General features: G+C 71.8%; 98 protein-coding genes, 3 tRNA genes and 8 pseudogenes (2 of these 109 cut by a window edge). 41 read left to right on the forward strand and 68 right to left on the reverse strand.

The window, feature by feature from the left end:
- Nucleotides 1-823 carry the 3' portion of a glutamate-cysteine ligase family protein gene (locus AB0M16_RS19745; protein ID WP_365344520.1) on the forward strand. 656 nt of this gene lie to the left of the window's left edge, so 823 of the gene's 1,479 nt are visible here — the last part of the coding sequence; the start codon falls outside the window, past its left edge; the stop codon is at nt 821-823.
- Here the strand turns inward: AB0M16_RS19745 and AB0M16_RS19750 are convergent.
- The gene (locus AB0M16_RS19750; RefSeq protein WP_365344522.1) at nt 789-1,673 is read right to left on the reverse strand and encodes an MFS transporter; all 885 of its coding nucleotides are present in this window, start codon (nt 1,671-1,673) and stop codon (nt 789-791) included. The genes AB0M16_RS19745 and AB0M16_RS19750 overlap by 35 nt on opposite strands.
- 54 nt (nt 1,674-1,727) lie before the next feature.
- On the opposite strand from AB0M16_RS19750, the gene AB0M16_RS19755 reads away from it, so the two are divergent.
- A complete protein-coding gene (locus AB0M16_RS19755; RefSeq protein ID WP_365344524.1) occupies nt 1,728-2,465 on the forward strand; it encodes a helix-turn-helix transcriptional regulator in 738 nt (245 codons plus the stop codon).
- Between the two features lie 18 nt (nt 2,466-2,483).
- On the opposite strand, the gene AB0M16_RS19760 is transcribed toward AB0M16_RS19755, so the two are convergent.
- The gene (locus tag AB0M16_RS19760; protein ID WP_365344526.1) at nt 2,484-3,884 is read right to left on the reverse strand and encodes a protein kinase; all 1,401 of its coding nucleotides are present in this window, start codon (nt 3,882-3,884) and stop codon (nt 2,484-2,486) included.
- Between the two features lie 282 nt (nt 3,885-4,166).
- On the opposite strand from AB0M16_RS19760, the gene AB0M16_RS19765 reads away from it, so the two are divergent.
- Nucleotides 4,167-4,760, forward strand: a complete 594-nt coding sequence (locus AB0M16_RS19765; protein ID WP_365344528.1) for a hypothetical protein — start codon at nt 4,167-4,169, stop codon at nt 4,758-4,760.
- 148 nt (nt 4,761-4,908) lie between these two features.
- Here AB0M16_RS19765 and AB0M16_RS19770 read toward each other — a convergent pair whose 3' ends face one another.
- The 5 genes from AB0M16_RS19770 to AB0M16_RS19790 form a co-directional block, all read right to left on the reverse strand.
- Entirely contained in the window at nt 4,909-5,262 is a 354-nt protein-coding gene (locus AB0M16_RS19770) for a UBP-type zinc finger domain-containing protein (protein WP_365344530.1), read from the reverse strand.
- Nucleotides 5,259-6,764 carry an ATP-binding protein gene (locus tag AB0M16_RS19775; RefSeq protein WP_365344532.1) on the reverse strand — a complete coding sequence of 502 codons (1,506 nt, stop codon included), beginning with the start codon at nt 6,762-6,764 and terminating at the stop codon, nt 5,259-5,261. Before AB0M16_RS19775 ends, AB0M16_RS19770 begins: the two co-directional genes overlap by 4 nt.
- Nucleotides 6,761-8,437, reverse strand: a complete 1,677-nt coding sequence (locus AB0M16_RS19780) for an FAD-dependent oxidoreductase (RefSeq protein ID WP_365344534.1) — start codon at nt 8,435-8,437, stop codon at nt 6,761-6,763. Before AB0M16_RS19780 ends, AB0M16_RS19775 begins: the two co-directional genes overlap by 4 nt.
- Before the next feature lie 153 nt (nt 8,438-8,590).
- Nucleotides 8,591-9,784 (reverse strand): SGNH/GDSL hydrolase family protein, encoded by a 1,194-nt coding sequence (locus AB0M16_RS19785; RefSeq protein ID WP_365344536.1) that lies wholly within the window; start codon nt 9,782-9,784, stop codon nt 8,591-8,593.
- 32 nt (nt 9,785-9,816) lie between these two features.
- Nucleotides 9,817-10,410, reverse strand: coding sequence for a WHG domain-containing protein (locus AB0M16_RS19790; RefSeq protein ID WP_365344538.1), 594 nt, complete (start codon nt 10,408-10,410; stop codon nt 9,817-9,819).
- Between the two features lie 124 nt (nt 10,411-10,534).
- Here AB0M16_RS19790 and AB0M16_RS19795 point away from each other — a divergent pair, with 124 nt between their 5' ends.
- Complete coding sequence (locus AB0M16_RS19795; protein ID WP_365344540.1) at nt 10,535-10,822, forward strand: DUF1905 domain-containing protein; 288 nt, start codon at nt 10,535-10,537, stop codon at nt 10,820-10,822.
- Between the two features lie 682 nt (nt 10,823-11,504).
- On the opposite strand, the gene AB0M16_RS19800 is transcribed toward AB0M16_RS19795, so the two are convergent.
- Nucleotides 11,505-12,032, reverse strand: coding sequence for an NUDIX hydrolase family protein (locus AB0M16_RS19800; protein ID WP_365344789.1), 528 nt, complete (start codon nt 12,030-12,032; stop codon nt 11,505-11,507).
- A 420-nt stretch (nt 12,033-12,452) separates the two neighbouring features.
- Here AB0M16_RS19800 and AB0M16_RS19805 point away from each other — a divergent pair, with 420 nt between their 5' ends.
- Complete coding sequence (locus AB0M16_RS19805) at nt 12,453-12,860, forward strand: YciI family protein (RefSeq protein WP_365344542.1); 408 nt, start codon at nt 12,453-12,455, stop codon at nt 12,858-12,860.
- Nucleotides 12,861-12,868: 8 nt separating this feature from the next.
- Nucleotides 12,869-14,014 (forward strand): DUF6596 domain-containing protein, encoded by a 1,146-nt coding sequence (locus tag AB0M16_RS19810; RefSeq protein ID WP_365344791.1) that lies wholly within the window; start codon nt 12,869-12,871, stop codon nt 14,012-14,014.
- A 263-nt stretch (nt 14,015-14,277) separates the two neighbouring features.
- On the opposite strand, the gene AB0M16_RS19815 is transcribed toward AB0M16_RS19810, so the two are convergent.
- Nucleotides 14,278-14,853: a TetR/AcrR family transcriptional regulator gene (locus AB0M16_RS19815; RefSeq protein ID WP_365344544.1), complete on the reverse strand. Its 576-nt coding sequence runs from the start codon at nt 14,851-14,853 to the stop codon at nt 14,278-14,280.
- A gap of 128 nt (nt 14,854-14,981) precedes the next feature.
- Between AB0M16_RS19815 and AB0M16_RS19820 the strand changes: the two genes are divergently transcribed.
- On the forward strand, nt 14,982-15,827 hold the full coding sequence (locus AB0M16_RS19820) for an SDR family oxidoreductase (protein WP_365344546.1): 846 nt from the start codon (nt 14,982-14,984) through the stop codon (nt 15,825-15,827).
- 27 nt (nt 15,828-15,854) lie between these two features.
- On the opposite strand, the gene ligA is transcribed toward AB0M16_RS19820, so the two are convergent.
- On the reverse strand, nt 15,855-17,906 hold the full coding sequence (ligA, locus tag AB0M16_RS19825) for an NAD-dependent DNA ligase LigA (protein ID WP_365344548.1): 2,052 nt from the start codon (nt 17,904-17,906) through the stop codon (nt 15,855-15,857).
- A gap of 113 nt (nt 17,907-18,019) precedes the next feature.
- Between ligA and AB0M16_RS19830 the strand changes: the two are divergent.
- A pseudogene (locus AB0M16_RS19830) lies at nt 18,020-18,800 on the forward strand (HEAT repeat domain-containing protein); the annotation flags it as partial.
- 371 nt (nt 18,801-19,171) lie between these two features.
- On the opposite strand, the gene AB0M16_RS19835 reads toward AB0M16_RS19830, so the two are convergent.
- On the reverse strand, nt 19,172-19,969 hold the full coding sequence (locus AB0M16_RS19835) for a TetR/AcrR family transcriptional regulator (RefSeq protein WP_365344550.1): 798 nt from the start codon (nt 19,967-19,969) through the stop codon (nt 19,172-19,174).
- Nucleotides 19,970-20,102: 133 nt separating this feature from the next.
- On the opposite strand from AB0M16_RS19835, the gene AB0M16_RS19840 reads away from it, so the two are divergent.
- Nucleotides 20,103-21,326 carry a saccharopine dehydrogenase C-terminal domain-containing protein gene (locus AB0M16_RS19840; RefSeq protein ID WP_365344552.1) on the forward strand — a complete coding sequence of 408 codons (1,224 nt, stop codon included), beginning with the start codon at nt 20,103-20,105 and terminating at the stop codon, nt 21,324-21,326.
- A 135-nt stretch (nt 21,327-21,461) separates the two neighbouring features.
- On the opposite strand, the gene AB0M16_RS19845 is transcribed toward AB0M16_RS19840, so the two are convergent.
- The 7 genes from AB0M16_RS19845 to AB0M16_RS19875 all read right to left on the reverse strand — a co-directional run bounded on the left by AB0M16_RS19845 (nt 21,462) and on the right by AB0M16_RS19875 (nt 30,003).
- Nucleotides 21,462-22,862 carry an aminobutyraldehyde dehydrogenase gene (locus AB0M16_RS19845; protein WP_365344554.1) on the reverse strand — a complete coding sequence of 467 codons (1,401 nt, stop codon included), beginning with the start codon at nt 22,860-22,862 and terminating at the stop codon, nt 21,462-21,464.
- Entirely contained in the window at nt 22,855-24,168 is a 1,314-nt protein-coding gene (locus AB0M16_RS19850) for an NAD(P)/FAD-dependent oxidoreductase (protein WP_365344556.1), read from the reverse strand. The genes AB0M16_RS19845 and AB0M16_RS19850 overlap by 8 nt, the downstream gene beginning before the upstream one ends.
- A gap of 25 nt (nt 24,169-24,193) precedes the next feature.
- Complete coding sequence (locus AB0M16_RS19855) at nt 24,194-25,453, reverse strand: ABC transporter ATP-binding protein (protein WP_365344558.1); 1,260 nt, start codon at nt 25,451-25,453, stop codon at nt 24,194-24,196.
- Between the two features lie 5 nt (nt 25,454-25,458).
- Nucleotides 25,459-26,295: an ABC transporter permease gene (locus AB0M16_RS19860; protein ID WP_365344560.1), complete on the reverse strand. Its 837-nt coding sequence runs from the start codon at nt 26,293-26,295 to the stop codon at nt 25,459-25,461.
- Nucleotides 26,292-27,182 carry an ABC transporter permease gene (locus AB0M16_RS19865; protein WP_365344562.1) on the reverse strand — a complete coding sequence of 297 codons (891 nt, stop codon included), beginning with the start codon at nt 27,180-27,182 and terminating at the stop codon, nt 26,292-26,294. The genes AB0M16_RS19860 and AB0M16_RS19865 overlap by 4 nt, the downstream gene beginning before the upstream one ends.
- Before the next feature lies 1 nt (nt 27,183).
- Nucleotides 27,184-28,314 (reverse strand): spermidine/putrescine ABC transporter substrate-binding protein, encoded by a 1,131-nt coding sequence (locus tag AB0M16_RS19870; RefSeq protein ID WP_365344564.1) that lies wholly within the window; start codon nt 28,312-28,314, stop codon nt 27,184-27,186.
- A gap of 435 nt (nt 28,315-28,749) precedes the next feature.
- Nucleotides 28,750-30,003: an aromatic ring-hydroxylating dioxygenase subunit alpha gene (locus AB0M16_RS19875; RefSeq protein ID WP_365344566.1), complete on the reverse strand. Its 1,254-nt coding sequence runs from the start codon at nt 30,001-30,003 to the stop codon at nt 28,750-28,752.
- Nucleotides 30,004-30,491: 488 nt separating this feature from the next.
- On the opposite strand from AB0M16_RS19875, the gene AB0M16_RS19880 reads away from it, so the two are divergent.
- The 8 genes and pseudogenes from AB0M16_RS19880 (at nt 30,492) to AB0M16_RS19915 (ending at nt 39,108) form a co-directional block, all read left to right on the forward strand.
- Complete coding sequence (locus AB0M16_RS19880) at nt 30,492-31,073, forward strand: hypothetical protein (RefSeq protein ID WP_365344568.1); 582 nt, start codon at nt 30,492-30,494, stop codon at nt 31,071-31,073.
- Complete coding sequence (locus AB0M16_RS19885; RefSeq protein WP_365344570.1) at nt 31,070-32,509, forward strand: NADH-ubiquinone oxidoreductase-F iron-sulfur binding region domain-containing protein; 1,440 nt, start codon at nt 31,070-31,072, stop codon at nt 32,507-32,509. The genes AB0M16_RS19880 and AB0M16_RS19885 overlap by 4 nt, the downstream gene beginning before the upstream one ends.
- A gap of 127 nt (nt 32,510-32,636) precedes the next feature.
- The gene (locus tag AB0M16_RS19890) at nt 32,637-32,828 is read left to right on the forward strand and encodes a ferredoxin (RefSeq protein WP_365344572.1); all 192 of its coding nucleotides are present in this window, start codon (nt 32,637-32,639) and stop codon (nt 32,826-32,828) included.
- Nucleotide 32,829: 1 nt separating this feature from the next.
- Nucleotides 32,830-34,899 carry an acetate--CoA ligase family protein gene (locus AB0M16_RS19895; RefSeq protein WP_365344574.1) on the forward strand — a complete coding sequence of 690 codons (2,070 nt, stop codon included), beginning with the start codon at nt 32,830-32,832 and terminating at the stop codon, nt 34,897-34,899.
- A gap of 260 nt (nt 34,900-35,159) precedes the next feature.
- The gene (locus AB0M16_RS19900) at nt 35,160-36,329 is read left to right on the forward strand and encodes an acyl-CoA dehydrogenase family protein (RefSeq protein WP_365344576.1); all 1,170 of its coding nucleotides are present in this window, start codon (nt 35,160-35,162) and stop codon (nt 36,327-36,329) included.
- 135 nt (nt 36,330-36,464) lie between these two features.
- On the forward strand, nt 36,465-37,637 hold the full coding sequence (locus AB0M16_RS19905; RefSeq protein WP_365344578.1) for an acyl-CoA dehydrogenase family protein: 1,173 nt from the start codon (nt 36,465-36,467) through the stop codon (nt 37,635-37,637).
- A gap of 8 nt (nt 37,638-37,645) precedes the next feature.
- A pseudogene (locus AB0M16_RS19910) lies at nt 37,646-38,245 on the forward strand (3-hydroxyacyl-CoA dehydrogenase NAD-binding domain-containing protein); the annotation flags it as partial.
- A 248-nt stretch (nt 38,246-38,493) separates the two neighbouring features.
- On the forward strand, nt 38,494-39,108 hold the full coding sequence (locus AB0M16_RS19915) for a TetR/AcrR family transcriptional regulator (protein WP_365344580.1): 615 nt from the start codon (nt 38,494-38,496) through the stop codon (nt 39,106-39,108).
- 177 nt (nt 39,109-39,285) lie between these two features.
- On the opposite strand, the gene AB0M16_RS19920 is transcribed toward AB0M16_RS19915, so the two are convergent.
- Entirely contained in the window at nt 39,286-39,780 is a 495-nt protein-coding gene (locus AB0M16_RS19920; protein WP_365344582.1) for an SLATT domain-containing protein, read from the reverse strand.
- A gap of 128 nt (nt 39,781-39,908) precedes the next feature.
- Nucleotides 39,909-40,634 (reverse strand): dienelactone hydrolase family protein, encoded by a 726-nt coding sequence (locus AB0M16_RS19925; RefSeq protein ID WP_365344584.1) that lies wholly within the window; start codon nt 40,632-40,634, stop codon nt 39,909-39,911.
- Between the two features lie 161 nt (nt 40,635-40,795).
- Between AB0M16_RS19925 and AB0M16_RS19930 the strand changes: the two genes are divergently transcribed.
- Nucleotides 40,796-40,869: transfer RNA gene (locus AB0M16_RS19930), tRNA-Met, on the forward strand.
- Between the two features lie 95 nt (nt 40,870-40,964).
- Here the strand turns inward: AB0M16_RS19930 and AB0M16_RS19935 are convergent.
- The 7 genes from AB0M16_RS19935 to AB0M16_RS19965 all read right to left on the reverse strand — a co-directional run bounded on the left by AB0M16_RS19935 (nt 40,965) and on the right by AB0M16_RS19965 (nt 47,577).
- A complete protein-coding gene (locus tag AB0M16_RS19935; RefSeq protein ID WP_365344586.1) occupies nt 40,965-41,465 on the reverse strand; it encodes a protein-tyrosine phosphatase family protein in 501 nt (166 codons plus the stop codon).
- A 46-nt stretch (nt 41,466-41,511) separates the two neighbouring features.
- Complete coding sequence (locus AB0M16_RS19940; RefSeq protein WP_365344588.1) at nt 41,512-41,883, reverse strand: hypothetical protein; 372 nt, start codon at nt 41,881-41,883, stop codon at nt 41,512-41,514.
- Nucleotides 41,884-41,994: 111 nt separating this feature from the next.
- Nucleotides 41,995-42,071, reverse strand: a tRNA-Trp gene (locus AB0M16_RS19945).
- Nucleotides 42,072-42,316: 245 nt separating this feature from the next.
- Entirely contained in the window at nt 42,317-43,024 is a 708-nt protein-coding gene (locus AB0M16_RS19950) for a hypothetical protein (RefSeq protein WP_365344590.1), read from the reverse strand.
- 82 nt (nt 43,025-43,106) lie between these two features.
- On the reverse strand, nt 43,107-44,252 hold the full coding sequence (locus tag AB0M16_RS19955) for a hypothetical protein (RefSeq protein WP_365344592.1): 1,146 nt from the start codon (nt 44,250-44,252) through the stop codon (nt 43,107-43,109).
- Nucleotides 44,253-44,530: 278 nt separating this feature from the next.
- Nucleotides 44,531-45,955, reverse strand: coding sequence for a DEAD/DEAH box helicase (locus tag AB0M16_RS19960; protein ID WP_365344793.1), 1,425 nt, complete (start codon nt 45,953-45,955; stop codon nt 44,531-44,533).
- Nucleotides 45,956-46,329: 374 nt separating this feature from the next.
- Nucleotides 46,330-47,577 (reverse strand): serine hydrolase domain-containing protein, encoded by a 1,248-nt coding sequence (locus AB0M16_RS19965; RefSeq protein WP_365344594.1) that lies wholly within the window; start codon nt 47,575-47,577, stop codon nt 46,330-46,332.
- 279 nt (nt 47,578-47,856) lie between these two features.
- Between AB0M16_RS19965 and AB0M16_RS19970 the strand changes: the two genes are divergently transcribed.
- From AB0M16_RS19970 to AB0M16_RS19980, 3 genes are all read left to right on the forward strand, one after another.
- Nucleotides 47,857-49,005: a histidine kinase gene (locus AB0M16_RS19970; RefSeq protein ID WP_365344596.1), complete on the forward strand. Its 1,149-nt coding sequence runs from the start codon at nt 47,857-47,859 to the stop codon at nt 49,003-49,005.
- Entirely contained in the window at nt 48,996-49,667 is a 672-nt protein-coding gene (locus AB0M16_RS19975; protein WP_365344598.1) for a response regulator transcription factor, read from the forward strand. The genes AB0M16_RS19970 and AB0M16_RS19975 overlap by 10 nt, the downstream gene beginning before the upstream one ends.
- Before the next feature lie 412 nt (nt 49,668-50,079).
- Entirely contained in the window at nt 50,080-51,357 is a 1,278-nt protein-coding gene (locus tag AB0M16_RS19980) for an extracellular solute-binding protein (RefSeq protein WP_365344600.1), read from the forward strand.
- Between the two features lie 266 nt (nt 51,358-51,623).
- Here AB0M16_RS19980 and AB0M16_RS19985 read toward each other — a convergent pair whose 3' ends face one another.
- From AB0M16_RS19985 to AB0M16_RS19995, 3 genes are all read right to left on the reverse strand, one after another.
- The gene (locus AB0M16_RS19985) at nt 51,624-52,388 is read right to left on the reverse strand and encodes an alpha/beta fold hydrolase (RefSeq protein ID WP_365344602.1); all 765 of its coding nucleotides are present in this window, start codon (nt 52,386-52,388) and stop codon (nt 51,624-51,626) included.
- 271 nt (nt 52,389-52,659) lie between these two features.
- Nucleotides 52,660-54,399: a protein kinase gene (locus AB0M16_RS19990; RefSeq protein WP_365344604.1), complete on the reverse strand. Its 1,740-nt coding sequence runs from the start codon at nt 54,397-54,399 to the stop codon at nt 52,660-52,662.
- 279 nt (nt 54,400-54,678) lie between these two features.
- Nucleotides 54,679-56,937, reverse strand: a complete 2,259-nt coding sequence (locus tag AB0M16_RS19995; protein ID WP_365344606.1) for an FUSC family protein — start codon at nt 56,935-56,937, stop codon at nt 54,679-54,681.
- 232 nt (nt 56,938-57,169) lie between these two features.
- On the opposite strand from AB0M16_RS19995, the gene AB0M16_RS20000 reads away from it, so the two are divergent.
- On the forward strand, nt 57,170-57,715 hold the full coding sequence (locus tag AB0M16_RS20000) for an endonuclease domain-containing protein (protein WP_365344608.1): 546 nt from the start codon (nt 57,170-57,172) through the stop codon (nt 57,713-57,715).
- A gap of 195 nt (nt 57,716-57,910) precedes the next feature.
- Here AB0M16_RS20000 and AB0M16_RS20005 read toward each other — a convergent pair whose 3' ends face one another.
- The 3 genes from AB0M16_RS20005 to AB0M16_RS20015 form a co-directional block, all read right to left on the reverse strand.
- Nucleotides 57,911-58,747, reverse strand: a complete 837-nt coding sequence (locus AB0M16_RS20005) for a hypothetical protein (RefSeq protein WP_365344610.1) — start codon at nt 58,745-58,747, stop codon at nt 57,911-57,913.
- A gap of 171 nt (nt 58,748-58,918) precedes the next feature.
- Nucleotides 58,919-59,614 carry a hypothetical protein gene (locus AB0M16_RS20010; RefSeq protein ID WP_365344612.1) on the reverse strand — a complete coding sequence of 232 codons (696 nt, stop codon included), beginning with the start codon at nt 59,612-59,614 and terminating at the stop codon, nt 58,919-58,921.
- Between the two features lie 134 nt (nt 59,615-59,748).
- On the reverse strand, nt 59,749-60,546 hold the full coding sequence (locus AB0M16_RS20015; RefSeq protein WP_365344614.1) for a VOC family protein: 798 nt from the start codon (nt 60,544-60,546) through the stop codon (nt 59,749-59,751).
- A 407-nt stretch (nt 60,547-60,953) separates the two neighbouring features.
- Between AB0M16_RS20015 and AB0M16_RS20020 the strand changes: the two genes are divergently transcribed.
- On the forward strand, nt 60,954-62,738 hold the full coding sequence (locus tag AB0M16_RS20020) for an FAD-dependent oxidoreductase (protein WP_365344616.1): 1,785 nt from the start codon (nt 60,954-60,956) through the stop codon (nt 62,736-62,738).
- A 247-nt stretch (nt 62,739-62,985) separates the two neighbouring features.
- Here the strand turns inward: AB0M16_RS20020 and AB0M16_RS20025 are convergent, their stop codons facing one another.
- Both AB0M16_RS20025 and AB0M16_RS20030 read right to left on the reverse strand, forming a co-directional pair.
- On the reverse strand, nt 62,986-63,390 hold the full coding sequence (locus AB0M16_RS20025) for a hypothetical protein (RefSeq protein ID WP_365344619.1): 405 nt from the start codon (nt 63,388-63,390) through the stop codon (nt 62,986-62,988).
- A gap of 270 nt (nt 63,391-63,660) precedes the next feature.
- Nucleotides 63,661-63,891 (reverse strand): hypothetical protein, encoded by a 231-nt coding sequence (locus tag AB0M16_RS20030; RefSeq protein ID WP_365344622.1) that lies wholly within the window; start codon nt 63,889-63,891, stop codon nt 63,661-63,663.
- Nucleotides 63,892-64,082: 191 nt separating this feature from the next.
- Here AB0M16_RS20030 and AB0M16_RS20035 point away from each other — a divergent pair, with 191 nt between their 5' ends.
- Nucleotides 64,083-64,835, forward strand: a complete 753-nt coding sequence (locus tag AB0M16_RS20035) for a hypothetical protein (RefSeq protein ID WP_365344625.1) — start codon at nt 64,083-64,085, stop codon at nt 64,833-64,835.
- Nucleotides 64,836-65,140: 305 nt separating this feature from the next.
- Here AB0M16_RS20035 and AB0M16_RS20040 read toward each other — a convergent pair whose 3' ends face one another.
- A complete protein-coding gene (locus tag AB0M16_RS20040; RefSeq protein WP_365344627.1) occupies nt 65,141-65,722 on the reverse strand; it encodes a hypothetical protein in 582 nt (193 codons plus the stop codon).
- Between the two features lie 226 nt (nt 65,723-65,948).
- On the opposite strand from AB0M16_RS20040, the gene AB0M16_RS20045 reads away from it, so the two are divergent.
- Nucleotides 65,949-67,373 carry an FAD-dependent oxidoreductase gene (locus AB0M16_RS20045; protein ID WP_365344629.1) on the forward strand — a complete coding sequence of 475 codons (1,425 nt, stop codon included), beginning with the start codon at nt 65,949-65,951 and terminating at the stop codon, nt 67,371-67,373.
- Between the two features lie 227 nt (nt 67,374-67,600).
- On the forward strand, nt 67,601-68,206 hold the full coding sequence (locus AB0M16_RS20050; RefSeq protein WP_365344631.1) for a DUF4240 domain-containing protein: 606 nt from the start codon (nt 67,601-67,603) through the stop codon (nt 68,204-68,206).
- 159 nt (nt 68,207-68,365) lie between these two features.
- Here the strand turns inward: AB0M16_RS20050 and AB0M16_RS20055 are convergent, their stop codons facing one another.
- A complete protein-coding gene (locus AB0M16_RS20055) occupies nt 68,366-68,863 on the reverse strand; it encodes a hypothetical protein (RefSeq protein ID WP_365344633.1) in 498 nt (165 codons plus the stop codon).
- A gap of 240 nt (nt 68,864-69,103) precedes the next feature.
- Here AB0M16_RS20055 and AB0M16_RS20060 point away from each other — a divergent pair, with 240 nt between their 5' ends.
- Nucleotides 69,104-69,562: a hypothetical protein gene (locus AB0M16_RS20060; protein WP_365344635.1), complete on the forward strand. Its 459-nt coding sequence runs from the start codon at nt 69,104-69,106 to the stop codon at nt 69,560-69,562.
- Nucleotides 69,563-69,739: 177 nt separating this feature from the next.
- On the opposite strand, the gene AB0M16_RS20065 is transcribed toward AB0M16_RS20060, so the two are convergent.
- The 5 genes from AB0M16_RS20065 to AB0M16_RS20085 form a co-directional block, all read right to left on the reverse strand.
- Nucleotides 69,740-70,306 (reverse strand): GNAT family N-acetyltransferase, encoded by a 567-nt coding sequence (locus AB0M16_RS20065; RefSeq protein WP_365344637.1) that lies wholly within the window; start codon nt 70,304-70,306, stop codon nt 69,740-69,742.
- 74 nt (nt 70,307-70,380) lie between these two features.
- Entirely contained in the window at nt 70,381-71,319 is a 939-nt protein-coding gene (locus tag AB0M16_RS20070) for a MerR family transcriptional regulator (protein ID WP_365344639.1), read from the reverse strand.
- Between the two features lie 376 nt (nt 71,320-71,695).
- Nucleotides 71,696-72,223: a hypothetical protein gene (locus AB0M16_RS20075; RefSeq protein WP_365344641.1), complete on the reverse strand. Its 528-nt coding sequence runs from the start codon at nt 72,221-72,223 to the stop codon at nt 71,696-71,698.
- Between the two features lie 137 nt (nt 72,224-72,360).
- Nucleotides 72,361-72,738 carry a hypothetical protein gene (locus AB0M16_RS20080; RefSeq protein WP_365344643.1) on the reverse strand — a complete coding sequence of 126 codons (378 nt, stop codon included), beginning with the start codon at nt 72,736-72,738 and terminating at the stop codon, nt 72,361-72,363.
- Nucleotides 72,739-72,869: 131 nt separating this feature from the next.
- Nucleotides 72,870-73,085 carry a hypothetical protein gene (locus AB0M16_RS20085; RefSeq protein ID WP_365344645.1) on the reverse strand — a complete coding sequence of 72 codons (216 nt, stop codon included), beginning with the start codon at nt 73,083-73,085 and terminating at the stop codon, nt 72,870-72,872.
- Nucleotides 73,086-74,432: 1,347 nt separating this feature from the next.
- On the opposite strand from AB0M16_RS20085, the gene AB0M16_RS20090 reads away from it, so the two are divergent.
- Complete coding sequence (locus AB0M16_RS20090) at nt 74,433-74,687, forward strand: hypothetical protein (RefSeq protein ID WP_365344647.1); 255 nt, start codon at nt 74,433-74,435, stop codon at nt 74,685-74,687.
- A gap of 390 nt (nt 74,688-75,077) precedes the next feature.
- The gene (locus AB0M16_RS20095) at nt 75,078-75,371 is read left to right on the forward strand and encodes a hypothetical protein (protein ID WP_365344649.1); all 294 of its coding nucleotides are present in this window, start codon (nt 75,078-75,080) and stop codon (nt 75,369-75,371) included.
- Between the two features lie 152 nt (nt 75,372-75,523).
- On the opposite strand, the gene AB0M16_RS20100 is transcribed toward AB0M16_RS20095, so the two are convergent.
- Entirely contained in the window at nt 75,524-75,919 is a 396-nt protein-coding gene (locus tag AB0M16_RS20100; RefSeq protein ID WP_365344651.1) for a hypothetical protein, read from the reverse strand.
- Nucleotides 75,920-76,744: 825 nt separating this feature from the next.
- Here AB0M16_RS20100 and AB0M16_RS20105 point away from each other — a divergent pair.
- Nucleotides 76,745-77,618: pseudogene (locus AB0M16_RS20105) on the forward strand (IS5 family transposase).
- Nucleotides 77,619-77,627: 9 nt separating this feature from the next.
- Here AB0M16_RS20105 and AB0M16_RS20110 read toward each other — a convergent pair.
- From AB0M16_RS20110 to AB0M16_RS20130, 5 genes and pseudogenes are all read right to left on the reverse strand, one after another.
- The gene (locus AB0M16_RS20110; RefSeq protein WP_365344653.1) at nt 77,628-77,984 is read right to left on the reverse strand and encodes a hypothetical protein; all 357 of its coding nucleotides are present in this window, start codon (nt 77,982-77,984) and stop codon (nt 77,628-77,630) included.
- Between the two features lie 343 nt (nt 77,985-78,327).
- Entirely contained in the window at nt 78,328-78,873 is a 546-nt protein-coding gene (locus AB0M16_RS20115; protein WP_365344655.1) for an RICIN domain-containing protein, read from the reverse strand.
- A gap of 858 nt (nt 78,874-79,731) precedes the next feature.
- Entirely contained in the window at nt 79,732-80,745 is a 1,014-nt protein-coding gene (locus AB0M16_RS20120; RefSeq protein ID WP_365344657.1) for a hypothetical protein, read from the reverse strand.
- A gap of 221 nt (nt 80,746-80,966) precedes the next feature.
- On the reverse strand, nt 80,967-82,118 hold the full coding sequence (locus tag AB0M16_RS20125; protein ID WP_365344659.1) for a hypothetical protein: 1,152 nt from the start codon (nt 82,116-82,118) through the stop codon (nt 80,967-80,969).
- Between the two features lie 235 nt (nt 82,119-82,353).
- Nucleotides 82,354-82,452: pseudogene (locus AB0M16_RS20130) on the reverse strand (darcynin family protein); the annotation flags it as partial.
- Between the two features lie 7 nt (nt 82,453-82,459).
- Between AB0M16_RS20130 and AB0M16_RS20135 the strand changes: the two are divergent.
- A pseudogene (locus AB0M16_RS20135) lies at nt 82,460-82,645 on the forward strand (LysR family transcriptional regulator); the annotation flags it as partial.
- Here AB0M16_RS20135 and AB0M16_RS20140 read toward each other — a convergent pair.
- The gene (locus AB0M16_RS20140) at nt 82,567-82,941 is read right to left on the reverse strand and encodes an FKBP-type peptidyl-prolyl cis-trans isomerase (RefSeq protein WP_365344661.1); all 375 of its coding nucleotides are present in this window, start codon (nt 82,939-82,941) and stop codon (nt 82,567-82,569) included. The pseudogene AB0M16_RS20135 and the gene AB0M16_RS20140 overlap by 79 nt on opposite strands.
- 242 nt (nt 82,942-83,183) lie before the next feature.
- On the reverse strand, nt 83,184-84,338 hold the full coding sequence (locus AB0M16_RS20145) for an aromatic ring-hydroxylating dioxygenase subunit alpha (RefSeq protein ID WP_365344663.1): 1,155 nt from the start codon (nt 84,336-84,338) through the stop codon (nt 83,184-83,186).
- A gap of 617 nt (nt 84,339-84,955) precedes the next feature.
- On the opposite strand from AB0M16_RS20145, the gene AB0M16_RS20150 reads away from it, so the two are divergent.
- From AB0M16_RS20150 to AB0M16_RS20165, 4 genes are all read left to right on the forward strand, one after another.
- Nucleotides 84,956-85,399, forward strand: a complete 444-nt coding sequence (locus AB0M16_RS20150; protein WP_365344665.1) for a hypothetical protein — start codon at nt 84,956-84,958, stop codon at nt 85,397-85,399.
- Nucleotides 85,400-85,476: 77 nt separating this feature from the next.
- Entirely contained in the window at nt 85,477-86,058 is a 582-nt protein-coding gene (locus AB0M16_RS20155; RefSeq protein WP_365344667.1) for a carbonic anhydrase, read from the forward strand.
- A 14-nt stretch (nt 86,059-86,072) separates the two neighbouring features.
- Nucleotides 86,073-87,626, forward strand: a complete 1,554-nt coding sequence (locus tag AB0M16_RS20160; RefSeq protein WP_365344669.1) for a SulP family inorganic anion transporter — start codon at nt 86,073-86,075, stop codon at nt 87,624-87,626.
- A gap of 447 nt (nt 87,627-88,073) precedes the next feature.
- Entirely contained in the window at nt 88,074-90,530 is a 2,457-nt protein-coding gene (locus tag AB0M16_RS20165; RefSeq protein WP_365344671.1) for a SpoIIE family protein phosphatase, read from the forward strand.
- A gap of 192 nt (nt 90,531-90,722) precedes the next feature.
- On the opposite strand, the gene AB0M16_RS20170 is transcribed toward AB0M16_RS20165, so the two are convergent.
- The 3 genes from AB0M16_RS20170 to AB0M16_RS20180 all read right to left on the reverse strand — a co-directional run bounded on the left by AB0M16_RS20170 (nt 90,723) and on the right by AB0M16_RS20180 (nt 92,995).
- Nucleotides 90,723-91,814: a PP2C family protein-serine/threonine phosphatase gene (locus AB0M16_RS20170; protein WP_365344673.1), complete on the reverse strand. Its 1,092-nt coding sequence runs from the start codon at nt 91,812-91,814 to the stop codon at nt 90,723-90,725.
- Nucleotides 91,815-92,157: 343 nt separating this feature from the next.
- Nucleotides 92,158-92,451, reverse strand: coding sequence for a hypothetical protein (locus AB0M16_RS20175; RefSeq protein ID WP_365344675.1), 294 nt, complete (start codon nt 92,449-92,451; stop codon nt 92,158-92,160).
- A gap of 88 nt (nt 92,452-92,539) precedes the next feature.
- The gene (locus tag AB0M16_RS20180; RefSeq protein ID WP_365344677.1) at nt 92,540-92,995 is read right to left on the reverse strand and encodes an ATP-binding protein; all 456 of its coding nucleotides are present in this window, start codon (nt 92,993-92,995) and stop codon (nt 92,540-92,542) included.
- Nucleotides 92,996-93,197: 202 nt separating this feature from the next.
- Between AB0M16_RS20180 and AB0M16_RS20185 the strand changes: the two genes are divergently transcribed.
- A complete protein-coding gene (locus tag AB0M16_RS20185; protein WP_365344679.1) occupies nt 93,198-93,680 on the forward strand; it encodes a TIGR03618 family F420-dependent PPOX class oxidoreductase in 483 nt (160 codons plus the stop codon).
- Nucleotides 93,681-93,928: 248 nt separating this feature from the next.
- Here the strand turns inward: AB0M16_RS20185 and AB0M16_RS20190 are convergent, their stop codons facing one another.
- Nucleotides 93,929-94,513 (reverse strand): GNAT family N-acetyltransferase, encoded by a 585-nt coding sequence (locus AB0M16_RS20190; protein WP_365344681.1) that lies wholly within the window; start codon nt 94,511-94,513, stop codon nt 93,929-93,931.
- Nucleotides 94,514-94,864: 351 nt separating this feature from the next.
- On the opposite strand from AB0M16_RS20190, the gene AB0M16_RS20195 reads away from it, so the two are divergent.
- Nucleotides 94,865-94,938: transfer RNA gene (locus AB0M16_RS20195), tRNA-Ala, on the forward strand.
- Between the two features lie 678 nt (nt 94,939-95,616).
- Here the strand turns inward: AB0M16_RS20195 and AB0M16_RS20200 are convergent.
- From AB0M16_RS20200 to AB0M16_RS20235, 8 genes and pseudogenes are all read right to left on the reverse strand, one after another.
- Nucleotides 95,617-97,293 carry a phosphodiester glycosidase family protein gene (locus AB0M16_RS20200; RefSeq protein ID WP_365344683.1) on the reverse strand — a complete coding sequence of 559 codons (1,677 nt, stop codon included), beginning with the start codon at nt 97,291-97,293 and terminating at the stop codon, nt 95,617-95,619.
- 286 nt (nt 97,294-97,579) lie between these two features.
- Nucleotides 97,580-98,408 (reverse strand): annotated as a pseudogene (locus AB0M16_RS20205) (IS5 family transposase).
- A gap of 69 nt (nt 98,409-98,477) precedes the next feature.
- Complete coding sequence (locus AB0M16_RS20210; RefSeq protein WP_365344685.1) at nt 98,478-99,284, reverse strand: hypothetical protein; 807 nt, start codon at nt 99,282-99,284, stop codon at nt 98,478-98,480.
- Between the two features lie 43 nt (nt 99,285-99,327).
- Nucleotides 99,328-99,477 (reverse strand): annotated as a pseudogene (locus AB0M16_RS20215) (alpha/beta hydrolase); the annotation flags it as partial.
- A gap of 86 nt (nt 99,478-99,563) precedes the next feature.
- Nucleotides 99,564-99,869 (reverse strand): LuxR C-terminal-related transcriptional regulator, encoded by a 306-nt coding sequence (locus AB0M16_RS20220; protein WP_365344795.1) that lies wholly within the window; start codon nt 99,867-99,869, stop codon nt 99,564-99,566.
- A gap of 204 nt (nt 99,870-100,073) precedes the next feature.
- Nucleotides 100,074-100,499, reverse strand: a pseudogene (locus AB0M16_RS20225) (helix-turn-helix transcriptional regulator); the annotation flags it as partial.
- Nucleotides 100,496-101,065, reverse strand: a complete 570-nt coding sequence (locus AB0M16_RS20230; protein ID WP_365344687.1) for a sigma-70 family RNA polymerase sigma factor — start codon at nt 101,063-101,065, stop codon at nt 100,496-100,498. The pseudogene AB0M16_RS20225 and the gene AB0M16_RS20230, both read right to left, overlap by 4 nt.
- Nucleotides 101,066-101,107: 42 nt before the next feature.
- Nucleotides 101,108-101,401 carry a hypothetical protein gene (locus AB0M16_RS20235; RefSeq protein ID WP_365344689.1) on the reverse strand — a complete coding sequence of 98 codons (294 nt, stop codon included), beginning with the start codon at nt 101,399-101,401 and terminating at the stop codon, nt 101,108-101,110.
- Between the two features lie 291 nt (nt 101,402-101,692).
- Between AB0M16_RS20235 and AB0M16_RS20240 the strand changes: the two genes are divergently transcribed.
- From AB0M16_RS20240 to AB0M16_RS20250, 3 genes are all read left to right on the forward strand, one after another.
- The gene (locus tag AB0M16_RS20240; RefSeq protein WP_365344691.1) at nt 101,693-105,310 is read left to right on the forward strand and encodes a LamG-like jellyroll fold domain-containing protein; all 3,618 of its coding nucleotides are present in this window, start codon (nt 101,693-101,695) and stop codon (nt 105,308-105,310) included.
- Between the two features lie 213 nt (nt 105,311-105,523).
- Nucleotides 105,524-105,997: a hypothetical protein gene (locus tag AB0M16_RS20245; RefSeq protein WP_365344692.1), complete on the forward strand. Its 474-nt coding sequence runs from the start codon at nt 105,524-105,526 to the stop codon at nt 105,995-105,997.
- A gap of 184 nt (nt 105,998-106,181) precedes the next feature.
- Nucleotides 106,182-106,874 (forward strand): VOC family protein, encoded by a 693-nt coding sequence (locus tag AB0M16_RS20250; RefSeq protein WP_365344694.1) that lies wholly within the window; start codon nt 106,182-106,184, stop codon nt 106,872-106,874.
- A 154-nt stretch (nt 106,875-107,028) separates the two neighbouring features.
- On the opposite strand, the gene AB0M16_RS20255 is transcribed toward AB0M16_RS20250, so the two are convergent.
- The 5 genes from AB0M16_RS20255 to AB0M16_RS20275 all read right to left on the reverse strand — a co-directional run bounded on the left by AB0M16_RS20255 (nt 107,029) and on the right by AB0M16_RS20275 (nt 112,227).
- Entirely contained in the window at nt 107,029-108,036 is a 1,008-nt protein-coding gene (locus AB0M16_RS20255; protein WP_365344696.1) for a restriction endonuclease, read from the reverse strand.
- A gap of 283 nt (nt 108,037-108,319) precedes the next feature.
- Nucleotides 108,320-109,378, reverse strand: coding sequence for a hypothetical protein (locus tag AB0M16_RS20260; protein ID WP_365344698.1), 1,059 nt, complete (start codon nt 109,376-109,378; stop codon nt 108,320-108,322).
- 243 nt (nt 109,379-109,621) lie between these two features.
- Nucleotides 109,622-109,888 carry a hypothetical protein gene (locus AB0M16_RS20265; RefSeq protein WP_365344700.1) on the reverse strand — a complete coding sequence of 89 codons (267 nt, stop codon included), beginning with the start codon at nt 109,886-109,888 and terminating at the stop codon, nt 109,622-109,624.
- A 119-nt stretch (nt 109,889-110,007) separates the two neighbouring features.
- Nucleotides 110,008-111,123, reverse strand: coding sequence for a pentapeptide repeat-containing protein (locus tag AB0M16_RS20270; protein WP_365344702.1), 1,116 nt, complete (start codon nt 111,121-111,123; stop codon nt 110,008-110,010).
- 258 nt (nt 111,124-111,381) lie between these two features.
- Nucleotides 111,382-112,227, reverse strand: a complete 846-nt coding sequence (locus AB0M16_RS20275) for a methyltransferase domain-containing protein (protein WP_365344704.1) — start codon at nt 112,225-112,227, stop codon at nt 111,382-111,384.
- 106 nt (nt 112,228-112,333) lie between these two features.
- On the opposite strand from AB0M16_RS20275, the gene AB0M16_RS20280 reads away from it, so the two are divergent.
- A complete protein-coding gene (locus AB0M16_RS20280) occupies nt 112,334-112,921 on the forward strand; it encodes a TetR family transcriptional regulator (RefSeq protein ID WP_365344706.1) in 588 nt (195 codons plus the stop codon).
- Between the two features lie 13 nt (nt 112,922-112,934).
- Here the strand turns inward: AB0M16_RS20280 and AB0M16_RS20285 are convergent, their stop codons facing one another.
- Nucleotides 112,935-113,754 carry the 3' end of an ATP-binding protein gene (locus AB0M16_RS20285; RefSeq protein WP_365344707.1) on the reverse strand. Its footprint extends 1,742 nt past the window's final position, so 820 of the gene's 2,562 nt are visible here — the last part of the coding sequence; the start codon falls outside the window, past its right edge; its stop codon occupies nt 112,935-112,937.

The following is a 113,754-nucleotide window of genomic DNA, read 5'->3' on the forward strand; positions in this document are numbered from 1 at the left end:
CGCCAACTCGCCCTTCCTCTTCGGCAAGGAACTGTGGAGCGAGACCCGCATCCCCCTGTTCGAGCAGGCCACAGACACCCGCCCGGACGAGATCAAGGTGCAGGGCGTCCGGCCCCGGGTCTGGTTCGGCGAACGCTGGATCACCAGCGTCTTCGACCTCTTCGAGGAGAACGCCCGCTACTTCTCGGCACTGCTGCCGCTCATCGACGACGAGGACCCCGCGGAGACCCTCGACCAGGGCCGGATCCCCCAACTCGCCGAACTCTCGCTCCACAACGGAACGGTCTACCGCTGGAACCGCCCCGTGTACGCCGTCGTCGACGGCGTCCCGCACCTCCGCGTCGAGAACAGGGTCCTGCCCGCCGGCCCCACGGTCGCCGACGTGCTGTCCAACGGCGCCTTCTACTACGGGCTCGTCCGCGCCCTCGTCGACGAGGACCGCCCCGTCTGGACGCGCATGTCCTTCTCCGCCGCCGAGGACAACCTCCACATGGCCGCCCGGCGCGGCATCGACGCCGAGCTCTACTGGCCCGGCATGGGCCAGGTGCCGGTCACCGAACTCGTCCTGCGCCGCCTGCTGCCGCTCGCCCACCGCGGCCTCGAACGCCTGGGCCTCGACTCCGACTGGCGCGAACCCCTGCTGGGGATCATCGAGCAACGCTGCGTCTCCGCTCGCAACGGAGCCGTCTGGCAGTCGGAGATGTTCCACCACCTCCACGACATCGCCCACCTCGACCGCCACGAGGCCCTGCGCCGCATGACCCGCCAGTACACCGAGTACATGCACATCAACGCCCCTTCCCATACGTGGCCGGTGGACTGACCCCTGCGCCGCGTCCTGGAGGGCGCGAGGGACCGGGATCGGGGACGTCCGGCTCCTCAAGGGTGCGGAACAGCAGCCAGCTCAGTGCGGGCATGGCGATCAGCGGTGCCAGGGCAGCCTGCAAAGAGGCGGCGTCGGCCAGCCTGCCCAGCAGCGGGCTCACCAGTCCGCCCACGCTGACGAACGTGCTCAACCCGACGAAGACCACGGAGCGGCACACCACGGCCAGCGACAACCTCACGAACGAGGCCACGTCGTCGGCGGGGCGCAGGGCCTTCGACGCCGTGGCCGCGCCGGTCCGACGGCCGCCCGCCATGCGCCGCACCGGCACGCACAGCGCGGCACCGACAAGGGCCGGCAGGGCCAGCACCGGTGTCCGGCTCAGCGAGCCGTCACCGATCGCGGCGGAGACCATGACCGGCGCCAGCGCGAAGCCGATGTTGCCGCCCAGCGAGAACCAGCTCATGGCGCGGTGGCTGCCCTGGGCGGCCAGCCTGGCCACCCGCGCCGACTCGGGGTGGTACGCCGCCACGCCGATCCCGGAGATCGCCACGAACGCCAGGGTGAGCCCGTAGGAGCCGCTCACGCCGCTCAGCGCGATGCCCACCCCACCCAGCAGCGTGCTGACCGGCAGCAGCCACGGCATCGCCCACCGGTCGGTGAGCGCGCCGAACACGGGCTGGGCCACCGACGACAGCAGCGAGGCGGCCAGCACGATGCCCGAGGCGACGGCATAGGCGTAGCCGCGTTCGGCCACGAAGAACGGGATCAGCGACGCCACGGCGCCCTGGTAGACGTCCACACAGGCGTGGCCCGCAGCCAGCAGAGAGAGGGATGTATTCCTTCGCACGCCCCCATGCTGCGGAGTCCACCGCCCGGCGCACTTTCGATAAAATGACAGACAATGCAGAAGATCCGCCACACACCCGTCGCGCCCACCCGCACCCAGCGCCTGGAGTCAGGCGGCGAGATCGACGCCCACCGCCACGACGACCACCAGATCGTCTACGCCAGCCACGGCATCGTCGCGGTCACCACCGACGCCGGTTCCTGGGTCGCCCCCGCCACCCGCGCGATCTGGATCCCGGCCGGCACCGTCCACCGGCACCAGGCCCACGGCGAACTCGACCTGCACCTCGTCGGTCTGCCCGCCACGGACAATCCGCTCGGCCTCGCACAGCCGGCCGTCCTCGCCGTCAGCCCCCTGCTGCGCGAGCTGATCGTCGCCTACACCCGCACCCCCGAGGAGGAGAGCCCGCGACGCCGACGCCTGCGCGCCGTCATGCTCGACCAGCTGACGACCTCCCCGGAGCAGCCGTTGCACCTGCCCACCCCCACGGACCCGCTGCTCCGGGAACTCCACGACATCCTCCGCGCAGACCCGGCCGACAACCGCTCCCTGCCCGAACTCGGCCGTCAGATCGGGGCCGGCGCGCGCACCCTCTCCCGGCGCCTCGGGGCCGACCTCGGTCTGACCTATCCGCAGTGGCGCACCCAGATCAGACTCCACCACGCGCTGGTCCTCCTGGCCGACGACACCCCCGTCACGGTGGTCGCCCACCGGTGCGGATGGTCGTCCGCCAGCACCTTCATCGACGTCTTCCGCCGCACGTTCGGCCACACACCGGGCTCCCGCTCCTGAGGTGGACGGGGTTCTCGCTCAGAGGAAGCACGCGAGGATCAGCGGCAGGTCCTCCAGCCACTGCTGCAGACGGGCTCGTCTGCGGGCGGCGATCAGGCACTGGTGGGCCATGCCGTTGTGCAGGTGCAGCGTGACCAGGAGGTGCTTCGGGCCCCAGGGACGGTAGTCGACGGTTCTGATCTCGGGCCAGGTCAGGTGGAGGTCACCGGCGTCGGAGCCGAGCGAGACGCCCGCGGAGTCGATGACGAGGGAAGCCTTCGAATCGACCGCCATGAAGGACGGGTCGGCGTCGGTCGGCACGACGGGTGAAGGGGTGCCCGTCGGTCCGCCGGACGTCGGAGCCTGGTGCGGGGGGACGGCGTACGGCGAGACCGCGTACGGCGGGACGGGCTGAGGAGGGACGGAGTACGGCGATCCGGTGTGCGGCGGAGCGGTGTGAGGAGGGACGGCGTACGGCGATCCGGTGTGCGGCGGAGCGGTGTGAGGAGGGACGGCGTACGGCGATCCGGTGTGCGGCGGGACGGGTGGGGGCTGGACGGCCTGCGGCTGCACGGGCGCGTCGGACGGCGCGTAGGCGGGCGGCGGAGGCACCACCACCGTCGGCGTGTAGGGGGCGGCCTGCGGCGCGAACCGGTCGAGCAGCGCCTCGGGCGTCGGCCGGGCGCCGGGCTCCTTCGCGAGGCACGACTCCACGATCGGCCGCAGCCCGCCCGGCACCGCGGTCACGTCCGGCGGCTCGTGCACCGACCGGTACATCAGGCCCATCGGCGTACCCGTGCCGAACGCGGTGCCGCCGGCCGCGGCGACGAGCACCGCACCCAGTGCGAACACGTCCGCGGCGCCGCTGACCTCTTGCCCCATCGCCTGCTCCGGCGCAAGGAACCCCGGCGTCCCGAACGCCGTGCCGGTCGCGGTCAGACGACTCGACTCCAACGCCCGCGCGATCCCGAAGTCGAGGACCCGCGGTCCGTCCGCGGCCATGATGATGTTGCCCGGCTTCAGATCGCGGTGCACCAGACCGCAGCCGTGGATCGCCCCCAGCGCCTCGGCGAGCGCCGCGCCCAACTGCCGCAGCCGTGCCTCGTCCATCGGCCCCTCGGCCTCGAGCAGTGCGGCGAGGGTCGGACCGGCGACGTACGCCGTGGCCAGCCAGGGGAGTGCCGCCTCCGGGTCGGCGTCCACCACGGGCGCCGTGTGGAAGCCGCCCACGCTGCGCGCGGCCGCGACCTCGGCACGGAACCGCTCCCGGAAGTGCGCGTCGGACGCGAGTTCCGGACGCGCCACCTTCACGGCCACGGCCCGTCCGCCGCGCGACCGAGCGAGATAGACGGTGCCCATCCCGCCGGCGCCCAGCACCCGCTCGACGGCGTACGCGCCGATCCGTTCGGGAAGGGCTGCTCCGCCCGCCCAGTGCTCCATGTGCTGCCCGTCTCCCCTGTGTTGAGCCGCCAGTATGACGCAGGTGGCGGCGGGAAACCGACTCCGTACGCCGAGGTGCGTCCGTGATCGGGAACCTGTCGGACGGGCGCGACTGCGCTCCGGCGGCGGAGCGGCCCCGTGGAGGGGGCGCGCGCCCGCGCGGCGCGCAACCAAATGCCAACGGCATATGCCTCATTCGCCTGCGGAGTGCCGTCCGCCCTCTGCATCGTGGAGCCCGGCTGTGAGGAACAGCCTGCCGACGACGAGACGGAGGAACCCGTGATGTCGCCCTGGGTACGAAGGGGACACGAGTCGCACGAAGGCACGGCGGGCGTGCTGCCGCCGGGCGGGAGCGAGTCGCCGAGCCCGCCCGTCTCCGCCAGCGTCGGGAGCGGCGGGCACGTCACCGAGCCGTACGACCGGTCCGGCTGTGACGGCACGGCCTGCGGGCCGGCAGCCACGTCGACGCACGGGAGGTGTGCGTGCGGCCGGCGCGGTGAGCCCACCTGCGCCATCGACCGGGAGCACGTCCGCAGCGGCGACCGTGATGCCCACGACACGTCAGGCCCGCAGCGGGACCGGGACGACCACATGGACCAGGTCGCCGCCCGGGCGGTCGCGCTCCCCGACGACGTCGCCGCCCTGCTGACCCAGGTCCGCGACCGCATGGACGCGCTTCTCGACGACGCCCCGCTGATCGCCCTGAAGGCCGCCGACGCGCTGGAGTCCATCGTGGCGTCCACCGGTCCCGTCGCCGCCCTGTTCCTCACCCGCGCCGCCGACGTGCTCCCGATGGCGCGTCTCGCCGAACTCCTCGGCATGAGCGAGCAGGCAGCCGGCGCGCGTCTCGCCCACTACCGGCAACTGAACCGCTGACCTCTGGGGATGGCCGGCAGCGGCGGGCGCGCCGCGGCCGGCGGTCCCCGAACCCGTGAACCGCCGTCAGACGGCCCGCGGGGCCCGGGGCACCGTCGCGGGGCAGGGCCGACGTGTGCCGACGGACACCGGTGACGGGTGGTCGTCCTCAGCGGTGCAGCAGGTCAGGCCAGTTCCGCGGGACACGGTCGGCCGGTCCCGGGGCCTTCTGGTCGGCCGGGTGGCCCGTCGGCGGGGCCAGTGCGGGGCCCGACTCGTAGAGGACGTCGGTGGCGTAGTTCCAGAACCACTCCTCGCCCGGTTCGAAGCTCTGCACCAGGGGATGCCCGGAGGCCTTCCAGTGCGCGGTGGCGTGCTGGGCGGGCGAGGAGTCGCAGCAGCCGACGTGACCGCATTGGGCGCAGCGCCGCAGGTGGAACCACCAGCCGCCCGCGGCTTCGCACTCCGTGCAGACGGTGCCGCTGGGCGGGACGGTCGGGTCGATGCCGTCGATCTCGGTCATGCGGGCTCCTCGGCACTCGTGAGTTGCGTATCCGATTTCGATTCCGCGTCAGCGTCCACGTCCACGTCCACGTCCGCATCCGTCAGCGGCAGCAGCACCTGGAAGCGGGTGTCGCCCGGCACGGAGTCGACGTGCAGGCTGCCGTGGTGCTTGTTGACGACGATCCGCCAGGAGATGTCGAGGCCGAGGCCCGTGCCCTCGCCGACCGGCTTGGTGGTGAAGAAGGGGTCGAAGATGCGGTCGCGGATGTCCGCGGGGACGCCGGGTCCGGTGTCGCGGAACTCCACGAGCAGCCGGTCGCCCTCCCGCGCCGTGCGGACGGTCAGGGTGCCCTCGCCGCCGGTGGCGGTGATCGCGGCCACCGCGTTGTCGATGAGGTTGGTCCACACCTGGTTGAGCTCCGCAGGATAGGCGGGTACCTGGGGGAGCGAACCGTCGTAGTCCTTGACCACCCGCACGCGAGGGCCGATCTTGCCGGACAGCATCAGCAGGGTGCTGTCGAGGAGCTCGTGGACGTCGACGTCGCGGTGCGGGGCGCGGTCGAGCTGGGCGTACTGCTTGGCCGCGTCCACCAGATGGGAGATGCGCGTGGTGGAGTCGTCGATCTCGTCCATCAGCAGCTCGGTCTCGACCGTGTAGTTGAGCCAGCCGATCGCGCCCGGCAGGATGTCCTCGGCCACGGTCGCCGCGACCTGCTCCAGCCACTCCGTGTCGAGGCCGGCCTGGACGAAGGTGGGTGCGATCCGCCAGCCCTCGGGGAAGCCGTGCTCCTCCAGCCAGTCGATGAGTTCGTCCTCGCGGTCGGAGGCCTCCAGCGGGGTCAGGACCGGGGCCTTGGCGACGCGTTCTGCGGTGCGCTCCTGGATCTCGATGAGCTCGGCGAGCGCCTCCCGGGAGTACGGGCCCTGCGCGATGATCGCCAGTTTGTGCCGCATCTTGCCGACCCGCTCGCGCAGCGCCGCCGTGGCCCGGACCGCGGCCGCGGCCGGGTTGTTGAGCTCGTGCGTGAGTCCGGCCGACAGCGATCCGAGTGCCAGCAGGCGTTCGCGCTGGCCGATGGCGCGTTGGGTGTTCTTGGAGCCGAAGAAGAGCCCTTCGAGCAGGTGCGCCGCCATCGGGAACCACTCCCGCATGATGTCCGCGAACGACTGCGCGGGCAGCACGAAGAACCTGGTGGGCTCGGTCACCCGCATCGTGTTGACGTAGGTCTGCGGGACCCGGTCGCCCAGGTACGCCTGCATGGCCCCGGCGTAGACGCCGCGCTGCGAGGTGCGGCTGACCTCCACGTCGTCGCCGCCGACCCGGCGGTACAGGACGACGGTGCCCTCGACCATCACGTAGAAGCAGGTGGCCGGCTCACCCTCGGTGTACACCGGGCCCGGCTCGAACCGTTCCATCCTCCCCTCGGCGCAGAGCCGCCCGAGCTGCTCGGGGGAGAGCTTCTCGAAGAGGAACAACGAGCCGATCTCGTGCGGGTCGCAGGGCATGCCCGATGTGCTCATGACTGCTCCAGGTAGCGGTGGACGAGCATCACGGCCATGGCTCCCTCTCCCACGGCGGACGCCACGCGCTTCGCCGACTCGGCGCGCGCGTCGCCCGCCACGAACACTCCGGGAACGCTGGTCTCCAAGTGGTAGGGCGGCCGGTCCAGCTCCCACTCGGGCGGCGGCCCTCCGTCCGGCGTGAGGTCCGGACCGGCCAGGATGAAGCCGTCCTCGTTCCGCAGCACCGTTCCTTCGAGCCAGTCGGTCAGCGGGGCCGCGCCGATGAAGACGAACAGCCACTGCGCGTCGACGACTTCGGTGGCACCGGTCACGGCGTCCCGCAGCGTCAGCCGTTCCAGGTGCTCCGCACCGTGCGCCTCCTCGACGACGGTCCGGGGCCGCACGGTGATGTTCGAGGACTCCTCGATCTGCTGGACGAGGTAGTACGACATCGACGCCGTCAGCGACTCGCCGCGCACCAGCAGGGTCACCGACTTCGCGCCCCGCGCCAGGAACACGGCCGCCTGCCCGGCGGAGTTCGCGCCGCCGACGATGTACACGTCCTGGCCCTCGCACGAGGACGCCTCGGTGAGGGAGGAGCCGTAGTACACCCCGCGACCGGTGAGGTCGTCGCAGCCCGGCGCCCCCAGCTGCCGGTACGACACTCCCGTCGCCAGGATCACGCTGTGCGCGGCGACCGCCGAGCCGTCGGAGAAGCGCACGACGCGCGCCGCACCGTTCACCTCGAGGCCCGTGACCTCGCGGGCGGTGAGGATCTCGGCGCCGAAACGGCTCGCCTGACGGCGGGCGCGTTCGGTGAGCTGCGCACCGGACACGCCGTCCGGGAAGCCGAGGTAGTTCTCGATGCGGGAGCTCTGGCCGGCCTGCCCACCGGTCGCCGACCGCTCGACCAGCACCGTACGCAGTCCCTCCGAAGCCCCGTACACCGCCGAGCCGAGTCCTGCCGGGCCGCCGCCGATGACGACGAGGTCGTAGAACTCGGCGGCCGGCGTGGTCGCCAGCCCGACCCGGGCGGCCAGTTCGGGCGCCTCGGGCTCGATCAGCGGCGTGCCGTCCGGAGTGACCACCAGGGGCAGCCGGTGACCGTCGGCCCCCGCCGCCGCCAGCAGCCGCTGCCCCTCCGGTTCGTCCGACGAGTACCAGCGGTACGGCACCTGATTGCGGGCCAGGAACTCGCGCACCCGCGAGGACGGGGCCGACCAGCGGTGCCCCACGACCTTGGTGGCGGGAACCGGCCGGTAGTCGCTGGCCCGCCAGGCCGAGAGGAGATCGTCCACGACCGGGTAGAGCTTCTCCTCCGGCGGATCCCACGGCTTGAGCAGGTAGTGGTCGAGGTCGACGACGTTGATCGCGTCGATCGCGGCGTTGGTGTCGGCGTACGCCGTGAGCAGGACCCGTCGCGCCCCCGGGTGGATGCCCAGCGCCTGTTCGAGGAACTCGATGCCGTTCATCTGCGGCATGCGGTAGTCGGCGAGGATCACCGCCACCAGATCGCCGCGCAGCTTCAGCTCGCGCAGCGCCTCCAGCGCGGACTCACCGGATTCGGCGCGTACCACGCGGTAGCCGCCGCCGTAGCGACGCCGCAGGTCGCGGGCGATCGCGCGGGAGACTCCGGGGTCGTCGTCCACCGTCAGGATGACGATCCGCGCCGCGTCGGTGCCCTGTGCCATGCCTGTTCCGCCCTGCCTGCTCCGGCCGGCGGCCGTCCGCCTTGCTGCGCCGGCTCCCGCCCATCGTATGTTCGATCGAGCGGAGCCGCTTGAGCTGCTTCGCCGGGCGGGGCGGGGGAGCCGGCGGTCCGCCCGCGTCCGCCGTCCGCGGCTCTACGGTGCGAAGGGGCCGCCCGGTACGAAGGCGTGGCGCGCGAAGCGTTCGCCCATGCGCCGGTGTGTGGTGGCGTCGGGGTGGAGGGCGTCGGGGAGGGGGAGTTCGGCGGCGTCCGCCGGACCGTAGAGCTCCCTGCCGTCGAGGTGGAAGAGGTGCGGGTCGTCGGTCGAACGCTGCGCGACGATGCGGGCCAGCTCCGCCCGTATCACGTTCAGGGTGAGCTTTCCGGCGGCGGTGTCCGCGGGGTCGCCGGCCGCTCGGAAGGCGAGGCGGCCGCTGCTGAGCGCGGACATGTCCGGAAGGCTGGGACCCGGAGTGTCCTCGTGGATCGGGCACTGGATGGGGGACACGACGAGCAGCGGCGTCGTCGGATGCCCCTCGCGGAGGGTGTCGAGGAAGCCGTGCACCGCCGGGCCGAAGGCGCGCAGCCGCAGCAGATCGGTGTTGACGAGGTTGATGCCGATCTTGAGGCTGATCAGGTCGGCGGGCGTGTCGCGCAGGGCCCGGGCGGTGAAGGGATCGAGCAGCGCGCCGCCGCCGAAGCCGAGGTTCACGAGCTCCACGTCGCCGATGCGGGAGGCGAGGGCGGGCCAGGTGGTGCTGGGCCCGGCCGCGTCGGAGCCGTGGCTGATGGAGCTTCCGTGGTGCAGCCACACGCGGCGGTGCCCCGCGTCGACCGGCGCGACGGGCGCGTCCGTCCGCAGGGCGACGAGCTCGGTGGTCTCGTTGTGCGGCAGCCAGATCTCCACGTCCTTGTCGGTGCCGGGAAGATCCGCGAAGCGCAGCGTCGCGGTCGGCCCGGCCTCGGTCCGTGCGCCGCCGGTGGCCAGGTCGACGGTCATCACGTCGCCCCCGTGCGCGACCGCGCTCGCGACCGGGCGCCCGTCGACGAACAGCTCGTACACGCCGTCCGGGCGCGGCGGGGCCCCCGGGTAGACCCGCTTCGTGGGCAGCGTGTCCAACTCCACGACGGTCGCCCGCGTGCGGAACCGCAGACGCACGCCCGACGGTTGGGCCTCGGCCATCGCCAGCTGCGGGTCCGTGTTCTGGGCGCGGGCCCGAGCGGGCAGCCGGTGCGGGAGCAGGCCGTTCGCCGTGCGCTCCAGTTCGAGTGCGCCGCGGACGAGATCGCGCTCGATGGGGGTGGAGGTGAGGGCCGGGGTCGAGGCCGGGGTGCGTCCGGTGCTCATGGTCTCGCTGGTCTCGTTCCTCGTCGTCGGTGTCAGGGCTGCGGGGGCGGTTCGTGGCCGGCCGGCCAGGTGCGCAGGGCGATGTCCAGGACGTCGATGATCCTCGCCCAGCTCTGCCGGCTGTCCGGGGCGCTGTGGCTGAAGGCTCCGCTGAGTTCCAGGTCCGCGTAGCCGTGGAAGACGCTGCCCAGGAGGCGTACGGCATGCGTTCCCTCCGGCTCGGCCAGGTCGTAGCCGTGCAGGATCGCCCGCATCATCCGCGCGTGCCGCGGTCCCGCACTCGCGGCCGCGGCCTCCGGGCTCAGCGGCAGCCGGGCGGCGGCGTAGCGGCCGGGGTGCGACCTGGCGTAGTCGCGGTACACCTCCGCGAACGCCGCCAGGGCGTCCCGGCCGGCCCGCCCGGCGAGCGCGGCGGCCCCCTGGTCGGCCATCTCCTCCAGCGCCAGGAGGGCGACCCGGGTCCTGAGGTCGTCGGAGTTCTTCACGTGCGAGTACAGGCTGGCGGGCTTCACCCCGAAGTGCCGGGCCAGTACGGACACGGTGACCTGGTCGAACCCGAGCTCGTCGGCGAGGTCCGCGGCCGCCCGTACGAGACGTTCCGCGGTGAGTCCCACCCGTGCCGCCATGATCGCTCCCGTCTCTGTGCCTAAAGCCATTAGGCACTATCCTGATGACTTTAGGCAAACGGGTCGAGGGCCGTTACGCGTACGCTGAGCGCGCCCCGCCCGCCACCACGAACGGACCGGCCCCGTGGATCTCGCCTTCACCAGTCATGTGATCGAGTGGCGGGGACCGTCCCCGTTCTTCTTCGTCCCGGTCCCGGAGGAGCAGTCCGCGGACATCCGCGAGGTGGCGGCGTCGGCCACGTACGGCTGGGGCGTGATCCCCGTCGAGGCCCGCATCGACGGGTTGGCCTTCACGACCTCCCTCTTCCCGAAGGACGGCGGCTACCTGCTGCCCCTCAAGAGCGCCGTGCGCACGCCGTCCCGGCTGTCCCCCGGCGACCAGGTGACGGTCGCCATGACCGTCCGCCTGTAGCCCCGCCGGAGGAGCCCGGCGCCCGGGCGGTCCCGTCGCTGCCTCCGAGCAGGTCTCGGGACGACGCGACCGCGCCTACCCGACCCTGTACGGCGGCCGCTCACCCCACGAGCACCGGTCGCGCCGTTCGGCCGCTTCCCTCCGGAGCGGTCACTCCGGGTCCTGCTGCTTGCGGTTCCGCATGAAGAGGTGCCACAGCAGCGCGAACACCGGCTGGGCCACGAGCCATGTGACGAGCAGCCACCCCCACCAGCTCACCGTGCGGGCCTGTCTTCGGCTCCCGGGGCGGCCGGACGACGCGGCGCCGTCCTGCTGGGCTGACGGTCACGACAGGGCGCGCCGTGACGGACCATGCGGGCCTCCTGTTGAGCGGGCGAACCCGCCGTCCGATCAGGCCGGGGTCCCTCCGGGCCCGGCACGGGCGACGATCTCTCACGACGCCCCGCCCGACACTAGGGCAAGATCGAGTTCAGGCATCCGCCGTCCGACCCGCAAGGCGCCGCTCGGCGTGACGGACGTCCGTTCGGCAACGGTGCACAGCAGCAGGTGAGCGGCCTTCCGGGGCCCGATCGGGCCGAGCCGAAAGGACCGCGGCCCGGGCAGGCGTACGGGGGCACGCTGTTGACCGCGCGGCCCCGACCGCCTCGTTCGGGCGGTCGGGCCGCGTCGCGTACACCGACGGTCAGTAGATGTGTCCGACGTGCGCGAGTGCCTGCCTCAGCAGGACGCCGTGACCGCCGGGCATCTCGCCCTGCACGGCCGGCGAGGCCGCTTCCTGAGGGCTGAGCCACACCAGGTCCAGGGCGTCCTGCCGAGGTCGGCAGTCGCCGGTCACCGGCACGACGTAGGCCAGCGACACCGCGTGCTGGCGCGGGTCGTGGTACGGCGTGATGCCGGCCGTGGGGAAGTACTCGGCGACCGTGAAGGGTTGCAGGGAGGCGGGGATCCGCGGCAGGGCGACCGGGCCGAGGTCCTTCTCCAGATGCCGCAGCAGCGCGTCACGGATCCGCTCGTGGTGCAGCACGCGGCCGGACACCAGGGTGCGGCTGATCGTTCCGTCGGCGCCGATCCGCAGGAGCAGTCCGATACTGGTGACTTCGCCGCTGTCGTCCACCCGTACGGGTACGGCCTCGACGTACAGGATCGGCACCTGGGTTCTGGCGGTGTGCAACTCGTCGGTGCTCAGCCAGCCGGGCGTGGTCTCGGTCATGTCGGACATCTCTTGATCGTACTTTCCTGGGCGGGACTTCGGCACGGATTGCGTGTCAGCCGACCGGGTGTCCGGGCGGTCCGACGGCGCACGGGCGTCGCGCGGTGCGGGGTGTGTCAGCGCCGCACGGACTCCCAGGGCCAGTGTGCGTCCCGGCCGGTGTCCAGGAGCAGGATCATCCGGAACGCCGCGTCGGTGGGGTCGCCGAGGGCTGCCGGTTGCCCTCGCGGCGCAGCCGGTCGAGCAGTTCGGACGTTTGCGGGACCCGGCCCGCCGGGCGAACCCGGGCACGGACCGAGCGGCACGGCGATCGGAATCCGCGAGAAGAAATTGCGCGGGCGATGTCGAGAACGGGTCGCCTGCTCCGTCCCCGGGGTGAACGCGACCACAATGGGTCGCACAGCACCGAGGAGAAGAACCATGGCCAAGTACCTGCTGCTCAAGCACTACCGAGGCGCCCCGGCCGCGGTCAACGACGTGCCGATGACCCGGTGGACGCCGGAGGAGATCTCGGCGCACATGCAGTACATGCACGACTTCGCGGCCCGGCTGGAGAAGACCGGCGAGTTCGTCGACGGCCAGGCCCTCGCACCCGAGGGAACGTTCGTCCGGTACGACGGCGAGGGCCGCCCGCCGGTCACCGACGGCCCGTTCGCCGAGACGAAGGACCTCATCGCCGGCTGGATGGTGATCGACGTCGACAGCTATGACCGCGCCGTCGAACTGGCCGGGGAGCTGTCGGCCGCGCCGGGGGCGGGCGGAAAGCCGATTCACGAGTGGCTGGAGCTGCGCCCGTTCCTGTCCGCACCGCCGACCGTCTCGGAGTGACCGCCCCGATGGACGAGGCGCTGCTGAGGGGCCTCACGCCGGGCGTGATCACCGTCCTCGTCCGCCGCGGAGCCGACTTCGCGGCGGCCGAGGACGCCGTCCAGGACGCGCTCGTGGAGGCGGTGCGCGTCTGGCCGGCCGATCCACCGCGCGACGCGAAGGGCTGGCTGGTCACCGTCGCCTGGCACAAGTTCCTCGACGCGAGCCGCGCGGACACCGCACGCCGCCGCCGCGAGGACCTCGTGGGCGAGGAACCGGCGCCCGGTCCCGCGCCCGGCACCGACGACACGCTCCAGCTGTACCTCCTGTGCGCCCATCCGTCGCTGACCCCGTCGTCCGCCGTCGCGCTCACCCTGCGCGCGGTGGGCGGCCTCACCACCCGCCAGATCGCCCAGGCGTACCTGGTGCCCGAGGCGACCATGGCGCAGCGCATCAGCCGTGCCAAGCGCACCGTGGCCGGGGTGCGCTTCGACCGGCCGGGGGACGTCGCCACCGTCCTGCGCGTCCTCTACCTGGTCTTCAACGAGGGCTATTCGGGCGACGTCGACCTCGCCGCCGAGGCCATCCGGCTCACGCGGCAGCTCGCCGCCCGGATCGACCACCCCGAGGTCGCGGGGCTGCTCGCCCTCATGCTGCTCCACCACGCCCGGCGTGCCTCCCGGACCGCGCCCGACGGCAGCCTGGTCCCGCTCGCCGAGCAGGACCGTGGCCGGTGGGACACCGACGCGATCGCCGAAGGGGTACGGATCCTGCAGGCGGCCCTCGCCCGGGACCGCCTGGGCGAGTTCCAGGCCCAGGCGGCCGTCGCGGCCCTCCACGCGGACGCGCCCACGGCCGAGGACACGGACTGGGTGCAGATCGTCGAGTGGTACGACGAACTCGCCCGCCTCACCGACAGCCCGGTCGTCCGGCTCAACCGGGCGGTGGCCGTGGGCGAGGCCGACGGGCCGCGGGCCGGACTCGCCGCGCTCGCGGAGCTCGACGCCGCGCTGCCCCGCCACACCGCGGCGACGGCGTACCTCCTGGAACGCGCCGGCGACCTGCCGACGGCGGCCCGCCTCTACGCCGAGGCCGCCCTCAAGGCGCCGAACCTGGCGGAACGCGACTACCTGACGCGCCAGGCGGCCCGACTCAACACGCGCCTGGGACGCTGACGGCATCCGAGCTTCCCGCTCTCTCTCGGTAGCCCGCTCTCCCGGTGGCCCGGGGGTCCGGTGGCCCGGGGGCCCTTGGCCCGGTGGCCCCTGGCCGGGTGGCCCCTGGCCGGGTGGCCCCTGGCCCGGTAGCCCCGTTGCCCGGCAGTCCGGCGTCCTGGCAGTCCGGCGTCCCGGCATCAGGCGGACGCGAACCCCTTCCCGTGCGCCCGTGCAGGCCGACGTCGCTGTGGGCCTGCCGGTGGCGCCCGGGCCGGTCGGAGCTATCCGTCGGTCCCGTAGCGGAGCCCGTCCAGGATCAGGTCGAGGAGGCGGCCGGACCGTTCCTGCTGGGCGGGTGAGCTGGTGATCAGCGCGACGCCGGCGAGGCTGAGCCCGACGTCGAAGGGGTCGACGTCCGCGCGCAGGAGGCCGGCCCCGGCCCCGGCGCGCAGTAGGGAGTCGATCGCCGCGCTCAGCTTGTCGAGGGTCTCGGCGAAAGGGTCCGCCCCGGACGCGACCGCGGCCCGCAGGGCGTCCGCCATGCCCTCCTTGGCGGCCAGGTAGTCGATGAACCGGTCCATCCACTGGCGCAGGGCCCGGTCCGGCGGGTGCTCGGCAAGCAGCTCGGCGGCGCTGTCGCAGACGCGGGCCAGCTCGTTGCGGTAGGCCGCCTCGACCAGTGCCTCGCGTGTGGGGAAGTGGCGGTACAGCGTGGCCGAGCCGACACCGGCGGCTTTGGCGATCGTGTCGATCGGAACATCCGCGCCCTTCTCGGCGAAGGCGCGCACGGCCGCTTCGAGGATGCGCTCCCGGTTGCGGCGGGCATCCGCGCGCAACACGCTCGGCTGGGTGGTCAAGGCTGCTCCCTTCGTCGGGCACCAGTCTAACTGGACAACCGGGGAGTTCCCCGGTTAGCCTCGCGATTAAGTGGGGAGTTCCCCGGTTACCGGCCGGTGCTCCGTCCGACAGGCAAGGAGAACCCTTGATGAACAGCGACAAGACCGTCCTGATCACCGGCACGTCCTCCGGCATCGGCCTGGCTGCCGCCGTGGCCGCCGCCCAGGCGGGCTGGACGTCCGTCGCCACCATGCGCGACACCGGCAAGGCCGAGGCCCTGCTCAAGGCGGCAGCAGAGCACGCGGTCGCCAACCGCATCCAGGTCAGGCGCCTGGACGTCGCCGACCCCGACAGCATCGCCGCGTGCCTCGACGAGGTGATCACCGAGCACGGCCGCCTCGACGCGCTGGTCAACAACGCCGGCGCCGCCCAGGTCGGCACCATCGAGCAGATGAGCCTCGACGACGTCCGCGCCACCATGGAGGTCAACTTCTTCGGTGCGGTCGCCACCACCCGCGCCGCGCTGCCCCACCTGCGCGCCTCCCGGGGCCGGGTGATCACCGTGACCAGCGTGGGCGGCGTCGTAGGCCAGCCCTTCAACGAGGCCTACTGCGCCGCCAAGTTCGCCGTCGAGGGCTTCATGCAGTCACTCGCCCCCGTCGCCGCCACCGTCGGCGTCGACGTCACCGTGGTCGAACCGGGCGCGGTGGCCAGCGAGTTCGTCGCCAACCTCGGCCTCGACATCCCCGCCCTGCTCGCCGCCACCGGTCCGTACGCCCCCGCCCTCGAGGCCTACATCGCCCGCACGCAGCAGTCCTTCGCGAACGCCCAGACGCCGTTCGAGGCCGCCGCCCCGATCATCGAGGCCCTGACCGCAGAGCACCCCCCGTTCCGCGTCCAGACCTCCGAGTGGGCCCGCGAGTTCGTCGGCACCTCGCTCGCCGACCTCGACGGCTCGGCCGTCCAGACCCTCACCGGCGCCTGGATCCGCTGACGGAGGCGCCCCGCCGGACCAGGGCGTTCAGGCGAGGTGGTCGGCGACGAGTGCGGCGAACTCGTCCTCGGTCAGCACCCTCGTGCCGAGCTGCTCGGCCTTGGCGAGCTTGGACCCGGCGCCCTCACCCGCGACGAGGATGGTCGTCTTCCTGGACACGCTGCTGGAGGCGGTACCGCCGGCGCGCTCGATGAGTTCGTTCATCTCGTTGCGATTGCGCCCGGCCAGCGCTCCGTGCATCCCGCCCGTGACGACGACCGCCTCGCCCGCCAGGGGCTTGCTCCCCGTGTCCGTACCCGCGTCGGCGGCGCCCGGCTCGACCATGTTCACCCCGGCCTCGGCCAGCTTGTCGATGACCGGGCCCAGGGCGGCGATGTGCGCCGCGATCTTCGGAGCGTTGGCCCCCGGCAGCTTGTTGACCTCCGCCAGCTCGTCCGGCGTGGCAGCCCGGATGGCGTCCATGGTGCCGAAGTGGCGGGCGATCTCGCGCGACAGCGTCCGGCCCGTCCGTACCACTCCCAGCGCGCAGAACACCCGGTTCAGCGGCTGCTCCTTCGCCTCGGCGAGCCGGCGCACGAGCGCGTCGGCGCGCTTGTCACTGCCCGTCGCCTCGGCGAGCTGCTCGCGGGTGAGGAAGAAGAGGTCGGCCACGTCGTCGACCAGGCCGGCGTCGACGAGGGTCTCCAGGTAGGTCGCGCCCAGACCGTCGATGTCGAGCTGGTCACGGCCCACGGCGTACTTGAGGGACGGCAGCTTCCCGCAACCACCGCTCGCCCCGCCCGCGCACTCCCATCGCTCGCCGGACTTGTCGATGTCCCCGCCGCACCCCGGGCACGCCGCGGGCAGGACGATGTCGGTCTCCTCGCCCGTGCGCAGCGCCACCACGGGTGCCTCGACGCGCGGGATGATGTCGCCGGCCTTGTAGAGCAGGACGGTGTCGCCCACCTTCAGCCCGGTGCTGCGGATGAAGGCCGGGTTGTGGAGCGTCGCGTAGGTGACGGTGCTGCCGTCGACCTCCACCGGCTCCAGCACGGCGCGCGGCGCGATGTGCCCGGTGCGGCCCACGTTCCACTCCACGGCGAGGAGCGTGGTCCGCGCCTCCACGGGCGGCAACTTGTACGCGATGGCCCAGTGCGGGTGACGGGTGCCGTATCCCGCGGCCTGCTGCTCGGCGTGGTCGTTGGCCTTGATGACCACTCCGTCGATCCCGAACGGCAACGCGGGCCGCAGCCGCTGTATCTCCTCGACACGGGCCTGCGCCTCGGCCGGCGTGGCGTACACCCGCAGCCCGATGTCGGTGGCGGAGGTCGTCTGGACACCCAGGGCGGCGACCTGGTCCATGACGGCCTGGTGGCTGGTGCCGGTGAGGAAGCCCGCTTCGTCCAGATCCACCGCGCCGTACGCGAAGAAGGTGGTCTCGATGGTGTACGGCCGGTCCTTGGCCCGCAGGGTTCCCGCCGTGCCGTTGCGCGGGTTGGAGAAGACCTTGGCGTTGTGCGCGGCGCGTATCTCGTTGGCCTTCTCGAACTGCTCCCGGGTCAGCAGGACCTCGCCCCGGATCTCCACCGTGGCGCCGCCGGGCACCTGGACGGGAAGGCCGGCGATCGTGCCGATCGCGTGGCTGAGGTCCTCACCGTGCGTGCCGTTCCCCCGCCCGACGAGCTGCACCAGGCGCCCGTCGCGGTAGCGCGCCGCCAGCGCGGCCCCGTCCAGCTTCGGCTCCACCGCGTAGCCGCCCTCGACCGGGTGACCGATCCGGCGGGCCAGCGACGCGTCCCACTTCACCAGGCCCTCGGCGTCGAAGACGTTGTCGAGCGAGAGCATGGCCACGGTGTGCGCCACATCCCCGACCGGAGCCACGCCGCCGCCGACCTTGCCGGTGGGGGAGTCGGCCCGGACGTGATCGGGACGGGCCTGCTCGTAGGCGGCGATGCCGCGGGCGAGGGCGTCGTAGGAGGCGTCGTCGAGCGGGGTGCTCCCGTCGCCGTAGTACGCCGCGCTCGCGGCGAGGGCCTGTTCGACCGCTCGGTCGTAGGCAGCACGGTCGGTCAGCGAAAGGGCAGGTGCGGCTGTCGTCATGGAAAGATCCTCGCGCAGGGGTCTGACATCGATCCCTCCAGCCGGTTCCGGGAGCGTGCCTCGGCGTCCGCCCGACGTCCTGCGGGCTGCCACCCCGGCGCATTCCAGCTGGGGTCGAGGCCTTCGCGCGGATGTCGCGGGAGATCGACGGCATGGGGGCGCGCACCCCGCACGAGCTCATGCGGTGCGCGGACGTCTCCTTCATCAGGGACTGCGCGGAGATGGCGGCCCGGGCCTCCCTCGCCCGGACCGAGTCGCGCTGGGGCCTGTACCACGAGCGGCTGGACCACCCGGGCCGGGACGACGCGGACTGGCTGCACCACCTGGACCTGCGCAAGTCCCCTTCGGAAGCCAGGGAGTTCACCGCGCGGCCGGTCGAGCCCTACGTGGTGCCGGTGCCGGAGTTCACACCGACGCCCGGTCCGGAGCGGTGGCGGGGCGAGGTCGCCCTGGTGCCGGCGGCCACCGCCGGTCCGAGGGAAGCGGCACCCGCCGCCCGCTCCCGCACCACGCCCGCGGCGGCTCCGGCCGAGAGGTACGCGGACGCCGAGGCCGCGCCGGCCCTCGCGGCCGTGGGGCACCAGCCCGCGCCACCGGACCGGACCACCCCGACAGCGCCTCTGGCAGGTGCGGAGGGCAGCGGATCCCGCGCTGGGGATCCGGTGGACGTCGCCGCACCCAGCCCGGCCCTCCTCCGCCTCGTCTCCCTCGCGGAGGAGTCCCCGGAGGTGGAAAAAACTTCGTCCCTACCTCGCCGACGCCGACCCGGCGGTACGTGCGGCCGCCGTCACCACCCTCGGTGAGACGGCCCCCGCCGGCGCCGGGCCCGCCCTCGCCGCACGCCTGCAGGACGGCGCCGCGAGGGTCCGGGCCGCCGCCGCGACCGCCCTCCGGGCCGCCCGGCCCGGCGAGGCCGTCACGGCGCGCTCGCGGGGAGCCTGACGGACACCAACGCGGACGTCCGCAAGGCCGCCGTCCTCTCCTCCTGGTGCACCGTGCCGAACCCGGGGCCCGGGCCGCCCTCGCCGCAGCCGCCGGTGACGCGGACGCCGACGTCCGCGCCTACGCGTACCGCGCGACCTGACCCACCGCCGACGGGAGCAGGCCGAGGGGCACTGCCGCCGCAGGTGCCGGTGCGGTCGGCCGCGGACCGCCCCCCGGTGCCGCCGACGAGGCTCGTCGCGGCGACCCCCGTGCTGGGCGAGCGTCGTCGCCGCCTTCTCGGAGCGGGCGCGGAGGCGCGCACGGCGACGATCCGACCGGCATCAGGCCGTGCCCGCCCCCGGACCCGCCCCCGTGCCCGCCCCCGGACCCGCCCCTCGCGTGTCCCTGGTGCCTGGACCCGAGCCCGCACCCCGGCTTCGTACGGAGGCGAGCCGTGCCTCCGCGCGGTCCAGGAGGGTGTCCAGGACGACCGGATAGGCGCTCTGATTCATCCGGTCCGCCAGCAGGTGCGCGGTCGCGGCGATGTGCGGATGGGTCGCCGCCGGCAGCCGGGCGTAGGTGGAGGTCCACATGTCCTCGTCCGCGGCCCGGGCCTCGTCCTTGACGGCCAGCGCACCCGCGTCCAGGGAGGCGAAGGCCAGGGCCGTGTCGATGAAGGCGTGGTACAGGCCGACGGCGTCCGCGTCGCCGAAGCCGGCGCCGCGGAGGATGCCGAGGATCGTCTCGTCGACCTCGATCTCGCGGGGGCGGCCGGTGACCCTGCTGGCGGTCAGCAGCGCGGCCTGGGGATGGGCCAGATAGGAGGCGTGGATCGCCAGTCCGAGGGCGTGCAGGTCGGCACGCCATCGCCCGGTGGCCGCCCAGCTGTCCAGCGCCCGCCCCATCAGCTCCTCGCCGATGGCACGCGTCAGGTCGTCCAGGCCGGCGAAATAGCGGTAGAGGGTGCTCGGGTCGGCGCCCAGGGCGCTTCCCAGGCGGCGGGCGGTCAGGCCGGCGCTCCCGTGCTCGCGCAGCATCCGCAGCGCGGTCCGCACGATCAGCTCCTCCGACAGCACGGTGCCCTGCCGGGTCGGCCGCCGTCTGCGTCGTTCCGCCTCCGGAACCACCTTCTTGGCCATCGCACGCCCTCCGTGTCCTGGAGCCCTCGGAACCTTATGCCAACGCCGTAGACCTTAACCGTCGAGCTCGTGTTCCATCGAGACGTACCCGGGCGCCCGGCGCCCGGACCGTCCCAAGGAAATGGTGTGTGACATGCGCGTACTTCTCGTGGGTGCGGGCGGCGTGGGAACCGCCGTCACCCGTATCGCGGCCCGCCGTGACTTCCTGACCCACATGGTCGTCGCCGACTACGACCCCGCCCGCGCCGAAGCGGCCGTCGCCGCGCTCGGGGACGGGGCGGGCCGGTTCAGCGCCCGCCGCCTGGACGCCTCGGACGAGGCCGAGGTGCGCCGCGTCCTGCGCGAGGAGCGCTGCGACGCGCTCCTGAACGCGACCGATCCGCGGTTCGTGATGCCGCTCTTCAACGCGGCGCTCGCGGCCGGCACGCATTACGTGGACATGGCAATGTCGCTGTCCGCGCCGCACGCGACCGCCCCGTACGAGCAGTGCGGGGTCAAGCTCGGCGACGAGCAGTTCGCCCGCAGCGCGGCCTGGGAACAGGCGGGCCTCCTCGCCCTGGTCGGGATGGGCGTGGAGCCGGGCCTCTCGGACGTCTTCGCCCGGTACGCGGCCGACGAGCTCTTCGACGAGATCGAGGAGATCGGCGTCCGCGACGGCGCGAACCTCACGGTCGAGGGCTACGACTTCGCGCCCTCCTTCAACATCTGGACCACCATCGAGGAGTGTCTCAACCCGCCCGTGGTGTACGAGAAGGACCGCGGATGGTTCACCACGGCGCCGTTCAGCGAACCGGAGGTGTTCGACTTCCCCGAGGGCATCGGCCCGGTGGAGTGCGTGAACGTCGAGCACGAGGAGGTGCTGCTCATCCCGCGCTGGGTGGGCGCACGCCGGGTGACGTTCAAGTACGGCCTCGGCGACGACTTCATCGCCAAGCTGAAGACCCTGCACGAACTGGGCCTGGACGCCACCGCGAAGGTCACCGTGCCCGGCGCCGACGGGCCGGTCGAGGTATCCCCCCGGGACGTGGTGGCCGCGTGCCTGCCCGACCCGGCCACGCTGGGCGACCGCATGAAGGGCAAGACCTGCGCCGGCACGTGGGTCAAGGGGACGAAGGACGGCGCGGCGCGCGAGGTGTACCTGTACCACGTCGTCGACAACGAGTGGTCGATGCGCGAGTACGGCTCCCAGGCCGTGGTCTGGCAGACGGCGGTCAACCCGGTGATCGCCCTCGAACTGATCGCCGACGGCAGCTGGAAGGGCACCGGCGTCCTGGGCCCCGAGGCCCTGCCGCCCCGCCCCTTCCTCGACCTGCTCACCGCGTACGAGTCCCCATGGGGGCTGCGCGAGGGGCACTGACCCGCTCGGCCGGGGCGGCGGGGGCCGGGATCCCCCAGCTGGTCGTCGGCGCCTTCCTCACCGCGCGACCAAATCGAGTACTGCGACCGGTGGGGTCCATGAGCCCGGGATCCGCCGGGAGGGCCGCGGCGCGGTTCAGAGCATGACGTGTTTGGGCCGGGTGTAGTCCAGGAGGCCGGACAGGGACAGGTCGCTGCCGTAGCCGGAGTGCTTGGCTCCACCGTGCGGCAGCTCGGAGACCGTGGTGCCGTGGGTGTTCACCCACACGATCCCGGTGTGCAGGGCTCTGGTCGCCCGCATCGCCCGGTCGTGGTCCCTGGTCCATACGCTCGCGGCGAGTCCGAAACCGACGTCGTCGGCCAGCCGCAGGGCTTCGGACTCGTCGGTGAAGGGCTGCACGGTCACGACGGGGCCGAAGATCTCCTCCTGGACGATCTCGTCGTCCTGGCGCACCCCGGCGACGACGGTGGGGGAGTGGAAGAACCCGGGGCGCGCGGGCCGCGTGCCGCCCGTGACGATGCGGGCGTGGTCCGGCAGCCGGTCGAGCAGGGCGCGCACCGAGGCCAGCTGGGCGGCACTGTTGAGGGGCCCGAGGTCCGTCTCGGGGCGCAGTGCGCGGGCGGCGGCGGCCAGTGCGTCCAGGAACGCGTCGTGGACGCGGGCCTGGACCAGGAAGCGGGTGGGCGCGGTGCAGTCCTGGCCGGCGTTGGAGAAGGCGACCCGGGCCAGGGCGGCGGCCGTCGCGGGGACGTCGACGTCGTCGTGGACGATCACGGGAGCGTTGCCCCCGAGCTCCAGGTGGACCCGCTTGAGGCCCGCCGCGGCCGCGGCGGCGATCTCCTGGCCGGCGCGGACGCTACCGGTCAGAGCGATCAGCGCGACGGCCGGGTGCGCGGTCAGCGCGCGGCCGGTGTCGCGGTCGCCGCAGACCACGTTGAGGACGCCCGGGGGCAGGTACGGGGACGCGAGCCGGGCGAGCAGGACCGTCGAGGAGGGGGTCGTGTCGGCGGGTTTGAGGACGGTGGTGTTGCCGGCCGCCAGGGCGGGCGCGATCTTCCACGCCGCCATCATCAGCGGATAGTTCCACGGAGTGATCTGGGCGCACACGCCGACCGGTTCCCGGCGCAGCACAGAGGTGCGGCCCTCGGTGTACTCGGCCGCGGCCGCACCCGGGAGGTTGCGGGCGGCTCCGGCGAAGTAGCGGAAGGCATCGGCGATCGCGGGGAGTTCCTCGCTGCGGAACGGGCCGGCCGGCTTCCCGGTGTCGGCGGTCTCCGCGGCGGTCAGCTCGTCCGCGTGCGCCTCGACGGCGTCGGCGACGGCGAGCAGCGTCCGCTGCCGGTCGGCCGGCGTGGTGACCGACCAGGAGCCGTAGGCGGCCGCGGCCGCCGCGCAGGCGGCGTCGGTGTCGGCCCGCCCCGAGCGCGGGGCGCGTCCGTGCCCGCGGCCGGTGACGGGGTCGACCAGCTCGGTCGTCGCGCCCGAGGCGGCGGGGCGGTCCTGGCCGCCGATGTGGTTGAGCAGACCGTCAGCCACGGCGCAGCGCCTCCTTCGCGGCGGCGCGACCGGTGCGGACGGCGCCCTCCATGTAGCCGGCCACCCACTGGTCGGATCCGCAGACGTAGAAGGGCGGTTCGTGGGTGCCGTGGCGGGGTCCGACCCCCATGACGTCGCCGGGGGCCCACTGGGTGACGTACCCCTGGGTCCACGGGTCGGTGCCCCACAGGCGCAGGTACGTGGCGAGCGGCCGGTGGGCCCCGTCGCCGTACAGCCGGGCGATCTCGGCGAGCAGTTCGCCGGCGCGCAGCGCGGCGGGGGTGCCGAGCAGGACGCCGTACCTCTCGGGCGGGACGAGCGCGGACAGCACGCCCTCGCCCTGCGGCCAGGTGCTGCCCAGGACCCCTTCGCACTCGGACAGGCCGCTGAGCCCGCCGTCGCGCCAGAACGGCCGGTCGTAGGCGGCGACGAACTTGGCGGCGAGCGCGTGGCGCTGCCGGAGCAGAGAGGCCAGCCGCTCGTCACCGACGCCGGTGACGGCGAGCGAGCGGAGCGGTCCGGCGGGCAGGGCGCTGACGACGGCGCCCGCGGTCAGGGTCTCGCCCCCCGCGAGGCGCACGGAGCAGCCGCCGTGGCCGACCGCGAGCGCCTCCACGGGTGCGCCGGTACGGACACGGCCGTCGAGGCCGGCGGCCATCCGCAGGGCCACGGTCGCCGAGCCCTCGGCCACCCGCAGACCCTCCCAGGCCTCGTACTCGTAGTGGCCGAGCCCGGGGACGGCGGCGTGCTTGCGCAGGGCGGCGAGCAGCGACGTGCGTTCGCACGAGCCGTCGGCGAGCGCGAGCCGGCCGATCTCCCAGAGGCGTACGACCGCCGGGCCCGCCCCCTCGTCACGCAGCCAGGTGCCCACGGAGAGACGGTCGAGGGCGGCGGCCTGCGGGTGCGACCAGGGGTCGTCGGGGTCGACGGTCGCGGCGAGCGCGGCGAAGGCGGCGGTGACCTTCCGGTGGCAGGCGTCGTCGCCGGGACCGAACCAGTGCGGTGGGTCGCCGGCGCCGACGCCTTCGGGCGTGGCGCGGGCGAGGGCGCCGGGCTCGGCGACGTAGCTGGGGACGAGGGTGAGGCCGAGTTCGGCGACGAGGGCGGTGTAGGCGGTGTGGGCCGAGCCGACCACCTCGCCGCCGAGTTGGACGAGGCGGCCGTCGGGCAGGGCGGTCTGCTCGACGCGGCCGCCGACCCGGTCGCGGGACTCGACGACGAGGACGTCGGCTCCGCCCGCGGCGAGGTCGCGGGCGGCGGCGAGTCCGGCGAGTCCGGCGCCGAGCACGATGACGTCGTGGTTCATGGGTGTTCCTCCGGTGGGGCCGTCGTCAGTCCAGGACCAGGCAGTGCTCGGGCCGCCAGCCGAGTTCGACCTCCTCGCCGCCGCTCCAGCGGTCCTCCATGCGGGAGCGGGCGGTGTTCTGCTCCAGGACATGCACGGTGACGCCGGGGGCGAGTTCGACGAGGTAGGTGGTGGTGGGGCCGGAGTAGACGGTCTCGCGGACGACGCCGGTGATCCGGGCCATGCCGGGCTCGAAGTCGGACAGCCAGATCTTCTCGGGGCGCAGGCTGAGGTGGACCCGGCTGCCCTCGGGAACGCCGGTGCGGGCGCCGACGGGCAGCGCGGGGCCCTGGTCGAGCAGCACACGGCCGTCGCGGTAGGTGCCGGGGACCAGGTTGGAGGTGCCGAGGAAGGAGGCGGTGAAACTGCTGGTGGGGCGCTCGTACACGTCCTCCGGTGTCCCGCACTGTTCGATGCGGCCCTGGTTCATGACGGCGAGGCGGTCCGACATGGTCAGCGCCTCGTCCTGGTCGTGGGTGACGAAGAGGAAGGTGATGCCGACCTCGCGTTGGATCTGCTTGAGCTCGACCTGCATCCGGCGCCGGAGCTTCAGGTCGAGGGCGGCGAGCGGCTCGTCGAGCAGCAGCACCTGCGGACGGTTGACCAGGGCACGGGCGAGGGCGACGCGCTGGCGCTGCCCGCCGGAGAGCGTGGGCGGGCGGCGGCCTGCCAGGTCGGCGAGCTGGACGAGGTCGAGCATGTCGGCGACGCGGCGCCGGATCTCGGGGCGGGCGACGCCCTTGCGCTTGAGCCCGAAGGCCACGTTGTCGGCGAGGGAGAGGTGGTCGAAGAGGGCGTAGCTCTGGAAGACGGTGTTGACGTTACGGCGGTGGGGCGGGAGACCCGTCACGTCCTCGCCGTCGAGCAGGACGCTGCCCTCGGTGGGGTCGGCGAAGCCGCCGATCATGCGCAGCAGGGTGGTCTTGCCGCAGCCGGAGGGGCCGAGGAGGGAGAAGAACTCGCCGGGGGCGATGTCGAGGCTGATGTCATGGACGGCGTAGGCGGCGCCATCGGCGCCATCGGCGGGGTCGCCGGAACCGCCGGAACCGCCGGAACCGCCGGAACCGCCGGAGCCGCCGGAACTGGCGGAGCCGCCGGCGCCGCCGGGGTAGCGCTTGCTCACCCGGTCGAGACGGACGGCCGGGTGGGCGAGCACGGGCCGCGGGTCGGGGGCCGGCTGTGCGTCGGGGGATCGCGGTGTCTGCGGGCGCTGCGGGTGCCGCGGGGGTGTGGGTTGCGAGGTCATGGCGTTCACTTCCCGGAGAGCAGGTCGAGGCCGCCGCGTCGGCCGAACAGGCGCGGGATGGCGAGTGCGAGGGCGATGAGTCCGACGGAGCCGGCCAGCATCAGCGTGCCGACGGCGTTGATGGTGGGCTGGACGCCGAACCGGATCGCCGAGTAGATGCGGACCGACAGGGGCTGCGGATCGACTCCGGTGGTGAAGTACGCGAGGACGAAGTCGTCGAAGACCAGGGCGAAGACGAGGACGGCTGAGGCGAGGATGCTGGGGAGCAGGGCGGGAAGCGTCACCAGCCGTACCGCCTGCCGACGGGTGGCCCCGAGGTCCATGGCCGCCTCCTCGATCTCCGGGTTGAGGGCGGCGACGCGGGAGCGCAGGATCACCGTCACGTAGGAGATGGAGAAGGTGATCTCGGCGAGCGTCACGGTCGTCGTGGACAGGGTGATGCCGACGCCCTTGAACAGGAGCATCGCGGCGACACCGGTGACGATCTCCGGCGTGATGAGCGGGACGAGCATCACCAGTCCGGCGAAGGAGCCGAGCCGGCTGCGGGCGCGGACCAGGCCGAGCGCGAGCGCGACGCCCAGCACCACCGAGCCGGCCATGGCGACGAGGGAGACCCGCAGGCTCATGCCGAGCGAGTCCAGCAGCACGTCGTCGCGGAGGAACGCCCCGTACCAGCGCAGGCTGAAGTCGTCGAAGACGGTCAGGGACTTCTGCGAGTTGAAGGAGAAGAGGACGACGACGCCGATGGGTACGTAAAGGAGCGCGAAGAAGACCGCGGTGACGGCGATGGCGAACCGGGGTCGGCGCTCGGCGCCGCGGCGGCGCCCGCGGGCGGCCGTCAACGGACCGCCTCCGCCTCGTCCTTGCGGGTGCGCCGCAGGTAGCCGAGCATGCCGAGGAAGAGCACGCCCATCAGCAGCATGGTGAGCGCGGAGCCGAGCGGCCAGTTCTGGCCCTGGAAGAACTTGTCCTGGATCAGGTTGCCGATCATGATCTGGTCGGGACCTCCCATGAGCTGGGCGCTGACGAAGTCGCCCATGGCGGGCAACAGGACGAGGACGCAGCCGGCGGCCGCTCCCTGCCGGGTGGCCGGGACGGTGACGAACAGGAAGGTCCGCAGCGGACCGGCGTAGAGGTCGCGGCCGGCCTCGACGAGCGAGGTGTCCATGCGCTCCATGGCCGCGTAGAGCGGGATGATCATGAAGACGACGAAGCCGTACACGAGTCCGGCGACGACGCCCGCGCCGGTCTGCAGGATCCGGGTCCCCCCGTCGGCGAGCCCGGTCGCGCGCAGGGCCCTGAGCAGCGGTCCGTCGTCGGACAGGACGACGGACCAGCCGTACATGCGCACCAGGTAGTTGGCGAAGAACGGGACCACGATCGCCGCGATCAGCAGGTTCTTGTACCGGCCGCCGCTGGTCGCGATGGCGTAGGCGACGGGATAGGCGACGACCAGGCAGATGGCGCAGGTGACCAGGGCGTAGCCGAGGGAGCGCAGCATGACGGTGCGGTAGGCCGGGTCGGCCAGGGCCGTGAGGTTGTCGAGGGCGAAACCGAAGCGCGGGTTGCCGAGGGGGTCGGTGGTGCCGAACGCGAGGGTGGCCACCAGGATGAGGGACGCGACAAGAAAGACGCTCATCCACAGCGTGCCGGGGAGCATCAGCCAGGTCCACAGCCGGTCCTGCGCACGTCTTCTGACGCCGCGTGGGGTGCGGGCCGTGTCGGCCATGTCAGCCCGCCTTCACGTCGGTCCAGGCGGCGTCGCGGGCCTTCTCGCCCGCCGCCGTGCCGTTGCGGAAGTACCGGTCGTCCCTCAGGTCGGCGGCGCTCACGAGGCACTGCGGGAAGGGCTCCACGAGCGCGGCGTACGTGCCCTCCGAGCCGCGCACCGGCATCGGGTAGCCGATGTACTCGATGTTCCGCTTCACGTTCTCGGGCCGCAGCATGTAGTCGATGAAGAGCATGGCCGTGCCGGGGTGCGGCGCGTCCGCGGGGATGGCGTAGCAGTCGGAGTTGACCGGGGCGCCCTCGCGGGCGGTCTCGAATCCGAAGACGGACGGGTCCTTCGCCTGGGAGAGCATCGCGGCCATGTCGCCGCTCCACGCCTGGGTCATGTCGGCGTTGCCGTTGAGCAGGTTGTTGTAACTGTCGCTGGAGAATCCGCGCAGTCGAGGGCGCAGCGCGCGCAGGGTCTCGGTGACGCGGTCGAGGTCGTCGGGCCTCTCGGTGGTGAGGGGAAGGCCGTGCTTGAGCGCGCCGATTCCGAGGACCTCGTCGCGGTCGTCGAGGACGAAGAGCCGGCCCTTGGCACGGTCGTTCCACAGGTCGTCCCAGGAACCCGTGAGATCACCGAGCCGGTCCCGGCGCCAGCCGATGCCGGTCTTGTACATGGTGAACGGGACCGTGTGCGCGGAGCGGGGGTCGTACCAGGGGTCGGCGAAGTAGTCGTAGGCGCCGAACACGGCCTCGGCGTTGCGCAGGCGTCCGTGGTCGATGCGGCGCAGCCGGCCTCCTCGGGAGAGGCGCTCGGCCCACTTGGCGGTGGGGAAGATGATGTCGTAGCGGTTGCCGGCGTTGAGCTTGGCGGCCATCCCTTCCATGGAGTCGTAGTTCGACTGGACGACCTTGACCCCGTACTCCTTGGAGAAGCCCTCGAAGACGGCCGGGTCGACGAAGTCGGCCCAGTTGAAGTACACCAGGTCGCCGTCGACCTTGACGTCGATGGGGGCCTCGGCGGCGGCCTGGCCGGCGGCGTCGGGGGCGGAGGAGAATCCGCAGCCGGCCGCCGTCATGCCGAGGGCGGCGGCGCCGCCGGCGCGGAGCAGTGAGCGGCGGGACAGGGAACGTGCCTCGGGGGACATGGGGTCCTCTCCGTAGGGCCGCTGGGGGACGGCGGGCGAACGAACGGTGCGTGGGTGCGCGAGGCGTTCGGCCGGGCGCGTGCGGGTGCTTCGGTGGTGCGGTGCCGCAGTGGTGCCGTGTTGCCGCAGTGCCGCAGTGCCGCGGTGGTGCCGTGTTGCCGCAGTGCCGCAGTGCCGCAGTGCCGCAGTGCCGCAGTGCCGCAGTGCCGCAGTGCCGCGGTGGTGCGGTGGTGCCGCAGTGCCGTGGGGCGGGTGATGCGCGTGGTGCAGGTGGTGCGGTGCCGGGGTGGTGCCGTGGTGCGGGTGGTGCCGTGGTGGTGCGGTGGCGGGCCGGTGCGTGCGTCGGTGCGGCAGGGAAGGGCAGACGGCCGTGCCGTCCAGGGGTGCGGTCCTGCGGTGGTGCGGCAGGGAGGGGACGGCGGCACGGCGGTGGCCTCAGCGCCCCGGCGGGGCGGAGCCGCGCTCGGAGCCGGGAGCGGCCGCGGGGGACGTGCCAGGGGCGACGGCCTGGCCGGCGGGGTCGGCCAGGTCCGCGCGGATGCGGTCGGCGAACCAGCCCACCGCGGTCTCGCGCCTGGACAGTGGTCCGGGCTCGAAACCCGGCGTGGACAGGCCCCTTTGGACGCGGGCGACCAGTTCGGCGTCCTCGTCGTTGGTGATCCAGCCGATGTGCATGTTCAGGCGCCGCGCGAGGCGGGTGCGCGGTCCGGTGCCGCGCCGGGTGTAGAAGGCGCCGGGGACGGCCACCCGGTCGACGGCGGTCGGCAGGGCCGTCCAGGCGAGCACGTGGTCGGGGTAGAAGTCGATGAGGGTGTTGGGGTAGATGACGGCGTACCGCCAGACCCGGCGGTCGGCCTCGGTGAGGCCGGGCATCGGCGCGGCGACGCGCTGGTAGAGCCGCTCGGCCCAGTTGGAGGACGGCTTTTCGCGTAGCGGGGAGGTGAAGAGGACGTACGCGTCGTGGACCTCGCAGGCGTAGCCCTGGTAGTCGAGCAGGCGCATCAGGCCGGGGTGGGCGACGGGTACGTGGTATCCCTCCAGGTAGTTGTCGACGGCGACCTTCCAGTTGGCCTGCTGGACCTCGGCGCGGGACAGGTCGTGGATCCGGTCACGGCCGACCGGCACCAGGTCCGCTCCGGCATAGTGGCCGACGGCCTCGGCGAGTCCCGCGCAGCTCTCGGCCAGCGGCACGGCGCCGGGGTCGAGGTTGACGAAGACGAAGCCGAGGAAGGACTCGACCCGAGCGGGGAAAAGGCCCAGCCGGGGCTTGTCGAGGCAGGGGATCTGCCGGGCCTCGGGGGCGCCGACCAGGCTGCCGTCGAGACGATAGGTCCAGCCGTGGTACGGGCAGCGGATCGCCTTGCCGGCCGGTTCGGGGGCGGCGACCAGGCGGGTCCCGCGATGGCGGCAGACGTTGAGGTGGGCGGCGAGTCCGCCGTCCTCGGTGCGCACGACCAGGGCCTCGCGGCCGGCGACGGTGGCGGCGAGCCGGGCCCCCGGGCCGGGCAGGTCCGACTCGTGGCACACGAGCTGCCAGGACCTGGCGAAGACCTGGCGGGTCTCGGCGGCCGCGACGTCGGGATCGGTGTAGTGGCGGGCCGGCAGCGCGGGTGCGGGGAGGTTCCGGGCGGCCGTGTCGGATGCCGCCGGCGCGGTGCGTGGGGTGGGTGAGGGGGCTCTGGAGTGCATCGGTGACTCCTCGTGCCGCGAGAGCGGCGATCGGTGTCGGGCGTCGATGGCGGGCGAACCGGTTGCGGGCAGGGCGTCGGGGCGGGAGCCGGGGCCAGGCTGACCGATTGGACAGCCAGGGTGGTGGCTGAATTCCGCTGGGTCAAGACTTGTACGCTGACCGATCGGTCAGCTAGCTTGGTTATTGCCTGACCGATCGGTCAGCAAACGTTCACCTGTCGCTGCGCCGCCGCCACGCCGCCTCTGACCTGCGCATTCGCTCGTCACCCCGAGTGTGGCCCACGGCTCTCGGCCTTCGTGCCGAGCGCAGCCCGGCGTGCCTCGGCACTCGCCCCGGCCCGCAGTTTCCCTGCTCCCCTCCCGCCGCCGTCGACCGCGCACGGGCCTCGGGCCCGTCCCGTCCGCTTGCCGGCCCTCCCGCCTGGCTGGGCCGGACGGGGCTGGTCGGGCGCCCGGTCACGGCACCCCATTCCCCTTCGGAGGTACGCATGCGCGGTCAGCGGCATCTGGACTGGCTCGGGCTCACGCCCGAGCCGGAGCGGGAGCTGCCCGCGGCCGTCGCCGTGCTGCGTGCCTCCCTCGGCGCGGCGCCCCGCCCGCCGGCGGGCCCCGCCGAGCTCGCGACCGCCGAGCGGCGCCGGGTGGAACGCCTGGTCCTGCGGGGCAGTCGGCACAGCTGGCTGCGCTATCTCGCCGAGGCCACCCGCCTGGTGACCGCCGTGACCGCCCAGCTCCACGAGGCGGGGACAGGGAACGGGCGCGCAGATGCAGATGCAGAGGTAGACGCAGACGCAGACGCAGACACCAACGCCCATGCCGGTGCATACACGCACGCCGATGCGGACGCGTATGCCGTCAAGAACGTCGACACCACCGCCTCGACCACAGCCGCGCTGCTCGCCGCCGAGGTGATCCTCGACCACCACCGCATGCTCATCGGCCTCCCCGGAGCGGGATACGGCCGCACCGCCGGGGACCGCGCCGCGCTCGAAAACGCGCTGCGGCTCCTGCGTACCCGGTCCCGCTCCGCCGGATCCGCCCCCACCGCCCTTACAGGAGACGGTAGATGACCACCGCCCGCCACCGGACCACCGCCCGCCACCCGACCACGATCCGGCTCCCGACCGCGATCCGGTTCCCGACCACCGTCCGGCTCCCGACCGTCCCTGCCGCGGGCTCCCTGCTCGGTGCGACGCCGCACGCGACGGAGAGCACCGGGGCGTACGAGGCCACCGGCGGATACGCGCGCGCCGTCGCGCCCGACGAACTGCTGCGCCACCTCGACGCCTGCGGCCTGCGCGGCCGCGGCGGCGCCGGATTCCCGACCGCCGTCAAGCTCCGCACCGTACGGGAACACGGGCGACGCGGCCGGGGGACCGGGGCGTCCGGCGAGCCCGGCGCGGGTGCCGGCGCCCCGGTCGTCGTGGCCAACGGCGAGGAGGGCGAGCCCGGTTCGGTGAAGGACCGCTGGCTGCTGCGGGCCCGTCCGCACCTCGTTCTCGACGGCCTCGCCCACGCCGCCGCGATCACCGGCGCCGCCCACGGCTACGTCTACCTGTCCGACCCGGAGGCGGCCCTCCGCGTGCGCCGGGCCCTCGCCGAACGCCGACCGCCGCTGCCCGTGAAGGTCGTGGAGACCGCCCCCGCCTACGTCGCCGGCGAGGAGACCGCGGTCGTCCGCCGGATCGACGGCGGGCCGGCCCTGCCGACCGCCAAACCGCCCCGCCCCTTCGAGCGGGGAGTCCGGGGCGCGCCGACCCTGGTCGCCAACGTCGAGACCCTCGCCCGGATCGCGCTCGTCGCCGCCCGGCCCGAACTGCGGGACGCGGTCGCGCGCTCCACGCTGGTCACCCTGTCGTGCGGCGACACCTCGCCGGTCCTCACGGAGGTGCCCTACGGCGTCCCCCTGCGCACCCTCGCAGCCGCCCTGGGCACCTCCGCCCCGGCCGGCGCCCTGATGGGCGGGCTGTTCGGCGGGCTCGTCGACGCCCGCGCCCTGGACCTGCCCCTCGAACCCGGCGCACTCGCCGCGGCGGGCACGGCGCTCGGCTGCGGAGCGATCCGATTCCTCGCCGCCGACGCCTGCCCGGTGGGCGCCGCCTTCGACGCGGTCGGCCACCTCGCCGCCGAGAGCGCACGGCAATGCGGCGTGTGCGTATCGGGTACGGCCGCGATCCGTGACGCCCTGGACCGCCTCGCCACCGGATCCGCCGGCCCCGACACCGTCGAGCGGCTGCACGGCTGGGCGCGGGGGCTGCCCGGGCGGGGCGCCTGCGGGCTGCTCGACGCCGCCGCGGCCCTCGCCGGAAGCCTGCTGCGCGCCTTTCCCGGCCGGGTCCGCGCCCACCTCGACGCGCCCTGCCCGGTGTGCCGGGCCGACACCCCCGCGCGGAACGCGCACCGCCCGACCCGCCTCACCGTCCCGGTGCCCGCCGTCACCGCACCGCCCGCGCCGACCGCACCCGCTCCGAGTCCACCCACCGCCACATCACCCACCGCCACCTAGCCCACCGCCACCTCACCGGCCCCGATCGAACCGGCCCCGACCGAGCTCGCCCTGATGGAACCGGCCCCGACCGAGCTCGCCCCACCACGCCCGCCGAGCCCGTGGCCGCCGTACTGGAAGGAACGTCATGAAACTGCTGCTGGACGCCACGCTGTGCAACGGCTACGGCCTCTGCCAGGAGAACACCCCCGAACTCGTCGAGCTCGACGAGTGGGGCTACGCGCGGGTCGTCGTCGTCGACGTGCCGCCCGCCGCCGAGGACCGCGCCCGCGCCTGCGTGGACAGCTGCCCCAACTCCGCCCTCCGTGTGGAGGGATGAGATGGCCCGCGACCTGACCGCGCTCTTCGACCCCGGCTCCGTCGCCGTGGTCGGCGCGAGCGACGACCCTGCGAAGTACGGGCACGCCGTGGCCGCCCAGGCCCTGCGCGCGCCCGGCCGGCGGCCGGTGCACCTGGTGAACCGGCGGGGTGGCACCGTGCTCGGCCGGAAGGCGGCCTCCTCGCTCGGCGAGATCGGCGAGCCGGTCGACCTGGTGGTGATCTCCGTGCCCGGCAGCGGCTTCGAAGCCGCCGTCGACGATGCCCTCGCCTGCGGGGCCAAGGCGATCGTCGCCATCACCGCCGGTTTCGCGGAGGCCGGACCCGCCGGCCTGGCCCGCCAGCGGGCCGTCGCCGAGCGGGTCCGGGCCGCCGGAGCCGTGCTCGTCGGCCCCAACTGCCTGGGCGTCGCCGACAACACCACCGAGCTCTACCTGGCCTCGGACCGGTTCGCTCCCGGTCGCGTCGCCCTGCTCAGCCAGAGCGGCAACCTGGCCCTCGAGCTCCAGCTGCGCGGCGCCCCGCACGACCTCGGCTTCTCCCGATTCGTCTCGCTCGGCAACCAGGCGGACGTCACCCTCGTCGACCTCGTCGAGGACTGTGCGCACCACGAGCACACCTCGGTGATCGCCGTGTACGCCGAGGACTTCGGCGACGGCCGCGCCTTCGCCCGTGCTGCCGCGGCGGCCGGGAAGCCCGTGGTCCTCCTCACCGCCGGGCGCGGCACGGCCTCGGCCCGCAGTGCCCGGTCCCACACGGGGGCACTGACCACCTCCGCCGACGTGGTGGCCGCGGCCTGCCGCGACGCGGGAGTCGAACTCGTCCGCACCCCACGGGAGATGACCGTCGCGCTCGCGGCCCTGGCGGGTGGGCGGCGCGCGGCCGGGAGGCGGACGGCCGTCCTCACCGACGGCGGCGGGCACGGTGCCGTCGCCGCCGACGCGGCCGAGGACGCCGGGCTCGACGTGCCCGAGCTCGGCGCCCCGGCCCAGGACCGGCTGCGAAGCGTGCTCTGGGAGCAGTCCGCCGTCCGCAACCCGGTCGACCTCGCGGGAATGGGCGAGCAACGCCCCCTCTCGTACGCCGACACGGTGCGTGAACTGCTGGCCGCCGACGAGGTCGACGCCGTCCTGATGACGGGCTACTTCGGCGGGTACGCCGCCGCCGAGGGCGGTCTGGGCGGCGGGCCGGCCGGCGGCTCCGTGCTCGCCGAGGGGGAGCGGCGGGCCGCGAAGGAGATCGCCGCGCATCTTGCTGCCACGCCGAAGCCGCTGGTCCTGCAGTCCATGTACCCGAGGTCGCCCAGCTGCCGGGTGCTCGCCGAGGCCGGGGTGCCGGTGTTCGCCGCCACCGAGGACGCGGCCCGCGCGCTCGCCGCGCTGACCACCCGCGCGGCGGCCCCTCCCGCCGGGGTGGCCACGCTGCCGCCGGCCGCGGCACCGCTGGGAGACCCCTCGTACCACGGTGTACGGGCGCTGCTCGCCGGGGCCGGGGTGCCGTTCCCGCCGGCGCGCGAGATCGCCGACGAGGCCGGACTCCTCGCCGCTGCCGCCGCGTTCGAGGGACCGTACGTCCTGAAGGCCCTGCACGTCCTGCACAAGTCCGACGCGGGCGGCGTGGCCCTGCGGCTCGCCGACCGGGACGCGCTGCTGGACGCGTACCGGCAGATGCACGCCCGACTCGGGGCCCCGTCGTACTCGGTCGAGGCCATGGCGGACCTCTCGGACGGCCTCGAACTGATCGTGGGCGTCCAACGCGACCCGCGGTTCGGCCCGGTGGCGATGGTCGGCCTCGGCGGCGTGCTCACCGAGACCCTCCGCGACGTGGCCTTCGCCCTGGCGCCCGTCGCCGCCGGTCACGCCGAGGAGCTGCTGCGCGGGCTGCGGACCGCCCCCCTGCTCGACGGCGTACGCGGCCGTCCTGCCGTGGACGTCCCCGCTGCGGCCGCCGTCATCGCCCGCATCAGCGAGGTGGCCGCGGCCCACCCGGAGATCGCCGAACTGGAGGTCAACCCGCTGCTGGTACGCCCGGCCGGTGCTCTCGCGCTGGACGCGCGGGCCGTCCTCGGCTGACTCCCCGGTGAGTCCCCGGCCGATTCCTGCCCGGTCCCCGACCACCTCCTCGGCCGAATTGCTAGCCCGATCCTCGACCGGTCCCCTGCCCGGGCCTCTGCGGCCTCATCGGCTGTCTCCTCGGCCGATTCCTTGCCCGGGCCTCGATCGATTCTTGCCCGGGCGGCCTGCCCGCCTCCTCGGCCGGCTTTTCCCGGCCGCTTGTCGGCCGAGCCCGCCCCTTCCCGTCACCCCTTCCCGCCCCGGAGGAGACCCGCACCATGGACTTCCGCTACACCCCCGAGCAGACCGAGCTCAAGGCGCGCGCCGCGGCCTACACCCGACTCCTGATGCGGTACGAGGAGCAGTCCGAGGAAGCGGGCGGCCCGCTGCCCACCGACACCGTACGGGAACTCACCCGGGCCGCGATCGATGCCGGTGTCTACGCCATCAACATGCCCGCCGAGTGGGGCGGTGCCGGCCTCTCCCTGCTCGACCAGGTGATCGTCGAGGAGGAGTTCGGCAAGGTCACCAACTGCCTGTGGGACATCCCCTGGCGGCCCGCCAACGTCCTCGCGCACGGCACCGGGGCACAGCGCGAGAAGTACCTGCTGCCGGTGATCCGCGGCGAGCGCTTCGACGCCTTCGCGGTCACTGAGCCCGGAGCGGGATCCGACCCCGGCTCGGGGACGAGCAACGCGACCCGTACGGCGGGCGGCTGGCTCCTGAACGGCGAGAAGTGGTTCGTCACCTGCGGCGACATCGCCGACTTCCTGCTGGTGCAGGCCGACGCCGGGCCGGAGCGGGCGGCGACGCTGTTCTTCGTCGACAAGCAGGCGCCGGGAGTCGAGATGACCCGGGTTCCCCGTTTCATGCACTCCGCGGTGAACGGGCACCCCGAGTTCCGGTTCACCGACGTCTTCGTGCCCGACGAGGACGTGCTCGGTGACGTCGGGGAGGGCTACGAGCTGACGAAGGAGTGGTTCACCGACGAGCGGCTGATGATCGCCGCCCGGACCGTCGGCGCCGCCGAGAGGGCCCTGGAACTGGCCCGTGACTGGGCCGTCGGACGGCGTCAGTTCGGCTCCCGCATCGCCGACTTCCAGCTGGTCCAGGGCATGCTCGCCGACTGCGCCGTCGACATCGCGGTCAACCGTGCCTACACGCACCAGGTCGCCTGGGAGGCCGGCCAGCCGCACACCGACCGCAAGACCCTGCACGCCAAGGCCTCCACGGCGAAGCTCGCGGCGAGCGAGGCCGCGGGGCGCGTCGTCGACCGGTGCCTGCAGATCTTCGGCGGGCGCGGCTACGACCGCTCGTACCCCGTCGAGCGGATGTACCGGGAGCTGCGCGTCGACCGGATCTGGGAGGGCACCTCGGAGATCCAGCGTCTGATCATCGCCAACGAACTGATCAAGCGCGGTACCCGGGCCCTCGCCCTGCCTCGCTGAGCCGGCCGGCCGATCGCCGTCCGCACGGCCCCCAGCCCCTCGCCGCACGAACTCGCCCCGTCCCGCCGTCCCACCCGGCCCATGCCCCGCCCCGCCCCGCACCGTCAGCGACATCCGAGAGAGGACCAGGACTCCATGGACTTCCGACTCACCGCACGCCAGCAGGAGCTCAAGGAATCGGCGCGCGACCTCACCGAGTTCATCATGAAGTACGAGCTCGACTGCGAGGAGAACAACGGACTGCCGCCGCAGGCCCACGTCGAGATCCGCGACGCCGTCCTCGACAGCGGCCTGCAGGCCGTCAACATGCCGGCCGAGTGGGGCGGCGCCGGACTCACCGTCCCCGAGCAGGTCGTCGTCCAGGAGCAGCTGGGCCGGCTCACCGGCGCCCTGTGGGACATGGTGTGGCGGCCGGCCAACGCTCTGTCGCACTGCACGCCGGCGCAGCGCGAGCGCTACCTCGTACCCGTGATCCGGGGACGCCGGCGTGACTGCTACGCGGTGAGCGAGCCCGAGGCGGGCTCCGACCCGCAGAACCTGCGCACCACCGCGACCCGGACCTCCGACGGCTGGGTGCTGAACGGCGAGAAGTGGTTCGTCACGGTCGGCGACCACGCCGACTTCATGATCGTGCTCGCCGCGGCGGGGGAGGAGCGGGCGCCGACCCTGTTCCTGGTGGACAAGGACACCCCCGGCATCGAGATGACCCGGGTTCCCCGCTGGATGCACACCTTCGTCTACGAGCACCCCGAGTTCACCTTCACGGACGTACACCTCCCCGAGGACGCGGTGCTCGGCGGCGTCGGCAACGGCTACGACCTCACGCGGTCCTGGTTCTCCGAGGAGAGGCTGATGATCGCCGCGCGCACGATCGGCGCGGCCGAACGGGCCCTGGAGCTCGCCCGTGACTGGGCTGTCGAGCGCCGTCAGTTCGGCTCCCGCATCGCCGACTTCCAGCTGATCCAGGGCATGCTCGCCGACTCGGCCGTCGACATCGCCGTCAACCGCGCGTACACCCACCAGGCCGCCTGGGAGGTCGGTGAGGGCCGGACCGACCGCAAGACCCTGCACGCCAAGGCCGCGATCGCCAAGCTCGCGGCCAGCGAGGCGTCCGGCCGGGTGGTCGACCGGTGCCTGCAGATCTTCGGCGGGCGGGGCTACGACCGCTCGTACCCCGTCGAGCGCCTCTACCGGGAGCTGCGCGTCGACCGCATCTGGGAGGGAACCTCCGAGATCCAGCGGCTCATCGTCGCGGGCGAACTCGTCAAGCGCGGTACGGGTGTGCTGCAGCTCCCGGTGACCTGGTGAGCGACCTCGCCCGGCTCGACGCCGTCGTGGCACGCCGGGACGCCATCCTCGCGACCAACACGTCCTCCCTGCCCGTCATCAGGCTGGCGGCCGCGATCTCACGGCCGTCCCGGGTGATCGGCCTGCACTTCTTCACCCCGGTGCCCGCTGCCGCTGGTGGAGCTGGTGTCCTCGCCGCTCACCGGCGAGGACACCGCGCGCCGCGCCGGAACCTTCGCCGCCGACCTCCTCGGCAAGGAGGTCGTGCACGCCAGGGACCCTGCGGGGTTCGTCGTCAACGCCCTGCTCGTGCCGTATCCGCCGGCGGCGGTGCGGATGGCCGAGTGCGGTGCGGCTTCCCCCGGGGACATCGACCGGGCCATGACCCTGGGCTGTGCCCATCCCCTCGGCCCGCTCGCCCTGGCCGACCTGAGTCGGTTCAGATCGGGCTGGACACGGTGCAGGCCATCGCCCGGTCGATGTACGCGTACGCGGAGTACCGCGAGCCGCTGTACGCCCCGCCGCCGCTGCTGGCACGGATGGTGGACGCGGGACGGCGCGCCCGCAGGACGGGCTGGCGCTTCCGCCCGTACGCGGAGCGCCCGGAGGGACGGGGGGATCGGTCATGATGGTCCGCAACCGACACTGAAGCCGGAGCCGGAGCCGGAGCCGGAGCCGGAGCCGGAGCCGGAGCCGGAGCCGGTTCCGTGCTGAGACCGACGACCAGCAGGGAAGCGTCGAACCGGCACGAATCGGCAGAACCCAAGCCGGCACCGAAGCCGGCACCGAAGCCGGCACCGAAGTCGGCACGGAAGCCGGCACCGAAGCCGGCACCGAGCCGAAGCCGATACCGAGACCGACACCGGGAGTTGCCAACGTGACCAAGGCCGAGCGCGCACTCGAGACACGGGAGCGGATCCTCAAGGCCGCGTGCGAGGTGATCGCCGACATCGGCTTCGAGAACGTCAGCATGCGCAAGGTGGCCGAGCACGCGGGGGTGTCGAAGGCCCTGCTCCACTACCACTTCGACACCCGCGAGAAGCTCTTCGCCGAGGCGATGACGCACTCCTTCGCCCAGACCGGCACGGACCTCGACGGAGGCGACGCCGGCAGCGTGCCGGCCGCCGTGCTCCTCGCCCGCATCGTGCGCACCATGCTGCCCACGGACGAGGAGCTGCGCCAGGACTGGAAGTTGTGGCAGGAGCTGTGGGTGCGGGCACAGCGGGACGAGGGAGCCCGGCAGCTGGCCGTCGACCTGTACGACCAGCTCCACACCTGGGTCGGTGGCGCGGTCGAGCAGGGCGTCGAGTCGGGCGAGTTCACCCCTTGCGACGTCGCCGCGGTGAGCACCCTGGTCCTGGCCCTGTGCGACGGTCTCGGCATCCGCGTGATGATCGCCGATCCGCACGTCGACCTGCCCACGGCCCAGTCCGCGATCTGGTCGGCGATCGCCCCCTCACTGGGCATCTCTCCGGCCTTCCCGGAGGTCTGAAGCGGCAGGGAAGAGACGGACCGGACCCGTCCGGCATCGCCGCCCAGGCCCTCCGCGCAACCGCGGACCGGCGCCTACAGGGTGCGGCGAGCCGACTCCGCCGACTCCGCCGTCGCCGGTCGGAGCCCGGCTCCGGGACGGCGCCAGGGCGGCGGAGGAAACGGGTCCGCGTCGTCCCTAGGCGCGGCCCGACGGTGCGAGTTCCCGGCGATGCTCCAGCCAGGTACGGCTCAGGTCGTCCCAGATCGTCTGGTACTGATCGAAGATCTCACGGAGCTGATCGAAGGTGAGCTCGTCGGCGCCCGTGGAGGCCATGAGGTATTCGAGGTCGTCGGCGAGCCGCTGGAACCGGTGCTGCGCCTCCTCCATCAAGACCCACCGCGAGCGCCAGTTGAAGAACGGTTCGATGGCGCCCAGCAGCGTCACCAGCGCGACGCACGCCAAGGCCAGACCGGTCCACGCGTTGAGATTCTGCACACCGAGGATGACGGTGGACGCGGCGGACAGGCCGAGCGTGGCCACCTTGGTCATGGACGCGCTTCGGCTGAACCGTTTCTTCCTCGTGCGGGCGTACGCGTTCCCCTGTCGAATCTTGTCGAGCACGAGGGCGGCCACGTCCCTCGGGCTGGCTCCGACGCCTGGTCCACTGTCCGGTTGCACTCCGCTCCCCACGTTCTGTCAGCACTTTTGATCTTGCTCCCCGGCAGACGTCGGCCGGCCTCGCGCGGTTCCCTGGCGTGGCGAGCGGGGCGCGCTCGGACGGGGCGTCGGAACAGCAGGACGGCTGTCCTGCGTCCCGGTCACCCCGTCACAGGCAGGCACTCGGCGAGCAGCCCGACGATGTCGCGCCACGCCCGCCGGGCGTGCAGAGGGTGGTGGCCGACGCCGGGGAGGACGGTCTGGTCGACCGGCGGGTGATGGAAGGCGTGCAGCGCTCCGCCGTAGACCACGAGGCGCCAGTCCACACCCGCGGCCTCCATCTCGGCGGCGAAGGCGTCTCGTTGCGCGGCGGGCATGATCGGGTCCTGCGATCCGACACCGGCCCACACGGGGCACCGGATGCGGGCCGCCTCGCCCGGTCGGCCCGTGGTCAGCGCGTTGACGGTTCCGATGGCCCGCAGATCGACGCCGTCCCGACCGAGTTCCAGCGCGATGGCGCCGCCGGTGCCGTATCCGATGGCGGCGATGCGGTCGGGATCGGTCCGCGGCTCGGCACGCAGGACATCGAGCGCGGCATGGCCGATGCCCCGCATCCGGTCGGGGTCGGCGAGCAGCGGCATGACGCGCGCCAGCATCTCCTGCGGGTCGGTGAACCAGCGCCCGCCGTGGATGTCGAAGGCCAGGGCCACGTATCCCAGTTCGGCGAGGGCGTCCGCCCGACGGCGCTGGAAGTCGTTCAGCCCCGTCCCTTCGGGCCCGATCAGGACTGCCGGCCGGCGGTCGACACCGGAGGGGAGCGCGAGATGCCCGATCATCGTCAGGCCGTCGGCCGGGTATTCGACCGCGTGTGTTGTCACCGTCGTCATGAGATCCGACCCTAGCGACGGTCGAGCACGGTGGGCCGGGTCTTCACTGTCGGCAGAAGGGCGCGGACGTATCGGCCCGCGACACCGGCCGGATGTCCTTGATCGAACGCGCCGCTGAAAACCGTTCGCTCGGCGTGGAGTCGCCGTCCTACAGTGAAGACCGCCGGGTGGAGCAGTTCGGTAGCTCGCTGGGCTCATAACCCAGAGGTCGCGGGTTCGAATCCCGCCTCGGCCACGAAGGAGTCGGGCCCGCCGCGCAGGATGCGGCGGGCCCGACTGCACGCGACGCACCCGACCTCAAGAACGCTCCTCCTTCCACCACGTGCCGGATCAGGCGGACGGCTCCGAAGCGGCGACGTGATCGAGGAACCGGTGCTGAGAACGCGTCTCGACGGACTTGGGGTCGTATGCCGCCCGTACCCAAGCGACCGCCTCGGCGACAGGCGTCCCTTGCAGGACGGCGAGTGCGGCCAAGGCCGTTCCGGTGCGGCCGCGACCGCCGCCGCAGGCGACCTCGACACGTTCGCCGGCCTGGACGCGTGCCAGGACCGCGCGGAGCCGGCCGACCGCTTCCTCCGGGCGGCGAGGAGCCGAGAAGTCGGGCCAGTCGACGCGCTCGTACGGCCAGGGCGGGGTCCATGGGCGCAGGCCCATGAGGAAGCGACCGTAGAGACCGGGACGGTCGAGGGGATGTCCGAGAAGATAGAGGCCGAACTCCGGCGCGGGCTGCGGTGCCGCCGTGCCGCGCAGCCCCCGGGCGAGCACGAGGCCGCCCTGGGGCAGGTGGACGGCCCGCACGCGACGGCTGCTTGCAGCTTCGCCCGTCCTCATCCGTTCCTCCGTACGTCGATGTCGGATCCGGCACAAGTCTGCCGGGTCACGGGCCGGGCATCGGCTGCTGCTCGACGGTCAGGACACGGCGGTCACGCAGGAGAATGCCGAGGCGCTGCCGCAACGCGGTGACCGCCGCGGCCTGCGCATGGTCCTGGCCGCGCTCGCGGTGGCCGACGACGATTCGGGCGATCACCTCTCCGCCGCCGTCACCAACGGCTTCCTCCAGTCCGACGCGGGCGACGAACAGCTCGAAGCGCTCGCCTCCGCGTTGCTGACGGATGCCGACCCCTCGGTCGCCGCGGAAGCCGGCCGCATCCTCGGCGGCGGATGACGAGCGGCTGAGGTACTTCGGCGCCTCGCCTCCGCGACCGCACTCGCCTTCCCTGCCGCACTGCTCCCCGGCCGCCTCGCCCACGCGGATGACCTGGCGGAGGCCATCGGCTGCTGCCGGAGGTGACCCAACGCGCAGCGCCCCCACCTGAGATGGCGGGGGCGCTGCACCGCTCCCTCGAAGGCGCGGTTTGCGTGGCAGGGGTGACAGGAGTCGAACCTGCGGCATCCGGTTTTGGAGACCGGCGCTCTGGCCATCTGAGCTACACCCCTCTGCGGTCGCAAGCATGACACATGCCGTGCCGCACCTGCCATCGACTTTCGCCGTGGCGCGTCCGCACCCAGTCCTCGCCTCGGCCGGGCGCGCCACGTGCGCCACGTCCCGGCTGCGCGCCGAGCGTGTTCGCGGCGTGTACATCCCGACCGTGATCGCACGATCATCCTTGTCGCGTACGTCGAGGTGGACCGGCGAGTCCGGCCCGCCGCAAGGGTCGGCTCGGCGAACGGCGCGCAGGGTCTCAGCCCTGGGCGGCCTTCAGGGAACCTGTCCGTTGCCGCCTCCACCAGGGGGCAACGGGTCTGCTGCGGCGGCGGCCCAGCGACGGATGGGCAGGTCGGGATCTGCTCGGGCCGATGCGAGAGTGCTCGCGAGCAGTTCGTGCAGTCGTGGCGGGTAGGCCGCGGGAGGTGGGCAGGTCCAGCAGGACACGGTGGCGCACCCGCAGATCGGTCGTCTCCGCGAACACGTGCAGGCAGGCCGCCAGCCAGGCCTCTCTGACGTCCCTCGACCTGTCGAGAGCGGGATCCCGTACCCCACCGTGTCCGTACGCCGGGGACCTCTCTGCGCGCAAGGGCACGTGAGCCGAGTACCAGGCCCGCAGGGCACCCGCTCGCTCGGCGTCCGTGCCGTTCCGCAGATGGTCGACCAACGCCGCCATCACACGGCGGCGCCCGAACGCGTAGACGGCCGGCTCGACGAACCAGCGGCAGAAGCTGGGGTCCGGGTCGTACACGGCTGCCGAAATCAGCGGTGCGAACAACTCCTCTGGCAGGAAGCCGCGTTCGAGCAACGGCTTCCTCACCGCGGAGGCGAGGCGGCGGGCCTGCCGCTCGTTCGGTTCCGTGGCGGCGCCGTCTTCGACTCCCAACAGTCGAGCCACCGCCGTCGCACAGGACAGGAACGAACGCGGTTCCGGGTTTCTGGTGGAGTGTTCGGCTTCGCTCACGACAGGCATTCTGGCCCGCGCGCGTCCGGAGGAGAACAGCAGCACGGGGCACCGCGTGCTCGTCGCCGATGCCGTCCCGTCGTCAGAGCGCTGCCGACGTCGGGGGGGAGGGGCGGATGCGGGAGGCCGGCACCGCTCGCCTTCGCCTGGCAGGGGCAACGCCGCTGCGCGAGTCCGCCGCGGCGAGGGTGCCCCTGACGAAGAGCACGGCGTAGAGGCCCACCACCGCCGCCGAGAGGACCAGGGCCGCACCGATGAGCCACTTCGCGGACAGACCGGCCGTCGAGGCGACGGCCATGGCGAGGACCATCGACAACTGGCCGAAGACCCCGAGGACGGTGACGAACGCGGAGGCGACGATGCCCCAGCCGTGCCCCGTCGCCCTGAGTCTCCTCGAGCCCCCGGTGTCGGTCTCCAGCCTGTAGGTGCACGAGGCCGAGTAGATGACGGGGGCGATCAGGATGAGGCCGCCGAAGAGCAGGTTCATGGTCAGGAAGCGCGACAGGGAGATCCCGGGCAGCCACTCCTGGATGACGCCGGTCGCGGCGAGGACGGTCCCCAGAAGTGCGCCGAGTGCGGTGATGTTGGTGACCCAGCTGTCCTTCGCGCCCCAGGGGACGTCGATGGGCAGACGCTTGGACCGCCACTTCGGCGCGACCTCGGCCCACAGCCATCGGCCAGGGAGGATCATCAGGAACAGCGCCAGCAGCGCGAGCAGCGTCGCCCCGCCGAGCGCGTTCTCGTACTCCGGATCTTCCTCCACTCCGCGGACCAACGAGAACCGGATGGTGGCGGGAGCGACGGCTGCGGCCCCCGCCGCCCCGGGGGCTGCTGCCGACACGATCAGCGTCCCCTGCCGGTCGGCGCACTTCCGGTCCACGGCGAAGCGCACGAGCACCACGGCTGGGGACGACACCCGCAGCGAGGGCGGAGCACCGAGCAACGTGGCCTTTGCGGCGTCCTGTTCCACGCACTCGATGTCGGAGTCGTCCTGAGTGATGTCGAGCGGAGCCGTGGCGACCAAGCGGGTCGTCAGCTCGGTGGACGTGGTGACGACGAGATGCGCACTGCCGGTCATGAGACCGGTTCTGTCGTCGCGGTCGAGTTCCACCTCGACCATGTCCGGCCCCGTCACGGACAGTTTGTCCTCCGCGCGCGCGGATCCGCCGAGGAGGGCGCTCAAGGTCAGCGAGGCAGCGATGGCGCAGGTGATGCCGCGGGCGGTCATGGGCCCGAGTCAAGCACCGTGCGCTACGCCTCGACGGCCGGCGGTACCGCCTGTTGCCCGGATCGGACCACAGATCCGCGTACCGCCGGACCGGAAGCCGCGTCTTGGTACGCCGGACTCCGAACGGAGGCCGAACGGAGGGCGCCGGACGCCGAGCGCCCGGACACCGGACTCCAGCGGCCGGACTTCCGGCGTCGGATGCCGGGCGCCGGGCTCCTGGCGTCAGACGCGGGGAGCCGGAGCCAGCGCCGGAGCCAGCCGTCGGATCCAGACGTCGCCTAAGCGCCGCGCCGTACGCGAGCGGCCTTGCGGGCCTCGGCCGTGCGTCGGGCCTCGGCGGACTTGCGGGATTCGTTCTTGGCGCGGCCGGGCTTCCCCGGGACCGTGCCGATGCCCCGGAAGGCGGCGCCGCGCTGGTTGCGGCCTGCGGCGGCGGTGGCGGTGGCACCGCTGTCGGGGGTGCCGGCGGGGGTCTTGGCTCCGGTGATGCGTCGCAGCTCGGGCTCGCCGGGGCGGACCTTGGTGGTCCGGGACCGGACGCCCGCTTCCGTGAGGAGCCGTGCCATGTCGCGGCGCTGGTCGGGCAGGACCAGGGTCACGACGCTTCCGGAGGCCCCGGCCCGTGCCGTACGGCCGCCGCGGTGCAGGTAGTCCTTGGGGTCGGCCGGAGGGTCGACGTTGACGACGAGGTCCAGGTCGTCGACGTGGATGCCGCGGGCCGCGACGTTCGTCGCCACCAGCACGGTGACCGCTCCCGTCCTGAACCGCTCCAGGGTGTCGGTGCGCTGGGGCTGGGACTTGCCGCCGTGCAGCGCGGCGGCCCGCACCCCGCTGGCGACGAGGTGGCGGGCGAAACGGTCGACGGCGTGCTTCGTGTCCAGGAACATGATCACCCGCCCCTCGCGCGCGGCGATCTCCGTGGCGGTGGCGAACTTCTCGGCACCGTGGACGTGGAGCACATGATGCTCGACCTTGGTGTCGGTCCCGTCGGCGAGGTCGGCCGCGTGGACCACCGGGTCCTGGAGGTACCGGCGGACCAGGAGCTCGACGTCCTGGTCCAACGTGGCCGAGAACAGCATCCGCTGCCCGCCGGGCCGCACCTGGTCGAGCAGCTCGGTCACCTGGGGCAGGAACCCCATGTCGGCCATCTGGTCGGCCTCGTCGAGGACCGTGATCTCCACCTGGTCGAGGCGGCAGTCCCTCCGTTCGACGAGGTCCCTGAGGCGGCCCGGGGTGGCGACCAGCACCTCGGCGCCGGCGCGCAGCTCGCCCGCCTGTCGGCCCGCCTGCAGACCACCGACGACGGTGGCGAGGCGCAGCTTCAGGGCCTGGGCGTACGGCGTCAGCGCCTCGGTCACCTGCTGGGCCAGCTCGCGCGTCGGGGCCAGGACCAGGGCGAGCGGCTTCTTGGCGTCGGCGCGCCGGCCGGCCGTGCGGGCGAGCAGCGCCAGCCCGAAGGCGAGCGTCTTGCCCGACCCGGTACGCCCCCGGCCGAGGACGTCCCGGCCCGCCAAGGCGCTGGGCAGGGTGGCGGACTGGATCGGGAACGGCGTGGTGACGCCTTGGCCGGTCAGCGTCGCCAGAACCGCCTCGGGCAGCTCCATGTCGGAGAAGCGCTCCGCGGCCGGGAGGGGCGGGGTGCCGGTGTGGCCGGTGAGATCGGCGAGGCCGGTGAGATCTCCCGTACGGGCCGAGCGGTTCATGGATGCCATGCCTTCTTCGATGGGGTGCACACCAAGGAAAGCACGGCAGGCGGGGGCCGACCGAATCCCAGGGGCGACCTGACGGTCACATGGGGATCCATGGTCGAGATCGGAGGAGCACGGCACGCGTGAACGGGCGGCCGATCGGTCCGTACGGATCCTCCCCGGGCCCCCGCCCCCGTCCGTCGCCCCGGTCCTTACCCCCGTCGCCCCGCCGCCCGCCACCCGGCACTCCCGACCGCGGCAGCCGGCAGCCGGCAGGCGTGAGGCCGAGTCGCTCCATGGACGAGAGCGCCTTGTGCCGCCCCGGGGTCCCGGACGAGCGCCCCGGGGTCCGGCACGAGCGCCCCCGGGGCCGGCACGAGCCCGGTGGGTCACTTTCCGTGTCGGCTGCCGGAGGTGTCGCACAGCGCGCGGTCGACGAGGGCACTGGCGGCGCGGTGCTGCCGGAGCATTCCGTCGAGGTCGTTGAAGCTGGTGGACATGGAGACGGTGACCGTGCGGCCGCCGTCGTCGGTGGCGCCGTTCAGAGTGATGTAGCCGGCTTCGCCGCCTTCGTGGCTCCAGTAGGTGCCGCCGCAGCTCAGGGGGCGGCTGACCAGGCCGAGGCCGTAGCGTCCGCCGGGCCAGAACGCCTCGATCTGCTTGTCGACCGGGACGGCGTCCTTCATCTCGGCCGTGCGCGCCGCGGACAGCAGATCGCCGCCCAGCAGTCCGTGGAAGAAGCGGTTGACGTCCGCCGTGGTGGAGACGTAGCCGCCGAGGTCCGGGACGAGCTGCTCGGTGACGTCGATCCGTTCTCCGGAGGTGAAGACCTGGTAGCCGTCGGCGTGCGGGCGACGAAGGGTGGGCGTGGCCGGGAGGTACGTGTGGTTCATGCCGAGCGGTTTCAGGATCCGGTTCTCGACCTCCTCCTGCCACGGGCGGCCGGTGACCTTGTCCACGATCATGCCGAGGACGACGTAGCCGGTGTTGGAGTAGCCCCAGCCGGTGCCGGGCCGGAAGTCCGGATGGTGCTTCATCGCCCGGGCGACGATCTGTTCGGCGGTGTAGGTGTCGTACCGGTGCTGGTAGTACTGCTGGGGGGTGTCGAAACCGGGCAGGTCGTCGTGGAGGCCGCTGGTGTTCTGCAGGAGGTGGCGCACGGTGATCTGCCGGCCGTCGTTGCCGTTGCCGTCGATCACACCGGGCAGCCGGCGGTGCACCGTGTCGTCCAGCGACAGCTTGCCCTCGTCGACCAACTGCAGGATCACCGTGGCCATGAGTGCCTTGCCGGTGCTGGCGATCCGGAAGTAGCCGTCGCGGGGCACCGGGCGGGTCGTGCCCGCCACGGCCACGCCCGCGGTGGCGACCAGGTCACGGCCGGAAGCGGTGGTGACCCGCGCCTGGACGCCGGTGATCCCCAGCGCCTGGAGGGCGGTGGTGTCCAGACGCAGGTCGTCCTGCCGGTAGCCGGGCGCGGTCGTCGCCACCGCGCCGTCGGACGGCTGGACGGCCATGGCCATGCCTGCCGTGGCGAGGGCGGCAGCCGCGACGGCCGTCCACCGGCCTCGGCGGAACCGGCGGTGACGCTGCTGGGACGGGCGGTGCTGCGGCGCGGAGGCCGAGGTCGTGGATGTCATGACCGCCACGCTAGGTATGGGTACGGTCGCGCGTCGCTACCGCAGGCGACGGAGGGCGACCTACAGCTGGCTGTAGTGCCGGAGGTGCGCCCCCGCCCGTACAGTGACGCGCCTGAGAGCCGCTCCCGGTCCCACGAGGCGGAAGGCCACAAGGCGCAAGGCCGCAAGGCCGCAAGGCCGCAAGGCACAAGGCCATAAGGCCACAAGGCCACAAGGCGCAAGGCCAAAAGGCACAAGGCCGTACGGCGCAGGAAAGGCGGAGGCGAACCAGTGCACGGCATGATCAGCGAGGCCCGGGCACGGTGGGCCCGGACCGGGCGCGGCGGACGCTACCTCCTCGGCACTCTGATGGCCTCGACGGCGACGCTCCTGGCGGCGCCCCTGCTGTGCGTACCGTCGCTGGCGGCTCCCTGGGCGGAGAGCCACCGTCGGCGGGCCGGGGCGCTGCTGGGGCGGCCGGTCGAGCCGCGTCCGCGCGCCTTGCGCCGCGACCTCACGTGGCTCGTGACGCAGGTGGCGATCGGTCTGCCAGCGGGCGCGCTCGCCCTGCTGTGCCTGGGCAACCTGCTCCTCACGCTCGTCGTCACGGTGGGATGGTGGGCCTTTTCCCCCGAAGATCCGCCGCGACTGCTGCTGCTGGACGTCCCGGTCGACAGCTGGGCCCTCGCGCTGACCGGAAACGTGGCGCAGCTCCTGCTCCTCGCGGTCCTGGCGGCCGTCGCCCTGCCACCGCTCGCCCGGGCGCACGCCCGGTGCTGCCTCGCCGTACTGGCGCCCTCACCGGCGGAACGACTGGCCGCGCGCGTCACCGAGCTCGCCCGGACGCGCGCGGACGTCCTGCAGGCGCACGGCGCGGAACTGCGCCGGATCGAACGCAACTTGCACGACGGCCCCCAGGCCCGGCTGGTGGCCATCGCCATACGGCTCGCGGTGGCCGGGCAGAGCCTTCCCCGGGACCCCGAAGCGGCCGCCGCGCTCGTGCGGCAGGCCCAGGCCGAGACGGAGGAGGCGATGACCGAGCTGCGCTCCGTCATCCGCACCATCTACCCTCCGGTCCTGGCCGACCAGGGCCTCGTCGGAGCGCTCCACACCCTGGCGACCAGGGCCGGCGTGCCGACCCGCATCGACGTCGGCGAACTCGGCGAGGTCCCTGCCGCGGTCGAAGCGGTCGCCTACTTCACCGTCACCGAAGCGCTGGCGAACATCGCGCGGCACAGCGGGGCCGCCAAGGCCGCGGTGCTCGTCACCCGTAGCGGGGCGGTCCTTTCCGTGGAGATCACGGACGACGGCACCGGCGGGGCGGACGCCTCTCGGGGCAGCGGCCTGGACGGAATCCGCCGCCGCGCCGCGGCTCTGGACGGCACCATGAAGATCAGCAGCCCGCCGGGCGGGCCGACCGTCCTCACCGTGGAGCTGCCGTGCGCGTAGTCATCGCCGAGGACAACGTCCTGCTGGCCTCCGGGCTGGAACTCCTGCTGGGCTCCCAGGGTTTCGAGGTCGCCGCGATCACGGATGACGGCCCCGGCTTCCTCGCCGCCGTCGAGACCCACCGCCCGGACGTCACCATCGTCGACGTGCGGCTGCCCCCGACGTTCCGCGACGAGGGCATCCACGCCGCCCTGCGGGCCCGTCGCGACCGCCCCGGCCTTCCCGTCCTGGTCCTGTCCCAGTACGTCGAGCAGGAATACGCCGGGCGACTCCTCTCCGACACCCGCGGCGGCATCGGCTATCTGCTCAAAGACCGGGTGAGCCGCATCGAGGACTTCACCGAAGCACTGCGCCGGGTGGCCGCCGGTGGCACCGCGATGGACCCCGAGGTCATCGCCCAGCTCCTCGCCGCCCGCGGTGATCCCGTCGACGCCCTCACGCCCCGAGAACGCGAGGTCCTGGGGCTGATGGCGGAAGGGCACGACAACACCGGCATCGCCCAGCGGCTGTTCGTCACCGACAACGCCGTCCACAAACACATCGGCAGCGTCTTCCTGAAACTCGGCCTGTCCGCCGGCGACAGCGGCCACCGGAGGGTCCGCGCCGTCCTGGCCTACCTCCGCCGCCACGGCGGCACGCCCACCTCCGCCCCCGGCCGGTGATCGGCCGCCCCTCTGCGCCGGATCGTCGCACGGCGGGCCGCGGCCGGAACGACGCCACCCGGCTCACCCAGCTCACCGGGCGCCGGCCGGCTCACCCACCTCACCGGGCGCCACCCGGCCCACCCAGCTCACCGGCGCCGGCCGGGCTCACCCGGCTCACCGGGCCGGTCCGGCCGGGCTCACCCCGCCCACCGGACCGGCGGGTCTTCCGTCAAGGCTCCATGCGGGAGTCACTGTGGACATCGTGGCGGGTTCTACGCGCGTCGGTCGTGGCGCCGGTATATCGGAAAACACCAGCCGCAAAAGGCACAGTTGGATCAATGACCACAACCGTCGTGCAGGGGGAGCAATACGCACGGGTACAAGAGAGGATTCCGGACGCACTGTCCGAAAAAATCAAGAGGAAACATCCGTGCGACCAAGACTCCCCGGCGCGGCCGCCTCCGTGGCCGCACTCGCTCTGCTGGGCTCTCTCGTCACCGCCTGCGGCTCTTCCGGGAGCGACGGGACGACACTGCGCCTGGTGGCCGCCGAGTACGGCGACAGCCCGGCGACCAGTTCCAAGGCGTACTGGGACCGGCTGACCGCCGCCTTCACCGCCACCCACCCCGGCACGAAGGTCGAGGTCACGCTCCTTCCTTGGGCCGACGTCGACCGCGAGGTCACCCGCATGGTCAAGGAGGGCAACGCCCCGGACGTGGCCCTGATGGGCGCGTACTCCGACTTCGCCGCCCAGGGCCGCCTGTACTCCGCCGACGAACTGCTGTCGGTCAGGTCGGAGGCGAACTTCCTGGCACCGCTCGCCGAGGCGGGGTCGGTCGACAACACCCTCTACGGCCTGCCCTTCGTGGCCAGCAGCCGGCTCCTCTTCTACAACCAGGAGCTGTTCGACAAGGCCGGAGCGAAGCCGCCGAAGACCTGGTCGGACCTGAAGGAGGCGGCCAGGGCGCTGAAGAAGGAGGGGGTGCTCTACCCGTACGCCCTGCCGCTCGGTCCGGAGGAGGCGCACGCCGAGGCTCTGATCTGGGAACTGAGCAACGGCGGCGGATACACCGACAGCATGGGCGTCTACAGCATCGCCTCCGAGCGCAACGCGCAGACCTTCGACTGGATCAGGGAGAACCTGGTCGCCCCGGCCCTGACGGGCCCGGTCCCGCCGGCCGAGCTGAACCGGAAGGACGCCTTCGCCGCCTTCCTGCGCGGCCAGGTCGGCATGGTCAACGGCTATCCCTCGCTCCTCCACGAGGCCAAGGCGAAGGGCATGAAGGTCGGCACCCTGAGCATGCCGGTCTCGGACAGGTTGAGCGAGGAGGAGGCCCCGCCGTCGGCGGGCGTCGCCGACTGGATGATGGCCTTCAAGCACGACGGCAACCGGGAACGGGTGGGATCGTTCCTGGACTTCGTCTACCAGGACGACAACCTCAACGAGTTCGCCAAGCGCTACCACCTGCTGCCCTCGACGGTGTCGGCCACCGCGGCCTCCCAGTACGCGGCGGACGACTCCAGCGCCGAGCAGTTCCTGACCGCGCTGCGCAGCGCCCAGCTCTACCCGGTCAACGACCCGTCCTGGCTGCAGGTGAGCAACACCATCAAGCTGAACATCGGCAAGGCGGTCGCCCCGTCCGCCGATTCGAAGGCCGTGCTGGAGGACATCGCGCAGCAGACCCGGGACATCGCGAACCAGCGGTAGCGCTTTCCGGAGCGGCTGCGGTGAGCCCGGGAGCCCCCGCGCCGGACGCGGCGGGGCGCCGATCGGCGAGGCCGGCCGGCGGGCAGCTCCGCGGCTGACCCGGAACCCGACACGACGGACCCTGAGCCTCCGGGCCGGCGGGCCGAGCCGCCTCCACCGCGGCGGCACCGGCCCCGATCCCGACCTACGATGCGCTCCGAGCGCCCCGCACCCCAGGGGCCGACGAGCGGATCGGCACCACCCGCGCGTGCCCTGGTGTCCGCGTCTCAGGACAGGTGCGACAGCAGGAGTTCGGTGAGACGTTCGGGTGCACGGAGCGGCAGGTAGTGGTCGGCGTCTCGGATCGTCTCGCCGCGGGCGGCGGGAATGTCGGCGACGAGTCGTCGGGCGATCACCGCGATCTCCGGGTGGTCGTGGTCGCCGTGGAGGACCAGCGTCGGCACGGTGATCTCCCCGAGGTGCGGTTCGGCATCACGGGCCGTGGGGACGACCATGTGCTGTTCGCTCACCACTCGTTGCTCGGCGTTCGAGGCGACCATCGCTTCGATGAGCTCTCCTCCTGGGGCCGTGCGACCCATGGCCGCCCAGATCGCCAGTTCGAGCTCGGCCAGGGTCGCCGCGTCCCGCTCGCGTCGGGCGGTGTCATAGGCCGCCAACTCCGGCCTTTCAGGCCACACGTGGCCGCTGACCGAGGCGCCGACCAGGGCGAGTGCGGTGACGCGCCCGGGGTGGGCGAGGGCGAAGTCCAGGGCGGTCTCCCCGCCCATGCTCAACCCGACCAGCGCGGCTTGGCGAACTCCGAAGTGGTCAAGAACGGTGCGCAGATCCTCGACGTCACTGAACGGCTCGCCCGGCGTCGCGGAGCGCCCCAGTCCGCGGGCGTCGTAGCGAATCACGTCGTGGTGGCGGGCCAGCTCGGGGACGACGGCGTCCCACAGGCGCGAGTCCATGCCGGCGCCGTGCAGCAGCACCACCGGACTGCCGGCACCACGACGCTCGGCCCAGAGCCGACCGCCGTCGGAAGCGGGCACCCATGCGTCGTTCGCTCGCGGGTCGGATCGTTCGTGGAAGCCGGTTGTCACGTGGCGATCATTTCAGGGCGTTCGGTCGGGAGTCGACCGTGGGAGAGGGGGTGTCAGTGAGCTCGCGCAGTGGCGCGGCTCGTCGGCCCGCCCCGCCCGCCGCGACCGGACCGCCACTTCATGACTCCCGTCACGACGCCTGTCACGACGCCTGTCACGACGCCTGTCACGACGCCTGTCACGACGCCCGTCACGACTTCGGGTGAGCTGCGGATCCGCCCTAACAACGGGCGAGGGTGCCGCTGTCGAGCGTGGACTTGTCGCCGAACACCCAGCCTTCGGTCTCCGTGCCCGCGATGCGGGCGTAGATCCATTTGTTGGCATGGGCATTGGTGATGTAGCACTCGTAGGAGACCTTCGTGCCGGAATTGACCGCGGTCACGTAGGAGCACTCCGCGTACGGCCCGGTGTAGAGGTGGGTGTTCCGGGACACGTGGCCGGAGCCGCTGCTGCGGTTCGAGTGGGCCCAGCCGGTGCACGCCGTCGACACCGGGGTGGGCTCCTTCACCGTGGAGCTGGGCGTCGACTTGGGGGAGGCCGACGGATCGTCGGCCGGCTTGTCGGCTCCGGGCGACGACGAGGGACCCGGCTCACGGTCCTCGTCCTTCCCGGAAGGGGTGCTGGACGGTGTCTCGCCGGGGCCGATGGACGTCATGTCCCCCGGGGAGGTCGGTCCGTCGGTCGCGCCACCCGCGTCGGACCTCTCCCCGTCGGAGGTCGTGCTCGCGGTGGGAAGCGCCGCGTTCGCCCCGTCGCCACCCTCACCGCCTCGCACGTCGAGGAGCGCGTAGGCGACTCCGCCGCAGGTGAGGACGGTGGCTGCGGCCACCGCGACGATCGTTCGGGTGCGGCGGCGCCGCGCGCCGACCGTCGTGGCACGGGTCTCGGAACGGCCGTGGTGACCGGCGGTGCCACCGGGCACCAGGCCCTGCTGCGGGGCTCCTGCCGACGGAGGGGTCGCGTACGCGCCGGCCGGCAGGTAGGAAGCTGCCGACGGCGGGGCCGGCTGCGGGAGCGGAGGGGCGACGGCGGGACCGAAGCCCGGGGGAGCGACGGGCTGGGGTGCCGGTGCCGGTGCCGGTGTCGGTGTCGCCGTGAGGTCCCCCCGCCCGCCTTCGGCGACGGCCTCCAGCATCTCGCGTGCCTGCCCGGCATCGGGCCGCTGCAGGGGGTCCTTGGCCATCAGCGCCTGCAGCACCGGGGCGAGCGGGCCGGCGCGCCGCGGCTCCGGCAGCGGTTCGCCGACGATCGCCTGCAGCGTGGACCACACGGACGTACGACGGAAGGGCGAAGCGCCCTCCACGGCCGCGTACAACGTCATGCCGAGCGCCCAGATGTCCGACGCGGCACCCGGCACCTGGCCCTGCGCGCGCTCCGGTGGCAGGTAGTCGAGGGAGCCGACGATCTGACCGCTCTGGGTCAGCTTGGCCAGGGCCTCGTCACCGGAGGTCTCCATGCTGGCGATGCCGAAGTCGGTGAGCACGACCCGGCCGCTCCGCTCCAGCAGTACGTTGCCGGGCTTGACGTCCCGGTGCAGGACCCCCGCGCGGTGAGCCGCGTCGAGCGCGTCCATCAACTTGGCCCCGATCGCGGCCGCTTCGCGCGGATCCAGCGAGCCGCGCTCGGCCAGCACGTCGTCGAGGGAGGGCCCGTCGACCAGCTCCATGACGATGACCGGCAGCCCGCGCTCCTCGACGACGTCGTGCACGGTGACCACACCGCTGTGCCGGACCCGGGCGGCGGCCTGCGCCTCCCGCTGCATCCGGACGCGCAGATCGGCCAGTTCGGCCGGGGAGGCGTCGGTGTAGGCCCGCAGGACCTTGACGGCGACCTCGCGGTTCAGCAACTGGTCGACCGCCCGGGCGACCACACCCATGCCACCACGCCCGATCGTCGCGGTCACGCGGTATCGCCCGCCCAGAACCTCGCCGACCAGATCCGCGCCGTTCGCCCCCGTCACCTGTCACATCCCGTTCGTCGCACTGTTCGAAATTCGCCACGTGGCGGGCACCAGGGTAGGGGTTCGCGTGTGTGCGAGTGCGCACGGACCAGCCCTCGGCGTGAGGCCGCACTTTCGAACTGCCGTGCGGCACGAGACATCTCGCCCGAGATCGGGGCACTCGTGGCCTTCGCTGAAGCCCTGCGGGGTAGCCATGACCCGGCGCGGCCCCTGCGCTGCCATGGCGGTGGAACCGCCTGGGCGCCAAGCAGGCCGCGAGTCCGTCGCTTTGCAGCCGCATCAGTGGCGACGGACAGGCGCGGCGGCGCCGGCGGTGACACCCGCAGCGGCGTCGGCGGCGCCGTCGGTGTCGCCGGCCAGGCGTGCCAGGTCCGCCGTCAGCGAGGCCAGCCAGGACACGGCCGTGTAGTACAGGCGCGGTGCGCCGGGCGGGTCGTCGGCGAGGGTCGCGGACGGCGCCGGGGCGTGGAGCGGTGCCGTCGTGTCCGCGGTGTCCCCGGTCGGGTCCAGGCGGGCGGAGATCAGCAGCATGCTCGCTGCGACCCGGTCACCCGCGCGGACGACCGACTCCGCGGCCTCTCGCCCCAGCGGAGGCACCACGACCGGCTCCGGTGGTACGAGCAGCCGGTCGGCGCCCCACAACGTGTGGTGCCCGGTGATCAGTGCGGCCTGCCAGTCCTGACCGACCGGCGGCGGGGCGGGTCCCTTCGGTTCGCTCTGGTACTGCGCGTACGCCGACTCCGCCATGACCAGGGCGTGTTGCAGCGAACGGTGGCCCGGCGCGGTGACCACCGGTACGCGTCGCCCACCCGCCTCGAGCTGCGCAGTCGTGGACACGACGATCTCCGCGGCGATCCGCAGCAGCACCGCCACCGACCGCCGCAACTCGTCATGGGCGCCCCGCGGCCAGGCCAGCAGTCCGAAGACGGCGCCGATCGCGCTGCCGGTCAGCACGTCGAGCAACCGGAACTCGGCGAGCTGCCACGTGGCCGGTGCCAGCTGTGCGAAGACCAGGGCGACCACGACCGTGAACAGTGCCTGCGCCCAGCCGACGCCCTTGACCGGCCCGACCGTGAAGGTCACCAGCATCAGCGGCGGCAGCGCCACCGCGTACACCTCGATGTCGGTGCCCACCAGCGCCAGCAGCGCCGCCGCGACGAGCGCCCCGACCAGGGTGCCGGTCAGCGCCACCCGCTCCGTCGTCCGGGTCTCCCGTACCGTCGTGCGCGTCAGCGTCAGCGTGGCAAGGAGCACCCAGAAGCCGTGCGGGAGCGTGTCGATGCCCGCGATCAACCGGGCCGCCGCCAGCGCCAGACTGATCCGTACGGCGTTCTGGAAGAACACCGACCGCCCGCCCGCATGGCCCGACAGGCGCCGCCACCACAGCAGGGGCGCCCGCTGCCGCGCGTACCAGAACCGACCCGGCGCCGGTGCGTCGGCGGCCCGGCCCCGTACGGCGATGTCGGCGGCGGAGGACATCGCGAGTGCGGCGTCCGCCGCCTCCAGGAGCGCCGCGTTGTGGCGCAGCACGGCGGGGGAGCCGTCCTCGACCGCCGCCAGCACCTGACGGGCTCGCCACAGCCGTGCGTGCGCCTGGCCGGCCGGCGCGCGGCCACGCAGCCGGGCGGCGGTCTCACGCGCCACATCCGAGACGGCCCGCAGCGGGTCCGGTCCCCCCGCGTCCAGCGCCCCAGCCGTCCCGGCCGTACCTGCTCCGGCCGAGGATCCCGCTGCCCCGCCTCCCCCGGATCCGACCGGCCGGGGCGGCCCCGCCCCCGGGGGAGGCGGCGGCAACGCGGCCAGTCGGCCGAGGAGGGTGCGCGTCGCCAGGCCCGTGTGGGCCAGCGCTCTCTGCCGCAGACCCGCCCCGGCCGGTCGTTCCGCCTCGGGCACGTGGGAGGAGCGAAGGCCCGTGCTCAAGGCCCGGGCGGTGCGCAGCACGGCCTCCGGAAGCGTGTACGGAGCGGCGCGCAGCCCGTCCGCGCAGCTCGCCGCGCCGTCGGCGGCCCGGGCGGCCCGTTCACGGTAGGGCAGGGCCGCCGGCTCGGGGAGCAGCGTCACCTCCGCGACGATCAGCACGACGAGCCCGAAGGTCGCCCCCACCAGCCGTTCGCCCAGCGAACCGGGATCGTAGGGCGGGAACGACGGCAGGATGTACATCAGCTGCAGCCCCGTGGCCGCGCCCGCGAAGCGCGGTCCGCCGACGGCCATGAACGCCAGCCCGAAGCCGACGATCAGCATGCCGAGGACCGCACTCCACGTCCGTACGGACAGGTAGGTGCCGAGCGTGATCAGCACCCAGCACACCGGTACCACGCCCGCCAGGAGCACGGCACGCTGGCGCCCGGAGCCGGGGAGGTGCGACAGCCCGGCCATCGCGATCGCGCCGAACAGCGCGTACGTCGCGGCGACGGCCGAGTCGAAGCCGTAGAGCAGCACGTAGAACCCGGCACCGGCGGCGATCGTGACGCGCAGCCCCCTCCGCGCCGCCGCCCGGTAGGCGGCGGGCGGCGGCCGCCGCCAGAACGCGCCACCCATGCCCCCAGCATCACCCGCCCGGCCGCACCCGGCACGACGAGCGGCGGGCCAGGGCCGTGGCGCGGCGGTTGCGGATCGTGAGGGCGGGCGCGGCCGGCCACTCGATCACGCAGACGTCCTCGCGAGCCGGGCAGCGCCGGGTGGGCTGCGCGCCCGAAGGTGATCAGGTGGTTCGAACCGCAGGCCGGGGAAAGCAGGCCGCCTGTCAGTGGCCAGGGCTACCGTCTGCTCCGTGAGCAGCGGACTGGGCCAGGTCGACGATGATCCCGAGACGTGCCGGATATGCGAGGAGTGGGTGCAGACGGACGAGCGAAAGCCCGGGCGGCGCGGCCTGTGTCCCGCTTGCGGCCCGGCGGTACGGCAGGCGCATCGGTTCGGACTGTCCCTCGAGCGGGTCAACGCCATCCTGAGGGTCCAGAACGACTACTGTCCGCTCTGCGACGACAGCCCTGGAGACAGCGCGGCCGACGGCCCCATCTGGTGGCAGATCGACCACGACCACAGCTGCTGTTCAGGTTGCCCGCGTTGCGTGCGCGGGCTCCTCTGCAAGCCGTGCAACACGGACCTCGGTCGTTACGAGAGGCGGCTGGGACAGGGGCGCCTGCGATGGCCCGTACCGCATGTGGACGCCTACCTGGCAGCCCCGCCGGCCCGCAGCCCGCACGCGCGGACACTCCACCCGGACGACACCGGCTGGGCGCGGGTCAGGTACACCAGCCTGACGTGGCGCACGCTGACCTGGGACCGCGCCGGGTCCGTCCCCGGCTCCGGGGGATAGGCCGCCGACTTCGGTACGGAGGAGCGGGAACAGCTGTACGCGTCCAAGACTCGCTCCGAGCGAGGATGCAGCGGTTGTGGCCCCTGCGGCGTGAGGGAGAGAGCGTCGGGCGTGACCGGGCAGCGCTTCACCGCTGGACGCCGGAGGGCGGGCGAGGCGGACGGCGGCCCTGCCCGACAGGATCAGGGGGCCGGATCAGGGACGTTCGGAGAACTGGAGCACTCCGCCGGCGGAGAAGCACACGGCGCCCAGCATGGTGCACCAGTTCGTGACGGCGACGCTCACCATGTCCCCGGTCGACGGCCGGACGAAGGCGGTCACCGCCGAGGCCATGAAGAGGACCGAACCGAGCTGGTTGACCACCACGATCCACCAGCCCAGATCCCTGACGAGCAGTCGCGGCCGGCCGTGGCTGACCTCGACCAGCGCGAGGTGGCCCGCGATCAGGAACAGCACGCAGCCGACCATGTCCGGGGCCCAGATCAGCCGGTTCACCTGCTGCACCGAGAGCCCGTGCAACAGGGACCCCACCAGGTTGACGCCGAAGACGAGCGTTCCGGCGAACAGCGTGAAGGTGCTGAGCCAGTCGATCCGGGCGGGCTCGTAGCTCCACCAGCGCCAGCGCCGCGTGGTCAGTCGCCCCGTCCGGCGGTCCCGGTGGGGTGTGTTGACGGCCTGCAGCAGCGACGCGTAGCCGCCGGTGTTGAAGAACAGCCCGCCGGCGAAGTAGATCCACGCGCTGGTGATGTCGCCCGGGCCGAACTGGGCCAGCGCGGCCCCGAGGGCGAAGAGCGCACCGCCGACCGTGAACGCGCTCGCGGCGACGGTGTTCAACCGGCGGAGGCGGACGACCGAGACGCTGTCCGCCCTTTGCGGTCGGGGCTCCGGCTCGCCCTCGCGGTGGACCGTGAGCCGGGCGCGTTTTCGCGCGAGCCGCGACTCCCAGACGGCGGTGCTCCCGTCCTCGGGACGCCAGGTCACCCGGGTCGTGAACGGGCCTGCTCCCTCGGAGTGTTCCTTCGTTCCGGTCATCGGTCGCCCGTGTCCCTCTGTGTCGACGGTCTCCGTCCGTGGCCCCTCCGTCCGTGGCCACTCCGCCCGCGGCCCCTCCGTCCGTGCCTTCTCCGTCCGTGGCCACTCCGCCCGCGGCCCTCCGGCGGTCGGACGTCCTTCCGGCGTACGTCCCATGCTGTTCCATGCGGCTCACGTGAGCACGTTGACAGCCCGCGCGACGACCAGGCCCAGGATGAGCAGGGAGATGAGGGACTGGACCGCCATGCTGATCTTCGCCCAGGGCACCAGGGGCATCACGTCCGTGGGGCTGAAGGCGGTGGCGTTGGTCAGTCCGAGATAGAGGTAGTCGACGTACCGCGGGCGCCAGAGGGGCGGGGCCAGCTCGGGGCTCAGCTGCTGGGGGAAGGCGAGGGCCGGATGGGCGGGCATGCGGTGGGCCCGCGCCGCCGGACCGCCGCCGTCGAGCTCGAAGTAGAGCAGGGAGAAGGCGAGGACGGTCCCGGCCCAGACCGTGCCTCCGGTCTGCAGCAGGCTGGCTGCGGACGCCGTCTCCTTCCCGGCGTGCACGATGTCGTCGATCAGCTGGACGGTCGACCACACGGCGCCGAGCGCGAGGACGCAGACCAGGGCGATCGACACCGCGCGAAGCGCGACGGAGCGGCGGTCGATCCGGCCGGGGTCGCCCGCGATCATGGTGAGCAGGAGCAGCCCCTCCACCGAGGGCAGCACCCAGGCGGGCGCCAGCCGCAGGCTGTCGGGGAGCAGCAGCGTCAGCACCATGGCGACCACCACGGCCACGGCCATCGGCCACCGCGGCTCCCCGAGGGGCGGCACGTCGCCCGACGCGGTCTCGGGGGGCGGTGGGGGAGCGTGGTGTCGGCTCACGGGGTCTGCTCCCTGTCGTTGTCGTACGCCGCACGGCGACCGTGACCGGACCGCTCCGGGCGCGCGCCTCACTCCACGGCACCACGGTTCGGCGAGCGCGCCCGGACCCCGTCGGGCGGGCCGCCCTGTCGGGCTCAGCCGCCGGTCGGGGTGAGGACCACGAAGTCGGCGTCCGACGGGTCCAGGCACACGGCCAGCCGGCCGACGCCTTCCGCGTCCTCCGGCCCCATCTGCACGCTGCCGCCGTTCTCGGTCACCCGGGCGACCGCGGCGTCGCAGTCGTCGACGTTGAACACCGGGTGCCAGGAGGGCCGCCCCTTCGTCAGGGTGAGGTCCTCGGCCGCCATCTCCATGAGCCCGCCGTGCATGCGTTCCTCAGGGAGCCCGGCCGGTGTGATGAGGGAGTACGTGCCCCCGCCGCCCGGCAGCTCCATGTCGCTGAACCACCAGCCGAAGACGTCGCCGTAGAACTGCTTCGCCCCCGCGGCGTCAGGCGTGTAGAGCTCCGTCCACGACAGCGAACCGGTCTCGTCGACCAGATCGGCGCCCTTGATGGAGCCGGGCTGCCAGACGGCGAACTGTCCCCCCAGCGGATCGCTGTACTGGGCCATCCGTCCCGATTCGTCGAAGTCTCTCGGCGCCACCCGCACCGTGCCGCCGGCGCGCTCGACGGCTCGCGTCGTGGCCTCCGCGTCGGGGACGGTGTAGTAGATCATCCAGGCGGAGCGCGCACCCTTCTCGGTGAGCTTGCCGAGCCCGGCGACGACCTTGCCGTCCTTCCGGAACATCCCGCCCTCCGCCTCCTCCCCGTCGCCCATGGGTTCGTACTCCCAGCCGAAGACGCTGCCGTAGAAGGCCGCGGCGGCCCGGACGTCGGGGGCGCCGAGGTCGAGCCAGCAGGGGGAGCCATGGACGAAGTCTGTGGTGATCATGTTCATTGCCTTTCGCGGGACCGTGCGAATTTCAGCCTTGCATCGGACGCCGCGCCTCGCCCGTCGACCGTTCTGGGACAAGCCTGCGCTCCCGGCTCCCGGCTCCCGGCCCCCGGCTCCCGGCTCCGCCCCGCTCTCGCCTTCCCCTCCGTCGCCGCCTCGCGCCTCTGCGTCCGCCTCCCGGCCCCGCGTCCGCTCTCCCCGTCCGCATCGCGCCCCCTGGGTGTTCGGCGGTGCCATCGGTGCCATCGGTGCCGTCGCAGTCCGTCTTCTGCGGTACTACCGGGCAACAGGGTCGGGATCGCGCCATGTGTGAACCGTGTCCCGCACGTGCCTTCCGGGGCTCGGGGGACGGCCTTATGCTCCTGCGTCGGACATCGGGTTACCGCCGGTAAAGGGGTTGGGGTATGGACCGTACGGGCACCTCACGACGCACCTTCGTGGCGGGCGCCGCCGCCGCGACCGGAGCGGTCGCTGTCGGGGAGGTCGCCCTGGGCGCCGTACCGGCCGTCGCCACGGAGCCGTCCGCGCCACAGTCCGTGGCCGTACTCGGCGGCGGGGTCGCGGGCCTGACCGCCGCCCACGAACTGGCCGAACGAGGCTTCCGCGTCACCGTCTACGAGCGCCGGGCACTGGGCGGCAAGGCCCGCTCCATGGACGTACCGGACAGCGCACGCGGCAGCCGTCGCGCACTCCCCGCCGAGCACGGCTTCCGCTTCATCCCCGGCATCTACCACAACCTCCCCGACACGATGCGGCGCATCCCCTTCCCCGGGAACGCCAACGGCGTCTGGGACAACCTCGTCGCCCCGGCGGAGATGTCCTTCGCCCGCACCGGCCGCGAGGACCTGCGCATCCCGCTCCCCTGGCCGGGCCACCGACCGGCCGAGCTCACCCTCGACGAGATCCGCCGCGCCCTCACCGCCCTCCTGGAGACCGCCCGCTCCATCCCGCTCCACGAGGCCGCGTACTTCGTCAACCGCTTCCTCGTCTTCCTGACCAGCTGTGACGAGCGGCGCGACGAGGCGTGGGAGCGGACGCCCTGGTGGGACTTCCTGCGGGCCGAGCAGATGAGCTACGACTACCAGCGCATCCTGGCCGTCGGGCTGACCCGCAACATCGTCGCGACGAAGGCGGAGGAGGCCAGCACCCGCACCGTCGCCACGCTCCTGGAGGCGTTCGCCTTCAACGCTCTGGGGCGCGGTGCCGACGGGCCCCTCGACCGGATCCTGAACCTGCCGACCAACGAAGCCTGGATCGACCCCTGGGCGGCCCATCTGACAAGCCTCGGTGTGGAGTTCCGGATCGGCTGGACCGTGCGGGAGCTGACCTACGACTCCGGTTCCGGGCGGATCGGGGCAGTCGTCGTCGAGGATCCGCAGGGCGTCCGCCGCTCCGTGACCGCCGACCATTACGTCTCCGCGATGCCCGTGGAGCACGCCAGGCGCACCTGGAATGCGGCGCTGCGGGCGGCGGACCCGCAGCTGGCACGGTGCGACAAGCTGGAGACGGACTGGATGACGGGCATTCAGTTCTACCTGACCGAACGCGCACCGCTGCTCGCCGGACATGCCAACTGCATCGATTCCCCCTGGTCCTTGACCGCGATCCAGCAGGCGCGTCACTGGCCGTCCCGAGACTTCCCCGCCGACTACGGCGACGGAGCCGCCGTCGACTGCCTCTCGGTCGACATCTCCGAGTGGGACCGCCCCGGCATCCTCTACGGCAAGACGGCCAAACAGTGCACCCGCACGGAAGTCGCCCGCGAAGTGTGGGCGCAGCTGAAGGCCGCGTTCAACGACACCGGACGGACGGTGCTGAAGGACAGCGCGCTGCACTCCTGGTTCCTCGACCCGGGCGTCGACGGCCTCGGCACCCCGAACCCGACCAACGAGGACCAGCTCCTCATCCACCCGGTCGGCACGTTCCACAATCGCCCGCAGGCCGCCACCAAGATCCCCAACTTCTTCCTGGCCGGCGACTACGTGGCCGTCGACATCGACCTGGCGACCATGGAAGGCGCCAACGCCTCCGCCCGCCAGGCCGTCAACGCCCTGCTCGACCGCACCGGCTCGGCCGCCGCGCGCTGCACCGTCCAACCGCTCTTCCGCGCCCCGGAGCTGGAGGGCCTCAAGCGCCACGACCGCCTGCGCTTCCGACTTGGCCTGCGCAACGCGCTGGACATGGGCTGAGGGCGGGGTCGGCGCCGAGGCGACCGCGCGCGGTGCCGGGGGACGGAGTGGTGGCCGACGTCGGAGGGCGGACCAGGGGCCGGTGTCTGGAGGGCGGACCAGGGGCCGGTGTCTGGAGGCCGGACCAGGGGCCGGCGTCCGGGGAGGAGCGGGGTGGGAGCCGGGGCCGGGGGACTCGGCTATGCCCCGCCCGCGCTCGGCGTGAAGCCATTGACCGTGCGCGACGAGGCACCACACGCGTCTCCTGTCACAGCCGCCCCGGGCCCTCGCCCTCCCGCAGGAGCCATTCCCTGACCGAGGGAGCACGGTCGAGCAGTCGGCTCACCCGCATGCCCTCCTCGCGCGAGGTCACCCGCGGCAGCGGAGTGAAGTCGCCGGGAAGCACGTCGAGCAGGCTCATCACGCGGTCTCCCGTGCGCAGAGTGATCAGCAGCTCGCACCGCAGCTGACGTGGCACGTCGGGGCGGTGGGACAGGCTGTTCCACAAGGCCGGCCACAGGTAGTGGAGGCCGTCGGGCGCCGTGTTCGACCGCACCCACGCCGGGTCCAAACGCTGGTTCAGGCCGAGATCACACGCGCGCTCCTCCAGTCCGAGCAGCGCGGCCGAACCGATGACCTTCACCTCGCGAGGCAGGGGCTGATCCGTGTGCATCGCCCCATGCTGCCCGATGGCACGGACGACGTGGGGAGATGTCCGGGGCGGTGGCCGGGCGCGATGGTCGCGCGCCCGTACACCCGCGGTACGTCGAGGGGACGCTGTCGAGGTCACCCAGCCGAGCGGCGCGCCGTCTCACGCGGAACGGCACGTGCCCGGCGTTGCCGGGTGAGGGGGCCGCGTGAGATCGGGAGCCGACGAGGGTGCGGCCGAGGCGACCGGACACCGTCGCCTCATGGCCAGCTCGGCGCTGTCGAGAGCCGGCGGCTAACCGAGCAGAGTGCCCAGCGGCGACAACGAGTTGCCCGACAGGGGCACCTGGTCGAGGGCCGGCACGCTCTGCGACGTCGTCGCCGGCGCGGCCGAGAGGTCGTCCGCCGCGGCGGGCCGCGGCGCCGGTGCCCGACCGTCACCGGGGCCGTCGGCCGCGGCCACCCCGGCAGAGACGAGGGCGACAGCACCGGCCAACAGCACGCTGCCGACAATCCTGGACTTCATGAGTTCACCTTCCGCGTATCCGACGTGTGTACGGCGTGCCTAACGAAACGCGGACCCGTGAGATGCGCCCCAGGCCAGGCCGGCCCCGGGGCGGGGGCGCGTCGCCAGGCCAACTCGCGCAGGTCGCGTGGTGGTTCAGCGGGCCTTGTACGGGTTTAGGGGCTGTCGTAGGCGGGTGAGAGCCTGTACCCGTGCTGATAGAGGGATACGAAGACGCTCCTGTTGCCGCCGGCGAGGGGCTGCTGGAACTGCCGGGATTCTGGGCGGCCTATTTGATGTGGCTGAGCCAGACGGAGGACTATGACCCTGTTCCGGAATGGTTCGGTGTCGACGGGGCGGATGCCGACGCCGCGTGCGAGGCCCTGTGCGACGAGGCCCGGTGGCCTGTCTTCCGCATCCCGTTCGCGGGTGGACACACCGCGGTCGTCCTCGGACGCAACTTTCCCGACGATCCGGAGACGGAATACCTCATCACCCACTCCGAGTGGGGGCGGCACGGCCACCTGGCCACCGTCAGCGGGCACCAGGCCGGCCCGGGACTGCCTTGGCGCGAACTGCACCACATAGCCCGCACGCCGGACTTCAACGTCCCAGGGGTCCATACCGAGTACGCACGCCTGCTGCTCCTGCTGCCGGCTCTCGGCGACCAGGACCTTCCGGGGGACGCCGCGGCCGTGTTCAGCGGAGCACTCGTTCGGGCAGACGTCCCCGCGGCTCTGGCGCCTTCTCTCGCGGAAGCACTCCTCACGGACCACCCACTCTGGGATCCCGCTGAATGGGCGCTGCCCACTGCCTCCCCGCTCTCGGGCGGGCAGGAGCCCTTTCGCGGGATCCTGCGCTGCGACGGCTACCTGAGTCCGCGGTGCGGGACGCGTCTTGCCCAGGGCATCACGCGGGAGCAGAGCGACCGGCTCGCCCACGCACTCGGCACCTGGCCCGCCTGAAACGGCCGGGCGCCACGCGGGCGGAGGGCGGGTTCTCGTACGCGCCGGTCTTCCGCGAACCCGTCAGCTCCACGCGCCAGGACGTCATCGCCCTCTGGGTCCGCTGGTGACGGAATCGGCCGGCCCTGGGGACCCCGCGGCCGGCCTCGGGACTCCGCGGCCGGCCGCTCCGCGTCCCCGGGACCCCGCGGCGGGCCGCTCCGCGGCGACGTATCCCGACGGCAGGGGCCCAGGCCCCGGATCGGAGGGACTGTCAGGGATGGCCGCGGTACCGGTGTCGGCGCGCCCGGCGGCGTCGGCCGGGTTCAGCTCCAGCCTCCGTGGCGAGGTTCCACGTACTCGCCGAACGGCGGGTCGTACTCCTGTCCGTCATCGTCGGTCACGACGTAGTCCGGTTCGGTCTTCGAGGCGGCCGCGTGCAAACGGACGACGAGGTCGGCGACGGGCACGGTGCGCAGCGACAGGGCTGCGGCCACCTGGGCAGCTTCGTTGTCGATGTCCGGGTTGTGCTTGTCACGGTACCGCTCGAGGCGTTGCGCGGAGATCTGCATGACCTCCACATCGCCACCGCCCGAGAACGTCAGGCAGTCCCGCCACTCCAGCCCGGTGATGATCTCCAGCGCCTCCGCGAGGTCATCGGCGAGCAGGCCGCCTTCCCCTTCGGAGCTCGCGAACACCACCGGTCGGCGTCCGTTCTGTTCAGCGCACAGGAAGTACGCACCACCGGCGGATTCCCCGGCGATCACCTCCCACGGCGCACCGGAGGCAAGCCGAAGACCCTCGCCGTAGTACTTCCGGTGGATGTCGAAGCCGAACGACGACCGCAGCAGCAGATCGATCTCCGGCGTGGTCGCGATCAGGTCCAGCAAACGTGCACTTGAGGTCATGGCGCGGACGATATCGACTGTCGCCGACACGCCGGCACCACGGTTGGCGGCGTGCCGTGGCCCTCCCCGGTGCTAATCTCCCGGGGCTACTGCTCGATCCAACCGGGACAACCGAAGGCTCTCCGCCCGAAACCCACCCACGGGAACGCGGAGCCACCATGACCAGTAACGACGTCCCCCCGCCCCTGGCCCGTCCACTGGCCGACTTCCGCCTCCGGACGCCGCGGTGAGCGCGCCCGTCCGGCGATCGGATGACATCGTCGAGCAGCTGCGGTCCGCGCTCGGAGCGGGCGTGCACCCGCCGGGCACCATGGCGTACGGGAACGCGCTGGCGAAGGTCTTCTTTCCCGAGGCCGCTCGCCGACGACCGAAGTGCGTGGTCGTGCCCCGGACGGTCGACGACGTCGCCGGCGTCATGAGGGCCGCGACAGCGGCGGGAGCGCGAGTCACGGTGCGCGGCGGCGGTCTGAGCTCGAACTGCGTCGCCGACGACGCCGTCATGCTGGACCTCTCGGAGTTCCTGCACGCCGCCCGCCCGGACGGGGACCGAGTGGTCGCCGGCGGTGGGGCGACCATGGCCACCATGCTCGAGGTTCTCGCCCCGGCGGGTGGTGCCGTACCCATAGGCGTCGTCGGCCACGCCGGCCTGGGGATGGCCACCCGAGGAGGCATCGGCCATCTGACGAGGTCCCTGGGGCTCACCGTCGACCATCTCGCCGGCGTCGAACTCGTGCTCCCGTCGGGCGACGTCGTCCACCTCTCGGAACGGAGCTCGGGCGAGGAGGGTGACCTGTGGTGGGCGGTGCGGGGGGCGGCGCCGTCCGTCGGGGTCGTCACCTCGGCGGTGTTCCGGACCCACGAGATCGGCTCGGTACGGGTCGACCGGGCGGTGGTGGGCCTCGATGCGCTCGCCACCTACTTCCGGGTCGCTCCCGAGCTGCCCCGGGGCATCACGATGAGTGCGGTCCTCGGCTACACCGCCCTCTCGCCGGACGAGCCGGTCCTGTTCCTCTACACCGCCTGCTCGAGCCGGCACGAAAGCGCGATCCGGCTGGCCAGGTCAGCGACCTCCCGCGTCGCCGCCGGCTCGGCCTCGCCGCCGCTCCACCGCTCGGAGACGTCAGGCCCGTATCCGGCCGGGCTGCCCGAGTTCGCGATCCCCGGTGCCGACGGCGTCGAGCCCGACCCGGTCGAGCTGCCCCGGCCGGGCGAAGGCCCGCGTGGTTCGTTCTTCGGCAAGGCGGCCTTCACCGGTCCCACTCTCGACGCCGTCGTGGCCGAAACCCTCGCGGAACGGATCCGCACCGCCCCCACGAAGGCCTGCCGCATCGATTTCCAGCACACCGGCGGGGCTCTGGCCGACGTCGACGACACCGCCACCGCGTTCTGGGGCAGGACCAGCGAATGGAGCATCCCGGTGAACGCGATCTGGGACGACGCCGCCGCCGACGAGACCTGCAGGACGTGGGCCCGCGAGACCGCGCAGGCGGTGGCCGCCCATACCGTCGGCGTCTACAACGTCGAACTGCGACCCGGCCTCCCCGAGACCGCGACCGAGACGCAGGCGGCCTACGGCAGCAACCTGGCCCGCCTCCGGACACTGCAGCACCGGTACGACGCCATGGCAGTGCTCGCACCACTGCACGGGTGACGCCGGGGACCGGGACCCGGATCAAGGCGCTGTGCTTCGGCTGCGCGGCACCCCGGTCGGCCCCTGACTGGGCCGCCGGCGAGCGCTACGCGACCAAGTGGCACCACCCCGTGGTCCACGGCCGGTCCCGGCACCTGCCCTTGGAGAATCGGGGGAAGGCGGACCCGCCATGACGTCTTCCGCAGGGACCCTCGGGAATGTCAGTGGTGGCTGGGATCCTGCACCACATGGATCAGGAGACCTTCTGGACACTCATGGACGGGTTGAGCCGTCACCCAGGTGACCACTCCGCGCAGTTGGAGTGGTTGCGCGGGGAGTTGCAGCGCCGGCCGATCGCGGAGGTCGTGGAGTTCCAGGCACACCTGGAGGTCGCATGCGCCGCCGTGGCCACGGATGTCCTGTGGCGGGCGGTGAACCGGATCGAAAGCGGCATGTGCTCCGACGACGGCTTCGACTACTTCGCCCTCTGGCTGGTGGCGCAGGGAAGAGGGACGTACGAGGCCGTGCTCGCCGATCCGGACGCGCTCGCCGACATATCCGAGGTGCGGGCCGTCGCCGGCCGGCACCCACGGGAATGGTGTGACCACGAGTGGCCGGAAAGAGAGGAGCTCGACTACGTCGCGCAGGAGGCCTTCGATGAGCTGACCGGCCAGGAGGACGACTGCGGGGACGCGTTCTACGACGCCCTCCACGCCGTCCAGGAGGCGTGGGCAGCGCGTGGAACGGGAGACGGGGGCGGGAAGGCCTCGGCGAGAAGTGGGATATCTCGGCTCCCCGACGGGACGTGCACCCCACGGCTCGATGCCCTCTTTCCGGCGAAGGGACACGGCTGAGGAGTCGTCTCGTGGGGATCGTGGCCGACTTTCTCGGTCGTGCCCCTCACTCGCGTAGGCGTCCGCCCGTGGCGCCTCGGGTTTCGGCCCGGATCATCAAGGGCCAGCAGTCTTCTGCCGCTGTCCGAGAGCCACTGTCGGAGCCGCAGGAGGGGACCTTCACGAGCTCTGCTGGAGTCGCTCGGCAGCCTGAGCAGGTGTGTCGTAGTAGCCAGGCCGTGCCAGCAGGACCGAGGTGAAGTAGTGCCCCTGCTCTTCCTCCGGCTCGTCGTCGGCCGCGAACGGACGCCAGAAGCTCAGCAGCAGGTCCGGGGCGATGAATGACGCACCGTCGTCAGGATCTTCCTGGACCGCGGTGAACTCACCGATGCGCCGGACCACCTCGCGCGCCGGAAGAGCGAACACGTCCACACCTCGGAACAACACTCGGTCCGCCCGGGAGGACGGTCGTCCCAGCTCGATGGCGAGCAGCGAGTCGCGCATGCAGTGGATGCTGATCATCAGCCCGCTGGGACGGAAGACGTGCTGCCCCGGCCGATCAGACTCCGAGATCGCAGAGGGATCGCGGAGCGAGTCCAGCATCGTGTCGGCCGCGTGCCGGGTCATACCGATCCGCAACGGGCCGACGCCGGCCGGCGGGGCGAGGTCGAAGTCCATGCGGGCATGATCCCAAACGGATCTGCACGCGAGTCACGAAGGGCCGTCCTGGCCCGGCACGTCACAGAGCGTGGGAGCTCCACAGAAGTCGGACCGGAACGGGGTCGCGGTTTCTGACACAGCTTCCGTGCGGGAGTGACCGAGCGTTGCGAGTCACCGAGGCATACCCTTCGGCGACCAGGGCTCGATTCGATCCGACCACGCCAGGTGGTGCTGATCCACAAAACGAGGGGAGTCGGCATGCCCGACAGGTCGCAGCCGAAGGACGCTCTCCACCGTCTGCGTGCCGAGCTGGCTGCCGAGCAGTCGACGACGGCCGAAGGGACGACCCGGAGTGCATGGCTCGCTTTCGTGCGTTTCGGGCGCATGCGCTTCCACGCAGCGCCCCAAGCCGACTCCGACGGCCTGCTCTTTCAGTACGGCACGCACCTTATCAGCGGGCGGCCGATGTTCACCGTGGACCTCACGAGGCAGCTCAACGTCAGTGACGACGGCGAGCACGACCGCTACGTGCAAGTTCGCTGCGAACTCCGCTACAAGCCGGCACTGGACCTGGACGCTTGGGGAAGTTTCCACTCCTGGTTCTTCTACGACACCGACGCGGACCTCGACGGGTGGTTCGCTGTCATGGAGGAGCGTCTCGGGCCGCTTCTTGATCGCAAGCCCGCCGGGATCGACTTGTTCGAGGAGCCGGTATAGCCGTTCCAACGGTGGAAGGCAGCACGGCTCCGTCGCGCCAGCAGGACCCGCTGTCGCAGGACCACCTCGTCGCTCTGGTCCGTGCCGGGGCCCGCTTCGAACGCGGCCAACTCGGCGCACGCCCGAGACCCTCACGGCGTGAGCGGCCTCAGCCGATCCGCGGAAGCCGGGAGGATCTCAGGCCCTCGTGCGCCGTACGTGCAGGTGGCCATCGCGGGGGAAGGAGGGCGGCGCCGCGGGCAGGACGCTGTCGAAGTCGTACCGGCTCTTCTGCGCAACCCGGCACGACGCCAGGTTGTCCACCTGGTGCAGGAGTTCGAGACGCTCCAGCCCGTCGGCCTCGAAGGTGTCGAAGGCCCAGCGGGTGAGTGCTTCCAGAGCGCGGGGGGCCACTCCCCGCCCGCGAGCGTGCGCCGCGGTCCAGTAGCCCACCTCGGCCGCCGGTTTGCCGGAGATGACTTCCTTGAGGACCACGTTGCCCACCAACTGTTTGCGAACCGAACCGGGTTGTGCCTCAAGGACGGCGAAGCCGAAACGGCCCCACGCTGCCCAGCCCCGCTGCTGGGCCTGCACCCACCGCGCCCCGTCAGCATCGTTGTCCACGACAGTGCTCGCCCACTGGCGCAATGCGGGATCCCGGCTCACCTCGACCAACGCGGGAACGTCCTCCATGCGCCAGGGGCGAAGAACGAGAGCGGGAGAGGCCGGCGTCGCGGCCACCTCAAGTACGACGGGGGTATTCACCAACTGAGCATATGCGGCGGCGTTTCCATCCGACGCCAGCCGCGTCCGGCCCATGCCGCCTTGCGACCACCCCGTCATTGCCGTGTCCGGACGCGCAGAGCCTGGACGGACCAGTCGAACACCGGCGCCAGACTCTCCGGGGCCGGCCAGCCGTTGACCACTGCGAGCAGCTGGAGGTATCGCTCCCTGCGGGGGTCGTTCACGCTCTCCAGCCGAGTCGCCAGCCGGCGGCGAAGCTCGACGTCGTCGGGGCGGCCGAGGAGGTGCGCGTAGTGCGCCGTGAACGCCGCGACGATCGGATCGGCCTGGGGCGAGGCCGGGTCGATGCCGGCGGTCAGGGCCGGGCCGGCCTGGTCACGGACGACTGCGGCGATGTCGCGGCGCGGGACCATCGTGTCGCTGCCGGCCTGCTCGGCTGCCTGGTCCTCGGCCATCCGCCGCACGACGGCGCGGAAATCCGGGTCCAGGGTCATTTCGGCCAACTCCACCCATGCCTGGACCTGTTCCGCCTCCGGGTTGGCGGGCAACTCGGGGGTCATCGAGCGCATGGCCCCCGCGAATGCGGGGGCGGCGTCGAGACCGCCGAAAACGACGTCGAGGAAATCGCCGATCAGACGTCGGCGTTCGTCCTCGGAGAGCTGGGCCAACCGGTGCATGAGTTCCGTCTCCTCAGGTGTGGACCCGCGCTCGGCCACCGCCGTCAGCACCGCACGCCGCAAACGCAGGACGCGGATCTGCACTGCCAGTGCTTCGGCGTGCGCCGCGGCGACCTCGGGAAGCGAGAGCTCGCGGTCCACGACCTTGCGGATCGTGGGAAGGTCCAGTCCCAGCTCGCGCAGGGTCCGCACGAGGTCCAGGCGTGCGACGGCGTCGATGTTGTAGAGGCGGTAGCCGGCCGGGCTGCGGTCCGTCGGCGCCACGATTCCGCGATCGGAGTAGAACCGAATGGTCTTGACCGTGAGACCGGTCCGCCGAGCGAGCTCGCCGATCGAGTAGAGCGTGTCGCCGTCCATGCCCCCACCTTTGCGTCTCCCCCTACTGGAGACTCAAGCCCCAATGCCTGCCAGCAGCCAACCACTCCTCCCCACAAGTCTTGGCCATTCCTCGTCGTCCTCCTGCCGGACGGCATCCAGACACTGCGGGAGCTGCTCGCCCTGGCCGGCGGTGAGCATGGTTGCGAAGGACCGGACATGCCGGGTCAGAGCGTCGAGTCCGGGGCGCTGGATGTCGACCGTGCCCGCGCCGGCTCCAAGCACCGTCCGACTGTCGACCGGCATGGAACCCCGCTCGCCGTCAGAACTTTTTCCGAGACGATCAGTTAGGCCCGAGGAGGTGGCCCACGTGTCGTCCGACTCTGGCCCGTGCTGTGGCGTGGCGATGCCAGGTGAATCAGTTGTCAGCCGGCTTGAGGTCGATCACGACGATCTTCTCCGTCTGGTAGCGGTCGAGATCTGTGTCGTGCCACGACTCGCCTCTGCGGATCTGGTGGAACCTGAACGTCGCGCTGCTTTCGTTGGCGCCGATGATGCAGCGCACCGGTTCCGGGGCGTCCAGCCCGTTGACGAGCTGACGGAACTCCATGGCGAAGGCGATCCCGTGAAGGAGCAGGATTCGCTGATCGTGCTCTGAAATCTGCGGGACGTCGTCGACGGTTCGAGCGTCGACGGGGACGTAGTCCTCCAGGTGGAAAGAGCTGTCAGCGCACTCCCAATCGGTGAGGTCTCGGGCGACCGAGGGAGCGCTGTTGGCGTAGCCCGTGGACCTCGTCCAGCTGAGTACCTCTCCTCGGCGAGTGATCCCCTCCGACAGCCTGACGCGCAGCCGAGGGGCAAGGCCGTCCGGAGGAGCGAGGGTGGGCCTGCCGGCGGGGAATCCGAGTGTCTCGGCTGCGGCGTCGTTCATCATCAGCGACAGCATGGGGCCCATGATCTCAGCCAACGGCTGAACGCAGGCAATAAGGGTCCCGCGGTCTCGTCCACCCGTGCGCTACTGAACTTGAACTCGTGATGTCGGTCGACTCGTGGTGGCGGCGTCAGGGTCCGAGACGTCGGCTGTTACCGGCTCGGGTTCAGGACGACGGCTGTAGCCAGCGTCGCGCCGCCGGAGAGGTTCACCTCGACGTCATCGCTCCAAGAACAGACCTCCGGCCATGAGAGGTAGCCGCCTTGCGCGAAGACCAAGACCTCACCAGGGCACTCGCCGGTTTCGGTGAACAGCTGCACGTCGGCAGCCACGACGGTGCCGGGGCCCGTTGGCGCGGGCTCCAACGCGTCGGCGTCAAGGTCGAAGTAGGCAGTGCCGCACCCACACTTGCAGCGGGATTGCACCCTGAGTTGGGGCACCTGCCGTCGGAGGGCGACGTGAATCGGCTCGTCCGGGTTCAGGACGAGGCCAAGCACGTCGGCTACATCCTCGGGCAGACTTTCAGGCATGCCGCCACCGTAGCTGACCAGCAGCTTCGGGCTTCGACCGATTTCGGGTCCGTCGACCCGACGCTCACAGGGCCAGGTCGGTGCCGCCGGCCAGCTGTCAGGCGAACGGCACCGACATCACTCAATCGAGTTCAGGAGCGGGCGAGGGTCCAGTTCGTGAGGCGGTCCACGATGTCGAGAACCGACCTGCGTGCCCCGGCGGAGATGAACGCGAAGACGACGAACGAGGGGATGAGCGCCACGATCACGACCAACGCGGGCAGCAGACGGACCACGATGGTGCAGAAGTCCAGCAGGGCGCGGAGGGTCCGGGTCTGAGACAGGAGGTCGATCAAACGGTCCAGCAAGGTGTACTCCTCGGATACGCGAGCGGGGTCACCTGGTGTCCGACTGAGGGCATACGTCTCCCTCGGACGGTGCCCTGTCAGGGCAACCAAGCTAATGAAGAACCCCGCTGGCCCGCGTTTCACGAGTCAGCGGCAGGTTCGAAACCTGCTGCGCATCCCTGTCTCCCTGCATATCGACCTACGGCGCCGGACAACAGTCCGGCGGGCAGCTGAATTTACTGACCGCCACCCTGTCATTCAAGGGCGAATTTTAGTCACTGTCTAGAAACACTCGAAGCTATTGCCTGAGCTTGAATGCGTGATGCCGGCCAGTCGTCCGTGATCAGGCCGGTGCTGGTCAGGCAGCCGTCGACCAGGTCCGGACGCTACTGGATCTGCTTGAGCCTGCGCTTGACGGCGCGAGTGATCTGGCCGAGGTCGGCTGCGGCGAGGGTGCCGATGTCGCGTTTGACCAGTGACCAGATGCCCTCTTGCGGGTTCAAGTCCGGTGCGAGTGTCCGCGTGGTCGGCGATGAATCGGCGCATCGCCTCGACCAGGTGCATGCGCAGGTTGTCCCAGACCAGCACGATCGGGCCGCCGAGCTGGATGTGCGCTCTGACCAGCAGGTCGCACAGGTCGCGCCAGCCGACGCCCTTTGGCTCGCCCTTGCGGCCCCGGTACTCGCGGACCGAGTGGAGCGTCCGGGACCGCTTCCCCGGCTTGTAGCAGGTCAGCCCGGCTATGGACACCCGGCCCGAGCCCCGGCCGCGGACCTGGACCACTGGCGTGGCCGACCAGCGGTGGACAAGCGTGTCACGGCCTGCAGCCGGACCCGCTCCCTCGCGGCCCTTCCGATGTCGGTCAACCCGCCGCCCTGCGCGTATCTCACACTTCAGGGCTACCGGAACGGACCGACCACCATCAGGCGAACGGTCCGACATCACCCAATCAAGTTCAGTAGCGAGCGGGGTCCGATGATGGGGCTCGAACGGACGTCAGGGCTGGGCAGCAGTCGCCCACAACTGTCGCGGGATCAGCCGCTCAACGCTCCCATACGACCTGCCGAGCCTCCGCCTTGCTTGAACGGTCAGTCAGTCCGCTGGCTGCCGCGGTTGCCGCCCACGTTCTCGACGAAGTGGGCCATGCCCCTCGCGCCCTTCGGCGGCAGTCGCTGAAGAGAGCCTCCACACACCCAGCAAGCCCCAGCCGATGGCGCCTGCCCCCTCTCGCGTTGCGTCTATCTGGGTCACTTCCGGATGGCGACCGAGGGAGAGGCGCGTGGTGGGGGTAGGTCGTTTCGCGCAAGCCGACCTTGGGATCCATTGAGGAGAACAGCTGTGTACGCAGTTATCCGGCGATACGAAGGGGTGACCGACTCTGCCGAGGCGGGGCGCCGGGTGGACGAGGGTTTCGTTCCTCTCCTCCGCCAGGTCCCCGGCTTCGTGGCCTACTACTGGATTGACGCCGGTGATGGAGTGATGGTCTCCACCAGCGTCTTCGAGGACCAGGCAGGGGCCGAGGAGTCGGTCGAGAGGGCGGCGGGATTCGTACGGGACAATCTCGCGTCGCTGCTCCCCAACCGCCCTCAGATCACGGCCGGGGAAGTGCTGGCTGCCGGCTAGCGACCAGGGGGAGTGGCACCGGGCCCGACCGTCGTCGGACTTCGGGCGCGGCGTCCGGGAGCTGCGCTCCCGCGACGCGCGGTCGGGCCCAGTCGAGCACCGAGAATCTGCCGTCGGTCCGAGATGCCCTTGGCGAGGGTGACGATCAAGGCCTGCTCAACGGCGGTCTCGGTGCATGTCACGCCGGCTGGGCTGGGTGCCGGTTGGCCGGCCTCGGCTGTACGTGATCCTGTTCGCGATGGTGGCCACAGCAGCGGCGCTCGAAGCGCCTGCCCTGACGGCAAGCGCCGAGTGAGCCGTTCGTCGCTCTGTGAACTCGCGTGATTACTTAGGGCTAGAATCGCGAGTGTGGCCGCAGTGGCGCGGCCGACCTAGGCAGGGGGCCTTCACATGGCGATCATCGTTACCTTCGACCTTCCTGGCGCCGGGCAGGAGCTTTATGACACGGTCATCGAGCGAGTGACTGATGGTCAGGGCTTCACGCGATTCTCGGATCTGCCGAACACCGGCCTCATCTCTCACGCGGCGGGGCCGGTTGACGGTGGGTTTCGCGTGACCGAGGTCTGGGAGAGCGTGGAGGCCTTGGAGACCCATGCAATGACCTTCGGTCCGATCCTCGCCGACCTCGGTCATGCTGATCTGCAGCCCTCGATCATTCCGGCACACAACGTCGTCGTCCGGTAGGGGCAGGACGGGTCGGTGCCTGCACTTCGCCGCTCGCCCCGGACTCCGTACGTCCGGGGCGTCATGCTGTCGCCGTGGGTTTGCCAGAAGTGCGATCAATCGTCCGATGGCCGAGCCGCTACCAGCCGTTCCGGCCTTCTTCAGACGTCATCTCAATTGGTGAGGTGCCGCCGGATGAACGGTGCCGTTCCCAGGACGAGTGCGGCGAAGACGGTCAGTCGTTGAAGGCCGGGCTGAGCGGCGAGGCTGCTGTGCTGGATGCCGTAGACCGCGTACCAGTTGGCGGCGAGGTCGGTGGCCGTGACGGCGCAGGCGAGGTCGGTTCCTCGGCGTTTACCCCTGATCAGGAACACGGCGGCGAGCGTGTCGAACAGCGCCAGCGACGACCAGTAGAGGTTGAGCCAGCCCGGTGCCCAGCCGTAGGGGTGCAGACCGTGGCTGAGGAGGTCGGTGACGTGCGCGGAAGCGCCGACGAAGAGCAGGACGGCTGCGATGACGCAGACCGATAGGACCGCCCAGCGCGGGGTGTGGTGCATCCATCCGATCACGCTGTGGATCGTCCCACCTGAGGGCGCTGCCCGTCAGGCCGGCAGCCCGCGGTAGCGACATCAAGGGGATCTTCGACCCCTGCCTTCGCTTGGCTCCACCAGTCCGAACGACGTCGCGTCCGATACGAGCAGCCCCCACCGCATCAAGGTCTGCTCGAACTCGCCTGCAGCATCATCTGCTTCCGACGGCTCCGGCACGCAGTCGCTCCCCAGCAGTAAACTCCTGGCGCATGACCCACCCCCCACACGGCACGCCCGCCACACGTTGCCGCGAGCCCCTCCCTGAGCCCAAGACCGGGGACAGGGACGACAGCCTGCTGATCGAGAGGCTGCGGGCTCGCGCGTGGGACCCGGGCCGGCGCTTCGACGCAGCGGACGGAACCGGACACAGGGTGTGCCGGCGTCGTGGCTCCACCTCGCGTACGGCGGCTGCACGATGAAGTGGCACCTCTCGTTGACCAAGGCCGACAACCCGGTGCTCCTCTACGACGCTGACGGTTGGGACCCCACATGGGGCGAAGAGCCGCATGACGGCCTGCCACATGCGTCGTCATCACTGCGACGTTGGCTCTGGATCTGGGCTGATGGCGGCGACGTATGGAGCGAGGTCCTCAACCGCCGCTCCGGCCATGAGTGACGTCTTGCCGTACACCCGTCGCGCCGTGATCACGGGGCTCGGTGCCCAGGTCGCCCAGCGGCTCCTTTTGCACGCTGCTTTCCGGCTCGGCCGCACGCGTCCACACCCGTGTCAACCACGCTCGTGATCACTAGACCTAGGCCGCCGTGTATCGAAAGTGGATCTTGGACTGTGAATGATCACGGTTCATGGGTCGGGGAGATCTCACGGACGAGCAGTGGGCAGTGCTGGCGCCGTTGTTGCCGAAGGGGAGGAAGCCGGGCGGCCGCCCATCTGGTCCCGGCGGCAGTTGATCGACGGCATACGGTTCCGGGTCCGGACCGGTGTCCCATGGCGGGATGTGCCCGTCGAGTACGGGCCATGGGGCCGGGTCTACGACCTGTTCCGCCGGTGGCAACGCAACGGCACCTGGCACCGGATCCTTACCCGCCTGCAATCCCTGGCCGACGCGAAAGGCGCGATCGTGTGGGACCTGAGCGTCGACTCCACGGTGTGCCGCGCCCACCAACACGCGGCCGGGGGCCGCAAGCAGGGCGACCTGCAGAAAGAACCACCGGGCGGCGTGTTCACCGAGCCGGGTGATCACGGGCTGGGACGTTCGCGCGGTGGGTTCACCACCAAGCTCCACTTGGCCGTCGAGCAGCGCCAAAAGCCCATGTCGATCGTGATCACAGCCGGGCAGCGCGGGGACTCGCCGCAATTCGAACCTGTGCTGGAGAAGGTCCGCGTGCCCCGCCTCGGGCCGGGTCGGCCACGCGTCCGCCCCAACCGTGTCCGCGCGGACAAGGCGTACGCCTCCCGCAGGAACCGTGCCGATCTGCGCCGACGCGGAATCCGCTGCACCATCCCGGACAAGGCCGACCAGGCCCGCAACCGCCAGAAGCTCGGCTCCCGCGGCGGCCGGCCTCCGTACTTCGACCCGGCCGACTACCGCGAGCGCCACGCGGTCGAGTGCGGATCAACCGCCTCAAGAGACACCGAGCGGTCGCCACGCGATATGACAAGCTCGCGGTCCGCTACGAGGTAAGCGTCCTCGTCGCAGCCATCAACGAATGGCTGTGACCAGGGCCTTCAAGACTCATAAGAGCCGCCCTGGAAATTCATACTCCTGCGCACGCGCGGACGGTCACCGCGCCCGTGTGCGGCATCGGAGCGGTCGGCAGGCGCCATCCGTTCGGCCAGCGCCCGCAGCGTCTCCAGGCCGGCCAGCACTTCCCCGCGATTGTCCGACACCTTCATCCAAGCCGGCAGCCGAGCGAACATCGACATCGTCGGCCGCGCGCCGCCACGCTCCCGCAATCGCGCCCCGACGTAGGCGGACAGTTCGTCAACGTGCTCCTCGTTGTAGGCCCACAAGATGTGACCGGCGCAACGGGTCTGCAGCCACAGAGGCCGCTGGAAGAACGGATCCTCGCTACCGCCCAGCACCGCGCCGACCAGACCAGCCCCCTGCGTCTCAGGTTTCCAGTCGGCGACGGCACCGCACCCTCCACAAGCCAGACGACGCGGCTGGAACAGGAGCTCGCTGAAGTATCTGGGCTCGGAAAAGCCAGGTCGGGGGATCACGAGAGCACGGCCCCCGCATCGCGGACAGACCACAAGCATCCGACCCGCGAACCGAGCCAACCAGCCCCCTGAGTCATAGTGACGAGCAAGATCAGTGCGCGGCTCGGAACCCATGACGGACACCATCGCAGGTCCGCGCTACAAGCAGCTACAGGAATCTCGAACATGCCCCACAGGCCGCTACCCGCCACTTTCGATACACGGCCTAGTACCCGGCGGAACGCAGGATCCAGGCCTGGTTCGCGAAGCCGTGGCATGACCAGATCTGCAGCCAAGCCCCCAGCTGTGGGGCGCCGAGGGACGGGTTGTGGACGTCGAGGCACTTGTTGCTCTGGAGGGAGCGGATCTCCCACTGGTTGTCGCCGCGGCGCCACAGGTACCACTTCTGGTTGATGTTTCCGGTGCAACGGTATTGTTGGACCCTCGTGCCGTTCTGTGTGGCAGCCCAGGTCACGTCCAGACACTTGCCGCTGTGCTTCGCGACGATCTCGAACCGGTTCCGATAGACACTGCCATCGGTGGTGCGGGCCGCTCTGAACCAGAACTTCTGGTTGTCCCCGAGGTGCTTTCCCCACACACCCAGCTTTATCTCGTCGGCGGTGCTCGCTGCGTACACGTCCACGACGAGCGGATGCCTGGGGTCGGTGTACCCACTCGTGATCGTGTACACGTCGCTGCTCCAGTTGAAGGGGTGCAGGACTATCCGGGTGTCGGGGTCGCGGCTGGCAGTTCCTGCCCACCCGTAGGCCACGAGCTTGTTCTGCTCCCGCGCCCGACGCCACGATGCCTGCGAAACACAGAGGTTGTCGCCGGGAACGGCGTTGCGGCGAACGAAGCCGTTCAGGCATGCACCTGTGGTGCCATTCGTGCGTTCTCTGGCATTGATTTCGTCGACGTAGCCCAAATACTTCTCCGCGAGGGGGATGCAGACGAGGTCCCAGTCAGTGGTTCGGCGCCACGTGTACCCTTCCCGGCATTGGTTGGGGCCTGCGGCACCTTGGTCGGCACCTCGGCGGCGGCTGTCCCGCCCACGATCAATGAGCTTGCCAGGACGGCAGCCGCGATCGCCCCCACCTCAACGGGGGAACGGCGTGCGGCGCGCCCACGTGTCCGTTTCCGCGCCTGCCCGGCGCGCTCCCACAGGTGGAACATGAGGACCTCACCTGCTCGCGGGACAAGGGGGGCCCGCGTTGGTGATGTGCTGGGACGGCGCCTGTGTCTACCGCTGTGCGGCGCCCACCCATCGTGCCTGCGTAGGGCGAGGCTTCCGCGTTGACGGGATACCGCCATTTTCGCATCGCCCACGGTAGGGCGCCACGTTGGTCGATCTGCCCCCGCCGGCCCGCCTGCCCCGCCGGGCACCGATCTGGCGAGGTCTCCGGCCGGCTGTGGTGGGCGGTCGATCCAGGGGACGATGCGCACCGGATCGATTCCCAGTCCACCGCGTCGATGCCGTTCACCACGGCATCACCCGGCGCGAGGACGCGGCCAACCGACCGGGCCCCAAAGACACCAAGAACCCTGGCGGGCTCGCCGGGCCGCCGCGTCCTCGCCCCCGCGACAGGCCTGACCCCACGCCCGCGCGGGCCGTCGGACGCTCGTGTCCGTGCTACTGCATGATCGTCCGTGGCAGGTGGGACGGGGTGGTGACGCAGTTGTACATCTGAAGGGTGTAGCCGCGACCGATGGTCACGAGCGTAGGGCCGTGCGCGTTCCTGTACAGGTTGTGGCCCGCGTCGTCGGCGTCCTCGACGGGACGCCAGCTGCCACTCGCGCCGTCCCACTCGCTGCTGTCGACGGTGAGCAGCGCCTCGACGGGCCCACCGCATTCGGCGCAGTGCAGCTCGTCGGAGTCTGCCGGGTCACGGAACGTGAAGGGAGCCGGCCAGCCACCGAGCTTCCAGCCGGGCGCGACGGACAGATCCGACCGGTAGTCCACCGAGAGCGCTTCCTCCCCTTCGAGCAACTGGCTCTGCTGCTCCTCGTCGAGGGCATGGAACGGGGGAAACTCACGGACTTCCTCCGGGTGCAGCACACATGGCGCCGGCACGTGTTCGCTCTGCTCGACGTACGCCGGCTCGGGCGGCTCCACCAGGATCTCTTGCACGTCCGAGGACAGACGCCATCGAAGTTGCACGGCTTCGGAGCATCCTTCGATCTCCTCCGACGGTGCCCACAGGACCTGAAGCAGGTCCGTCCCGTCGGGGAACGGGAGCCCGGGAACGTCCCGGGCGTAGAACTGGGCGACCGGAATCAGGGGGAGTGGTCCTTCGGGCATCGACTCCGGTGCGTGCCCGGTGTTGATCCGGTTGATGACCTGCTGCTCCTGTTCGGTGAGCAGGTTCTCGCGGGGCGCGCGGGGCCGTGCCCATGCGTGCGTGAGGACGCGCCGCTCCGTACGTATGTCAGCGAGAGTGGTCAGCGGCCCGCAAGGCCGGTATGCGGGCGTGTACTCCGGCCACGGCTCCTCCGCCGGCCACAACAGCGGCCCGCCCACCGAGCTGTCGTGAACCGTGGGCGTGCCCGCACGGGGGTGCAGGCGGGTGGCGGTCCTGGCCAGGCCCGCCAGAACCGGAATCTCCGCAGCCACGTTCAGTGGTCGCGGTGGCGTCGTACGTGTCACGTCTTCCCCTCAGCAGGATCGATGGCCGTATCCAAGCACGTGGCACTGACACGTCGATCACCCGAGCTCGTCGCCTGCGGCCTGTCCTCGCGTGCGCCGCACGAGAACACCGGTTCAGAGCGCACCCGTGACGTGTCCGGGCCGCGCAGTGAGCGTGCGGGAGACGGCCGGGCCGTGCCGGGGCATCGTCCGGCCGTCTCCGCTGGATCTCTCGGCCGGCCCTATCGGTTCGGGTTCCGGAAGAGGCCGAGGGTCTTCGTGAGGGTTTTCAGCGGTGAGGCGTCCTGCTTGGGCACCGCCGGTGTCGGCGTTGCGGGCGCGCTGTTGCCGCTGGTCGCCTCGGCGAGCGCGGCGTGTGCCGACTCGGCCGCCTCCCGGTACAGGTCGCAGGATGCCGTCATGGCCTCCAGCGCCTTGGCGTACCTGGTGACCATGGCCCGTGCGTGGACCAGCTCCTCATCGGGGGTCAGCAGGTGCCAGCCTTGGCGCAGCCGTGTCAGGACCTGCTCGGCGTCCGCCGGCAGCGGCTGGGGCAGTGAGGCGAACTCCACGATCTTTGCGATGAGTTCGGCCGGTTCCGTGCCGTCCAGGAAGACATCGCGCACCGTGAAGCGCTCCGCGTCGTAGCCAGGGGCCTGCGGGGTCGCGGGCAGGATGACGGCGCCGCCGCGCGGCAGCCCCACACCCACCTCACGCTTCATCGCGAAATCGGCGATGAGCGCCTGGTCCGGTGTGGCCCGGTGCTCGACCACCCGGTGCCGCAGGCTCAGAGGGAGGAACGACGTGATCGGGCGCCGCCCCAGCGCGTCCGGCGTCATCGCCTCGTGCACCACGACATGGATGTACCAGCTGTGCCGGGTGCAGTCCCGTAGCAGACGCCGCATCTCGTCGTCGTCCTTGGGCAGGTGGTTCGCCGTCCGTAGACGCAGGCCCGGCACCTTCTCGTGGTCCCAGGCGACGTGGTCGCTGTCGGGCCAGAACATGGTGGCGGGGGAGGGCCAGTCCGCCTGCCATGCCCGTTCCGCCTCGGCGGCCAGCACCCAGGTGACGCCCTCGGTCTCGGTGCGGCGGGACTCGGTTTCGTACGTGGTCAGTTGTGCGCGCACGGTGATGCCGTCGTTGACGCGCCAACGGGCTTCGAAGACGCGGCGGGCCAAGGGGCCGGGGTCGGCGGCCTCGTCCCGGGGGAAGAGGTCGGTGGAGCGGGCTGCTTCGACGGGGTCGAGGTCCAGGAAGTCGTCGATCACCCCGGCCGCTTTGAGGGCGATCAGGTTGCGCCGGACGTCGCGCTCGGCCTCGGGCCCGAGATGGCGCCCGCGCCCGAGCCACACGGTGTCGGGGGCAGTGGTCGATGAAGAGCTGTTCTTGGCCATGGAACCGTCCAGTGGGTGATCGGGGCCTGACCAGTATGGTCCGCGGCCCGGGCCGCTCGGTCCACCAGGCCACAGTCCGGACCGGCCGACCAGATGTTCCGCTTCCGTGCCGCCTTCGTGGGCCGTTGCCCCGTTGCCCCGTTGCCCCGTCGCCGCGCGTTCCTGTCGCCCGGTTGCCCGCGCCCCGTGGCCGCGCGTCCCTGTCGCCCCGTGGCCGCATTGCGCGACCGCGGTGATCCCGGAAGGGGATTTCGCGCGGCGCGTCGATCAGCCGCCGGTAAACGTCGTGGTCGTCCGCCTCCCAGCCCCAGATGTCGCTGACCTACGCAGAGTGGACAACCTTGCAGCTGCCGGCGCTGACCATCGGTATGGCCTGGCGCCGGCGCCACACCGCCGACGAGGCGCACCAGTGGCTGCGTGGCACCGTACGCCAGGTACTCGGCGGGCCTCAGACCGAGAGCAGGTCCACCACGAAGACGAGGGTCGAGCCCGCCGGGATCAACGGCGAGGGCGACTGCTTGCCGTAGCCGAGACGCGGGGGAACGATGATCTCGCGCCGACCGCCGACCTTCATCCCCCTCACCCCCCGGTCCCAGCCCTTGATGACCCTGCCCCCACCGAGGGCGAACTTGAACGGCTGGCCCCGGTCCCAGGAGGCGTCGAACTCCCTCCCGGACTCGAAGGTGACCCCGACATAGTGGACCCTCACCACCATGCCCGGCTTCGCCTCGGCGCCGTCGCCGACGACGAGGTCCCGGATCGTCAGTTCGGTGGGGGGATCACCCTCCGGGACATGGACCTCGGGCTTCGTCAGTTCACTCATCGCAGCCTCGTCACTCTCCGCCGGAAGCCCTCGCACGGACCAGCCGGACACATGGACCCTCCATGCAGCAGGTGATCACGCTACCGAGGATGCCGATCTCGGAGACATCGGTTCCGGCGGAGCACGGCGGTTCCAGCGGAGTACGGCGGTTCCGGCGGAGCACGGCGGTTCCAGTGGAGTACGGCGGTTCCGGCGGATCACGGCGGTTCCAGCGGAGCGCGGCGCTCGGCCGCGGTGTCCGCTCATGGGGGTGTGTCCGCGCACAGACCCGCGTTGCGACAGGGCGCGGAGGCGGGCGCGTGCCCGAGCGGGACGCCATTGCCGCGCAGGACCTTCCGCACGTCGAGGATGAGGGGGAAGACTTCCTGGTTCCAGTCGGCGCCCTGCTCGTCCCATGCCCGTTGCTCGGCTTCGACGGCCATCCTGTCCTGGGCGAAGACGCGCTCGGTGAAGCGTCGGATCAACGGCCAGGCAAGGTGGAGGGCGCCCGGAACGGAGGGTTTGGCGATCATGAGGAGCCCGAAGACGTGGCTGACGCGCTGCTCGGCGTCTTGCGGCACGTAGGCGGCCCAGAGGGAGAACGCGGCCGTGCTCGACGACTCGGGGACGGTCCGGAGGGTCTGATAGGGGTACTCGGTGCGGATGGTGACGACGTCGGGGGTCGAGGCGCCGCCCATGCCTTCGGCGGACAGCAGGCCCGCTCCTCGGTCCTTCCTGCCGCCCGAGGGGACGAAGAGGTACCTGGCCTCCACGGAGCGCGGGCCCGTGTCGTACCCGAGGAGCTCGGGGTGGATCCGGCCCAGAACGCCCCTGTGCAGGAACTGGTGGTTCATGTCGAGCAGGTTCTCGTGCAGGAAGGAGTAGTGGCAGCGCACGGTACGGGAGAACATCATCGTCCGGTGCCGGGGGGAGTCCGCTTCGGGGAGCGCGGGCAGGGGGGTGATGTCCGCCCTTCCCAGGTCGCCGGGGAAGACGAAGATCAGCCCGTAGCGTTCGCGGACGGGGTAGGAGCGCACCCCGCGGGGCGGCCGGTCGGCCCCCTTGGGCAGATAGGGGATCTGTGAGATGCGCCCGTTCCCGCGGTAGGCCCACGCGTGGTAGCAGCAGCGGAGGGCCTCGCCGTCCACCACCCCCAGGCTCAGCGGCACCTGGCGGTGGGCGCAGCGGTCCTCGAGGGCGTACGCGGTGCCGCTGTCGCCGCGGTAGAGCGCGATGCGCCGGCCCGCGAAGGCGGCGGGGCGGACCTTGTTCCGGCGCAGGTCCGCGGACCGGGCGACGGGGTACCAGAAGTCCGGATCGATCCCGACGCGCCGCAGATCGACCTCGTGCGTCTCGTGGGCGTCGACCCGCGGACCGGATCCGCTCCTCGCGCCGGCGGCGTGCGTCTCCTCGGCCATCCGCATCCCTCTCGCCAGGACGTTCCCTTTCCGGGCATACCTGAACAAGCCGAACACGTTCCGCGTGGCGGCGCGATTCGTCGGTCGGCCGACCGGTCACCGGCGTGTCACCCGGGCGGCCCCGTGGGCCGACGCCCCCGTCACCCGGACGGCCCCATGGGCCGACGGCAACGCGGCCGCAGCCGCAGCCGCAGCGCAGCGCAGCGCACCGCAGGGCGGGGCGGGGCAGGCCAGCGCAGGGGAGCGCAGCGCAGGGGCCAGCCGTCGCACACCAGACGGCCTCCCTGCTCGGGAGCCGGGTACGGACGACCTCCCCAGCTCATTCCGGGTCCGCACCGGGCGGCGATCCGTGCCGGGCGGGGCGTGCGCCGTCGCGCGCCCCATCGTGCCGCTGTGCGCGGGCGGCAGCGGACGGTTGAGCCCCCGGTCCGGACGCGCCCCGGCGCCGATCCCGTAGTCGATCGCGTCAACTTGCGGCTGGTTCCAGTCGGAAACCGGGCTCTCCGTCAAGTGTTACGCGGGTGACATCACGTGCGCGTATTACTGTTCATTGACCTCGACTTGAAGTTGCTTTGGTGAACTCCGGTGACGGTGTGACACGGGGGAGAGGAGTGCTCATGACGTCCACCGGGCAGGCCGCCGCGGCACCCCGAGCCGCCCCCGTGCGCACCCTCCTTCTCACCTTCGTGCTCACCCTCCTCCTCGCCGTGACCTGCGGCAGTGGGAACCCCTCGGCGGCGGGGCCACGAGCAGCCGCCCCGCCGCCCCGCGTCCTGGCCGCCCTCCCCACCCCGTACGAGACCGCCCCCTCGAACGACGGCGAACTCGCCGCAGCCCCGAGCCGCGCCGCCGCCCGCCACCAAGGGCAGCGCCGCACCACGCCGCGTCGCAGCACCCCGTGCCACGCGGGACTCGCCGAACTCCCGCCCGTACCGGCCCTACTGGAGCCGCGGACGGCCTCCGACAGCGGAACCCGCGCGAGACGGCACCACCCGTACGGCCCCGACGCCGCACGACCGCACGCCCTCGAACCCTCCGCAACCCAGGTGTTTCGCTGCTGACAGGCAGGACCCACGCGAAGCCGTCCTGTCTGTCAGCCCGACGCGCCCTCACGGCGCGCCAGGAGGAAAAATCACCCATGCAGCCCCTCATCGACAACGCCCGCCGTTTCGGACAGCGCCCTGAGGAGTTCGCCCCGCTCGCCGAGGGCCAGTCCCCGGCCGCCCTGTTCATCACCTGCTCCGACTCCCGGGTCGTCCCCGCCCTCATCACCGGCGCCCGCCCCGGTGAACTCTTCGAACTGCGTACGGCGGGCAGCATCGTGCCCCCGTACGCCGACACCGCCCCCGCCGGCGAGACCGCCACCATCGAGTACGCCGTCGAAGTCCTCGGCGTACGTGACGTCGTGGTCTGCGGCCATTCGCACTGCGGCGCCGTCGGCGCCCTCGTCCGCGGTGACGACCTCAGCGCCGTACCCGCCGTCCGGAACTGGCTCGCCCACGCGGCTCCCGACGGAGCGCCCGGCCGCCCCGACGATCCGGCCGTCGCCGACGCGGTACGCGGCCACGTCCTCGCCCAGCTGCTCCGGCTGCGCTCCTACCCCTGCGTCGAGCGGCGCCTGACGGCGGGCGAGCTGCGCCTGCACGGCTGGTACTACGAGGTGCACACCGGCGCCGTCAGCGCGTACCGCCCGCAGACCGACTCCTTCGAAACCCTGTGAAGGGGGAGATCCGCATGCCGCCTTCCCCCTCCCGCGTCCCCGGCCCGCTCTCCCGCCTCCCTCGCCCCTCCCACCTCCCCCACCTCTCCCACCTCCGGCAGGACTTCGCCGCCTCACTCGTCGTCTTCCTCGTCGCGCTCCCGCTGTGCATCGGCGTGGCCGTCGCGTCCGGCGTACCGGCCGAACTCGGTCTGATCACCGGCATCGTCGGCGGTGTGGTCACCGGCCTGATGCGCGGCAGCAGCCTCCAGGTCTCCGGGCCGGCCGCCGGACTGACCGTGCTCGTCTTCGAGGCGGTCCGGGCCTTCGGTCTGCCCGCCCTCGGCATCGTCGTCCTCCTCGCCGGACTCCTGCAGATCGTCATGGGCGCACTCAGGTGGGGCCGTTGGTTCCGGGCCATCTCCCTGTCCGTCGTCGAGGGCATGCTGGCCGGCATCGGCCTCGTCATCATCGCGGGACAGCTCTACGCCGCCGCCGGCATCCCCGCCCCCGCCTCCGGCCTCGCCAAACTCGCGGGGCTGCCCGCCGCCCTCGTCAAGGCGCTGTCCAGCACGACCGCCCTCGTCTCCCTGGCCGTCGCCGCCGGCACCGTCCTCGTCCTCGTGACCTGGCGCCGGCTGCCCCGCGCCGCACGGGCCGTCCCCGGCGCGCTGGTCGCGGTCCTGCTGGCCGCCGTGGTGACCTGGCTGCTCGACCTGCCGGTCGCCACCGTGCGGGTGGCGGGCGTCCTCGACGCCGTACGCCTGCCCGGCGCGGACTCGCTCGCCGCACTCGCCGACCTCGCGCTCCTCGGCACCGTCCTGGCCTTCGCGCTGATCGCCTCTGCCGAGTCGCTGTTCAGCGCGGCGGCCGTCGACCGGCTGCACGCGGGCCCGCGCACCCAGTACGACAAGGAACTCGTCGCCCAAGGCGTCGGCAACACCGTCTGCGGCCTGCTCGGCGCCCTGCCCATGACCGCAGTGATCGTCCGCAGCTCGGCCAACGTGCAGGCAGGCGCCCGCACCAAGGCATCCCGGGTGCTGCACGGCGTCTGGCTGCTGCTCTTCGCGGCCCTCCTGCCGGCCACCCTGGGGTACGTGCCCCTCGCGGCGCTCGCCGGCATCCTCGTCCACGCGGGCTGGAAGCTGATCCCCTTCCGGGCCGTCGCGACCCTGTGGCGGACCCACCGCGGCGAGGCGCTCGTCCTGGTGGCGACGGCGGTGTCGATCGTGACGGTCAACATGTTCGAGGGCGTGCTGATCGGCCTCGTCCTCTCCGTGGCCAAGGCCGCCTGGGACGCCTCCCACCTGCGCATCGAGCGCACCGACGACGACGGCCGGGTCCGGGTCCGCCTCTCCGGTACGGTCACCTTCCTGCGCCTGCCGAAAATACTCGACGCGCTGGAGGCGCTTCCCCACGACCGGCCGGTCGAACTGGACCTCTCCCAGGTCCACCACCTCGACCACGCCTGCCGCTCCGCCCTCGAGGCCTGGGCAGCCCGCCACAGCCCCCACGGCCCGGACGCCGTCCGCCTGCACGCCGTGCCGGAGCGGCCCCGCGCCTCCGAGTCGTCGGGCACACCCCACTGAGGCCGGGCGGGCCGACCGGGCCGGGCCCGCCGCGGTCGACCTTGCCGGTCCGCCTCGCCGTGAGCGACCCGGTCGGGCCGTGTCGGATCCGGTCGTGCCGCGCCGCGGTGACCGCCTCGGTCGGCCCGCGCCGCGGTGACCGACCCGGTCGGGCGGGCCGTATCGCCGTGACCGACCCCACCGGGTCGCATTGCCGTGACCGACCCGGTCGGGCGGGCCGTATCGCCGTGACCGACCCCACCGGGTCGCATTGCCGTGACCGATCCCGCCGGGTCGCATTGCCGTGACCGATCCCGTCGGGTCGCGCCTCCGCTACCGACACGTAGCAGGGGAACGGGGGAACCGGAGGCGGCCCCAGCAGACGGCGCACCCGCCTGAGCTGCGCGGAGCCGCCCGGACCCGGGCGAGCACACTGCGGTCAGGACCGCTCGGCAGGATGATGGGTCCATGGATGGGCTGCCTTTCACCCCTCCCATCGAGACGGACGAAGGCGGGCACCTCGGCCCGCCCCCGGCCGCCTTCGCCCTGCTCGCCGCGGACGGCGTCCTCGTCGGGTGGAGCCGCGAGGCCGAGGATCTTCTGGGATATCCGGCTTCGCAGGTACTGGGACGGCAGGCGGCGGACCTGATCGTGACCTCTCCCGCCGATTCCCACGGACCGAAAGCGCCGCGGGCGGACCAGCGGCTGCGGCTCGGCGGGACGCGCAGTGCCGTTGTCGACGTGCGCCACCGCAGGGGAGACACCGTACGCGTGGCGGTGACCCTGCACCCCCTGACACCCGTCCCCGGCGGGACGCCCTCGACCGGGACGCCCTCGACCGGGACGCCCTCGACCGGGGCGCCCTCCATGGGGGCGCCCTCCGCCGTTCTCATGGCGGCTGAGCTGGAGGGGCTTCGGTGGTGGGAGACACGACAGGCGATGCTGCAGGGGCTCGTCACCCAGTCGCCGGTGACACTGACCATCTACGGCCCGGGAGCGCGCCTCCTGTGGGCCAACGCCTCCAGTATCCGGGAGCTCGGCGGCGACCTCACGTCACTGCTGGGCCGCTCCATGACCGAGCTCTTCCCCGGTGATGTCCTCACCACTCAGCATCTGGCGCCGCCGGAGGACTTCGTCCAACAGATCCTGGAGACCGGCGAACCGGTCATCGACGTGCACTTCCGAGGGCGCGCCCCGGCCGACCCGCGGCGCGAGCGCGTCTGGTCGTCGTCCTACTTCCGACTGGTGGACGGCCGCGGCGAGCCCGTGGGCGTGTGCGAGCAGTCCATCGACGTCACCGACCACTACCGCGCACAGCAGCGCCTGGCGCTCCTCGCGGAGGCCGGCGCACGGATCGGGTCGACGCTCGATCCGTCCCGAACGGCGGCGGAGCTCGCCGAGGTCGCCGTGCCGCACTGCGCCGACGCCGTGCTCGTCGACCTGGCGGCGGAGGTGCTCGAGGGAGAGGAACCGAAGCCCGTCACGGCGTGGGACCTCGTACGCGTGGCGGATTCCGATTCCGCCGGAGAATCTTCGAGGGTGGGAGAGCGGGTCGGCTACGCCGACGGATCGCCGCAGGCCGAGAGCCTGGCCAGCGGCCGTCCGACCACGGACGCCGCGGTCGCGCCGACACGGTTGTACGTCCCACTGATCGTGCGGGAGACGCCCTTGGGCCTCGTCACTTTCGCTCGGGGCGACCACTCGGAACCGTTCGACGACGGCGATCGCGCAGTGGCCGACGAGCTGGCGTCGAGGACCGCCGTCTGCATCGACAACGCCCGGCGGTACCGCCGAGAACGCACCGCCGCGTTCATGCTGCAGCGCAGTCTGCTGCCACGATCGCTTCCTGAGCTGAGCGCGGTCGAGGCGGCGAGCCGCTACCTGCCGGCCGACAGCCACCTCGGTGCCGGCGGCGACTGGTTCGACGTGATTCCACTGTCCGGCGCGCGGGTCGGACTCGTCGTCGGGGACGTCGTCGGGCACGGTCTGGAGGCCGCCGCGGCCATGGGGCGACTGCGCGCGATGGTGCGCACGCTGGCCGAGCTGGACCTCGCGCCCGACGAACTCCTGGCCCGACTGAACGATCAAGTCGGCAAGGACGCGTCGGACCAGAACGGTGACGGCTCGGAGGGCAGTGGCACCATCGGGGCGACGTGTGTCTACGGGATCTACGATCCGGCGTCCCGGACGAGCACCTGGGCGGGCGCGGGACACCTGGCGCCGGCCGTCGTGCAGCCGCACGGCCTCGTCGACTTCCTCCGCCTGCCGCCCGGGTCTCCTCTGGGGGTGGGACGGCTTCCGTACGAGAGCGCGGAAGTGGAGCTCGCCGAGGGAAGCCTGGTCGTCCTGTTCACGGACGGCCTCGTGGAGGCCGACGGGCAGGGCGTCGACGGGGGACTGGACCGGTTGGCCGCCGTCCTCGGCGAGCAGCGGGAATCGTCGCCCGACCGATTGTGCGCCCGGATCGTCGCGGAGCTGTCGTCGGCCCAGGTGCAGGACGACGACGTCACGCTCCTCGTCGTCCGCACCCGCGCGCTGGGGGCACGTCAGGTGGCGGCCTGGGACCTGCTCCCGGACCCTGCCCTCGTCGCCCGCGCGCGTTCGATGGCGACGGAACAGCTCACGAGGTGGGGACTGGACGAACTGGCCTTCACCACGGAGCTGGTGGTCAGCGAACTGGTCACCAACGCCATCCGTTACGCCTCCGGCCCCATCGGTCTGCGGTTGATCCGGGACCGTTCCCTCATCTGCGAGGTCTCCGACTCGCAGCACACCTCACCGCACGCACGTCACGCCGGCAGCGACGAGGAGGGCGGGCGTGGCCTGTTCATGGTCGCCCAGCTCACCGAGCACTGGGGTACGCGCTACATGCCGACAGGAAAGACGATCTGGGCGGAACAGGCCTTGCCGGCGGCGGCGGGGTGAGCACGCACTCCGCCGACGGAGCGAGGGTGTGGATCACCGCCTTCTCCCTGGGCGCCTTCCTCGCGGCCTCGAACGTCCTGCCGTGCCCTGCTGCGGTCGTGGTGCGCCGCCGCGACGGACGGGAACAGGACGCGTTGGCCGACGTCGTCCGAGGACGAGCGACGTGGCGAGGGGTGCCGACGGCCTCTCAACTCATGGCGCGTTCAGGCGGACGGCCAAGGCGGCGATGTCATCGTCGATGCTGCCCCTGCTGTAACGGAGGAGGTCGTGGTGCAGGGCCGTGAGGAGATCGCGGGGAGGCGTGGGGGGCTGGTCGCGCATCCATGCGGTCAACGGGAAGAACTCGCCGTCCCGGGCGCGGGTTTCGGCGATCCCGTCCGTGTAGAGGAGGAGCAGGTCGCCGGGAGCGAAGTCGTAGTCGTCCGCACGGTAGTGGTCACCGATCAGTTCGGCGAGGCTGAGCAACGGTGAGGGGGTGGACGGCTCGAGGGCGCGCACGTTCTTCTCGCTGCGGACCAACGGTGGGGGGTGTCCGCAGTTGACGATGGTGATGTGGCTGCCCTGGTGCGGGATCTCGACGAGCAGCGCGGTGGCGAAGCGCTCCATCGGTGCCTCGGGTGGATGGGCGGCGTTGTGCCGGGCGCAGCTGGCGTCGAGCTTGCGGGCGATGTCGGCCATGGAGGCCTCGCCGTGCGCGGCCTCCCGGAAGGCGTTGACGATCGCCGCGGCCGCCCCCACTGCCGGCAGGCCTTTGCCCCGCACGTCGCCGATGAGCAGCCGCACCCCGTACGGCGTGTCGATCACCTCGTAGAAGTCGCCGCCGATGCGGGCTTCCGCGGCGGCCGCGAGGTACAGCGATTCGATCTCGACGTTCCGGAAACGGTGCGGCAGGGGCCGCAGGACCACCTGCTGGGCCGCGTCGGCGACGAGCCGTACGTGAAAGAGGGTGCGCTCGCGTTGAAGCCGGACGTGGCTTCCGTATGCGGCGGCCACGGTGACCGCGATGATCCCTGCGCACGTCCACCACGTCCCCAGATCGGGGAAGACGAGGCTGAGGCCGATCATCAGCAGGAGGCAGACGGTTCCGAGCAGGACGGTCGGGAGGACCGGCCACATGGAGGCTGCCAGAGCCGGAGCCGCGGGCAGGAGGCGGCTGAAGGCCATCTCCGGCGGAGTGGCGTAGGCCAGGCTGGCGATCACGACGGTCAGAATCACCGGCGACAGCCGCACAAGCCTCCCGTAGCCGTAGCTCCGACGGAGCCACGGCCGTCCGGACTCGATCATGAATCCCAGAGTATCCGCAGTATCCGCCCGGGGCCCGCTAAGCGATGCGAGGAGCGTGCCCGCCGGTGACGGCGCGCCCCTGCCGCCGTGCGACGCCGCGACCGAGTGCTCTGCACGGACGCGGCGGCAGCGCGAGGGGTCACGGAGGGTGGAAGCGGGCGTCTACCAAGATCAGCCAGTCCTCGTGCTGCGCCGACCCCGCGGGCGCCGACGCGACGCCCCGGCGGCGGGCGGGCCCCTGACAACGCCCTGGCGGCGGGGGGCCTCTTACGACGCCCCGGCGGCGGGCGCATCTGACGACGCCCTGATGCAGCGCAGGAGCACCGGCACGATCAAGGTGAGGTCACCGCGTGTGATCCCACACCGTCTCGGCGCGGTAGGCCGGGCCTGTGATCGCCGTGAAGCACAGCGCGCAGAAGATCAGGTCGTTGCCCTCGTCCAAGACGAGCTCCGATGGCTGCCCTGGTACGGCTTTCGCCACCGCGAAGTCGATCGACGCCTCCAGGTAGCACTCCTGGGCGCTTTTGGTCGGCCAGAAGGGGTCCGTACCCCAGCGGCGCTGCGCCGGGCGGAAACGGTTTCCGGCCCGGACGAGCGCGTCGACCACGTCGTACATGTGCTGCTCCGAGTGCTCCATGGCCCAAGTCTGCCTCGTGCGTCCCGGGCACAGAGGAGAGGTGGACAGGGGCTGGGTGACCCGCCCGGGAGTGCGAGCGTCGACGCCGTCACTGACCATCCGGCCGCGTGGGGAGGCTGGCCCAGACGACCTTGCCGTGCCCGTGCCCGTGCCCGTGCCCGTGGCCGGGCGGCAGGTGGTGGGTGCCGTGGTGGTGTGCGAGTGCGGCGACCAGGGCCAGCCCGCGGCCGTGGGGGCTCCCCGGTGCCGGGTGGTACGGGGCGGGCAGGCGGGGGTCGTCGTCGCGGACCTGGATCCGGACGGACTCCTGGCCGGTCTCGATCACGAGCAGGGGGCGACCCCGGGTGTGGACGAGGGCGTTCGTGACCAGTTCGGACACGATCAGCAGCGTGCTGTCGAGGCATACGTGGTCCGTGATTCCCGCCGCGGTCAGGGCCTGGCGGGCCAGACGGCGGGCGCGGGCGATCTGGCTGGGGCCACGCCCCAGCAGCACGGCTCGGCCGCCGTGGGCGGGTGAGCCCGGTCGTCCGGGTGCGAGGTTCATCGCGACCTCTCCGGGGGCGCATGACGTGGTGCATTGCGCCTTCCCGCTGAACGCGGTCGCTCACGCGCAGATCGGCCCCAGTAATCGTCTGCAACGAAACTATCTGCTACGGTCTTCATTGTTGCTTCAACCGGCAGGGGGAGCCGCATGTTTGACGCGTCCGACTGCGCCCTCCCTCCCCGACTACCGAAAGCTGGCACCCATGAGCGAGCACGCCGCCGCCGGAACCACCACCAGTACCACCGTCGGCACTACCACCACCGGCACGACCACCACCGGCACGACGCGGAATGATGGCCCGGCCCCTCGGGTGCTCACCGACGAGGAGCTCTCCGGGCTGTTGCGGCAGGAGCGCTTCGGCGTACTCGCGAGTGTCCGGAGCACCGGCCACCCCCACTTGTCGACCGTCCTTTACGACTGGGACGCCGAGGAGCGCGTACTGCGGATCTCGTCGACCGCCGATCGCCTCAAGGTCCGCCAGTTGCGCCGCGACCCGCACGCCTCGCTGCACGTCAGCGGCCCGGACGTCTGGTCGTTCGCCGTCGCGGAGGGGGAGGCGGAGATAGTGGACCCGGCCGACGGAGCGGCCCCCGGTGGGCAGCCACTGCCTGACCGGCGCGTGACCATCCTGCTCCGGGTCTCCCGTCTCTACGGCACCGCCCTGGACATCCCCACCCAGAACTGAGGAACCGCGCACCGCCGACGGATCACGACCATGTCTTCCCCGTTCGAGCCGTCGCGTGGACCGCGACGGCCGACTCATGGATCGCGCGCACACCGCTTGGCCGAGGGGATGCTCCTGACACCGGAGGAGTGTGAGGCCGGACTGCGACGTGACTGCGTCAGCGGGTGCCCTCGCGGAACGTCTGCGGAACGCGCCCGCGACGTTCCGCACAGCGCGTTGCCGGGGAGAGGGGGCGGACAGGCATCGGGTCACAGGTCCCGGATGCGGGCGTGCAGATGCATGTCGTGCCGGCCGTCGTCGTGCAGGGCGGCACTGCGCTTGGTGCCTTCCAGGAGGTAGCCGGACTTCACGGCGACTCCGCAGGAGGCCTGGTTGCGCGTCGAATGGTCGAGCTCCAGTCGGTGGAAGCCGATTTCCTCCAGGGCCCAGCCGGAGAGCGCCGAGAGGGCGCGCGAGGCCACGCCGGCGCCACGGGCGGCCGGCAGCACCCAGTAGGCCACGTCGGCGACGCCGTCGTCGAAGTCCAGACCGCGCAGTGCGATCCGGCCCAGGACCTCCGCTCCGTCGCGCGTGATCGCCCAATGGCCGCCCTTCTCCCGCTCCCAGTCCTGACCGTACGCGTCGAACCACTCCAGGACCTGCGTCTCGTCGGAAGGCCGACGCGTGTGCCAGCGGCGGAGCTCGTCGTCCCGGTACGCAGAAAGGAAGACGGGCGCATCGGCCCGTTCCCAGGGACGCATCAGCAGACCACCGGCCACGGGAAGCACCGGTTGGGGGGAGCCGGACAGGACACCGGAGGCGATGACGGGCGGTGTCGACAGCGCGCGAGTCATACGTCATGATCACCAGGCCGTGATCCCGTACGTCAACCCCCACTGCCCGTGCACACGCCGATCCCAGGCCCAGGCCGACGGTCGCTGCCCCATTGCCGCACCGGTCGCCCGCGGCCGCGCCGGGTCGTGCGCGGGTCCGGCCGCGTCGCGGCGCCGCTCAGTCGTGAAGCCGCACGGGTTCGCCGCCTGACGGCGCAGTGGCGAAAGCGAAGAAGGGGCCCGCACGACATCGCGCTCGCCGTCCGGCCGATGGAACTCCACGCCGAACCGGTCGTACGTCACGGCGCCTTCGCCCGCCTCGAAATTCGCGGGCGACGGGGCGGGCGTGGCTCGTATGATCGCGGACGGGATGGGGCTCGTAGCGCAGTGGTTGTCGCGCCTTCACCGCATGTGGGAGGACACCGGTTCGAATCCGGTCAGCCCCATCCCCCCTGAGCGCACCGTGGCTTCCTGGTCGGCGGGCACCACCGCCCACGCCACGCGGCGCCTCTGGTCCTCCGGAGAGCGTCCTCAGCACATCCGGCGAGCCCCTGACCGCAGGCCGCGGCCAGGTCGGCGGCATCGTGGCGGCCCGATGGGCGGCAGTGCGTCGCCGAAGGCCACGGGCGTCACTGCGTACCGGTGGCGTTCGGGCCCCTGCCAGGAGCGGCGGTTTCAGGACCACAGGTTCGGGCCGGGGGTTTGGGAGGCCGCCCGGTGTGAATGGTCGGTGGCGCGCCGCTGTCTTCCCGCAGCGGGCACCAGCCGGGCGGCTCGTCGCGGGTACGGAGCGAGCCGCGCCCGGCCCGCCCACCGACGGCCGACCTGGTGGCCTGCACATCCTGGCAAGCCCCACAGTCCGCCGCCGGTACGGCGTCGTCAGATGATCCACCTGCCGCGCGCAGCTGCGCCTGGAGCCGGCGGCCCTGTCACGGAGCGATCCGCGGACGCGGAGCCGGAGGCCCGCCCTCCGGCCGGCGGTAGATCATGCGCATCCGAGGGGGAGAGATGCTGCCCGTCGTCCAGCCGGGCGGTGGGGCATCCGCTACTCGTGCCCCGTCGTCCAGCCGGGCGGTGGGGCATCCGCTACTCGTGCCGGCGCGTCCGTCGACCCGGCGCGATCGTCATCGCGGGACCACCACGATCGCGTTGCCGACCTTGCGCTCCGTGGGTGCGGCCGCCCGCCAGCTGTCCATCGGGCGGTTGTAGAGGGTGCCCTTGATCAGGAGGGTGGTGTCGCCCCCGGAGCCGAGGCTCAGGGCGTCCTTCGCGCCGAGCCACTGCATGAGGGCTGCGGCCTCATGGATGGTGACGCCGACGCTGGTCTGCGGCAGCCTTCCGTCCACGGTCACGAGCAGCAGTTCCCCCGTCGCGGTGACCCCGGCCAGGGTGCGGGGGTGCCGTTGAACGACGGCGTTGGTCACGACGTTGCTGTCGGGGTTGAGCATGCCGTTGGCGTCGGCGTTGATCAGTACCTCGCCGTTGCGGACCAGGGCGGGTCCGCCCCCCGCCGCGGCGGAAAGGGTAGGGCTGGTCACCGACGCACCCTTGGAGTCCGTGATGCTCGTACCCGGCTTGAAGGCCTTCCCGGGCAGGCTGTGGGCCCGCAGCCAGTCCGCGCCGGCGCCGATTCCCTGCAGGACGCGGCTGCCTGCGGGGATCGGGCCGCCGGCGGGGTCGCGGACGTCCTTGACGACCCAGTTTCCGTCCATGACGACGTCCACGCTGTTGGTCACCCCGGCTCGGGGCGAGGGCGTTTCGCTGCCCCACTCCGGACGGAAGACGACGACTTCGTTGTCGTCGACGCACAACGTGTTGCGCAGCGGCCGCAGTTCGGGGACGAGCCGCCCCGCCCCGTCCTTGCGGGCGTCGTCGCCGATACCGCCGCAGCCGATGTTGCGTCCCGGCACCCGGTTGATGCCGTCGATCGCCCGGACCGCGCCGTCGTGCGCGGTCACCTGTGTACGGGAACTGACCTCGTCGACGCGGACCCGGGACCCTGCTCCTTCGAGGAGCAGCGCGGTCCGCCCGTTGTTGGCCTCGCTCAGCAGGTTGTTGCCCTGGACGTAGAGGCCTTGCGGATCGCCGTCGAAGCCGGAGAAGGACGGGTTGTTGGGCGAGTCGATGTCGAAGTCGGAGCCGTTCACCGCTACCAGGGCGCCGGCCGCCTCGCCCATGTCCCGTACCGTCTGCGCCGAAGCGACGTCGCTTCCGTGGACGGCCTTGAACGTGAGGGCTGCTGACGGGTCGATCCTCACCACCCGTACTTCCCACGGGCCGGTGCTCGGGTTGCCGTCCTGCGCCGTGTAGACGGTGCGCCCGGTGAAACCAGCCGCCTGCAGCGACTGCAGCAATGCGTCCGCCTCCGCGGGCCGATCAGCGCCGAACGCACCCACGCGCACCATGTGCTGCCGCGGCAGCCCCGCCCCCACGCCGGGGCCGGCCGGGAGCTCGCGGACGTCCACCCGTCCGGTGAACCCCTTGGCCGCCAACCTGCCGACCAGGTCATCGGCGTAGACCCTGTTGCCGACCGACCAGGACGAGCCCGTGATGAGGAGCTCGACCGACCAATTGTCGGTGGCCTGGCCCTGGGTGTACTTCTCGTAAGTGATCCCGGGCGAAACCACCTCAGCGGGTTTCACCACGGTCACCAGGCCCTCGGGCCCCAGCGGCATACGGCCGACCGGGGCCTGTGCCGCGCCCTCGGTGGCCATGGCCGTGGCGGTCGCACCCGTCGGCGACAGGGCGGCCATTGCGCCCAGCGCAACAGCCAGAGCCGTCATACGGCGCACTCGCTTCATTCTCGGAACTCCTCGACAAGGCAGGACGGGACGCAGCACGGCGGACCACAGGGAACGGCTGATCACTTCCGCCCGTGTCCGGCCGACGGAGCTGCTCTGACAGTGATCATGTCACTGTCACCATGGGAGAGGTTCTCGGAAGATCCGGTCCTGAAGCTCCAGGCGAAACGGGCAACGAGCACGACGCTCGACCGGGCGGATGCCGGCACTGCTTCGTCGAGGACGTGACAGGCCGGCCACCGGTGCGCGCCTCACAGCCCAGGAGCGGGCGGTCTTACTGATCGTTTCAGAATGCGGTTCGTAGGCGGCGGAGGCATATGAGGCTGCAGGCCAGTTCGAGCAGGCCCTGGTGGAGATCGGCGCGTCGTTCGTATCGGATGCGGAGCCGTTTGAACCGGTGCAGCCATGCCGAGCCGGGTGCAGCCAGGCGAAGGCGCGCTCGACCACCCAGCGCACCTTGCCCAGTCCGGAACCGTGGGCGACGCCGCGTCGCGCGATCATCGGCTTGATGCCGCGCTTCCACAGCAGGCGGCGGTACTTGTCGAAGTCATAGCCCCGGTCCGCGTACAGCCGCCGGGGCCTGCGGCGGGGGCGTCCCCGCAGCCCGCGAATCGATGGGACGGCGTCGAGCAGGGGCAGAAGCTGGGTGACGTCGTGCCGGTTGCCACCGGTCAGTGTCACGGCGAGCGGGGTTCCGTGGCGGTCGACGATCAGGTGGTGCTTGGAGCCGGGGCGGGCGCGGTCGACGGGTGAGGGGCCGACATGATCCCCCCTTTGAGGGCCCGGACGTGCGCCCCGTCCACGGAGCAGTCGTCCAGGTCCAGCAGGCCCGCACGGCGCAGCTCGGCCAGCAGGGCGGCGTGCAGGCGTGGCCAGACGCCTGCCTCGGTCCAGTTCCGCAGCCGGCGCCATGCCGTCACGCCGGAGCAGCCCACGGTCTCCACGGGGACATCGCGCCACGCGACACCGGTCCGCAGTACATACATGACGCCAGCGGGTGCCACTCGGTCGGGAACGCGCAGCCGCCCGGGGTGGCGATGGCGCCGTTCGGGAGTAGGCGGCAGCAGCGGGGCCACCCGCTCCCACAGGGAGTCAGGAACAAGATCAGCACGCACCCCGGACACCCTGCCGATCAAGATCGTCGAGCACAAGACCCGCGGCTCAACTCATTCTGAAGCGATCAGTTAGAAGAGCTCGACCACGATGGCGACGCTCACGGCGGTGATGGCGAGGCCGACGAGAAGGATGACCAGGGAGAAGGAAGTGAGCCACACCTTGCGGAGCCACGAGTGCACGAAGGTCGATATGTCGGGACGCCCCGGGCGGTAGGCGACCTGGACGGTCGGGGCAGTGCTCCTTCCGAGCAGGTCGATGCGGCTGTGGGTCGTGCCCTGCATGTCGGTATACACGTAGCTCACGCCGTTGCGTTTCGCCTCGACGGTGATGCCGTGCCGGGGCAGGTACCAGATGTCGTACATCCCCCTCATCGACACGGCGCCGAACGCGGTGACCCCCACGCCGAACGGGGTGACCAAGAGGAACAGGACCGCCCTCTCGATCGGCCCCAGGATCCCGATGACCACGGCCATCGCGACGATCAGGAGGCCGGCGGTCCAAGCCCAGAATGTGAACCTTCGGAACCGCGCGTCCTCGTCGGACTCCGTCAGCGTGCTGACGGTGACGAGGGCCGATCCGTCGGTGGCCTCCGCGGACTCGTCCGCGCGCTCGGGCAGGCTTGCGCTGACCGCGTCGGCGAACATCGTGGCCGCCGCCTCGCTCACGCCCCCGACCCGATGGGCGGGCGGGGTCGATCCGGCCGGGCCGGTGAGCTCCACGGCGACGGCACGGCCCTCCGCCCGGACCGTCCGGATGGCCTGGAACGGAATCCGCGTCTCCTCGCGCCCTCGGGTCAACACGAGGTCGTCGTCTTCGGCTTGGAGGATGACTCCGCCGGAGCCGCGTAGGACGGGTATCGGTGAGGTGATCGGCATGGGCGTGATCGTAGGGGGCAGCCATCCGATCAGCCAGGGGCTGCTACGGCGTCACCCTGTTCAGGTAAGGCTCGACGGTCTTGCTCCAGGCCTGGGGGTGCTCGTAGTGGAGGAGGTGGCCGGCGTCGGGGATCTCCGCGTACGTGCCGTGGGGCAGGACTCGGACCATCTCCTGGGCCTCCGCACGAACGACGCGCTGATCTCCACCAGGGCCTGCTCGAACCGGCCTGCAGCCTCATATGCCTCCGCCGCCTACGAACCGCATTCTGAAACGATCAGTTAGCCACGTGACCGCGTCTGCCGGGCCTTCTCGGCCGCCGCGGATCCGCCGCCGGCGCCCGGCGCGACGCCGACCGCGTCGGGATCGCCGCGCAGTTCGAGCCTCTGCAGAAGGATCGCCATCAGGCGCCGGACCGTCCGCTCGGAGAGACCGAGGCGGTCGGCGATCGCCCTGCTTCCCAGCCCCTGAGCCATCAGACGCACGAGGACCTGCTCGCGTGGCGTGAGCGGTTCGTCCGGGTGCTGGGTTTCCCCTTCCGGTGAGGCCGGCGGGTGGGCCGGGTCGGCCGGGTCCGGCTCCTGCATCCAGGTCAGCAGCTTGCGCCTGTCCTCCTCGGTCTCTTGCGCAGAGGGCGACACCCCGTGAACCTGTGCGGTCTGGAGGAGCAGTGAGACGTAGCCGGCGTCCTGTGCCTCGTCTTCACCCAGGTCCGCAGCGTCCCTCTCCACGACGGAGCGATCGCGGACTCCGCTGTCCTCCGGGCCGTCGCCCACGCTCGGCGACGTGGCCCGCCACGCCGTGAGCCGGGCAGTCTCCTGCACCCGCCGATAGGGGGCCGGGCCGCGCCGGTACGGCACCTGTTCCGCGGCCCAGCGCTGCCGCGCAAGGGCCTCCGCCCTGTCGAGGGCCGTCTGGAGTTCCGTCACGCGCTGCTGGAGCTCCTGGACCCGCTTCTCCAACTCGATGATGTGTTTGATGCCGGCCAAGGAGACGCCCTCGTCCTGCGAGAGTTCGTACACGTGGCGCAGCAGTTCGATGTCCCGGGCCGAGTAACGGCGGCCCCGACCGGCTGTGCGGTCGGGGGAGACCAGGCCCAGACGGTCGTACTGACGCAGCGTCTGGGGGTGCAGACCGGAGAGCTGGGCCGCCACCGAGAGGACGTAGACAGGCTTCTCCTCGGTCAGCTCGTGAGGGTCACGCCGTTGGTCGCTCATGCTCCCCTCCTCTCCGCTCCGTCGTCGTCGGCCCGACCGGACCGTTCACCGTCCAAGGGAAACGGCAAGTGAGGACCTACCTCATGCTCCAAGGCCTTACGCGCATGGGAAAGGTGTACCCGTACACTTCCTGCGCTCATCCCCAGCACCTCGGCGATCTCGTCCCGCGGCATCAGCAGCAACCACGCCATCCTCGCCACCTCCCGCCGCTTGGGAGGCATGCCCCTGATCACAGCCGCGCACTTGTCCAGGGCGAGGCGTGCGAGCACAGCCTGCTCCGGGGGCGCTGCCGGCACCTCGTACAGCATCCGCACCTGCGAGCTCACGGCACGGGCACGGCCCTGCCGTCGCAGTTCGTCGGTCCGCTGGTTTCGGCACACGGCCCACAGCCACCTCCGCTGGCGCTCCAGGTCCCACGTGCCGACCCTCTCCCAGTTCTCGATCGCCGCCCTGAAGGCGCTCATCACGAGATCGCGAGGGGCAGAGATGCCCGCCTGCGACCCCTGAGGGAGGTGGGAGGCGAGCCGTCGGAGCGGTTCGTAGCACGCATCGAACAGGGCCGTCACCCGATCCTGTTCCTCACGGCTCAGTCGCCGCCCGGCCACACGTCACCGCCTTCGACGTGCGGGCGGAACAGGGCTGCCGACCCGGATGCGCATCCCCGGCCCCCCGATACCCGGCTCCTGCTCGACCACGCTGCCCGGCGGTGCCTGCCGCAGGATCGCCAGCAAGGTGCGGCGGCGCTGCCACTCGCCGAGCACGACCCCGATCAACACCAACACTCCCCACGCCGGAAGCACACCCCACGGGAGACCGCCCATGGCCACGACCGGCACGAGCGGTGCCAAGCCGAGGACAGGCACTAGCTGTTGCTTCTTCACGCCGAAGAAGTCGACTGGCACGCCGAAGCGTTAAAAACAGTAGCCCGTGCCGGACCGCGTGGCCGCCGGAACGGGGGAGCGAGCAGGGGAAGAGCGCGGCCCCGTACCCGGGGCGTCTCGCCACCCCCGTCGGTCCGCGGCGCGCGTCTCCTCAGGCCGCCACCGGGGGCGCCCCAGGCAAGGCCGGGTCGCGGCTGCCCGACGGGAGGCTCACCGCGGGCGCCACCCGGGCGGTGTCCCACGGCCGTCGCCGTCCCGCCGATCGAGGAGTTCCTTTCACCGGGCGGGCCAAGGCCAGCTACGGTCTTGATCATGAAATGGTCAAGACCATGGTCGCGAAGACGGCCCGTCGCCGTCCTCACCGCACTGGCCTCCGCCGCCTCGCTGCTCGGCCTCGCTACCGCGCAGCCGGCGGCGGCGAGCGGTACCGAGCCCTCCGGCGCGGCGAGCCTCGGCGTCCAGCAGGTCCTCTTCCGATCCGGAACCGCCGGATACGGCTGCTTCCGCATACCCACCCTGACGACCACGAAGAACGGCACCCTCCTCGCGTTCGCCGAGGCCAGGACCTCCCCGTCGTGCGCCGATCGCGGCCCCATCGACCTCGTGATGCGCCGCTCCACCAACGAGGGCCGCACCTGGTCCCCGATCCGGGTCGTCACCTCCGGCCGGGCGAGCACCGCCGGACCCGCACAGGTGCGGGGCAACCCCTCGCCCGTCGCCGACGTGCTGGAGGACAAGAAGGGCGCCGTCTTCCTCTTCTCCAACTCCGAGCCCGCGGTCCCCGGCGGCACCCGTATGTCCTGGGTGCAGCGGAGCGACGACGACGGCCTCACCTTCCAGGCGCCCACGGCCGTCCCGCGCCTGACGACCGGCAAGGGATGGTTCGGCACCGGGCCCTCCCACGGCATCCAGATCCTGAAGAAGGACCATCCGCACGAGGGACGGCTGGTCGTCGGCGCGTACGAGACCGTGAACGGGGACGACCAGCGCGTCGGCGTCCTCTACAGCGACGACCGGGGCGCGACCTGGAACAGCAGCCTCACCGAGGACTCGTTCCTGCGGGCCAAGGAGGTCACCGGCATATCGACGGCGCCCGATCCCCAGCGGCCCAGCTGGGGCCCGGAGTCTCCCGTGGCGAAGCCCGGAGAGCCCGTGGTCGCCGAACTCGCCGACGGCGGCGTCTACGTCAGCGCCCGCAGCCCCTACGACGTACGCGTCGACGCGACGCTGCCGGCCACGTACGAGGCCCGGCACCGCATGCACGTCACCGCCACCGAGGCGGTCGACCCCGCCGACGGCAAGACCAAGGTCAAGGTGCCCGCACTGGGGTTCACCAAGGGCTGGGTGGGCCCCGACGTCCAGGTGTCGGTCCTCGCCCCGCGCAAGACCTACCGGACCGCGCCCGGCGACCTGCTCCTGATGTCCGGTCCCGCGAACGCGGACCTGCGCCAGGAGATGAGGATCCGCTACTCCACGGACGACGGGGCGACCTGGCAGAACGCTCCGGGCGGCCAGGTCAGCAAGGTCCTCGGTGACCGGGCGGGCTACTCCGACATGGCGGAGCTCTCGGCCGGTGACATCGGCATGGTCTACGAGGGCGGCACGTCCTTCTCCGCCCAGCACATCTACTTCAACCGCTTCACGGTGGACCAGCTCGGCCTTCCCGTCACGCTCGCGGCCAAGGGGTCCAGCCTGCCGCAACAGGCGCCCGCCGCCGGGCGGACCACGCCCGACACGACCGTCGAGGCGAACGACGCGTACCTCGGCAACGGTGCCTCCTCCGGAACGGGAGGCGAGTTCGGGGCCGTGACGTTCGGCCAGGGGCTGAAGCTCGACGGAGGCGCGGGCGGCACGAAGGGCCACGCCGACCTCCCGTGGACGGCCTCGCTCAACGGTGGCTCGGGGGACATGACGTACTCGCTGTTCTTCAGGTACGACGCGACGTCCGCCTCCCCGCAGCAGGCCCTCATGTGGGCGTACGGCGTCGGCGATCCGAAGCAGCAGGTGTGGGCCCGGGTGCAGCCGCAGCAGAACCGGGTCATGGCGCGCGTGGAGGGAGACAAGGGCGCGGTGACACTGACCGTCGACGCCCCGCTCGCGAAACTGGCCACGCCGGCGTTCGGTGACGGTGCCTGGCACCACCTGGTGCTCACCCGCAAGGGCGCCGAGATCAAGCTCGGCGTCGACGGGCTCCCCCCGGCCGTCAGGTCCTTCGACGTCGGCCGGCTCGCGCCCTGGCGCAAGGACGACGTCCAGGGCATCCGCCTCGGCGACAAGCTCGACACCGGTAGCGCCGACGCCGACGCCAACGACGGATTCACCGGCACCCTCGACGAGTTCCGCGTCTACCGCGAGGCAGTAGATCAGACACAGTGGTCGGCGCTGCGCGGCGCCCAGCCGGAGAACGTGGCCCCTGGCTCGCTGAAGGCCCACCTGCCCTTCGAGGTCGTCGACACCGCCGGGTCCGCGTCGCTCACGAACGTCCGCATCCAGGACGACGTCTCCGGCCAGTGTGCCGACGGCACCCTGCTCGGCGACCAGAACCCGGAGAGCGCACAGGTCCCGGGACGCGTCGGCGGAGGCGCCCTCGCCGTCTCCCCGGCCCTTCCGGGCGTGGAGGTGCCCTACGTCCCCGCTGTGGACAACGGGGCCGGGGACTTCACCTTCGCCTTCTGGTTCCACTACGACTCCGCGGTGAACGCCCAGGGCGCCACGCTGCTGTCGGCGTACGGCTCCACCGACGGCAAGCCGCTGCTGTCCGTCGGCGCGAAGCCGTCGACGAACCGACTGACCGCCCGCGCGGCCACCACTTCCGCCTCCGCCACCATCGAACTGGAGGACACGAAGGCCGGCAAGGCGTTCGGCGACAAGGCCTGGCACCTGCTGACCCTGACCCGCGTCGGCGACACCCTGACGATGCGCGTCGACGCCGGAGCCCCCGCGAGCGCGACGGGCGTCACGGGCTCCTTCACGGACGGGATCGCCGCCCCCGAGGGCATCAGGATCGCCTCGAAGTCCGACGGCACCGGGGTCCTCACCGGGCAGCTCGACGACTTCCGCTTCTACAAGCGGGCGCTGAGCGACGTGGAACGGGCCGACATCCTCGACACGACCACCGGGGGCTGGAGCCCGCCGCTGAGCCCCGCCCCCACCCTCTGGTGGACCATGGAAGGCGGCAACACCGAGCAGCACCTCGTGATGAGGCCCGCCGACGATCCCGCCGCGCGCAGCACCTTCGACGCCTCGTCGCAGTGCAACAACGCCGTCGTGCGCGGCGCCACCGTCACGGACGCGGACGGCAGGTTCGGCCGCGGCCTCGGCTTCGACGGGACGAACGACTCCGTGGAGCTCCCCTACGGCGAGGCGGAGGCGCTCGGGGACGGCAACTTCACCCTGGCGACCTGGGTCCGCTACCAGGCGGCCGAGAACGGTGAGCCGGTGCTGGTCAGGGCGTACGGGGTCGGGAGCACCGAACGCCAACTGTGGATCCGTGCGAGGCCCGACAAGAACGACATCATCGCCCACGTCCAGACGGACCGGGGGATCACCAGCCTGGTGGCGAAGGCCCCCGAGAACACGGTGTTCGGCGACGGCACCTGGAGGCACGTGGTCCTGCGTCGCGACGCGGGGACGCTGACGCTGTCGATCGGTGACGGGACCCGGCTCCTGACGACCGCGGAAGGCGCCGTGGCCGGCTCCCTCACCTACCAGGACGGCTTCGACGTCCAGGGCTTCCTCCTGGGAACCCGTCCGGACGCACAGCCCAAGGACTGGTTCCACGGCTCGATGGACGAGTTCCTGCTGGTCCGCAGGGCCCTGTCGGACACCGACATCGAGAAGGGCGACAAGCCGCTGCCCGTGGACGGCTCCACGGTGGCCCGCCTGCCCTTCGACACCATCACCCCGAAGGGGACGCACGTCCGTCTGTGACGGGCGCAGTGCCCACGGCCGGATGTGAGGCGTACGCCTGGATGTGACGCGTACGCCCGGACGTGACGCGTACGCCCTTGGGGGCGTGTACGTCTGGACGTGAGGCGCAGGTCCGCGTCGGCCAGACCGGTGTCCGTGGAGGCCGTCTTCCCGGAGCTGGCCTCCTACCGGGGCCGGACGACCCGCCTGCATCCCCGGCCGGGAAGGCCCGGCATGCGCGACAGCCACGTCGGCGGGCCGATGCTGTGGCCGTACGGCGAGCCGTGGCCGGTCTGCCACGAGCCGCACCAACCCGAGACCGAGGGGTACGCGCCGGACGAGATCCGCAAGGCCCGGGCCGCGGGCGTATGGCCGCGGAGCCGGCCGTGGACCGGCGCCGGCGCTCCCGGAGCGGACGGACCGGTGCCGTTCGTGGGACTCGCCCAGTTCTTCCGCCGTGACGTCCCAGGCCTGGCGGCCGGGCCTGACGGCGCGGACCTGGTGCAGCTCTTCCGCTGCCCGTTCACGCGCTCGCACAGCTGGATGCCGCTGGAGGACCGAGACCCGCCGCAACGGGGGAAGGCCTCGATCCTGGGCGGTCCATCCGTGGCCCGGCCCATGCGCCTCCGATTCGGCCAGGACAGGGACCTGCACGTCTTCACGTGCCCGGCCGACCCCGCGCACCCGCCCCGATGGGTGCTCTCCTGAGCGGCTTGCGCAGCCACGCACCGGACACCGGCTGACCTCGGGCTCGTACGGCGCCGCCGTGGTGCGCAGCCCCGTACGGCGAAAGCGTGGGGACCGGACCGAGGTTCCCCGTCCCGGCGCCGTCGCTCCTCGGGATGTGCCGGGGGCCTCCCCGGCAGCCAGGGCCCCTGCGAGGATGCCCGTCATGGAACGAGCACTGACGCGACAGGAAGCCTCGGACGCGGTGAGCGACCACGGATGGCGCCTTCTGCTGGGCACGTTGCGGACGTCCGTTTCGGTCGGGTCGCTGGCCATGGCAACGGAAGTGGCGGCCACTGCCGTCACCGCATGCGGTGACAGAGCCGACCGGCACCTTCACATCGACCTCCGGCCCCGAAAGGTCGTCCTCACCCTGCGGTCGTCGGCCGACGTCGCGGTGACCGACCGCGACATCGAGCTCGCGCACCGGATCTCCACTGCCGTCACGGGGAAGGGGCTGAGGACCGAACCCGACATCGGCGCCGGGGCGCCGCGTTCGGTGCAGCTCCTGGAGATCGCGATCGACGCACTCGACATCGCCGCGATCCGGCCGTTCTGGCGGGCGGTCCTGGGCTACTCCGATGAGCCGGGTGCCGATGGGCCGCGCGATCCGCTCGTCGATCACCTCGGGCAGGGGCCGGCGGTCTGGTTCCAGCAGATGGAACGCGCGCGTCCGCAGCGCAACCGCATGCACGTCGACGTCAGCGTTCCGCACGACGAGGCGCCCCGCCGGATCGAGGCCGCGCTGGCTGCCGGTGGCCGAATCGTCTCCGCGGCCCGTGCCCCGGCCTTCTGGGTACTCGCCGACCCGGAAGGCAACGAGGCCTGCGTGTCCACCTGGCAGGGCCGGGACGGCTGACCGCGCCGCCCCGCCCGACCGGCACCGTACCGTTGCGGCGGTTGCTGGTGCCGGACAACTGCTCGCTGCGCTGAGGAAGGTCCTTTACCGTGCGCCGGAACGGGACGGCGCGCGTTCTCGCAGGCTGAGGTGCCGTGTCCCGGCAGTCGCACCTCTACGCGGGGCCCGTGCCCTTGAGGACGTTCTCCAGAGGCTCCAGGTTCTCGGACCACCGCCACAGCTCCTCGCGCCCGATCAGCCGCACCCGCTGCCCCTCGTCCGCCCACACCTTCGCTCCGCCCGTGATCTTCCCGTTGGTCACGATGACGGGCAGCGTCGAGGGGTGCGTGGCCATCGCTCCGCCGTAGAGGTGCTGTGCGACCGGCTGGCCCACCGAGCCCGTGCCGCCGGTGAAGTGCTTCGCCTGCACCATGACGTACCGCCCGAGCGGGTCGGCGGCGAGGACGTCCGCGCCCATGTCGCCGGCACCGCCACCGGACCGGATGATGCGGTAGCCGTCCCGGTCCAACAACGCGCCGATCAGCTTCTCGAACTCGGAGTGGTGCAACGCGTCGACGACCGTCATGTCCATCCCCGCGGGCGGCTTGAGCACCGGACCCTCCAGCGCCTCGTTCGCGAACCCCCACAGCACCTCGCACCGGTTGAGCACCTGGCTGTAGAGGGACCGGACGGCGGTCGTGTGCTCGGCGAAGCGCGCCAGGAAGACCTCGGTCGGCCCGAAGTAGCGACCGTCTCCTGCCCGAAGCAGGGGCGAAGAGGCGTACTCGAACGTCTGCTGGATCTCGCCGAGGATGTCCCACTCGGCCGTGATCCGGAAGTCGGCGCCCATCATCTGCTCGTACAGCAGAGCGGCCCCTTCACGTCGACGGAGCGACCTCATGTCGAGGTCGCACAGCTCGGCCAGGGCGTCGCCGAGATCGCCGTGCACGCGGTTGAGGATGTCGTGGCAAGCCAGAACCTCCGACAGCATGGTGCGCTCCGCTTCGACGCGGCGCAGAACGAGAACCGGCTCGCCGTGCACGCCCGACATGCTTCCCGTGTGCCGCTGCAGAGTGGAGGAGACGCGCGACAGCTTGTCGCGCAGCTCCTCCAGACGCGACCGTAAGCCCTCCTCGCCGCCCTCCATGCCCGGAATCACGTGAGGTACGACCGGGTCCTTCACCCGTCTCCTTGCCCCCGCCGACCTCACCGTCGCGTCGCTGCTCAAGTCCCCTCCCAGAGTTGTGCCGTGCTGCCCAAGATCGTAAGCGTGACCGAGGACGACAGCATCGACGCGTGCGTCGCAGCGATGTCTTTCGGACGGACCGAACGGACCGGACGGACCGAACGGACCGGACGGACCGAACGGACCGAAGGGGCCCACACGCCGGATCACTGACCGGAGTGGATTGCCGCTGTCGCTGGGTGTACCCGGCCCGCGGCGAGGGAGGCGGCGATGGCGCGGGCTATCCGATCGGTTCCGCCTGTGCCTTCTTCACGAACGTGCGGATCATGGAGTCGATCTCCTTGGGGAAGGCCGCCCCGTCTCCGATGGGCCCGTACTGGAACGTGAGGACGAACCTGCCGGCGCGGACGATCATGTAGCTCACCTTGCTGCGGCTGACCGTGATCTCGCGCACGAAGTGGACGCGAGCGTCGCCGAGGGCAGCCATGGGCGTCTCCTTGAGCGGCCCGAGGGAGTAGGGGTCCACCTGCAGCTTGCTGACACTCTCCTGGTAATGGGATTCCGCGTCTGCGGTGGAGCCGCAGGCATCGGCTCGGAAACTCGCGATGTCGTCGTAGCTGCCTGACTTCGTGTAGGTGACGCGTCCGACGTCGCAGAACTGTTCCGGCGTCATTTCGGGGGACAGGCGGTACTCCAGCCACGACGGCACTTCGCCCTCACGGGGGAGTACCTCGATGGCTTCCGCCTGCGTGTTGAACCGGGGCTCGGTCGGGCTGGTTGTGGTCTCCGTGGCGGCATCGCTGGTCGCGCTTTCGGTCGGCGCCGGTCCCTCGAGCGGGCCCGTCGAGGCGCTGTCGTGCGAGGCACCGGGAGAGGCGGCGTTGCGAGAGGAGTCGTCGGAGGTGACGATCTGCACGACTCCGTAGGTGCCGAGGGAGACCAGCGCCAGGACGAGCACCAACGCGACGGCGAGGACCGCCCGGCCTCCTGAGGTGTTGTTGACCGTCAGTGGCCCGAGCGTGATCTGGCTACGGGACACCCGGCCGCCGTTGATCACCACACTTCCGGTGGTCTGCGTCGTCGTCTGTGTCGAGCGGGAGGTCAACTGCACCTGCAGCCGGTCTCTCCACTCCGGATCGGCTTCGATTTCCTCACGCAGTACATCCTGGGCTTCCTCGCGCACGCCCGGCGCGGCCGGGTCGTCATCGAGCCGCTCAAGGGCCACACGCCCACGGTCGGTGGTTCGCAGCCGGGAGCGTACCGCCTCGGCGACCACCGCCCCCATGCCTTCCCCGAGACCCGTAGCCGCCCCCGTCGCCGTCGCGATCACCACACTCACTGCAGCCACTGCAAGCTCTGCCGCTTCCACGGCACCCCCTATCCCCCGCAAACTTCGGAGGCTCATCCTCAGCCCCCCGCCCCTCGACAGGTCAGGCCTCTATCGGCCATCTTCCCTTGGAACATGGCGAGTTAAGAGACCCTCCGAGGCTTCCTTCGTCGGCGAGGACGACAATCCCCACCTCACGACGCCGGGTCCGACGACTGGCCGCTTCCGCGGCTCGCGACGGGCAAGGCCCCCGCGTCAGGAATCCCGGATCGCCCGGTCGATCTCCGCGCCGGTACGGGCCACGACGACGGGCCACTCGTCCTTCACGGCGGCAGGCAGATTCTCGCGGTCCTCCTTCCGTCGGATCGCGGTCGGCCCGCCCGGTACGACGAGTACGGCATCCAGTTCTCGAAGCAGGGCGGCCAGGAGGTCCATGATTCCGCCCCCTCCGAAGCGGTTGAAGGTGATGCCGGTCGGGCTGTCGAAGGACCCACTCGCTTCCTCGCCCTCCGCAGTACTCACGAGCAGGAAGTCCGTCTCGGGCGGTCCGACGCCTTCCGGCCTCGGCGAGGACCGCCGCCCTGGCTCCCTCTATAAGGTCGTTGATCTGTCGGCCCGTCATGGTCGGGCAGGTGCCGAGGTCAGCCCACGACCACCGTTTCCTCTTCGTTCCACTGGACACCCCGGAGGTCGGCCCCGGTCAGGTTCGTGCCCTGCCTGTTGGAGCCCGCGAGGCGTGCGCCGCTCAGGTCCGCGCCGGACAGGTCGGCCCCGCGCAGATCGGCGCCTCTCAGATCTGTCCGCGCGAGATACGCCCCGTGCAGGTGCGCGCCGCGCAGGTCAACACCTCGGAGATCAGCCGCGCTGAAGAACGCCTCCTGGGCCTGGATCTCAGCGAGACGCACTCTGCGCATGTCGTTGCCGAAGAAGGTGGCTGCCGACAGATTCGCTCCGCGCAGGTCGGCTCCGCCCAGGACGGCACCGCTGAAATCCGACTCGCGCAGGTCGGCCTCGCGCAGATCCGCCCCGCCCAGGAGTGCCTGGCCGAGACCCGCGTGGACCAGGGAGGCGTTACGTAGATCGGATCCGGTGAGGTCGGCCCGCAGGAGATTCGCCCGGTACACGGGGCTGCGCAGGACGAGGCCTTCGGAACGTACTTCGTGAAGGTCCTGCTTGGCGCGGTCGAGGTCGCCCATATCGGCCAGGCCGCGCAGGTTGACGAAGCGTAGCTGGAGCCGCGTGGTGTCCGTGCCGTCGACGGGCCGGTTGGCCAGCACGGTCACGGCCGCCTGGAGGTCCACGGGGAGGGGTTGGGGGACGCCGGTGCCGTTGCCGTTGCCGGCGCCCTGCGCCTGATCGGCGGGCAGTCGGGCATGCGCACGGACGTACGCGGCGATCACGGACAGGCCCGTGGCCTGGTCGCGTGGCGAGTCGCGCATGATGCGTTCCAGGGCGTAGATGCCGCCCACCCGCACGTCCGCGGAGTCGGAGCCCAGGCTGGCGACAGCAGCGGTGTACCGGCCGGTGATCTGGGCCTCGCGGCTGATCCGCAGCTCCTCCTTCGTCTGCCCGACGGAGACCCACGTGAACAGCACCGCGACCACCGCGGCCAGACCGGGCAGAGCAGCGACCAGCAGCCCCGCCCAGACCCGCTGCTCCGACCGGCCGCCACCGCGGCGCCCGCCGAACATGCCCAGGCGCCGGCGACGACGGCGCTCCGCCGCCCGCCGATGGGCGGCTCGGTCCAGCCGCCGCACGGCAGCGCTTCTGATGCCGGATGATGTTCCCACGCACGCATTTCAACCCACGCATAGCCGGACCGCATCACCGACAGGCCGCCACGACGTGAAGGACGGGAGTGGTGCCACAACCTCACTGCAGGCGGTTTCCGCACCGGTCGAATCGGCGGACGGCCGACGAGGGACCCACCGGAGTGGACGCCGCCCGAGCCGCAGGCGATATGACGCTGCGTCTCGGAGCGGGGGGATCGGCGGACCTTCGCTCGTCCCGGACGGTCAGTCGGCGAGGGCGGCGGTGAAGAGCCAGCCCGTGCTGCGGAGGCGGACCGCGTCGCCGGTCTCGTGAGCACCGAGCCCCTCGGTCAGGCGGCTACGCGCGAGGGCCTGAGCGGCAGGATCGACCGAACTGAGGAGGTGCCGGCCCGGGCCGGAGTCGAGGAGGAAGTCCGCCGCCTCCTGGGCGGTGCGGCCCCAGGTCCCGTGCGCCTGGATGTGTTCGGCGTGCACGTTCCGCAGCCCCGCCGTACGGAGCAGGCCGATTGCGGTGCCGGGGTCGGCCAGGGAGAACATGCCCGGCCCGTCAGGGGCTCCGAAGTCGCCGATCGGCAGGATGTCCTCGAGCGCGGTGAGAGCCGTCAGCCACTCGTTCCCTTCGGGCTCCGCCGCGCTCAGGAAGGCGATGCGCCCACCCGGGCGCAGGGCGGAGACGATGTTGGCGAACGCGGCGGCTGGGTCGGAGAAGAACATGATGCCGAAGCGGCTCATCGCGACGTCGAAGGCGGCTCGCGGCAGGCCGTGGATCTGGGCGTCGGCGTGCGTGAATGAAATGTTGGTGATGCCTTCTTCGGCGGCGACCGCACGGGCCTGCTCGAGCATGGGGCCGGAGAGGTCGAGGCCGGTGGCGTGGCCCTGCCCTGCGAGGCGGGCGGCCAGGCGTGTGGTCGCGCCCGCGCCGCAGCCTACGTCGAGAACGTGCTCGCCGGGCCGGATCGACGCGGCCGTCAGCAGTGGCTCGTTGAAGCCGGCGTTGACGGCGTTCCAGCGGTCGTGGTGCGCGGCCCAGTGCGCGCCTTCGTAGCCGTTCCATGCCTGCGCCTGGGCGGTGTTGGCGGTCTGCTGCATGCGGAAGGACCTCCTGTGGAGTGGCGACAGCCCTAGAATGGGCGTGCGCCCAAAGAGTATGGGCGACTGCCCATACATGCAATGTCCTTACCTATGGAGGAAGTTGATGTCTCCGCGCGGAGTGGCCATCGAAGGGCTGCGGGAGCGGTTGTTCGCTGCGGCAGAGCGCGTCCTGGCCCGCGACGGGGCCGCTGCGCTGACCAGCCGGGCCGTCACCGAGGAGGCCGAGTGCGCCAAGGGGGTGCTGCACACGCACTTCGCCGGGCTGGACGAGTTCGTCGCCGAACTCGTCCTGTACCGGTTCGGGGCGGCAGCGGCGCGGTCGGCCGAGCTGCCCTCCCGAGCGGGTACCGGGTCGGTGGGGGAGAACCTCGCGGATGCGGCCTCCGCGGTTCTGTCCCTGGACCCAGGGTTGGTGGGGCTGGCGGTGACCCGGCCGCTGGCGGCCCAGCGCGTCCGGGAGGCATGGCAGGCCGGCGCCCCGGGGTTCGCCGCGATCCAGGAGGCGATCAGTGGCTACTTGCGGGCGGAGCAGGAGCTCGGGAGGGTCGCGACGCCGTTGGATGTGGAGTCGGTGGCGCTCGCGCTCGTAGGAACGCTGCACCACCTCCTGATGACCGGCTCGGCCGATGCGGAGCCGGGTCCTCAGGCGCAGGTCGAGCGGCTCGTCCGCGCGCTGATCCGTACGGCGTGACTCGGGGGGTGGGTCACTTCAAGGGGAATCCCACGCTGGTCAGGAAGTTCCTGGTCTCCTGGACGACATAGCGGTCGTGGAGTTGTCGGGAGATGTCCCGGGCAGCTGTCCAGGACTTGCCCGCTTCCTCTTCCCTGCCGGTGTCGCGTTGGGCCAGGCCCAGGATCAGGAGGGCTGCCACCTGCCCCTCTGGGTCGTGGGCGGAGTGGGCGAGGGCGTGTGCGGACTGGGCGGCATGTGCCGCCCCGGTGGGGAGGCCCAGTCGGTATCGAGCGTTGGCGAGAGTGCTGAAGGCACGGCCGGCGGCGCCCGTGCGCTTCGCGTTCCGCAGAAGAGGGGCGGCCCGCTCGGCGAACTGCGCCGCCTTCCCGTGGTTGTCCAGCAGGAGATAGGCATGCGCCATGCCCGCGAGGTCCTCCCCCTGACCGGCCTCGTCGCCGAGTGTCTCGGCGATGCTCGATGCGTGACGCCAGGAGTCGACGGCTCGTGAATAGGACCCGGAATCGAAGCATTCGCGGGCCAGCTCTCTCAGCAGACGTGCCTGTGTGCTGGGATCACGGATGCGCTCGTATGCCCGTACCGTCAGGGCGTACGTGGCGGCCACCGCGGGCAAGGTGTCGATTCTCCAGCGCTCCCGCGCGTACTGCCCCTTCATGCGGGCCGCTGGCCCGCCGGCCGCCAGTTGCGCGGCCAGGAGGGAGAGCGACTCGCACACGGCACGCCATGATCCGGCCTCTTCCGCCTCCAGACCTCGGGGGATCTGGGCGAGCGTGCGTCGTGCCGTGTCGCGGACCTCGTCCGCGGGGACCTCGCCGTACGAAGCGGCCCGCAGC

The organism is Streptomyces sp. NPDC051921 (assembly GCF_040680975.1).
Lineage (GTDB): Bacteria > Actinomycetota > Actinomycetes > Streptomycetales > Streptomycetaceae > Streptomyces.

Bases quoted from the DNA above. Each gene is read 5' to 3' on its own strand.
- AB0M16_RS19755 (WP_365344524.1), top strand. From the start codon at position 1,728: ATGCAGAAGATCCGCCACACACCCGTCGCGCCCACCCGCACCCAGCGC.
- AB0M16_RS19760 (WP_365344526.1), bottom strand. From the start codon at position 3,884: ATGGAGCACTGGGCGGGCGGAGCAGCCCTTCCCGAACGGATCGGCGCG.
- AB0M16_RS19765 (WP_365344528.1), top strand. From the start codon at position 4,167: ATGTCGCCCTGGGTACGAAGGGGACACGAGTCGCACGAAGGCACGGCG.
- AB0M16_RS19770 (WP_365344530.1), bottom strand. From the start codon at position 5,262: ATGACCGAGATCGACGGCATCGACCCGACCGTCCCGCCCAGCGGCACC.
- AB0M16_RS19775 (WP_365344532.1), bottom strand. From the start codon at position 6,764: ATGAGCACATCGGGCATGCCCTGCGACCCGCACGAGATCGGCTCGTTG.
- AB0M16_RS19780 (WP_365344534.1), bottom strand. From the start codon at position 8,437: ATGGCACAGGGCACCGACGCGGCGCGGATCGTCATCCTGACGGTGGAC.
- AB0M16_RS19785 (WP_365344536.1), bottom strand. From the start codon at position 9,784: ATGAGCACCGGACGCACCCCGGCCTCGACCCCGGCCCTCACCTCCACC.
- AB0M16_RS19790 (WP_365344538.1), bottom strand. From the start codon at position 10,410: ATGGCGGCACGGGTGGGACTCACCGCGGAACGTCTCGTACGGGCGGCC.
- AB0M16_RS19800 (WP_365344789.1), bottom strand. From the start codon at position 12,032: ATGACCGAGACCACGCCCGGCTGGCTGAGCACCGACGAGTTGCACACC.
- AB0M16_RS19805 (WP_365344542.1), top strand. From the start codon at position 12,453: ATGGCCAAGTACCTGCTGCTCAAGCACTACCGAGGCGCCCCGGCCGCG.
- AB0M16_RS19810 (WP_365344791.1), top strand. From the start codon at position 12,869: ATGGACGAGGCGCTGCTGAGGGGCCTCACGCCGGGCGTGATCACCGTC.
- AB0M16_RS19820 (WP_365344546.1), top strand. From the start codon at position 14,982: ATGAACAGCGACAAGACCGTCCTGATCACCGGCACGTCCTCCGGCATC.
- ligA (WP_365344548.1), bottom strand. From the start codon at position 17,906: ATGACGACAGCCGCACCTGCCCTTTCGCTGACCGACCGTGCTGCCTAC.
- AB0M16_RS19835 (WP_365344550.1), bottom strand. From the start codon at position 19,969: ATGGCCAAGAAGGTGGTTCCGGAGGCGGAACGACGCAGACGGCGGCCG.
- AB0M16_RS19840 (WP_365344552.1), top strand. From the start codon at position 20,103: ATGCGCGTACTTCTCGTGGGTGCGGGCGGCGTGGGAACCGCCGTCACC.
- AB0M16_RS19850 (WP_365344556.1), bottom strand. From the start codon at position 24,168: ATGAACCACGACGTCATCGTGCTCGGCGCCGGACTCGCCGGACTCGCC.
- AB0M16_RS19855 (WP_365344558.1), bottom strand. From the start codon at position 25,453: ATGACCTCGCAACCCACACCCCCGCGGCACCCGCAGCGCCCGCAGACA.
- AB0M16_RS19865 (WP_365344562.1), bottom strand. From the start codon at position 27,182: ATGGCCGACACGGCCCGCACCCCACGCGGCGTCAGAAGACGTGCGCAG.
- AB0M16_RS19870 (WP_365344564.1), bottom strand. From the start codon at position 28,314: ATGTCCCCCGAGGCACGTTCCCTGTCCCGCCGCTCACTGCTCCGCGCC.
- AB0M16_RS19875 (WP_365344566.1), bottom strand. From the start codon at position 30,003: ATGCACTCCAGAGCCCCCTCACCCACCCCACGCACCGCGCCGGCGGCA.
- AB0M16_RS19880 (WP_365344568.1), top strand. From the start codon at position 30,492: ATGCGCGGTCAGCGGCATCTGGACTGGCTCGGGCTCACGCCCGAGCCG.
- AB0M16_RS19885 (WP_365344570.1), top strand. From the start codon at position 31,070: ATGACCACCGCCCGCCACCGGACCACCGCCCGCCACCCGACCACGATC.
- AB0M16_RS19890 (WP_365344572.1), top strand. From the start codon at position 32,637: ATGAAACTGCTGCTGGACGCCACGCTGTGCAACGGCTACGGCCTCTGC.
- AB0M16_RS19895 (WP_365344574.1), top strand. From the start codon at position 32,830: ATGGCCCGCGACCTGACCGCGCTCTTCGACCCCGGCTCCGTCGCCGTG.
- AB0M16_RS19900 (WP_365344576.1), top strand. From the start codon at position 35,160: ATGGACTTCCGCTACACCCCCGAGCAGACCGAGCTCAAGGCGCGCGCC.
- AB0M16_RS19905 (WP_365344578.1), top strand. From the start codon at position 36,465: ATGGACTTCCGACTCACCGCACGCCAGCAGGAGCTCAAGGAATCGGCG.
- AB0M16_RS19925 (WP_365344584.1), bottom strand. From the start codon at position 40,634: ATGACGACGGTGACAACACACGCGGTCGAATACCCGGCCGACGGCCTG.
- AB0M16_RS19935 (WP_365344586.1), bottom strand. From the start codon at position 41,465: ATGAGGACGGGCGAAGCTGCAAGCAGCCGTCGCGTGCGGGCCGTCCAC.
- AB0M16_RS19955 (WP_365344592.1), bottom strand. From the start codon at position 44,252: ATGACCGCCCGCGGCATCACCTGCGCCATCGCTGCCTCGCTGACCTTG.
- AB0M16_RS19960 (WP_365344793.1), bottom strand. From the start codon at position 45,955: ATGAACCGCTCGGCCCGTACGGGAGATCTCACCGGCCTCGCCGATCTC.
- AB0M16_RS19965 (WP_365344594.1), bottom strand. From the start codon at position 47,577: ATGACATCCACGACCTCGGCCTCCGCGCCGCAGCACCGCCCGTCCCAG.
- AB0M16_RS19970 (WP_365344596.1), top strand. From the start codon at position 47,857: ATGATCAGCGAGGCCCGGGCACGGTGGGCCCGGACCGGGCGCGGCGGA.
- AB0M16_RS19995 (WP_365344606.1), bottom strand. From the start codon at position 56,937: ATGGGTGGCGCGTTCTGGCGGCGGCCGCCGCCCGCCGCCTACCGGGCG.
- AB0M16_RS20005 (WP_365344610.1), bottom strand. From the start codon at position 58,747: ATGACCGGAACGAAGGAACACTCCGAGGGAGCAGGCCCGTTCACGACC.
- AB0M16_RS20015 (WP_365344614.1), bottom strand. From the start codon at position 60,546: ATGATCACCACAGACTTCGTCCATGGCTCCCCCTGCTGGCTCGACCTC.
- AB0M16_RS20020 (WP_365344616.1), top strand. From the start codon at position 60,954: ATGGACCGTACGGGCACCTCACGACGCACCTTCGTGGCGGGCGCCGCC.
- AB0M16_RS20025 (WP_365344619.1), bottom strand. From the start codon at position 63,390: ATGCACACGGATCAGCCCCTGCCTCGCGAGGTGAAGGTCATCGGTTCG.
- AB0M16_RS20030 (WP_365344622.1), bottom strand. From the start codon at position 63,891: ATGAAGTCCAGGATTGTCGGCAGCGTGCTGTTGGCCGGTGCTGTCGCC.
- AB0M16_RS20040 (WP_365344627.1), bottom strand. From the start codon at position 65,722: ATGACCTCAAGTGCACGTTTGCTGGACCTGATCGCGACCACGCCGGAG.
- AB0M16_RS20050 (WP_365344631.1), top strand. From the start codon at position 67,601: ATGGATCAGGAGACCTTCTGGACACTCATGGACGGGTTGAGCCGTCAC.
- AB0M16_RS20055 (WP_365344633.1), bottom strand. From the start codon at position 68,863: ATGGACTTCGACCTCGCCCCGCCGGCCGGCGTCGGCCCGTTGCGGATC.
- AB0M16_RS20060 (WP_365344635.1), top strand. From the start codon at position 69,104: ATGCCCGACAGGTCGCAGCCGAAGGACGCTCTCCACCGTCTGCGTGCC.
- AB0M16_RS20070 (WP_365344639.1), bottom strand. From the start codon at position 71,319: ATGGACGGCGACACGCTCTACTCGATCGGCGAGCTCGCTCGGCGGACC.
- AB0M16_RS20075 (WP_365344641.1), bottom strand. From the start codon at position 72,223: ATGCTGTCGCTGATGATGAACGACGCCGCAGCCGAGACACTCGGATTC.
- AB0M16_RS20080 (WP_365344643.1), bottom strand. From the start codon at position 72,738: ATGCCTGAAAGTCTGCCCGAGGATGTAGCCGACGTGCTTGGCCTCGTC.
- AB0M16_RS20095 (WP_365344649.1), top strand. From the start codon at position 75,078: ATGGCGATCATCGTTACCTTCGACCTTCCTGGCGCCGGGCAGGAGCTT.
- AB0M16_RS20125 (WP_365344659.1), bottom strand. From the start codon at position 82,118: ATGGCCAAGAACAGCTCTTCATCGACCACTGCCCCCGACACCGTGTGG.
- AB0M16_RS20140 (WP_365344661.1), bottom strand. From the start codon at position 82,941: ATGAGTGAACTGACGAAGCCCGAGGTCCATGTCCCGGAGGGTGATCCC.
- AB0M16_RS20145 (WP_365344663.1), bottom strand. From the start codon at position 84,338: ATGGCCGAGGAGACGCACGCCGCCGGCGCGAGGAGCGGATCCGGTCCG.
- AB0M16_RS20150 (WP_365344665.1), top strand. From the start codon at position 84,956: ATGACGTCCACCGGGCAGGCCGCCGCGGCACCCCGAGCCGCCCCCGTG.
- AB0M16_RS20155 (WP_365344667.1), top strand. From the start codon at position 85,477: ATGCAGCCCCTCATCGACAACGCCCGCCGTTTCGGACAGCGCCCTGAG.
- AB0M16_RS20160 (WP_365344669.1), top strand. From the start codon at position 86,073: ATGCCGCCTTCCCCCTCCCGCGTCCCCGGCCCGCTCTCCCGCCTCCCT.
- AB0M16_RS20165 (WP_365344671.1), top strand. From the start codon at position 88,074: ATGGATGGGCTGCCTTTCACCCCTCCCATCGAGACGGACGAAGGCGGG.
- AB0M16_RS20170 (WP_365344673.1), bottom strand. From the start codon at position 91,814: ATGATCGAGTCCGGACGGCCGTGGCTCCGTCGGAGCTACGGCTACGGG.
- AB0M16_RS20175 (WP_365344675.1), bottom strand. From the start codon at position 92,451: ATGGAGCACTCGGAGCAGCACATGTACGACGTGGTCGACGCGCTCGTC.
- AB0M16_RS20180 (WP_365344677.1), bottom strand. From the start codon at position 92,995: ATGAACCTCGCACCCGGACGACCGGGCTCACCCGCCCACGGCGGCCGA.
- AB0M16_RS20185 (WP_365344679.1), top strand. From the start codon at position 93,198: ATGAGCGAGCACGCCGCCGCCGGAACCACCACCAGTACCACCGTCGGC.
- AB0M16_RS20190 (WP_365344681.1), bottom strand. From the start codon at position 94,513: ATGACTCGCGCGCTGTCGACACCGCCCGTCATCGCCTCCGGTGTCCTG.
- AB0M16_RS20200 (WP_365344683.1), bottom strand. From the start codon at position 97,293: ATGAAGCGAGTGCGCCGTATGACGGCTCTGGCTGTTGCGCTGGGCGCA.
- AB0M16_RS20210 (WP_365344685.1), bottom strand. From the start codon at position 99,284: ATGCCGATCACCTCACCGATACCCGTCCTACGCGGCTCCGGCGGAGTC.
- AB0M16_RS20220 (WP_365344795.1), bottom strand. From the start codon at position 99,869: ATGCAGGAGCCGGACCCGGCCGACCCGGCCCACCCGCCGGCCTCACCG.
- AB0M16_RS20240 (WP_365344691.1), top strand. From the start codon at position 101,693: ATGAAATGGTCAAGACCATGGTCGCGAAGACGGCCCGTCGCCGTCCTC.
- AB0M16_RS20245 (WP_365344692.1), top strand. From the start codon at position 105,524: ATGCGCGACAGCCACGTCGGCGGGCCGATGCTGTGGCCGTACGGCGAG.
- AB0M16_RS20250 (WP_365344694.1), top strand. From the start codon at position 106,182: ATGGAACGAGCACTGACGCGACAGGAAGCCTCGGACGCGGTGAGCGAC.
- AB0M16_RS20275 (WP_365344704.1), bottom strand. From the start codon at position 112,227: ATGCAGCAGACCGCCAACACCGCCCAGGCGCAGGCATGGAACGGCTAC.
- AB0M16_RS20280 (WP_365344706.1), top strand. From the start codon at position 112,334: ATGTCTCCGCGCGGAGTGGCCATCGAAGGGCTGCGGGAGCGGTTGTTC.